93 protein-coding genes, 2 other RNA genes and 4 pseudogenes (1 of these 99 running past the window's edge) are annotated in these 104,637 nt (G+C 63.3%); 66 read left to right on the top strand and 33 right to left on the bottom strand.

What is annotated here, in order from left to right:
- From NKH42_RS19800 to NKH42_RS19785, 4 genes are all read left to right on the top strand, one after another.
- A partial coding sequence (locus NKH42_RS19800; RefSeq protein WP_352974362.1) for a hypothetical protein occupies positions 1 to 239 on the top strand: 239 nt, incomplete at its 5' end.
- The gene (gene tam, locus NKH42_RS19795) at positions 236 to 1,054 is read left to right on the top strand and encodes a trans-aconitate 2-methyltransferase (protein ID WP_352687549.1); all 819 of its coding nucleotides are present in this window, start codon (positions 236 to 238) and stop codon (positions 1,052 to 1,054) included. The genes NKH42_RS19800 and tam, both read left to right, overlap by 4 nt.
- Before the next feature lie 129 nt (positions 1,055 to 1,183).
- Complete coding sequence (locus tag NKH42_RS19790; RefSeq protein ID WP_352644751.1) at positions 1,184 to 2,305, top strand: beta-ketoacyl-ACP synthase III; 1,122 nt, start codon at positions 1,184 to 1,186, stop codon at positions 2,303 to 2,305.
- Between the two features lie 140 nt (positions 2,306 to 2,445).
- Entirely contained in the window at positions 2,446 to 3,063 is a 618-nt protein-coding gene (locus tag NKH42_RS19785) for an MOSC domain-containing protein (RefSeq protein ID WP_352505577.1), read from the top strand.
- A 231-nt stretch (positions 3,064 to 3,294) separates the two neighbouring features.
- On the opposite strand, the gene NKH42_RS19780 is transcribed toward NKH42_RS19785, so the two are convergent.
- On the bottom strand, positions 3,295 to 3,606 hold the full coding sequence (locus NKH42_RS19780; protein ID WP_254819015.1) for a DUF2293 domain-containing protein: 312 nt from the start codon (positions 3,604 to 3,606) through the stop codon (positions 3,295 to 3,297).
- Positions 3,603 to 4,127 carry a tRNA (N6-threonylcarbamoyladenosine(37)-N6)-methyltransferase TrmO gene (gene tsaA, locus NKH42_RS19775; protein WP_352505578.1) on the bottom strand — a complete coding sequence of 175 codons (525 nt, stop codon included), beginning with the start codon at positions 4,125 to 4,127 and terminating at the stop codon, positions 3,603 to 3,605. The genes NKH42_RS19780 and tsaA overlap by 4 nt, the downstream gene beginning before the upstream one ends.
- 139 nt (positions 4,128 to 4,266) lie before the next feature.
- On the opposite strand from tsaA, the gene NKH42_RS19770 reads away from it, so the two are divergent.
- Positions 4,267 to 5,289: an ArsR/SmtB family transcription factor gene (locus tag NKH42_RS19770; RefSeq protein WP_254819013.1), complete on the top strand. Its 1,023-nt coding sequence runs from the start codon at positions 4,267 to 4,269 to the stop codon at positions 5,287 to 5,289.
- Positions 5,289 to 6,206 (top strand): methylenetetrahydrofolate reductase [NAD(P)H], encoded by a 918-nt coding sequence (gene metF / locus NKH42_RS19765; protein WP_254819012.1) that lies wholly within the window; start codon positions 5,289 to 5,291, stop codon positions 6,204 to 6,206. Before NKH42_RS19770 ends, metF begins: the two co-directional genes overlap by 1 nt.
- Before the next feature lie 460 nt (positions 6,207 to 6,666).
- On the opposite strand, the gene NKH42_RS19760 is transcribed toward metF, so the two are convergent.
- Positions 6,667 to 7,584: a DMT family transporter gene (locus NKH42_RS19760; RefSeq protein ID WP_352505579.1), complete on the bottom strand. Its 918-nt coding sequence runs from the start codon at positions 7,582 to 7,584 to the stop codon at positions 6,667 to 6,669.
- A gap of 225 nt (positions 7,585 to 7,809) precedes the next feature.
- Here NKH42_RS19760 and NKH42_RS19755 point away from each other — a divergent pair, with 225 nt between their 5' ends.
- Positions 7,810 to 9,030, top strand: coding sequence for an alanine racemase (locus NKH42_RS19755; protein WP_352505580.1), 1,221 nt, complete (start codon positions 7,810 to 7,812; stop codon positions 9,028 to 9,030).
- 80 nt (positions 9,031 to 9,110) lie between these two features.
- Here NKH42_RS19755 and NKH42_RS19750 read toward each other — a convergent pair whose 3' ends face one another.
- Positions 9,111 to 9,842, bottom strand: coding sequence for an SDR family oxidoreductase (locus NKH42_RS19750; RefSeq protein WP_352505581.1), 732 nt, complete (start codon positions 9,840 to 9,842; stop codon positions 9,111 to 9,113).
- 123 nt (positions 9,843 to 9,965) lie between these two features.
- Between NKH42_RS19750 and NKH42_RS19745 the strand changes: the two genes are divergently transcribed.
- The gene (locus tag NKH42_RS19745) at positions 9,966 to 10,859 is read left to right on the top strand and encodes a LysR family transcriptional regulator (RefSeq protein WP_352505582.1); all 894 of its coding nucleotides are present in this window, start codon (positions 9,966 to 9,968) and stop codon (positions 10,857 to 10,859) included.
- 80 nt (positions 10,860 to 10,939) lie between these two features.
- On the opposite strand, the gene NKH42_RS19740 is transcribed toward NKH42_RS19745, so the two are convergent.
- A complete protein-coding gene (locus tag NKH42_RS19740; protein ID WP_352505584.1) occupies positions 10,940 to 12,112 on the bottom strand; it encodes a lytic murein transglycosylase in 1,173 nt (390 codons plus the stop codon).
- A gap of 80 nt (positions 12,113 to 12,192) precedes the next feature.
- Positions 12,193 to 12,984, bottom strand: a complete 792-nt coding sequence (locus NKH42_RS19735) for a glycoside hydrolase family 25 protein (RefSeq protein ID WP_352505585.1) — start codon at positions 12,982 to 12,984, stop codon at positions 12,193 to 12,195.
- A gap of 406 nt (positions 12,985 to 13,390) precedes the next feature.
- Between NKH42_RS19735 and NKH42_RS19730 the strand changes: the two genes are divergently transcribed.
- A complete protein-coding gene (locus NKH42_RS19730; protein ID WP_352505586.1) occupies positions 13,391 to 14,770 on the top strand; it encodes a serine hydrolase domain-containing protein in 1,380 nt (459 codons plus the stop codon).
- Between the two features lie 208 nt (positions 14,771 to 14,978).
- On the opposite strand, the gene NKH42_RS19725 is transcribed toward NKH42_RS19730, so the two are convergent.
- From NKH42_RS19725 to NKH42_RS19715, 3 genes are all read right to left on the bottom strand, one after another.
- Complete coding sequence (locus NKH42_RS19725) at positions 14,979 to 15,644, bottom strand: class I SAM-dependent methyltransferase (RefSeq protein ID WP_352505587.1); 666 nt, start codon at positions 15,642 to 15,644, stop codon at positions 14,979 to 14,981.
- On the bottom strand, positions 15,641 to 16,888 hold the full coding sequence (locus NKH42_RS19720; protein WP_352505588.1) for a BtaA family protein: 1,248 nt from the start codon (positions 16,886 to 16,888) through the stop codon (positions 15,641 to 15,643). The genes NKH42_RS19725 and NKH42_RS19720 overlap by 4 nt, the downstream gene beginning before the upstream one ends.
- Before the next feature lie 82 nt (positions 16,889 to 16,970).
- Positions 16,971 to 20,846: a hydantoinase B/oxoprolinase family protein gene (locus NKH42_RS19715; RefSeq protein WP_352687654.1), complete on the bottom strand. Its 3,876-nt coding sequence runs from the start codon at positions 20,844 to 20,846 to the stop codon at positions 16,971 to 16,973.
- Positions 20,847 to 21,019: 173 nt separating this feature from the next.
- Here NKH42_RS19715 and NKH42_RS19710 point away from each other — a divergent pair, with 173 nt between their 5' ends.
- The 6 genes and pseudogenes from NKH42_RS19710 to NKH42_RS19685 form a co-directional block, all read left to right on the top strand.
- Positions 21,020 to 21,226, top strand: coding sequence for a hypothetical protein (locus NKH42_RS19710; protein WP_023721215.1), 207 nt, complete (start codon positions 21,020 to 21,022; stop codon positions 21,224 to 21,226).
- Between the two features lie 237 nt (positions 21,227 to 21,463).
- The gene (locus NKH42_RS19705; RefSeq protein WP_352974359.1) at positions 21,464 to 22,183 is read left to right on the top strand and encodes a TerB family tellurite resistance protein; all 720 of its coding nucleotides are present in this window, start codon (positions 21,464 to 21,466) and stop codon (positions 22,181 to 22,183) included.
- Positions 22,180 to 22,947 carry an N-acetylmuramoyl-L-alanine amidase gene (locus NKH42_RS19700; RefSeq protein ID WP_352505590.1) on the top strand — a complete coding sequence of 256 codons (768 nt, stop codon included), beginning with the start codon at positions 22,180 to 22,182 and terminating at the stop codon, positions 22,945 to 22,947. Before NKH42_RS19705 ends, NKH42_RS19700 begins: the two co-directional genes overlap by 4 nt.
- Before the next feature lie 185 nt (positions 22,948 to 23,132).
- Positions 23,133 to 23,876, top strand: coding sequence for a lytic transglycosylase domain-containing protein (locus tag NKH42_RS19695; protein WP_352505591.1), 744 nt, complete (start codon positions 23,133 to 23,135; stop codon positions 23,874 to 23,876).
- A gap of 59 nt (positions 23,877 to 23,935) precedes the next feature.
- Positions 23,936 to 24,334: RNase P RNA component class A (gene rnpB, locus NKH42_RS19690), an RNA gene on the top strand.
- Between the two features lie 44 nt (positions 24,335 to 24,378).
- A pseudogene (locus tag NKH42_RS19685) lies at positions 24,379 to 24,459 on the top strand (type II toxin-antitoxin system RelE/ParE family toxin); the annotation flags it as partial.
- A gap of 109 nt (positions 24,460 to 24,568) precedes the next feature.
- On the opposite strand, the gene NKH42_RS19680 reads toward NKH42_RS19685, so the two are convergent.
- Positions 24,569 to 25,684, bottom strand: a complete 1,116-nt coding sequence (locus tag NKH42_RS19680) for a cystathionine gamma-lyase (RefSeq protein ID WP_352505592.1) — start codon at positions 25,682 to 25,684, stop codon at positions 24,569 to 24,571.
- 406 nt (positions 25,685 to 26,090) lie between these two features.
- Here NKH42_RS19680 and mraZ point away from each other — a divergent pair, with 406 nt between their 5' ends.
- The 21 genes from mraZ (at position 26,091) to NKH42_RS19575 (ending at position 52,138) form a co-directional block, all read left to right on the top strand.
- The gene (gene mraZ / locus NKH42_RS19675; protein ID WP_254818997.1) at positions 26,091 to 26,549 is read left to right on the top strand and encodes a division/cell wall cluster transcriptional repressor MraZ; all 459 of its coding nucleotides are present in this window, start codon (positions 26,091 to 26,093) and stop codon (positions 26,547 to 26,549) included.
- Entirely contained in the window at positions 26,546 to 27,577 is a 1,032-nt protein-coding gene (gene rsmH, locus NKH42_RS19670) for a 16S rRNA (cytosine(1402)-N(4))-methyltransferase RsmH (RefSeq protein ID WP_352505594.1), read from the top strand. Before mraZ ends, rsmH begins: the two co-directional genes overlap by 4 nt.
- A 4-nt stretch (positions 27,578 to 27,581) precedes the next feature.
- Positions 27,582 to 27,959 carry a cell division protein FtsL gene (gene ftsL / locus NKH42_RS19665; RefSeq protein ID WP_254818995.1) on the top strand — a complete coding sequence of 126 codons (378 nt, stop codon included), beginning with the start codon at positions 27,582 to 27,584 and terminating at the stop codon, positions 27,957 to 27,959.
- Entirely contained in the window at positions 27,956 to 29,701 is a 1,746-nt protein-coding gene (locus NKH42_RS19660; RefSeq protein ID WP_352752491.1) for a peptidoglycan D,D-transpeptidase FtsI family protein, read from the top strand. Before ftsL ends, NKH42_RS19660 begins: the two co-directional genes overlap by 4 nt.
- A 54-nt stretch (positions 29,702 to 29,755) precedes the next feature.
- Complete coding sequence (locus tag NKH42_RS19655) at positions 29,756 to 31,210, top strand: UDP-N-acetylmuramoyl-L-alanyl-D-glutamate--2,6-diaminopimelate ligase (RefSeq protein ID WP_352505596.1); 1,455 nt, start codon at positions 29,756 to 29,758, stop codon at positions 31,208 to 31,210.
- On the top strand, positions 31,207 to 32,640 hold the full coding sequence (locus NKH42_RS19650; protein ID WP_352752494.1) for a UDP-N-acetylmuramoylalanyl-D-glutamyl-2,6-diaminopimelate--D-alanyl-D-alanine ligase: 1,434 nt from the start codon (positions 31,207 to 31,209) through the stop codon (positions 32,638 to 32,640). The genes NKH42_RS19655 and NKH42_RS19650 overlap by 4 nt, the downstream gene beginning before the upstream one ends.
- 24 nt (positions 32,641 to 32,664) lie before the next feature.
- A complete protein-coding gene (gene mraY, locus NKH42_RS19645; protein ID WP_254818991.1) occupies positions 32,665 to 33,747 on the top strand; it encodes a phospho-N-acetylmuramoyl-pentapeptide-transferase in 1,083 nt (360 codons plus the stop codon).
- Positions 33,748 to 33,755: 8 nt separating this feature from the next.
- Positions 33,756 to 35,156, top strand: a complete 1,401-nt coding sequence (murD, locus tag NKH42_RS19640) for a UDP-N-acetylmuramoyl-L-alanine--D-glutamate ligase (protein ID WP_352505598.1) — start codon at positions 33,756 to 33,758, stop codon at positions 35,154 to 35,156.
- Positions 35,156 to 36,307, top strand: coding sequence for a putative lipid II flippase FtsW (gene ftsW / locus NKH42_RS19635; RefSeq protein ID WP_023676765.1), 1,152 nt, complete (start codon positions 35,156 to 35,158; stop codon positions 36,305 to 36,307). Before murD ends, ftsW begins: the two co-directional genes overlap by 1 nt.
- A gap of 1 nt (position 36,308) precedes the next feature.
- Complete coding sequence (gene murG, locus NKH42_RS19630; protein ID WP_352505599.1) at positions 36,309 to 37,436, top strand: undecaprenyldiphospho-muramoylpentapeptide beta-N-acetylglucosaminyltransferase; 1,128 nt, start codon at positions 36,309 to 36,311, stop codon at positions 37,434 to 37,436.
- Positions 37,433 to 38,839 (top strand): UDP-N-acetylmuramate--L-alanine ligase, encoded by a 1,407-nt coding sequence (gene murC / locus NKH42_RS19625; RefSeq protein WP_352505600.1) that lies wholly within the window; start codon positions 37,433 to 37,435, stop codon positions 38,837 to 38,839. Before murG ends, murC begins: the two co-directional genes overlap by 4 nt.
- Positions 38,836 to 39,801 carry a UDP-N-acetylmuramate dehydrogenase gene (murB, locus tag NKH42_RS19620; RefSeq protein ID WP_352505601.1) on the top strand — a complete coding sequence of 322 codons (966 nt, stop codon included), beginning with the start codon at positions 38,836 to 38,838 and terminating at the stop codon, positions 39,799 to 39,801. Before murC ends, murB begins: the two co-directional genes overlap by 4 nt.
- Before the next feature lie 312 nt (positions 39,802 to 40,113).
- Entirely contained in the window at positions 40,114 to 41,040 is a 927-nt protein-coding gene (locus NKH42_RS19615; RefSeq protein ID WP_254818986.1) for a D-alanine--D-alanine ligase, read from the top strand.
- Positions 41,028 to 41,969 carry a cell division protein FtsQ/DivIB gene (locus NKH42_RS19610; protein ID WP_352505602.1) on the top strand — a complete coding sequence of 314 codons (942 nt, stop codon included), beginning with the start codon at positions 41,028 to 41,030 and terminating at the stop codon, positions 41,967 to 41,969. The genes NKH42_RS19615 and NKH42_RS19610 overlap by 13 nt, the downstream gene beginning before the upstream one ends.
- A complete protein-coding gene (ftsA, locus tag NKH42_RS19605) occupies positions 41,966 to 43,273 on the top strand; it encodes a cell division protein FtsA (RefSeq protein WP_254818984.1) in 1,308 nt (435 codons plus the stop codon). Before NKH42_RS19610 ends, ftsA begins: the two co-directional genes overlap by 4 nt.
- Before the next feature lie 67 nt (positions 43,274 to 43,340).
- Positions 43,341 to 45,011, top strand: a complete 1,671-nt coding sequence (gene ftsZ / locus NKH42_RS19600) for a cell division protein FtsZ (RefSeq protein ID WP_254818983.1) — start codon at positions 43,341 to 43,343, stop codon at positions 45,009 to 45,011.
- Between the two features lie 279 nt (positions 45,012 to 45,290).
- Positions 45,291 to 46,238, top strand: a complete 948-nt coding sequence (gene lpxC / locus NKH42_RS19595) for a UDP-3-O-acyl-N-acetylglucosamine deacetylase (protein ID WP_352505603.1) — start codon at positions 45,291 to 45,293, stop codon at positions 46,236 to 46,238.
- 204 nt (positions 46,239 to 46,442) lie between these two features.
- The gene (locus tag NKH42_RS19590; RefSeq protein WP_254818981.1) at positions 46,443 to 47,312 is read left to right on the top strand and encodes an outer membrane protein assembly factor BamD; all 870 of its coding nucleotides are present in this window, start codon (positions 46,443 to 46,445) and stop codon (positions 47,310 to 47,312) included.
- A gap of 13 nt (positions 47,313 to 47,325) precedes the next feature.
- The gene (gene recN, locus NKH42_RS19585; RefSeq protein ID WP_352505604.1) at positions 47,326 to 48,999 is read left to right on the top strand and encodes a DNA repair protein RecN; all 1,674 of its coding nucleotides are present in this window, start codon (positions 47,326 to 47,328) and stop codon (positions 48,997 to 48,999) included.
- 239 nt (positions 49,000 to 49,238) lie between these two features.
- On the top strand, positions 49,239 to 51,446 hold the full coding sequence (ligA, locus tag NKH42_RS19580) for an NAD-dependent DNA ligase LigA (protein ID WP_352505605.1): 2,208 nt from the start codon (positions 49,239 to 49,241) through the stop codon (positions 51,444 to 51,446).
- Positions 51,446 to 52,138: a DUF2461 domain-containing protein gene (locus NKH42_RS19575; RefSeq protein ID WP_352505606.1), complete on the top strand. Its 693-nt coding sequence runs from the start codon at positions 51,446 to 51,448 to the stop codon at positions 52,136 to 52,138. The genes ligA and NKH42_RS19575 overlap by 1 nt, the downstream gene beginning before the upstream one ends.
- 16 nt (positions 52,139 to 52,154) lie before the next feature.
- On the opposite strand, the gene NKH42_RS19570 is transcribed toward NKH42_RS19575, so the two are convergent.
- Positions 52,155 to 52,952 carry a class I SAM-dependent methyltransferase gene (locus NKH42_RS19570; RefSeq protein ID WP_352505607.1) on the bottom strand — a complete coding sequence of 266 codons (798 nt, stop codon included), beginning with the start codon at positions 52,950 to 52,952 and terminating at the stop codon, positions 52,155 to 52,157.
- A gap of 233 nt (positions 52,953 to 53,185) precedes the next feature.
- Here NKH42_RS19570 and NKH42_RS19565 point away from each other — a divergent pair, with 233 nt between their 5' ends.
- From NKH42_RS19565 to NKH42_RS19555, 3 genes are all read left to right on the top strand, one after another.
- Positions 53,186 to 53,914 carry an AzlC family ABC transporter permease gene (locus NKH42_RS19565; protein WP_352687587.1) on the top strand — a complete coding sequence of 243 codons (729 nt, stop codon included), beginning with the start codon at positions 53,186 to 53,188 and terminating at the stop codon, positions 53,912 to 53,914.
- Positions 53,911 to 54,207 (top strand): AzlD family protein, encoded by a 297-nt coding sequence (locus NKH42_RS19560; protein ID WP_254818975.1) that lies wholly within the window; start codon positions 53,911 to 53,913, stop codon positions 54,205 to 54,207. The genes NKH42_RS19565 and NKH42_RS19560 overlap by 4 nt, the downstream gene beginning before the upstream one ends.
- Before the next feature lie 322 nt (positions 54,208 to 54,529).
- Complete coding sequence (locus NKH42_RS19555) at positions 54,530 to 55,414, top strand: LysR family transcriptional regulator (RefSeq protein ID WP_352505610.1); 885 nt, start codon at positions 54,530 to 54,532, stop codon at positions 55,412 to 55,414.
- On the opposite strand, the gene NKH42_RS19550 is transcribed toward NKH42_RS19555, so the two are convergent.
- Positions 55,404 to 57,248, bottom strand: coding sequence for an aminopeptidase P family protein (locus NKH42_RS19550; RefSeq protein ID WP_352505611.1), 1,845 nt, complete (start codon positions 57,246 to 57,248; stop codon positions 55,404 to 55,406). The genes NKH42_RS19555 and NKH42_RS19550 overlap by 11 nt on opposite strands.
- A gap of 36 nt (positions 57,249 to 57,284) precedes the next feature.
- Between NKH42_RS19550 and NKH42_RS19545 the strand changes: the two genes are divergently transcribed.
- Positions 57,285 to 57,629: a hypothetical protein gene (locus NKH42_RS19545; RefSeq protein ID WP_254818972.1), complete on the top strand. Its 345-nt coding sequence runs from the start codon at positions 57,285 to 57,287 to the stop codon at positions 57,627 to 57,629.
- Between the two features lie 39 nt (positions 57,630 to 57,668).
- Here NKH42_RS19545 and NKH42_RS19540 read toward each other — a convergent pair whose 3' ends face one another.
- Entirely contained in the window at positions 57,669 to 58,541 is an 873-nt protein-coding gene (locus NKH42_RS19540) for a 50S ribosomal protein L11 methyltransferase (RefSeq protein WP_352687590.1), read from the bottom strand.
- A gap of 11 nt (positions 58,542 to 58,552) precedes the next feature.
- The gene (locus NKH42_RS19535) at positions 58,553 to 59,131 is read right to left on the bottom strand and encodes an SCO family protein (RefSeq protein ID WP_352505613.1); all 579 of its coding nucleotides are present in this window, start codon (positions 59,129 to 59,131) and stop codon (positions 58,553 to 58,555) included.
- Positions 59,132 to 59,336: 205 nt separating this feature from the next.
- Between NKH42_RS19535 and NKH42_RS19530 the strand changes: the two genes are divergently transcribed.
- The 3 genes from NKH42_RS19530 (at position 59,337) to NKH42_RS19520 (ending at position 61,163) form a co-directional block, all read left to right on the top strand.
- Positions 59,337 to 59,825: a CreA family protein gene (locus tag NKH42_RS19530; protein WP_254818969.1), complete on the top strand. Its 489-nt coding sequence runs from the start codon at positions 59,337 to 59,339 to the stop codon at positions 59,823 to 59,825.
- A gap of 96 nt (positions 59,826 to 59,921) precedes the next feature.
- A complete protein-coding gene (locus NKH42_RS19525; protein WP_352505614.1) occupies positions 59,922 to 60,563 on the top strand; it encodes a DapH/DapD/GlmU-related protein in 642 nt (213 codons plus the stop codon).
- Between the two features lie 168 nt (positions 60,564 to 60,731).
- Positions 60,732 to 61,163: a low affinity iron permease family protein gene (locus NKH42_RS19520; protein WP_031211766.1), complete on the top strand. Its 432-nt coding sequence runs from the start codon at positions 60,732 to 60,734 to the stop codon at positions 61,161 to 61,163.
- Between the two features lie 69 nt (positions 61,164 to 61,232).
- Here the strand turns inward: NKH42_RS19520 and NKH42_RS19515 are convergent, their stop codons facing one another.
- The gene (locus NKH42_RS19515) at positions 61,233 to 62,105 is read right to left on the bottom strand and encodes an SDR family NAD(P)-dependent oxidoreductase (RefSeq protein WP_352687592.1); all 873 of its coding nucleotides are present in this window, start codon (positions 62,103 to 62,105) and stop codon (positions 61,233 to 61,235) included.
- A 130-nt stretch (positions 62,106 to 62,235) separates the two neighbouring features.
- Here NKH42_RS19515 and NKH42_RS19510 point away from each other — a divergent pair, with 130 nt between their 5' ends.
- Positions 62,236 to 62,517 carry a hypothetical protein gene (locus NKH42_RS19510; protein WP_029351415.1) on the top strand — a complete coding sequence of 94 codons (282 nt, stop codon included), beginning with the start codon at positions 62,236 to 62,238 and terminating at the stop codon, positions 62,515 to 62,517.
- Positions 62,518 to 62,524: 7 nt separating this feature from the next.
- Here the strand turns inward: NKH42_RS19510 and NKH42_RS19505 are convergent, their stop codons facing one another.
- Positions 62,525 to 63,100 carry a TMEM175 family protein gene (locus tag NKH42_RS19505; protein WP_352505617.1) on the bottom strand — a complete coding sequence of 192 codons (576 nt, stop codon included), beginning with the start codon at positions 63,098 to 63,100 and terminating at the stop codon, positions 62,525 to 62,527.
- 156 nt (positions 63,101 to 63,256) lie between these two features.
- Here NKH42_RS19505 and NKH42_RS19500 point away from each other — a divergent pair, with 156 nt between their 5' ends.
- Positions 63,257 to 64,465, top strand: coding sequence for an MFS transporter (locus NKH42_RS19500; RefSeq protein WP_352687594.1), 1,209 nt, complete (start codon positions 63,257 to 63,259; stop codon positions 64,463 to 64,465).
- A 9-nt stretch (positions 64,466 to 64,474) separates the two neighbouring features.
- On the opposite strand, the gene NKH42_RS19495 is transcribed toward NKH42_RS19500, so the two are convergent.
- Positions 64,475 to 65,947, bottom strand: a complete 1,473-nt coding sequence (locus NKH42_RS19495; RefSeq protein ID WP_352505619.1) for an MATE family efflux transporter — start codon at positions 65,945 to 65,947, stop codon at positions 64,475 to 64,477.
- A 198-nt stretch (positions 65,948 to 66,145) separates the two neighbouring features.
- Here NKH42_RS19495 and NKH42_RS19490 point away from each other — a divergent pair.
- Positions 66,146 to 66,930, top strand: a pseudogene (locus NKH42_RS19490) (L,D-transpeptidase).
- Between the two features lie 147 nt (positions 66,931 to 67,077).
- On the opposite strand, the gene NKH42_RS19485 reads toward NKH42_RS19490, so the two are convergent.
- A complete protein-coding gene (locus NKH42_RS19485) occupies positions 67,078 to 68,556 on the bottom strand; it encodes an esterase-like activity of phytase family protein (protein ID WP_352505620.1) in 1,479 nt (492 codons plus the stop codon).
- Between the two features lie 309 nt (positions 68,557 to 68,865).
- Positions 68,866 to 69,891: a LacI family DNA-binding transcriptional regulator gene (locus NKH42_RS19480; protein WP_352687598.1), complete on the bottom strand. Its 1,026-nt coding sequence runs from the start codon at positions 69,889 to 69,891 to the stop codon at positions 68,866 to 68,868.
- Between the two features lie 196 nt (positions 69,892 to 70,087).
- On the opposite strand from NKH42_RS19480, the gene NKH42_RS19475 reads away from it, so the two are divergent.
- The 5 genes from NKH42_RS19475 to NKH42_RS19455 all read left to right on the top strand — a co-directional run bounded on the left by NKH42_RS19475 (position 70,088) and on the right by NKH42_RS19455 (position 75,136).
- Positions 70,088 to 71,122, top strand: coding sequence for a Gfo/Idh/MocA family protein (locus NKH42_RS19475; RefSeq protein ID WP_352687600.1), 1,035 nt, complete (start codon positions 70,088 to 70,090; stop codon positions 71,120 to 71,122).
- Positions 71,122 to 72,027, top strand: coding sequence for a sugar phosphate isomerase/epimerase family protein (locus NKH42_RS19470; protein WP_502896055.1), 906 nt, complete (start codon positions 71,122 to 71,124; stop codon positions 72,025 to 72,027). Before NKH42_RS19475 ends, NKH42_RS19470 begins: the two co-directional genes overlap by 1 nt.
- A 165-nt stretch (positions 72,028 to 72,192) precedes the next feature.
- Entirely contained in the window at positions 72,193 to 73,206 is a 1,014-nt protein-coding gene (locus NKH42_RS19465; protein WP_352687603.1) for a substrate-binding domain-containing protein, read from the top strand.
- An 86-nt stretch (positions 73,207 to 73,292) separates the two neighbouring features.
- Positions 73,293 to 74,090 (top strand): ATP-binding cassette domain-containing protein, encoded by a 798-nt coding sequence (locus tag NKH42_RS19460; RefSeq protein WP_352687605.1) that lies wholly within the window; start codon positions 73,293 to 73,295, stop codon positions 74,088 to 74,090.
- Positions 74,087 to 75,136 (top strand): ABC transporter permease, encoded by a 1,050-nt coding sequence (locus tag NKH42_RS19455; protein ID WP_352687607.1) that lies wholly within the window; start codon positions 74,087 to 74,089, stop codon positions 75,134 to 75,136. Before NKH42_RS19460 ends, NKH42_RS19455 begins: the two co-directional genes overlap by 4 nt.
- Before the next feature lie 9 nt (positions 75,137 to 75,145).
- Here the strand turns inward: NKH42_RS19455 and NKH42_RS19450 are convergent, their stop codons facing one another.
- Entirely contained in the window at positions 75,146 to 77,869 is a 2,724-nt protein-coding gene (locus NKH42_RS19450; RefSeq protein ID WP_352687609.1) for an ATP-dependent helicase, read from the bottom strand.
- Between the two features lie 254 nt (positions 77,870 to 78,123).
- On the opposite strand from NKH42_RS19450, the gene NKH42_RS19445 reads away from it, so the two are divergent.
- Positions 78,124 to 80,436, top strand: a complete 2,313-nt coding sequence (locus NKH42_RS19445) for a glucose/quinate/shikimate family membrane-bound PQQ-dependent dehydrogenase (RefSeq protein WP_352752499.1) — start codon at positions 78,124 to 78,126, stop codon at positions 80,434 to 80,436.
- 10 nt (positions 80,437 to 80,446) lie between these two features.
- Here the strand turns inward: NKH42_RS19445 and NKH42_RS19440 are convergent, their stop codons facing one another.
- Together NKH42_RS19440 and NKH42_RS19435 are read right to left on the bottom strand one after the other, a co-directional pair.
- Positions 80,447 to 80,878 (bottom strand): hypothetical protein, encoded by a 432-nt coding sequence (locus tag NKH42_RS19440; RefSeq protein ID WP_254818955.1) that lies wholly within the window; start codon positions 80,876 to 80,878, stop codon positions 80,447 to 80,449.
- Between the two features lie 9 nt (positions 80,879 to 80,887).
- Positions 80,888 to 81,037, bottom strand: coding sequence for a hypothetical protein (locus NKH42_RS19435; RefSeq protein ID WP_352687615.1), 150 nt, complete (start codon positions 81,035 to 81,037; stop codon positions 80,888 to 80,890).
- 271 nt (positions 81,038 to 81,308) lie between these two features.
- Between NKH42_RS19435 and NKH42_RS19430 the strand changes: the two genes are divergently transcribed.
- Complete coding sequence (locus NKH42_RS19430; RefSeq protein WP_352752501.1) at positions 81,309 to 82,208, top strand: dienelactone hydrolase family protein; 900 nt, start codon at positions 81,309 to 81,311, stop codon at positions 82,206 to 82,208.
- Here NKH42_RS19430 and NKH42_RS19425 read toward each other — a convergent pair whose 3' ends face one another.
- A complete protein-coding gene (locus tag NKH42_RS19425) occupies positions 82,209 to 83,117 on the bottom strand; it encodes an EamA family transporter (protein ID WP_352752503.1) in 909 nt (302 codons plus the stop codon).
- Between the two features lie 90 nt (positions 83,118 to 83,207).
- Here NKH42_RS19425 and NKH42_RS19420 point away from each other — a divergent pair, with 90 nt between their 5' ends.
- Entirely contained in the window at positions 83,208 to 83,687 is a 480-nt protein-coding gene (locus NKH42_RS19420; protein WP_352752526.1) for an Lrp/AsnC family transcriptional regulator, read from the top strand.
- 260 nt (positions 83,688 to 83,947) lie between these two features.
- On the opposite strand, the gene NKH42_RS19415 is transcribed toward NKH42_RS19420, so the two are convergent.
- Together NKH42_RS19415 and NKH42_RS19410 are read right to left on the bottom strand one after the other, a co-directional pair.
- Positions 83,948 to 84,145 (bottom strand): hypothetical protein, encoded by a 198-nt coding sequence (locus NKH42_RS19415; RefSeq protein WP_352466944.1) that lies wholly within the window; start codon positions 84,143 to 84,145, stop codon positions 83,948 to 83,950.
- 164 nt (positions 84,146 to 84,309) lie between these two features.
- The gene (locus NKH42_RS19410) at positions 84,310 to 84,795 is read right to left on the bottom strand and encodes a thioesterase family protein (RefSeq protein ID WP_352644658.1); all 486 of its coding nucleotides are present in this window, start codon (positions 84,793 to 84,795) and stop codon (positions 84,310 to 84,312) included.
- 119 nt (positions 84,796 to 84,914) lie between these two features.
- On the opposite strand from NKH42_RS19410, the gene NKH42_RS19405 reads away from it, so the two are divergent.
- On the top strand, positions 84,915 to 86,330 hold the full coding sequence (locus NKH42_RS19405; protein WP_352752505.1) for an FAD-binding oxidoreductase: 1,416 nt from the start codon (positions 84,915 to 84,917) through the stop codon (positions 86,328 to 86,330).
- 96 nt (positions 86,331 to 86,426) lie between these two features.
- Positions 86,427 to 90,533 carry an AsmA family protein gene (locus tag NKH42_RS19400; RefSeq protein WP_352974357.1) on the top strand — a complete coding sequence of 1,369 codons (4,107 nt, stop codon included), beginning with the start codon at positions 86,427 to 86,429 and terminating at the stop codon, positions 90,531 to 90,533.
- An 11-nt stretch (positions 90,534 to 90,544) separates the two neighbouring features.
- Here NKH42_RS19400 and NKH42_RS19395 read toward each other — a convergent pair whose 3' ends face one another.
- A complete protein-coding gene (locus tag NKH42_RS19395; RefSeq protein WP_352687624.1) occupies positions 90,545 to 90,982 on the bottom strand; it encodes a MarR family winged helix-turn-helix transcriptional regulator in 438 nt (145 codons plus the stop codon).
- 154 nt (positions 90,983 to 91,136) lie between these two features.
- Between NKH42_RS19395 and NKH42_RS19390 the strand changes: the two genes are divergently transcribed.
- Positions 91,137 to 92,930 (top strand): chloride channel protein, encoded by a 1,794-nt coding sequence (locus NKH42_RS19390; RefSeq protein ID WP_352753563.1) that lies wholly within the window; start codon positions 91,137 to 91,139, stop codon positions 92,928 to 92,930.
- 3 nt (positions 92,931 to 92,933) lie between these two features.
- Here NKH42_RS19390 and NKH42_RS19385 read toward each other — a convergent pair whose 3' ends face one another.
- From NKH42_RS19385 to NKH42_RS19370, 4 genes are all read right to left on the bottom strand, one after another.
- Positions 92,934 to 93,155 (bottom strand): ribbon-helix-helix domain-containing protein, encoded by a 222-nt coding sequence (locus tag NKH42_RS19385; RefSeq protein ID WP_254818946.1) that lies wholly within the window; start codon positions 93,153 to 93,155, stop codon positions 92,934 to 92,936.
- A gap of 19 nt (positions 93,156 to 93,174) precedes the next feature.
- Entirely contained in the window at positions 93,175 to 93,378 is a 204-nt protein-coding gene (locus NKH42_RS19380; RefSeq protein WP_352505635.1) for a DUF4169 family protein, read from the bottom strand.
- A gap of 18 nt (positions 93,379 to 93,396) precedes the next feature.
- Positions 93,397 to 93,933 (bottom strand): SspB family protein, encoded by a 537-nt coding sequence (locus NKH42_RS19375; protein WP_254818944.1) that lies wholly within the window; start codon positions 93,931 to 93,933, stop codon positions 93,397 to 93,399.
- Between the two features lie 134 nt (positions 93,934 to 94,067).
- Positions 94,068 to 94,751, bottom strand: a complete 684-nt coding sequence (locus tag NKH42_RS19370) for a TetR/AcrR family transcriptional regulator (RefSeq protein WP_352752509.1) — start codon at positions 94,749 to 94,751, stop codon at positions 94,068 to 94,070.
- A gap of 167 nt (positions 94,752 to 94,918) precedes the next feature.
- On the opposite strand from NKH42_RS19370, the gene NKH42_RS19365 reads away from it, so the two are divergent.
- Positions 94,919 to 96,124, top strand: a complete 1,206-nt coding sequence (locus NKH42_RS19365; protein ID WP_023676705.1) for a multidrug effflux MFS transporter — start codon at positions 94,919 to 94,921, stop codon at positions 96,122 to 96,124.
- 101 nt (positions 96,125 to 96,225) lie between these two features.
- Positions 96,226 to 97,089: pseudogene (locus NKH42_RS19360) on the top strand (LysR family transcriptional regulator); the annotation flags it as partial.
- A gap of 24 nt (positions 97,090 to 97,113) precedes the next feature.
- On the opposite strand, the pseudogene NKH42_RS19355 reads toward NKH42_RS19360, so the two are convergent.
- Together NKH42_RS19355 and ssrA are read right to left on the bottom strand one after the other, a co-directional pair.
- A pseudogene (locus NKH42_RS19355) lies at positions 97,114 to 97,853 on the bottom strand (SDR family oxidoreductase).
- A 311-nt stretch (positions 97,854 to 98,164) separates the two neighbouring features.
- Positions 98,165 to 98,520, bottom strand: a transfer-messenger RNA (tmRNA) gene (gene ssrA, locus NKH42_RS19350).
- Between the two features lie 160 nt (positions 98,521 to 98,680).
- On the opposite strand from ssrA, the gene NKH42_RS19345 reads away from it, so the two are divergent.
- From NKH42_RS19345 to NKH42_RS19320, 6 genes are all read left to right on the top strand, one after another.
- Positions 98,681 to 98,992, top strand: coding sequence for a DUF2853 family protein (locus NKH42_RS19345; RefSeq protein ID WP_254818940.1), 312 nt, complete (start codon positions 98,681 to 98,683; stop codon positions 98,990 to 98,992).
- Positions 98,993 to 99,105: 113 nt separating this feature from the next.
- Positions 99,106 to 99,900: a thymidylate synthase gene (locus tag NKH42_RS19340; protein ID WP_352505637.1), complete on the top strand. Its 795-nt coding sequence runs from the start codon at positions 99,106 to 99,108 to the stop codon at positions 99,898 to 99,900.
- 281 nt (positions 99,901 to 100,181) lie between these two features.
- Complete coding sequence (gene modA, locus NKH42_RS19335) at positions 100,182 to 100,973, top strand: molybdate ABC transporter substrate-binding protein (protein ID WP_502896044.1); 792 nt, start codon at positions 100,182 to 100,184, stop codon at positions 100,971 to 100,973.
- Between the two features lie 16 nt (positions 100,974 to 100,989).
- The gene (gene modB / locus NKH42_RS19330; RefSeq protein WP_254818937.1) at positions 100,990 to 101,694 is read left to right on the top strand and encodes a molybdate ABC transporter permease subunit; all 705 of its coding nucleotides are present in this window, start codon (positions 100,990 to 100,992) and stop codon (positions 101,692 to 101,694) included.
- Positions 101,691 to 102,803 (top strand): molybdenum ABC transporter ATP-binding protein, encoded by a 1,113-nt coding sequence (gene modC / locus NKH42_RS19325; RefSeq protein WP_352739945.1) that lies wholly within the window; start codon positions 101,691 to 101,693, stop codon positions 102,801 to 102,803. The genes modB and modC overlap by 4 nt, the downstream gene beginning before the upstream one ends.
- An 81-nt stretch (positions 102,804 to 102,884) precedes the next feature.
- The gene (locus NKH42_RS19320) at positions 102,885 to 103,226 is read left to right on the top strand and encodes a winged helix-turn-helix domain-containing protein (protein ID WP_023676697.1); all 342 of its coding nucleotides are present in this window, start codon (positions 102,885 to 102,887) and stop codon (positions 103,224 to 103,226) included.
- A gap of 33 nt (positions 103,227 to 103,259) precedes the next feature.
- On the opposite strand, the gene cobF is transcribed toward NKH42_RS19320, so the two are convergent.
- Entirely contained in the window at positions 103,260 to 104,033 is a 774-nt protein-coding gene (gene cobF / locus NKH42_RS19315; RefSeq protein ID WP_352703559.1) for a precorrin-6A synthase (deacetylating), read from the bottom strand.
- 141 nt (positions 104,034 to 104,174) lie between these two features.
- Between cobF and NKH42_RS19310 the strand changes: the two genes are divergently transcribed.
- Positions 104,175 to 104,637, top strand: the 5' portion of a protein-coding gene (locus NKH42_RS19310) for a DUF4424 domain-containing protein (RefSeq protein WP_352703561.1). Its footprint extends 548 nt past the window's final position; the window shows 463 of its 1,011 coding nt (coding positions 1-463); the start codon lies at positions 104,175 to 104,177; its stop codon lies off the right edge, out of view.

Here is a 104,637-nt window from a genome sequence, read left to right as displayed (position 1 = left end):
GAGAAGCGGCTACGTTTCATGTCCTGGTCCTCTCGATGGGCCAGAACGAACTTCAAACCGGATTAGATCAGAGGGGCAAGGTCACAGCCATTCTGACGCCCACCGCTCCGTCCAGATTCTCGCGCTTTGCGAACCGCTGTCGTATGCTGCTTGAGTCTCTTGGAATCCCATTTTCATGGTCAAAGGGTCTACGCAATATGCGTGAACGTCAATCAACGCATGGCGGCGAGTCGTTATGACGGCACAGAAAGATTCACGGGGCGGAAAGTTAACTTTCAAAACAGGAAAAGACTGGTCCGCCGCCCTCTACCTGAAATTCGAGGATGAGCGCACGCGGCCCGCGCGCGATCTCGTTGTGCAGGTGCCGGTGCCAGAACCGCGCCGGGTGGTCGATATTGGCTGCGGACCGGGCAATTCGACCGAATTGCTGGTCGCGCGCTGGCCGCAGGCGCAAATCAGCGGCTTCGATACCTCGCCCGACATGATCGAGAAGGCCAAAGTGCGTCTGCCCGGCGTCAGCTTTGCGCTGGCGGATGCGGCGGCGTGGCAGCCGACCGAACCCGTCGACGTGATCTTTGCCAATGCGGTGTTTCAATGGCTGCCGGAGCATCCGGCAGTCTTCCAGCGGCTGATGGGATTTTTGGCGCCCGGCGGCGCGCTTGCCGTGCAGATGCCGGACAACATGGCTGAGCCCTCGCACCGGCTGATGCGCGAGACCGCGGCCGAGATGCCGTTCACCGAAAAGCTCGAGCGCGCGGCTCGCGCGCCGCTGCTGCCGGTCTCGTTCTATTACGACCTTCTGTCGCCGTTCTCGGATCGGCTCGATATCTGGCACACGATTTACAACCATCCGCTGGCCGATGCCGAGGCGATCGTCGAATGGGTGAAGTCGACGGGGCTGAAGCCGTTCCTCGATCCGCTCGACGAAGACGAGCGGCAGCTTTTCCTGAAGCGCTACGCGGCCAGGATCAGCGAAGCCTATCCGAAAACGGCAAGCGGCAAGGTGTTGCTGCGCTTTCCCCGTCTCTTCATCGTGGCGCGGCGCGCTGCTTAGGAACTTTTAGACCCTTTCCAGGGACTTGATTTAAGCCGGCATAAACTGGCTAGGTGCAAAAGAGGTTGCGCCGAGCTTTTTGCGGCGCCGACATGAAGCCGCAACGCCTGCGCACGGGACGAACTGAAAATGCATCGCGTCATCATCAGCGGCATCGGCGTTGAAATCCCCGAGGCTTCGATCACCAATGAGGAACTCGTCGCCAGCTTCAACAGCTGGGTGGACATGGAGAACGTCCGCCGCGAGGTGTCCGGCGAGCCGCTGCTGCAGAAATCGGACAGTGCCTTCATCGTCCATGCCTCGGGCGTCCAGACCCGCCATGTCATCGAACGGGAGGGCATCCTCGACCCGACCCGCATGGCGCCGCGCTTCCCGGCGCGGCCCGACGATGCGCTGTCGCTGGAGGCCGAATTCGGCATCGCCTCGGCCAGCAAGGCGCTCGATCATGCCGGGCTGAAGCCAGGGGATATCGACCTGGTGATCTGCTCGGCCTCGCACCATCAGCGGCCCTATCCGGCGATCGCCATCGAGATGCAGCAGGCACTGGGTACGAAAGGCGCCGGTTTCGATATGGGGCTTGGCTGCTCGTCGGCGGCGGCCGCGTTGCACATCGCCGTCAACCTGGTGCGGGCAGGGGCGCACAAACGCGTGCTGGTGTCGACGCCGGAGATCATCACCGGCCATCTCAATTTTCGCGACCGGCAGACGCATTTCATCTTTGGCGACGCTTCCGTGTCGATGGTCGTCGAAGGGCTCGCCCAGGGCGAGAAGCGGCCGGGCCGATTCGAGGTGCTGGATACGCGTACCTGGACGCAGATGTCGAACAGCATCCGCACCAATCTCGGTTATTATACCCGCGCCACCCAGGACGATCCGTACATGATCGATCTGGAAGGCAATCTGATCAAGCAGATCGGCAACAAGGTGTTCAAGGAAGTCACCGTTGCCGGCCACAAATTCATCGTCGAGTTTCTGGCCGAGCACGGGCTGACGCCGCAAGCGATCCGGCGTTTCTGGCTGCATCAGGCCAATGCGCGGATGAACGCCATGATCCTGAAACTATCTTTCGGTCATGAGGTCGACCATGACCGCGCGCCGATGGTGCTGGAGCGCCTCGGCAACACCGCCGCCGCCGGCGCCATCATCGCCCTGTCGGAGAACCATGCCGACATGAAGGCCGGCGACTACGGCCTGCTCTGCGCGTTCGGCGCCGGCTACTCGATCGGCGGCGCGCTGTTGCGCATGCTCTGACTATTTCGGCACGGACGGCACCGGCATCGGAGCGCGCCTGGCAAATCGCATCAGTCCGCTTGATCGGAGCATCAGCGCTTTCGACTGGACCTGATGAGCTGACCGCGGCTAATTGCGCGTATCACGCGAGGCACGAACCCATGCTGGATCTTTTTCCCGAAGCCGAAACTCCGGTCGAGATCGTGGCCGCGCGAAAACTCGCCGCCAGGGTGGCAGCGCTTTACCTCGCACCGTTCGATCATTTCGAGACACGGGCAGTGGACATGTTGCAGCTCGGCTTCGACGGCATCGACGGCGATTTCCACGCCGGCACGACGCGGCGATCCGGCGGGCGGGAACCCTGGTATCCGCGCGGCACCGAGATGCGCAACGAACGGCAATTGTCGATCGTGGCAGCGGACGAACTGGCAATTGTCGCCGAACGGATGGGCATCGCCGAGATCAAGCCGGAATGGATCGGCGCCAATCTCGTGATCGAAGGCCTGCCGCACCTCTCGATGTTGCCATCCGGCACGCTGCTGTTCTTCAAAGGCGGCGCGACCGTCAAGGTCGACGCGCAGAACGGGCCTTGCCGGATCGCGGGAAGGTCGGTCGCCGAGAATGCCGGGATGGCCGACGTCGAGGCCGGCGCGCTGCTGTTCCCGAAAGCGGCGAAGCGGTTGCGCGGGCTCGTCGCCTGGGTCGAGAAACCCGGCACGATCACTGCCGGCGAGGAGATTTCGGTGCGTGTGCCGGAGCAGTGGATTTACCGGGCCTGATTGTTTGCTAGGCAAGCCGGCAAAGCCTCAAAGCCGCGCGCGGCGTATTTTGTTCTTGCTTTGTGCCGGCAGCTATGCTACTAATTTCGGTATGGTGCTAATTGGCTCCAACGATCCGCCCTCCGAGGCGGTTTTTTTGTTTCTGGCTTTGAAAGTTCCGATGTTGCCGGCCTGACGTCGGCAGGACAGAGGGGGGCGCCGTAGAACTCGACGCGTGTGTCTGCCATCGCTCTATTCCTCGTCCTCATCATCGAGCAGACGGGTGGCACGCCAGCGGGTTAGCACGATGTTGGTTTGCTCGATGACGAAGAAGCGCGCGGAATCGCGGTCATATCCTTCGGCCAGCAGCTTTTCGTAGTCGGTATGGGCATGGCGAATATGCGCTATCGTCGCCAGCCACACGGCAATGCTCGGTGGCAAGGTCTTCATGTGCACGGCGCCGGCATCGGCACGGATCTTTTCCATGTCGGCATAGGGCGCCAGCGGCAGGAGCGCTGTCAGTGCCTTGGCGATGGCGCGGCGGCGGCCGGTCGGGGCGCTCACTGCCCGTCCGATCTGGACAACTCGTCCCGCCCGGCCATGGTCGCCGCGGCGAAGGCATCGGTCGAGGCGAAGTAGGGCTTGATGTCGATGACCGGCGTGCCGTCGAGCACGTCGATGGCATCGAGATCGATGCGGCCGGTATCGATATCGACGGCAACCAGCCTGGCGACATGCAGCCCAATTGGGTTCGGCCGGGCAGGGGAGCGCAGCGAAAAGACGCCTTTCGGCTCCATGGCATGGCGGGGTTTCTGGATAATCAGTTGCCGCGGCGCATGGTGCAGCCAGGACAGGACGATCACGTGGCTGGCGCGTTCCAGCCCAAGCAGGCCCTCACGATAAAGCGGGTCGATGACCAAGTGCGCCGGCTGTCCCGTCTCCCGCGCGGCCTTCATGTTTTTGGGGCAAGTCTCCCGCGTGATCCAAGGCGAAGCGATGCGGCCGATGAAGACGACATGGCCATCCGGCGGCATCGTTGCCGGGTCGGTTTCCAGGAGCTTTTCGCCGCTGCGCGTTTCGACCATGGGCCTCGCCTCGATGCATCCGGCTTTGCGCGATCCGCTGCGCATGCGTCATTTTCTTGTCCGGAAGCGACATAGCGCTTGCAAGCCTATCAAAACCGACATAAACATATGTTTATATCTTTTCAAAGAGAATGCTCGCATGCATGTCGCTCTCGACACGATGGTAGATACATTGAAGGCGGCTGCCGAATCCAGCCGGCTGCGTATATTGGCGCTGCTGTCGCGCGGCGATCTGACCGTTTCAGATCTCACCGAAATCCTCGGCCAGTCGCAGCCGCGCGTCTCGCGGCATTTGAAATTGCTGCTGGAGGCAGGGCTGATCGGCCGCTACCAGGAGGGCTCGTGGGCTTTCTTCCGGCTTTCGGATTCCGACACGTCGCGCGATTTTGTGCTCAGGCTGGTCTCCGGCATCCGCGGCGCCGATCCGCAGGTCGAGCGTGATCTCGAACGGCTGGCCGCGGTCAAGCGCAAGCGGCAGGACCGGGCTGCCGAATATTTCTCGGTCAACGCCGCAAGCTGGGACCATATCCGCTCGCTGCATGTGCCGGACCGCGCCGTCGAAGCAGCCCTCATCAAGCTCGTCGGCAAGCGGCCGTTCCAGTCGATGCTCGATCTCGGCACCGGCACCGGACGGCTGCTCGAGATCTTTTCGCCGCTCTATCGGCGCGGTATCGGCATCGACATGTCGCGCGAAATGCTGACGGTGGCGCGCGCCAATCTCGACAAGGCCGGCATTTCGAATGCGCAGGTGCGGCAGGGCGACATTTTCGCGCCGCCGGTCGAACGCGACGCCTTCGATCTCGTTACCATCCATCAGGTGCTGCACTATCTCGACGATCCTGCCCGCGCCATCCGAGAGGCGGCGCGTCTGTTGCGCCCGGCTGGCAGGCTGGTGATCGTCGATTTCGCGCCGCACACGCTGGAGTTCTTGCGCGAGGAGCACGCGCATATGCGCCTCGGCTTTTCCGACCGGCAAATCGCCGACTGGTTTTCCGAGGCCGGCCTCGAGCTCGAGGACAGCCAGGAATTCGAACCGCGCGGTGGCAACGAGGCCAAGCTCACCGTCAAACTCTGGCTCGGCCGCGATCGGCGCATGCTGATTGCCGAGCCTTCCAACGACAGACAACCGGCCAATGCGTATCCGATAGGGGAAACCGCCTGATGAACCAGTTCCGCTTCTCCCGCCGTCCCGACATCGGCGACAAGGTCAGGGTGTCGTTCGAGTTCTTTCCGCCGAAAAACGACGAGATGGAAGCAAGGCTGTGGGACACGGTCACCCGGCTGGAGCCGCTCAAGCCGAAATTCGTCTCGGTCACCTATGGCGCCGGTGGTTCGACCCGCGAGCGCACGGCCCGCACCGTCAAGCGCATCCTCAACGAAACGTCGCTGACGCCGGCGGCGCACATGACCTGCGTCGACGCGGCGCGCCACGAGGTCGATGCGGTGATCCGGGAGTTCGCCGATATGGGCGTCAAGCGTTTCGTCGCCCTGCGCGGCGATCCGGCCGAGGGCGTCGGCGCGGCTTACCGGCCGCATCCGGAAGGCTATGCCAATGGCGCCGAACTGGTCGATGCGCTGAAGGGCGCCGGCGATTTCGACATATCGGTCTCGGCCTATCCGGAAAAACATCCGGAGAGTCCGGATTTCGCCACCGATTTCGACATGCTGAAGCGCAAGGCCGACAATGGGGCGACGCGGGCGATCACCCAGTTCTTCTTCGACAACGATCTCTATGAGCGCTATGTCGAGCGGGCACGGCGGGCCGGCATCTACATACCGATCGTGCCGGGCATATTGCCGGTGCACAATTTCACCCAGGTCGCCAACTTCTCGGCGCGGTGCGGCGCCTTGGTGCCGGCATGGCTGGCCGAGCGTTTCGATGGGCTGCAGAACGATCCGCAAACGCATGCGCTGGTGGCATCTGCCGTGGCCGCCGAGCAGGTGCTGGACCTTGTCGAGCGCGGCGTCGGCGATTTCCACTTCTACACGATGAACCGGGCCGATCTGGTCTTCGCCATCTGCCACATGATCGGCATCAGGTCGCACGAAGTCGAGGCTGCGGGATCCGCCGCGGCGTAAGGCGGCAAGCTCCTTTTTGAAATGTCAAAGATCGGGGGAATGCAAAGGCCGGGCAAAATGCCCGGCCTTTTCAATGGTTTGTAATATTCGGTGCTGGTCTTCCCCCGCTCAGCGGCCTTATGGAAGGACGCCCATAATGAGGGCGCCGATGAATGCAAACGCAGCACAAATCATCAATGCGTTGATCGGCCTCGTCAGTCCCATGTCATAGCCTCCTCTTAAGAGCTATGGCGAGAGTCTAGGGTCATTTGTGCCACAGGCAAGCAGAAACTTTGCTGCAATGCGACGAGATTGTGGAATTTGCGACCTGCCGTTTGCCGTTAGGTATTGAAACTCTTGGTCAAAAGCCGGCGTTGGACCTGTGAATAATTTGTGGCGAAGCCGGGGCAGCAACGAGCATGGCAGCGCTACCGCGGCGGAAATCGGAATCGATTTCGAGCTGAGAGTCGGGGAACATGCTCTAACGCCGCCCGAACAAGCGACCGTCGATGGTGACGAGGCCGAGCGCAATCAGCGCCATGCCCGCCAATTCGAACAGTTCGAGCCGCTCGCCCAGGAACAGCAAGCCGAGCAGGATGGCACTGGCCGGCACGATGAGCGTGACCAGCGAGGCGTTGGTGGCGCCGGCCGAGGCGACGAGGTTGAAATAGAGGATGTAGGCGAAGGCGGTCGACAGCAGCGCCAGCGCCAGCACCGCCGCCCATACCGGCGGCGAGGCCGAAAACAGAGTGGCAGCGTCATAGGTGAACAGAACGACCGGGATCATGATGATGGTCGAGCAGGTCAATTGTCCGGCGGCAATGACCGGTGACGGCACACCCTTGAAGCGGCGGGCGATCATCAGCGCAACCGCATAGGAGACCGAGGCACCGATGAGCGCGAATTTCGCCCAGACCGGCCCGCCGAGCCCGGCGACAAGGCCAGGACCGATCATCACCGCCGTCCCCGCGATACCGAGGGCGATGCCGGCAAGCTTGTTCCACGACAGTTTTTCGTCGCTGGTCAGGGCGTTGGCGAGGATCAGCGTCCAGAACGGCGTGGTCGAATTAAGCACCGAGGCGACACCGGCGCCGAGCTCGGTCTGGCCGGCAAAGATCAGCGAGAAAGGGATGACATTGTTGGCGAGCGCCAGCAGGAAAAACAGTCCGGCATGCGGCAAGGCGAGGCGAAACGACGGACCGCGAACCGCAAGGTAGAGCTGCAACGCGGTCGCCGCGATGGCGACGCGAAACAGCACCAGCACCAGCGGAGGGAGTTCCGACACCGCAATGCGGGCAAAGAAGAACGAACCGCCCCAGATGGCGCCGAGCAGCAGAAGCTGGGCCCAGTCCTTGAGCACCATCGGCCCGCGCATCGTGGTGGTGGCAGCTATCGCCATTGGTCGTCCTCCCAGACGAGATGCCTTGCTCTCTTCAGGCATCTGTTCACGCTCTACCGGTCCGGCGGCAAGGGCCACCCGAAACCTGAGTGATGGCCTAGCTCGCTCATAACCGGCGCACAGAACGGCGTAGCGCCGCGAAGCCAGGGCGGCGAGACATAGAATTGTTTTCATTAGCCGCTAGCTTGGATTAATTGTGCGCAGCCTCAGTCAAGGGATTCGTCCATGCAGCGATTCGAAAATGCCCGCGAGGCAGCGCTGGCGCTTCGCCCGGACGATCCGATCTATTGCTTCCGCCCGCAGGTGCTGAAGGCGGACGCCAAACAGTTCATGGGCATGTTTCCCGGCAAGACCGCCTATGCGGTCAAGACCAATGGCGAGCAGATCGTGCTCAACGCGCTGGTCGAGGCCGGCGTCAGCGCCTTTGATGTGGCCTCGCCCGGCGAATTCGCCGCCGTGCGCGCCGTCTCGCCGGACGCCGAGATGCTCTACATGCACCCGGTGAAGGCGCAGTCGGACATCAGGCTGGCGCTGGAAAAATACGCCATTCGCGTCATTTCGCTCGACCATGAGGACGAGATCACCAAGCTGACCAGGGTGGTGCGGGCTCTCGACATCGATCCGGGCGCCATCACCGTGTTCGTGCGCATCCAGACGAAAGGCTCGGCGGCCTACGAACTGTCGAAGAAGTTCGGCGCCGGACCGGCCAATGCGGTCGAACTGGCCGAACGGCTGAACCGAACCGGCTACAAGGTCGGGCTGTGCTTTCACGTCGGCAGCCAGATCGAGGATCCCGACACCTACGAGCGGGCGCTGGCCTCCGCCGACTGGGTGCGCAACCGCGTCGGCTTCGACATTGCCGGGCTCGATGTCGGCGGCGGCTTTCCCGCCGAATACGGTCATGATCCGAACAGCCGCAAGCCGGAAATGCCGTCGCTCGGCCAGATCATGTCGCGGCTGTCGGGCGACCTCCAGGAGTACCAATTCGACCAGATGCAGCTGGTGGCCGAGCCCGGCCGCGTGATCGTGGCGCGCTGCCTGTCGCTGATCGTGCGCGTGCTGCTGCGCAAGGGCAAAAGGCTCTACATCAATGACGGCATCTGGGCGTCGCTGTCGGATTCATGGACCGGCAAGATCACGCTGCCGGCACGCTTCATCCCCGATCCGGCGATCCGCTCGCGCAATGGCGAGGACAGGACCATCGTGCCGTTCAAGGTCTGTGGCGCGACCTGCGATTCCGTGGATATACTGTCGCGGCCGTTCTGGCTGCCCGAAACCGTCGATACCGGTGACTGGATCGAGATCGGCCATATCGGCGCCTATTCGCTGTCACTCCGGACACGGTTCAACGGCTTCTATCCCGATACTTTCGTCGAGGTGGCGACGCCATTCGACGAAGGCGATGCACCGCAGGGGTTTGCCAGCCTGGAGACGATGGCCGATTAGTTGATGGTGAATGGAAGCAGTTCTTGCGTTCCGTCCGCTTCGGTGAATCGTCACCACCATTCATATTCACCTCCCCGTAGTCAGGCTACTCCGCCGCCGGCCTGGATGTTCTCGCCGGTCAGCCAGCGAGCTTCGTCCGAAGCCAGGAAAACCGCGACATCGGCGACGTCGCGCGGTGCTCCGATCCGGTCGAAGGGCGACATGCCTGCGGCCACGGCCCGGTCCCGCTCCGGAAGCAGGTCGGTGTCGGTGAAGCCTGGCGACAGCGCATTCACGGTAACGGCGCGCGGGCCGAGTTCGCGCGAGAGGACGCGGACGAACTGCTCGACGGCTCCCTTGCTGCCGAGATAGAGCGCCGTCTGCGTGAAAAACATCTTGGTTCCACCGGTGGAGACGGCAATGATGCGGCCACCGTCGCGAACGCGGCGCGCGGCCTCCTGAAGCGTGAAGAAGGTGCCTTTGGCATTGGTGCCGAACACATGGTCGAAGTCTGCTTCGGTAGCCTCGACGAGCGGCTTTATGACGGCGACGCCAACATTGGCGACGACGATGTCAATTGGCCCCATCTGCATTTCGGTTTCGTCGAACAGCCTGCGAATGTCGGGGATGCTGGAGACGTCCGCCTGGATGGCGACGGCTTTTCCGCCATTCCCTTCAATGGCGGCAACGACTTCCCTGGCGGCTTTCTCGTTGCCGACATAGTTGACGACCACGGCAGCACCCTTGGTTGCCAGCCCCTCCGCGATGGCGCGTCCGATGCCGCGCGAACTGCCGGTCACAAGTGCGGTTTTGCCTTCGAGTGGACGATGCATGGCTGTTCCTTCCGTCTGGATACGGCCGCCCCGATCGAGCGGCGTTCCAGCGATAGCTAGGGGCATGCTATTGCTCAGAGAATAGCCTATTATCTAACTGACTTATTAAGCCTGGGGTACATAATGCGCGGAACCGAGTTTTCCGAACTCACGGCATTTGCAACAATCATCGAAGAGGGCAGCTTTGTCCGCGCCGCGGCCAAGCTCAGAATTTCGCCTCCAGCACTCAGCCAGACGATACGCGGGCTGGAAGAGCGTCTCGGTGTCCGCCTGCTCAACCGTACCACGCGCAGCATGTCGCCGACCGCTGAGGGTGAGAAGCTGTTTGCCCGCATCGCGCCGGCGTTGAGCGAACTGGAAGGGGCCGTCGCCGACGCGCATGCATCACGCGGCCGGCCGGCAGGCTCGCTGCGCATCAATGTTCCGCGCATCGCCGCCACGCGTTTCATCGCGCCGATCCTCGGCGACTTCCGCCGCGCCTATCCCGATATCGCCCTCACCATCATCGTTGACGACATGCTCACCGACATCGTCGAAGGTCGCTTCGATGCCGGAATCAGACTGGGTGAGCGGCTGCACAAGGACATGGTGGCGGTGAAGCTCAGCGAGGAACTCGAGATGGCCGCAGTGGCGGCGCCGAGCTATCTGGAGCATCGCCCGATACCCCGCCATCCCGCGGACCTGCATCAGCACCAGTGCATCAATTTCCAGTGGCCGAGCGGCGGCAATCTCTACCGCTGGGAGTTCGCCCGAGGCCAGCGTGCCTTGGAAGTGGCCGTCAGCGGCGGCCTGACGGTAAACGATACGGACCTGATGATGGGGGCGGTTCTGGATGGGGTCGGGGTGGCGTACATGCTGGAATATCAGGTCCGGCCGTGGATCGAAGCGGGAAAGCTCATCCGCTTTCTCGAAGCCTGGTCGCCGAGATTTCCGGGCTTTTATTTATACCACGCGAGTTCCCGGCAGGTTCCCGCGCCGCTGCGAGCCTTCATCGATTTCCTGCTTGCGAGGCGGTGATGTGAATAGTGAATGGTGAATAGTGGTAGCTCTGGTGCTCAATGCGGCTCCGGCGCCATTCTTTTTACCAATCACCATCCTCACAGCCTGGCCAGCAGCTCCGGCGTCGGCCAGCCGTCGACCGGCAAGCCCAGCCGCATCTGCTCCTTGCGGATCGCTTCGCGGGTGTTGGTGCCGAGGATGCCGTCGACGGTGCCGACGTCATAGCCTCTCGCCTCGAGCTTGGTCTGTAGCGCCTTCATCTGGTCGCCGTCGAGGCCCGGGTCGGGGTTGCGCGGATCGAATCGCGGAGCGCCCCCCAGCCGGGCGGCAAGATTTGCCGCTGTCAGGGCATAGGTAAAGGACTGGTTCCACTCGAGATAGACGTCGAAATTGTCGTAGGTCAGGAAGGCTGGCCCCTTGCGACCCATGGGCAGCGCCAGGCCGGCCTTCAGGCCGTTGTCGAGAAGCGGCGTGCCGTCTGGCCTGGTAACGCCCCACTGGCTCCATTGCGTCAACGGCAGCTTGTTGGTGCGTCCCGTCTGCTCCCACGGCAAGTTGTCGGGCACACGGACTTCCTCGATCCAGGGCTGGTCGCGCTTCCAGCCGCGCGACCGGATCTTGCTGGCCGTGCTCATGATCACGTCCGGCGCGCTGCCGCGCAGGTCGACCAGGCCATCCCCGTCGCCGTCGACGCCGTGGCCGAGATAGTCGGAAGGCAACATCTGCGTCTGGCCGATCTCGCCGGCCCAGGCACCGGTCACGTCGGCCGGCACCACACCGCGATCGATCAAGATCAGCAGCGGCACGATCTGCGGCCGGAACAACTGCGGGCGGCGGCAGTCATACGAGAGGCTCACCAGCGCATTCAGTGTGTGAAAAGCGCCTTGCACGGCGCCAAAATCGGTTTCCAGGGCCCAGAAGGCGGCAATGACCGGCGCCTGGACGCCGTATTCGCGATCCGCGCGGGCAAAGACCTCGGCATGTTTTTGCAGATTGGCCGCACCCTGCTTCAGCCGATGCGACGAGATCATGCGGTTCGAGAATTCGATGAAGGTCTGGGTGAAGACGCCCTGGGCGCGGTCGCGTGCCAACGCCTTCTCATCGAGGGTGGCGTTTTCCAGCGCGTCAAGGCCGGCAGCGCCGACGCCGGCTGCCCTGGCCTCCGCCGCCACGCCCTGCTTCCATGCCTCGAAATCGCCGCCGCATTGCTGTGCCGCGGCCGGCACGGCGCTCAGGAGCAGCGCCGCGAGAAGTCCAAAGCGCAATCGCATCGCCATCCTTCCGAAAAGATTACCAGCGGTTGCAGGCATTTGTTATTGGCTGTGTCGAAAAGCAGGCGGCAGGCCCGGTGTCAACGGGTGTTCTGCCGCAACCACTTCTTCCACGCGGCTTCGGAGCCGTTGAAGACGTTGATGTCGGCGTTTCCGGCCATGCCCGGCACGACGCCCGTTCCGGTATACTGCCAGAAGGTGAAGGGATGGCTGCCGTATTTCTGGCGCGGATGCCCGGCGACGGAGCGCAGCCAATAGGGGTAGCCGCGGAAACCCGACAAACCATTATCTTCGAAGAAGTCGACCGACGTGTAGATGATCGGCTTCTTGCCGTAGTGTTTTTCGACGATTTCGAGGAACGTGCTCATCTCGCTGCGTACCGTGGCAGGATCGGGCCGCAGCTTGCAGGTCGGCGATTTCGGGTTCCATTCCATGTCGAGAACTGGCGGCATCGCCGAGCTGTCTTTGGGCACGTTCTGGATAAACCAGCGCGCCTGGGTCGCGGCCGGCGTGCAAAAGTAGAAGAAGTGATAGGCGGAGCGGGGGATGCCCGAGGCCTTGGTGCGGCTCCAATGCTCGTTGAAAGCTTCATCGAACCGGTCTCCGCCCTCGGTTGCCTTGATGAAGGCGAAGGAGATGCCGCCGGCCCTGGCCGCCGGCCAGTCGATCGAGGTCTGGTATTTGGAGACGTCGGTGCCGTGGACGGCATAGCTCCACGGTGCGCCGCTGTCCCATTCATGCGGGTCGGAATCGGCAAAACGCGGCGCGCGTACCGCAACCGTCGGGGCACTGGACGACGATGGCGTCAGATCCTCGACCGTCGAGCAGGCACCAAGCAGCATCAGCGTGATGAGGACCGCGAAACGGCGCATCGCTACTTCCCGAGCCGGTTTCAGCCGGCCGCTGATGGGTCTTTCCGCGGGTGGCCCCTCGACCGGGCGCAGCGTGTCTGAAACCGACTTACGCGACGCGCCTGGATCTTCGTTTCATGCATTTCCCAAACCCTTGCGCAGTTTTGGGACGCATGCATTCAAGCCCCGCCGGACGGTCACCCCACAGGATCGCCCGGTCTGTCCAAGCGCGTCGCTTCGACGCGCTTGGCTCTTTTGTCTGTGCATGTCGTGGTCCCAAAACCGCTGCGCGCTTTTGGGCGACATGCACCTGTGATCGCCGATCATGGTTGATATTCGGTTGACGGCGCTCGACAGGAGCCGCGATTTTGCCGAAACAATGGCGGCAAATCGATGACATAGATCGAGCGCGCCGGGGGAACTCAAAATGCAGATCCTTTTGAAGTTCATCAAATGGCTGCTCGGCCTGGCTATGCTGGCCGCCGCGATACTCGCCGGCTGGCTGTATTTCGCGCCGCCGGAACTGATCCGCGTCGGTTCCGGCTATGCGGCCAAGATCGTCTGCTCGAACGTCTTCATCGCCGGGCGCGACGCCAACGACGTGCTCGCCGTCGATGTGCAGGCGCCGGGTCATCCGCTGCTGAAGCTGATGAGGGTGTCGGTGGACAAGGAGAAGGGAACGGTTTCGGCGGGCCTGTTCGGCGCGCTCGGCAAAAGTGTCGCGGTCGCTCGCGAGGGGCTCGGCTGCGCCTCGGTTCCCGACGGGGATATTGCCGCCGCCAAGGCTATCGCCGGCGCTCCACCGACGCCGGCGCCGCTGCCCGATGCGATGTGGCCGGAAGGCGACGATGTCGGTGCCTCCCAGGATCTCGAGGTCGTGAAGGTCCTCGACGATCCAGCAATGACCGGCGCCGGGATGCGGGCGGTGGTGGTGGTCAAGAGCGGCCGCATCGTCGCTGAGCGCTATGGCGACGGCTTTTCCGAGAAGACGCCACTATTGGGCTGGTCGATGACCAAGACGGTGAATGCGGCGATCGTCGGCACGCTGGTGAAGGGCGGCAAGCTGGCGATGACCAACCAGGGCCTGTTCGGTCCCTGGAAGGGAGATGGCCGCGCCATGATCAGCCTCGCCGACATGATGGCGATGTCGAGCGGGCTGGAATTCAACGAGGATTATGGCGACGTCGCCGATGTGACGCGTATGCTCTATCTCGAACCGGACATGGCGGGCTTTGCCGGATCCAAGCCGCTGACCGGCGAGGTCGGCAGGGTGTTTTCCTATTCGAGCGGCACGGCGGTGATGCTGTCCCGATTGTGGCAGGACGCGATCGGCGACAAGGACAAGGCGCTGGCCTGGCCGAGGGCCGCGCTGTTCGATCCGCTCGGCATGCACAGCGCGGTGCTTGAAGCCGACGAGCACGGCACCTTCGTCGGCTCGTCCTATCTCTATGCCACGGCACGCGATTGGGCGCGCTTCGGCCAGTTCCTGCTGCAGGGCGGCGTCTGGAACGGCAAAGAGATACTGCCCGCCGGCTTCGTCGACTGGATGCGGGAACCGGCAACTGCCTCGAAGGTCTACGGCAAGGGGCAATTATGGATCGAAGGACCGGGCGACGAAGAAAACCCCGGCGCCGGCATTGCCGCCGGCCTGCCCAAGGACACCTATTGGATGGAGGGGCATGACGGGCAAACGGTCGCCATCGTCCCCTCGGAGCAGTTGGTTGTGGTGCGGCTCGGCCTGACGCCGGCCAGGCTCGGCTACCGGCCGCAGGCAATGGTGGCGGCGCTGGTCAAGGCGCTGCATTAGGCTGTATCGATATTCAGGTCAGGCCAAGTCGAAAACGGCGGTTTCCTGCGCTTGCGGCCTTCGCCGGCCAAAGCACTCATGAGCGGTCGTGGCAGTTAAGGCTACGGCCGGCGTAGGCCGGTGCTCACGTACCCAAAAGGACGCTCCGCTCCGGTTCTCGGAACCCCCGTTTTCGACTTGGCCTGACCTGAATCTCAACACATCCTGGCTATCGACCTGGGCCGATCACGGCGAGCCACGCATAGCCGCGACAAAGCGTTTGGAAACGGAAGCTTGCGCCGGTTCTTCCAGATTCCGAATCCAGAACCGCGCGCAACGATTCACGCGGCTCGACGTGGAATTTTTTCAGCCAGCCGCGCAACAGCGTGCGGAACCAGCTGGGCAAGGTTTCCTGCTGGCCAAAATCGACGACGTGCAGCGAGCCACCCGGTGACAGGGCAGCAAGTGCCGCAGACACCGTCTTCTCCCAGCCGGGAATCATCGACAGCGAATACGAGATAAAGACGCGGTCGAAACTTTTGACGCCGAACAGCGCCTTTGCGTCGAAATCAGTGGCGTCGCCGCGCGCCAGGGTGACGCGGCCGGAGAGGCCTTCGCGCGCGAGGGCGGCGGTGGCCGTCTCCAGCATCTCGGCCGAAATATCGAGGCCGAAGAAGCGCGCGCCGGGATAGCGGCGGGCAGCGAGGACAATGTTGCGGCCGGTGCCGCAGCCAAGCTCGAGCACCGTGCTGCCGGCCGGCACATCCAGTCCGGCGATAAGCCGGTCGCGGCCAAGCAGATAATATTTGCGGGTCAGGTCGTAGATATGACGCTGCCAGCGGTAGACACCGTCCATCAGTTCGGCATGGCTGGCCGGCAATTCGGTCGTGCTCATGCGGACCGCTTCACATAGAGATGGAAGCCGCCATAGATGGCCGAGCGATCGCAGGCCGAAAACTCGCGCGAGGCGTCGTTCTCGTAGCGCCACTGGTCGAGCAGCGAATTCGAGACGCGGCCGGGCAGCAGGCTGGGTTCCGCTGCGGTGCGGAAGATGACGCGGGCGCCTGTCGAGGCGGTTCGGGTGATCTCGGCCCACAACCCGTTGAGCTGGCCGTCGGTCATCCAGTCCTGTGCATCGAGCAGCACGAAGCGGTCGACCGAGCCGGCATCCTTGCCGGCAAGGAACTCGATCAGATTGGCGTGGTGGATGGCAACGCGATCGACATTGTTGCGGATCGTCTTGTAGTTGCGCTTTTCGAGGTAGGTGGGCAGGGCGGCTTCGCCCGGATTAGGGTAGCGGCGGGCGAAAGCCTGCCAGGCGAAATAATTGGTCTTCAGCGGAAAATCGCAGGCGAGCTTTTCCAGTCGTGCCTTCAGCACGCTGGCCATGGTGCCGTCACCCGAGGTGATCAGCGAATCGTACTGGGCCGGCGGAATGCCGAGGCCGAACAGCGAGGCTTTTCGCGAGGTCGCCCATTTCAGCAGCGGTTTTTCGAAGACCGGCGCCAGCTCTTCGTCGAAGAAGCGGCGCTGATCGGCGATGCTCTTGGCGTCCATGATGCCGGCCGGGTCGACGCCGAAGAATTTTGCGGTGCGGTGGCCCATGGCGATGAACAGGCCAAGCAGGCCGGTCTGGTAGAAATTGCGGTCGAAGACAGCGATGCGGCGACGACCGCGCCAGTTGCGGCGCTCCCAATAATGGCGGCTGACGGGGTCGAGATGCGGTGCGATGAAGCGATCATAGGCCTGCGAATTGTGCCCGGTCCCAGCCGCACCGAAGAAACGGAACAGGTCGCCCTGCGACGGCAGGTGACGCACCGCTGCGAGCTTCATGCGGTTCAGCGCAATATGCGCGGCGTTGAGGTCGACGGCATCGATCCTTTCTGGCGACCGGGTGAGATAGGAGAGGATGTTACAGCCGCCGGAGGCAATGGTGACGATGCGGTGGCCCTTGCCGAGTTGCATCGCGTCCATGTCGATTTCGGGGTCTTCCCAGATCTGCGGGTAGACAAGGCCGGAGAACAGGAAGGCGAACAAGCGCTCGGAGATGCCAGCTTTCGACAGCGGGCGGTTCTGGTAGACGGCCTTGCCGACCTCCTTGCCGCGGCGAAAAACCAGTTCCCCAGAAATGTCCGTCATGGCAACGCGATTCCCCGTTTGCTTTGCCGCAAGCGGGTAACGCAGGTGGATGACAGGCCGGTGACAACCTGTTGAAGCGAGTTCAGGCCTCGCCAAATCCGCCTGCGGTGGGTGTCGTCACAATGACTGCCTCGCCGGCGTCGAGCACTGTTTGATCGCAGGCTTTCAGCGTCTCGATCGCGCCGGTCTTGCGGCGGACCTTGGTCGAACCGGTCTCGCCATCACCGCCGCCGTCCAGCCCCCGCGGCGGGTGGCTGCGATGCGAGGACAGGATCGCGCATTCCATCTTTTCGAGGAAGCGGATGATGCGCTTGGTGCCGTCGCCGGCATTCCATTTGCCTTTGCCGCCGGAGCCTTCGCGGATATGGAAATCCTCGAGCAATACCGGGAAACGCAGTTCCAGCACTTCCGGATCGGTCAGGCGCGAATTGGTCATATGGGTGTGGACGCCGGAGGTGCCGGCAAAGCCGCGTCCGTCGTTCATCCGGCCGGCCGGCGAGCCCGAGCAGATCGTCTCGTAATACTGGTACTGCTTGTTGCCGAAGGTGAGATTGTTCATCGTGCCTTGCGCATTGGCCATCGCCTTCATGGCGCCGAACAGCGCGTTGGTGACATGTTGCGAGGTCTCGACATTACCGGCCACGACTGCCGCGGGATAGGTGGGCCTAAGCATCGAGCCGTCGGGAATGATGATGTTGATCGGCCGCAGACATCCGGCATTCATCGGGATGTTGTCTTCGACCATGACGCGGAAGGCATAAAGCACCGCGGCTCGGGCGACCGGCTCTGGCGCATTGAAATTGTTCTTCATGACCGGCGACGTGCCGGTGAAGTCGACGGTGGCTTCGCGCTTCCGCCGGTCGATAGTGATCTTCACTGTGATCTTTTGCCCGGTGTCGGTCGGATATTCGTATTCGGAACTGTCGGGCAGCCGCTCCAGCACGCGGCGCACGCTTTCGGCGGCATTGTCCTGAACATGGCCCATGTAGGCTTCGACCACATCGAGGCCGAAATGCGCGACCATCTTGCGCAGCTCGGCGACGCCCTTTTCGTTCGCGGCGATCTGCGCCTTGAGGTCGGCGATGTTCTGGTGCGGATTGCGCGCCGGGTAGGGGTGGTCGGTGAGCAGCGTCTCCAGGTCCTTCTCGCGGAACCGGCCGCGATCGACGATGCGGAAATTGTCAAACAGCACGCCTTCCTCGTCGACGGTGGTGGCAAGCGGCGTCATCGACCCGGGCGCGGTGCCCCCGATGTCGGCGTGGTGGCCACGCGAGGCGACGTAGAAGAGGATGAGGGGTTCCTCCCCCTTTGAGGGGGAGGTGCCGCCGAAGGCGGCGGAGGAGGTCGCCGCGGCAGTGCTCGACACTCTTGTGGTGCCTCCTGAGATGACCCCACCGGGCCGCTCCGCGGCCATCCTCCCCTCAAGCGGGAGGGAAAAAACAGGCGTCACCACGGTGATATCAGGCAGATGCGTGCCGCCATTGTAAGGCGCGTTCAGCGCAAAGACGTCGCCGGGGTGAATGTCGCCGGCATTGAGCCGGATGATGGTCTCCACCGAGCGATCCATGGAACCGAGATGCACCGGCATGTGCGGTGCATTGGCGACCAGCGCGCCGTTCCGGTCGAAGACGGCGCAGGAGAAATCAAGCCGCTCCTTGATGTTGACGGAATAGGCAGTGTTTTGCAGCGTTACGCCCATCTGTTCGGCGATCGACATGAACAGGTTGTTGAAGACCTCCAGCATCACTGGATCGGCTTCGGTGCCGAGTGCGGCGTGCCGGCGCTTCTTCTCGACGCGCCGCATCAATACGTGGTCCTTGGCGGTGATCTCGGCCTGCCAGCCCGGCTCGACGACAATGGTCTGGTTCGGCTCGATGATCAAAGCAGGGCCGGCGATCTTGTTACCAGGCTTCAGCGTTTCGCGAGGGAAGATGCCAGCGTCGCGCCAGACGCCGTCGACAAAGATTTTCCGGTTCCCGGAAGGACTTGCGGCCATATCTGCAACAACTGAATCGCTTTCATCGCGGCCGGTGCCGCCGGTATCGGTACCTTCGACGCCGATCGATTCGACGATCATCGGCTTGTCGTCGTAGACAAAGCCGAACTGCGCCTTGTGCGCCGATTCGAAGTCCGTCTTGGCTTGCGCGATCGAGCCGTGACCAAAGTTCACAGGCAGCGCGGTATCGGTGCCGTCATAGCGGACCTGCAGCACCGGCTTCGAGGCGACCGCGTCTTCGGCGATGCCTTGTGCGGCGAGTTCGTCGATGACGGCTTTGCGCAGCGTTGCGATGAGTTCATCGATCGCCGCCCCGGAGTCCTCCACCAGCGGCTTCAGCAGCGCCTGCTGGCGTGACGCAAATACAGAGGACAGGCCGATGCCGTATGCCGATAGCAGGCCGGAGAACGGATGGATCAGCACCGCCTCCATGCCCAGCGCATCGGCAACCAGGCAAGCGTGCTGGCCGCCGGCGCCGCCGAAACAGTTCAGGAGGTATTCGGTGACGTCGTAGCCGCGCTGCACGGAAATCTTCTTGATGGCGTTGGCCATGTTTTCGACGGCGACGGTGACGAACCCCTCCGCGACGGCTTCCGGCGAGCGGCCGTCGCCGATCTCGGCGGCAAGCGCGGTGAATTTTTCGCGAACCGTCTGCACGTCGAGCGGTTCGTCCTGCCCTGGTCCAAAAATAGCCGGGAAGAACTCGGGCTGCAGCTTGCCCAGCATGACATTGGCGTCAGTGACGGCCAACGGGCCCCCGCGCCTATAGGCGGCCGGGCCGGGGTTGGCGCCGGCCGAATCCGGCCCGGCGCGAAAGCGGCCGGCCTCGTAATGCAGGATCGAGCCGCCGCCGGCGGCGACGGTGTGGATGCGCATCATCGGCGCACGGATGCGCACGCCGGCGACCTCGGTGTCGAAGGCGCGCTCGTAGTCGCCATCATAGTGGGCGACATCGGTGGAGGTGCCGCCCATGTCGAAGCCGATGACCTTGCCGAAACCGGCGAGTTTTGCCGTCTCGACCATGCCGACGACGCCGCCGGCCGGGCCGGATAACAGCGCGTCCTTGCCTTGGAACATGTCGGCGGCGGTGAGGCCGCCCGACGACATCATGAACATGAGGCGAGGGCTTTCCCTCCCCCCCGAGGGGAGGGTGGCGGCGAAGCCGCCGGGTGGGGTCGTTGCGGCAGTGCTCAACGTTCTGGCGGTGCCTTCTGAGATGACCCCCTCTGGCCGCTGCGCGGCCATCTCCCCCTCGAGGGGGGAGAGGACGCCGAGCTCCTTCGCCACCTTCTGCACATATCTTGACAGAATGGGCGACAGGTAGGCGTCGACCACCGTGGTGTCGCCGCGGCCGACCAGCTTGATCAGCGGCGAGACCTCGTGGCTGACCGAGACCTGGGAGAATCCGAGCTTTCGACAGACTTTGGCGACGGCCTTTTCGTGCTCGGGGTGTTTCCAGGCATGCATGAAGACGATCGCGACCGCATCGATGCCGTCCGCCTTGGCTTGCTCAATAGCCGGGCGTACGGAAGCAATGTCGAGCAGGCGCTCGATACTGCCGTCGGCGCGAACCCGTTCGTCGATTTCGACGACACGCTCATAGAGCTGTTCGGGAAGGATGATCTGCTTGGCAAAGATATCGGGCCTGGCCTGATAGGCGATCCTCAGCGCATCGCGGAAGCCTTTGGTGATGAGCAGCAGCACGCGGTCGCCTTTGCGCTCGAGAAGCGCATTGGTGGCGACCGTGGTGCCCATCTTGACATCGCCGATCAGCGCGGAGGGGATCGGGGCGCCGGGCTGGACGCCGAGCAGTTCGCGAATGCCCTGGATGGCTGCATCGGCATAGGCTTCGGGATTTTCCGAAAGGAGTTTCCTTGGATGCAGCCCGCCTTGCGGGTCCCGGCCGATGACGTCGGTGAAGGTACCGCCGCGGTCGATCCAGAAATCCCATTTTGCGGTCATGGCAGCGCCTCCGGGCATTTTCATTTAGGCATCCTGTTAGTGCTCAACGCTTTGTACTGCCAAGCGCTTGATGTTACACGCGGAAACGCAACGTTACGAAACTCATCATGCGCTGATGCATTGTGCCCTCGATCGTCGCCGGCAACGGTGGCGTGATTAGAGGAGAGATAATCATGAAGAAACTCATTCTTGCGTCGGTCTCGGCGCTTGCCTTGCTTGGCGTTGCGGCCTGCAGCGACAGCGGCACCGACAACACCACGACGCAGAGCACCAACCCGCCGGCATCCGACCAGACGATGAAGCCGGCTGCTCCTGACGCCAACAAGCCTGCCGAGCCGGCTCCGGCTCCGGCACCTGCGCCGGCTGCCCCGGCGCAGTAGTCAACGTGACAACCAAGAAAGGCCGGCCTCACACGCCGGCCTTTCTGCTGCTTACGATACCCGCGCATTGTGGCCGAGTGCGACGACGCGGGTTTGCGTGCAGCGGTTTCCGTCTGCCGATTTCCATGGGCAAGCACTAGCGCTAGCCGTCTCAGGCATTCCGCCAAATCGATTGGGCCAGCCCTGCGGCACTGTCTTGGCTTGATAGCGATGGGTGGTTGGTCCTATGAAGCCCCCATGTCGATTTGGGACCGCCTCGGCGACTTCGTCACACGCGTTTCATCTTCAGCGTCGTCAGGCGTCGCCGAAGTGGTCGAAGCCGTGCGTACGATTTTCTCCGGCGATGCCGATTTGCGCCGGCGTGTCGCCTTCTCGGTGGCGATGATCGCGCTTTCGGCCAAGATGGCCAAGGCCGACGGCATCGTCACGCAAGACGAGGTGCGCGCCTTCCAGGAAATATTCGAGGTGCCGAAGGAACAGAGGCGCAATGTGGCGCGGCTCTACGATTTGGCCAAACGCGACATTGCCGGTTTCGAAACCTATGCCGAGCGGATGGCGCAGCTTTGCGGTTCGGGCCATACCAACTGCCTGATGCTGGAGGATATACTCGACGGGCTGTTCCACATCGCCAAGGCCGACGGGCTGGTGCATGAGCGCGAGGGCCAATTCCTGCACCGGATCGCCGAGATCTTCCGCATCGATGAGGCGCATTACCAGAGCATCCTGGCGCGGCATGTCAATCTGGGTGCCGCCGACCCCTATGTCGTGCTCGGCATCGAGCGTGGGAAGCCGTTCGAGGAGGTCCGCAGGCGCTACCGCAAGCTGGTTTCCGACAATCATCCGGACCGGCTGATCGCACGCGGCCTGCCGCAGGAATTCATCAAGATCGCGACGACCAGGCTGGCGGCGATCAACGCGGCCTATGAAATGATCGAGCGAGGCCTGCGGCACGCATGAGCGGCTTTCCGCCCGACGAGCCGAGCGCCGAGGTCAGGGTATCGCCGAATTTCGGACCAAGACGCGGGATGCCCGGACCCGATATGATCGTGCTGCACTACACCGGCATGGCAACCGGGGCCGCTGCCGAGGCATGGCTGTGCGATCCGGCCAGCGAGGTGTCGTCGCACTATCTGGTCCATGAGGACGGCCGCATTGTTCAGATGGTGAGGGAAAGCGACCGCGCCTGGCATGCCGGCAAGAGCTCGTGGTTCGGACAGAGCGACATCAACTCCTGCTCGATCGGCATCGAGATCGTCAATCCGGGGCATACGCTCGGCTATCGCAACTTTCCAAAACCGCAGATCGACGCGGTGATCGGCCTGTGTGCCGGCATCGTCGAGCGCCATTCCATTCCGGCCCAGCGGGTGCTCGCCCATTCCGACGTGGCACCCGGGCGCAAGGTCGATCCGGGCGAGAAATTTCCATGGAAGACCTTGTTTGCCGCCGGCATCGGCCATGTTGTGCCGGCAGCACCGATCCGGCGCGGCGCCGTGCTGAGGCCAGGCGATACCGGCGCCGATATTGAGGCACTGCAGTCGATGCTGGCGCTTTATGGTTATGGCGTCGAGATCACCGGCGCTTTCGACCGGCAGACCGAAATCGTGGTCGAGGCATTTCAACGGCATTTCCGGCAGCGCCTGGTCGACGGCGTGGCTGACGGATCGACGATCCGCACGCTGGAAAGGCTGCTCGCTTCCGTAAGGATAGCCTCTCTCAAATAACCTTTTGCCAGATTAAAAGTTACAATCTGTTACTCAAAGTGACTTGCGTCGCCTTGTTTGGCGCCAATTCCATTGTCAAAGGCGATCCGTACAGATTGTCGGACGTCTATCCCCCCAGATGTTCCGATGTTGATTGAGGGTATCTGCGCGAAGTTCTTTGTGCGGATCAAACAGAACAGGATCACATGCAGAAATTGACCGTTTTAACGGCAGCCATTGCTGCCGGCGTAATGACTTTTGCCTTCAGTGCGGCAAACAGCGCACCGCTGAGCCAGCGGGCCGATCAGGGCTTCAGTGCCGCAGCCGGCAAAACCGCCATGCCGAAGGGTGGTGCAAAAGTAGAGAAGACCGCCACCGCGAAAGTGGAAAAAGCGGCCGCGGTAAGGACGAAAAAGCCAGTCTCCGCGAAAGGGCCAACCGCTGCGAGAAAAACAATCGCCAAACAGCATTTGAAGCGTAACCGCAAACGCATCGACCGCATGGCAACGGCGTCAGTCGCTCCGAAGAGCAGGCCAGCGCCCCAGGCGGCGGTTGTCGACGGCGGCGGACAGTATTCGGCGATCATTGCGCGTTATGCCGCCAGCTATGGCGTGCCGGTGTCGCTCGCCAATGCCGTCATCAAGATCGAAAGCAACTACCAGCCGAACCAGGTCGGCAGCGCCGGCGAGATCGGCCTGATGCAGATCAAGCCGGCGACGGCAAGAATGATGGGCTATAGCGGTCCGGTTCAGGGTCTCTACGATCCCGATACCAACATCAAATACGGCATGAAGTACCTAGCCATGGCGCGGGATCTCGGCGGCGGCACGACCTGCGGCACGATCCTGAAATACAATGCCGGCCACGCCGCCACACGGATGAACCCGGTGTCCGCAGCCTATTGCGGCAAGGTCAAGGTGCAGCTGGCAGCGCTTGGAGCGCCCGCCTGACAAGGGATAACTTGCTTTTTCGTTTGCGTTTTCGGGCCCGAACCCCTTTATACGCCTTGCCAGCTGGCCGGGCGGCCGCACCCGCGAAGCCGAAAGGCTGCGGGTGAGGAAAGTCCGGGCTCCATGGAGACACGGTGCCGGTTAATGGCCGGCGGGGGCGACCCCAGGGAAAGTGCCACAGAAAGCAAACCGCCACGATCCAATCGTGGCAAGGGTGAAAGGGTGGGGTAAGAGCCCACCGCGCGACTGGCAACAGGAGCGGCACGGTAAACCCCACCGGGAGCAAGACCGAATAGGGACGGTGCGAGGGGAAACCCTCGGGGGCTGTTTCCGGCTCACCGTCCGGGTAGGTTGCGTGAGGCGCATGGCAACATGCGCCCAAGATGAATGGCCGCCGCGTTCTCGCACCGCAAGGGGCGAGGGCCATACAGAACCCGGCTTACAGGCCAGCTGGCAGTTTTCTACCCATGTCGCGCAAGACAGCGAGGCTGCGGCCGATCGGTTGCTCGATCAAATCGAAGCCCGCTGGCAGCAAGTGGCCACTTATCCCTTCTCAGGTGAGCCGCGCGAAGACATCGCAACCGGAATCCGTCACCTGATCGTCGGCGAATACCTCACCTTGTATCATGTCCGCGAAGAGGCGATCGAAAATCATTCGCGTGCTGCACGGCCGGCGCAAGATCGACGCCGGCTCAGCCACCGATTGCGTCCAGCGACGCCTCGATCGCCTGCCAAAGCTCTTCCACCGGCTCGCAGCCGACCGACAGGCGAACGAAGCCGGGCGGTACGGCATCTCCCCTTCTTGATCGCCGTTCGGCCGAGGTGTGTACGCCGCCGAACGATGTCGCTGCCTGCATCAACGCGCAGTTGTTGATGAAATCCTCGGCCTTGTCCTCCGAGGCGAGCACGAACGAGATGAGAAAGCCGAAGCGCTCCATCTGCGCGCGGGCAAGATTGTGCGATGGGTCGCTCTCCAGTCCCGGAAAGCGCAAGCCGCTGATCGCGCGATGGGTCTTCAGCCGTCGCGCTATCATTTCGGCGGAAGTGCACATGCGGTCGAAGCGCACGTCCAGCGTTTCGAGACCGCGATGCACCAGCCATGCCTCGAACGGCCCGGGGATGGCGCCCGACGTCTCGCGCCAGTCGGTCACCCTCGAGATAATGTCCGCGTCGCGGCTGGCAACATGGCCGAACAGCACATCGGAATGGCCGTTTGGCGCCTTGGTGTCGGCAGCAATGACGATATCGGCGCCGAGATCGAGCGGGCGCTGGCCGAAAGGTGTCATCGTCGTGTTGTCGACCACAAGCACCGCACCCGCTCTATGCACGGCTTCGGCGACGGCTGCGATGTCACATATTTCCAGTCCTGGGTTGGCGGGTGTTTCGACGAAGGCAAGCCGATAACCGTCGAAGCCGCCGTCGAGGAAGCTCGACGTCGGCCGGACATCGTAGGCAACGCCGAAGGATTTCAGAAAACGGTCTGCCAGCGCTCGCGTCGTATGATAACCGTCGGACGGCAGCAGGATACGGTCGCCGGCTTTGAGCAGGCCGAAAAATATCGCCGAGATGGCAGCCATTCCCGAGGGAAAGGCAACGCATGGGGCGTCTTCCAAATGCGCCAGCATGTGCTCGACCGCATCCCACGTCGGATTGCTGAAGCGGCCATATTGATCGAAGCCGGTGGCGTCGCCGGGCGCATGAAAGATGGCGGCCATGGTCAGGGGCAAGGGGATCGGGTCGCCCTTGGCCAGCCCGCCGCGGCGCAGATGAGGAAGTGCTGCGGCGCGTGACTTGGCTGTTTCGGACATGATTTCAAACCTCGTTACTGACCGGAAAAGGAGATGCCGAGGCTATGCGCGGCAGCGATCCGCAGCAAGTCGGCTCCGGTTGGGCCACACGGCTCTAAACGCTTCGTTAGGCTTAATAGAGGATAAAGACGGGAGTGCCGTCAAAGCTGCTCTCCCCAGTTGTGGCAGGCGCGTTTTGAAGACTGTTCCCGTTGACGCCCATAGCACCCCATGATATCCCATTCCGATACTCAAGCCTTCGTTCCGTGTCAGGGTGAAGCGTACGCCAATCGGGCAGCCGCGGCGGCTGCGCGTTTGCCTGCGTTCGCCCGTCATAACGAAGTGGGTTTTGGACGCCGACCGGGCTGGGGCGGCGCGGACAGGAAGATGCAGAGGGGTGCGGCGGCGCAAGCGGCCGTAACGCGCAATGGACCGGTTTCTGTCGAACGCGGTGAACAGGATCGATGCGAAGGGACGGGTGTCCGTGCCGGCGCATTTCCGTGCCGTTGTGCAGAAACGCGGCTATTCGGAACTTTATGCGCTACGCTGCCTGGATCGCCCGGCGATGGATGTCGGTGGGCTCGACCTGCTCGATCGCTACGAGCAGCGCATCGCCCAGGAAGACCCGTTCCTGCAGACGGCGGACGACATGTCGTTCTTCTGCCACGGCGATGGAACGTTTCTGAAGCTCGACCAGGACGGCCGTATCACGATGAGCGATTTCATTCGCGAGCATACCGGCATTTCAGCGGAAGTGGCCTTCGTTGGCCGCGGCAATTTCTTTCAGATCTGGGAGCCCGGACGGCTCAGCGCCTATGGGACGGAAGCACGCGCCCGGCTTTTGCAGCTTCGGCAGGGGACGAAGCCCGGGGAGCGGCCGGAATGATGGCGGGCGACGGCGATGAAGTTCATGCCGCTGGCGGACCAGCCCGCCACATTCCGGTCCTCCTTGCCGAAGTTCTGGAGGCGCTGGCCCCGACAAAAGGCGAGGTGATCGTCGACGGCACGTTCGGTGCCGGCGGCTACACCAAGGCCATTCTGGCAAGCGGAGCCTCGGTCGTCGCAATCGACCGCGATCCGGATGCGATCGCGGCGGGGCGGGCCCTTGAACAGCAGTCCGGCGGCAAGCTCAGGCTTGTCCAGGCACCGTTCTCGACGCTCGACGAACAGGTTGAAAGTGCCGATGGCGTCGTGCTCGACATCGGCATCTCCTCCATGCAGATCGACCAGCCGGAGCGCGGCTTTTCGTTCCAGGCCGATGGACCGCTCGACATGCGCATGGCGCAGGCGGGCCTGAGCGCCGCCGACGTCGTCAACACCTTCAAGGTGGGCGATCTTGCCCGCATCTTCGGTTTTCTTGGCGAGGAACGCCATGCCGGGCGCATCGCCCGCATGATTGAAAGCCGTCGTGAAAAACGCCCCTTCGAGCGCACGCTCGACCTTGCCGATGCCATCGAGACGCATATCGGTCGCGCGCCAAAAGACAAGATCCATCCGGCCACCCGCGTTTTCCAGGCGCTGCGCATCTTCGTCAATGACGAGCTCGGCGAACTGGCCAAGGCACTGTTTGCCGCCGAGCGCGCGCTGAAACCGGGCGGGCGGCTTGCCGTGGTGACCTTCCATTCCCTGGAGGACCGCATTGTCAAGCGCTTCATCGCCGACAGAGCCGATTCAGCGACCGGATCGCGGCATCTGCCCGAGGCCCAGGCGCGCACCGCCACCTTCAGCAAGAAGGGCGGCGGCGTGACGCCTGGCGATGCCGAGATATCGGCAAATCCGCGGGCGCGTTCGGCAAGGCTGCGCGCTGCGATCCGTACAGAGGCGCCGGCGCGTGCCGGCGATTTTTCGATTTTCGGCCTGCCAAAACTGCCTGGCCCAAAGCTTCCCGGCGCCGATCGACCGGGAGAGAGGTGAGCACGTGTTTCGTACCAGCGACATAGTCCTGATCGCCGTCATGGTTTCGGCGGCTGCCCTGACCTACAAGACCAAGCGCGAGGCCGAGGAGCAACTGGCGGCAGTGCACAAGATCCAGGCGCAGATCCGTTATGAAGAGGACACGATCGACCTGCTCAAGGCGGACTGGAGCCTGCTTACCCAGCCGTCGCGCCTGCAAAAGCTCACCGAAATCTACAAATCGCAACTCGGACTCGAGCCGGTCAATGCGCGGCAGATCGTCGGGCTGGACGATCTGCCGGCGAAACCCGTCAACATCGAGGACCTTTCATCGCAGCGGCTGGGCGGCATGGCCGATGTCGGCGGAAAGGATCCCGTGGTGACCGGAGGCATCATCCAATGATCAGCGGATTTCCAATCGCCGCCAGATTTCCAAAGGTTGGGAAGCTGCTGAAGCGCGGTTCGAAGCCCGGTGGGGGCGGATCGATCGTCGTCGAAGGAGCCCGCAAGGCGACCGGTGGCAAGGGCAGGACCCGCATCGTCATGACGATGGCGGTGTTCTTCGGCATCTATTCGACCATTGCCGGGCGGTTGGTCTATCTGGGTTTCCAGAATCCCGACCTGTCGGGCGGCCCGCAGAGCCGGGTGACGGCATCGCGACCCGACATCGTCGACCGTAACGGCGAAGTGCTGGCGACCGACATCAAGACGGCGTCGCTGTTTGCTGAGCCGCGCCGCATCGTCGATGCCGACGAGGCGATCGAAAAACTGTCGACGGTGCTTCCCGAGATCGACTACGAGCAGACATACAACAAGCTGAAGAGCGGCGCCGGCTTCGTCTGGCTGCAGCGGCAACTGACGCCGAAGCAGCAGGCCGACATCATGCAGCTCGGCATCCCCGGCTTCGGCTTCCGCACCGAAAAGCGCCGGTTCTATCCGGCCGGCGAAACCTCGTCCTACATTGTCGGCCTCACCAACATCGACAATCAGGGCATCTCCGGCATGGAGAAATACATAGACGAACAAGGCTTGAGCGACCTTCAGGCGTCGGGCCTGGCGGTGGCCAAGGATTTGAAACCGGTGCAGCTCTCGATCGACCTGCGCGTCCAGCATATCGTGCGCGACGAGGTCGCCACCGGCATGGAAAAGTACCACGCGATCGCGGCGGGTGCCGTCGTGCTCAACGTCAAGACGGGCGAGGTGCTGGCGATGGCCTCCGTTCCGGATTTCGATCCGAACAACCCCTATAATGCGCAGGACAAGGACCGGCTCAACCGAATGTCCGCAGGCCTCTACGAAATGGGGTCGACCTTCAAGAGCTTCACCACCGCCATGGCGCTCGATTCCGGCAAGATAACGCTGCAAAGCCGCTTCGACGCGTCGCGCCCGATCAGGATCGGCCATCAAACCATCCATGATTTCCATGCCAAGGGCCGGATACTGTCAGTTCCGGAAGTGTTCATCTATTCGTCCAATATCGGTTCTGCCAAGGAAGCCGAAGCGGTTGGCATCGACGGACACCGCGAATTCCTGCATCGCCTGGGAATCCTCGAGAAGATGCAGACCGAACTGCCGGAAGTCGCTCGGCCGACCGAGCCCAAGGTCTGGAAGCAGGTCAATTCGATCACCATCGCCTTCGGCCACGGCGTGTCGACGACTCCGCTACAGACAGCGGTCGGCTGCGCCGCGCTGATGAATGGTGGCTATCTGATGGACCCAACCTTCCTGCCTCGCACGCAGGAGCAGGCGATGGCGGTCGCCAAGAAAGTGGTCAGCGACAAAACGGTCGAGGGTATGCGCTATCTCTATGCACTCAATGCCGAAAAGGGATCCGGTCGCAATGCACGGGTGCCAGGATACCGGGTGGGCGGCAAGACGGGAACGGCGGAGAAGGTCGTCAACGGCCGCTACTCGAAGGAAAAGAATTTCAACGCCTTCGTTGCAGCTTTCCCGATGGACGATCCGCAATACATAGTGCTTACGATCGCCGACGAACCGAAGCCGGAAAAGCCCGGCATGGGTGCTACGGCCGCCTCGAACGCGGGCATCATGGCTGCAAACATCATCCGACGTGCGGCTTCCATGCTTGGCGTGAAGCCAGATTTCAGCCATGAAAATGGTGCAACGCTGGTTTCCTATCAGTGATTCTTCGGGCGCGCCGGCAACTGCGCGTTATTTTGTTGCGATGAACGGGGTTCGATGAAGCTGAAAAATCTAGCCGGTATCCTGCCTGTCGATGGGACAGCTCCCTTCGACATGGAGGTTACAGGGATTTCGTCGGATTCCCGCCAGGTAACAGAGGGCGTCGTCTTTTTCGCGCTCACCGGCTCCAAGGCGGATGGCGCAGCCTATGCAGCCGACGCCGCGAGCCGCGGCGCCGCAGCGATCGTGGTCGGCAAGGGCAGTGCGGTCGCCGGGCTGCCAGTGCCGGTTCTTGTCGTAGACGATCCGCGCCTTGCGCTGGCGCAGAGTGCGGCCCGTTATTTCGGCAAGCAACCACAAACCATGGTCGCGGTGACCGGAACCAGCGGCAAGACCTCGGTCGCCGCATTCACCCGGCAGATATGGGAGCAGGCGGGTTTCGCCGCCGCCTCGATCGGCACGACCGGCGTGGTGGCGCCGGGCCGCAACGAATATGGCTCGCTGACCACGCCGGATCCGGTGGCATTGCACAGGCTGCTCAAGGAGCTGGCGGAGGCCGGCGTCACCCACGCCTCGATGGAAGCGTCCAGCCATGGCCTCGACCAGCGCCGGGTCGACGGCGTCAAGCTTACGGCCGGCGGCTTCACCAATCTCGGCCGCGACCATATGGACTATCATCCGACGGTCGAGGACTATCATCGCGCCAAATTGCGTCTGTTCGACGCGCTGCTGCCGAAGGGCGCGCCGGCCGTTATCTTTGCCGACGACCCGTGGTCGGAGCCGACAATCAAGGCGGCGCATGCAGCGGGACTGAATGTGCTGACGGTCGGACGCCACGGCGATTTCCTGCGGCTGAAGCGGGTCGAGCACGAGCGCCACCGCCAGCGCGCCGAGGTTGAAGCGGACGGCGTTCTCCATGAAGTCGACTTGCCGCTGGCTGGCGACTTCCAGATTGCAAATGCGCTGGTGTCGGCCGGCCTCGCCATTTCGACTGGAACATCTGTTGCCAAAGCGTTGATGGCGCTGGAGAAATTGAAGGGCGCGCCGGGACGGCTCGACCTTGTCGGGACGGCCGCCAACGGGGCGCCCGTCTATGTCGACTACGCTCACAAGCCAGATGCACTGGAAAACGTGCTAGCTTCGGTGCGCCCCTTTACCACTGGCCGCGTCATCGTCGTATTCGGTTGCGGCGGCGACCGCGACCGGGGCAAGCGGCCGATCATGGGCGAGATCGCCACAAGGCTGGCCGATGTCGTCATCGTCACCGACGACAATCCCCGCTCGGAAGTCCCCGAGACGATCCGCGCCGCGATCCTGGCGGCTGCACCGGGGGCGATCGAGATCGGCGACCGGCGCAAGGCCATCCACCAGGCAGTCGGGATGCTTCACGCCGGCGATACGCTGATCGTGGCCGGCAAGGGCCATGAGGAAGGCCAGACCATCGGCGCCGAGACGCTGCATTTTTCCGATCATGAGGAAGTTCGCTCGGCGCTGCGGGAGCAAACGGCGTGAGCCATCTGTGGACCTCCGAGGCGCTGGTTGCCGCCATGGATGGCCGGCCGCTCGGTCCGATGCCGGAAGGCATCGCCGGCATTTCCATCGACAGCCGCAGCCTGCAGCCTGGAGACGCCTTCTTCGCCATCAAGGGCGAGGCCATGGACGGCCATGATTTCGTCACCGCCGCCATCAAGGCGGGCGCCGGCGTGCTGGTCGTCGCAGAGGGCAAGCTGCCGTCGCTGGGGCGGCTGACGGCACCGATGATCGTCGTGGAGGATGTGCTCGTCGCGCTGGAAAAGCTCGGCGTTGCGGCGCGCGCACGCTCAAAGGCGAGGGTGATTGCCGTGACCGGATCGGTGGGCAAGACCACCACCAAGGAAGCACTGCGCCACGCTCTCTCCGCGGTCGGTACCGTGCATGCATCGGTCCAGTCGTTTAACAATCACTGGGGTGTGCCGCTGACGCTGGCGCGCATGCCGCAGGATTGCGATTTTGCCGTCTTCGAGATCGGCATGAACCATCCGGACGAGATCCGGCCTCTGGTCAAGATGGTCCGGCCGCATGTCGCCATCATTACGCTGATCGCGGCCGCTCACCTCGGCTTCTTCCGCAACCTGGATGAGATCGCCAAGGCCAAGGCAGAGATTTTCGAGGGACTGGAACCCGGCGGCGCCGCCCTTCTCAACCGCGACGATGCGCGCTGGAAGCTGCTGGAGAAGATGGCGAAAGAGGCCGGCGTCGAGCATGTTTACGGATTCGGCGAGAATGCCCGGGCGACCTTCAAACTGATCAAATGCGAACTCGATGCCGACCATTCCGTGATAACCGCCAAGATTGGCGGGCACGAGATCGTCGCCAGGATCGGCGCGCCGGGCCGCCATATGGTGCAGAATGTGCTGGCGGTGCTGGGTGCAGCGCATCTGGTCGGAGCCGACGTCACCAGGGTTGCGCAGGCGCTGGCCGATCTGTCGCCCGAACGCGGACGCGGCAAACGCTATATGTTGCGCCACCCCAAGGGGCCGATCACGCTGATCGACGAGAGCTACAACGCCAATCCGGCGTCGATGAGCGCTGCAATGGCGCTGCTCAACACGACGCCGGTGTCGGGCGAGGGCAGGCGCATTGCCGTGCTCGGCGATATGCTCGAGCTCGGCAGCCATTCGGCGAAATTGCATGCCGCCCTTGCCGACCTGATCGTCGGCACCGACACGCGCACGGTTTTTCTCGGCGGCCCGGAAATGTGGGCGCTGGCCGACGTTTTGCCCGGCGAGATCAGGACGGAGTACCGCGCCGGCGCGGAAGATCTGAAACCGGTGCTTCTGTCGGAGTTGAGGCCGGGTGACGTGGTTATGATCAAATCGTCGAAAGGCATAGGCTTTTCAAAGCTGGTCGAGGCATTGCTCGGCAAGTTTCCGGCGGAAGCCACAACCAGTAGACAGACCTAGGATCGGTCCGGGGGACGCAAGCGCATGTTAACACTGCTCGTCGAATTTGCGGACAAGATCTCGGTCTTCAATGTCTTCCGCTACATAACTTTCCGCACCGGCGGGGCGCTGATCACAGCGGCGCTGATCGTGTTCATCTTCGGACCGACCATCATCAATTCGCTGAGGCTGCGGCAAGGCAAGGGACAGCCGATCCGCGCCGATGGGCCGCAGACGCATTTCAAGAAGGCGGGAACGCCGACCATGGGCGGGCTGATGATCCTGTCCGGCATCATCGGTTCGTCACTGCTGTGGGCGAACCTGTCGAGCATCTACGTCTGGGTGGTGATGCTGGTGACGCTGGGGTTCGGCTCAATCGGCTTTTACGACGACTACCTCAAGGTGACGAAGCAATCGCATCTCGGCTTTTCCGGCAAAGCGCGGCTGGGGCTCGAATTTGCCATCGCAGGCATCGCCGCCTGGGTGATCATGCATAACGGCCAGGCGCCGTTCTCGTCATCGTTGACATTCCCTTTCGCCAAGGAGTTTCTCGTCAATCTCGGCTGGTTCTTCATCCCGTTCTCGTGCTTCGTCATCGTCGGCGCCGGCAATGCGGTGAACCTGACCGACGGCCTCGACGGACTGGCGATTGTGCCGATCATGATCGCGGCGGCGTCCTTCGGCGTCATCGCCTATCTCTCCGGCAACGCGGTATTCGCCGAATATCTTCAGATCCATTTCGTGCCCGGTACCGGCGAACTGGCGGTGGTCCTTGGAGCGGTGATCGGCGCCGGGCTCGGCTTCCTGTGGTTCAATGCGCCGCCGGCGGCCATCTTCATGGGCGATACCGGCTCGCTGGCGCTGGGCGGGCTGATCGGCACGGTCGCGGTGGCGACCAAGCACGAGATCGTGCTGGTCATCGTCGGAGGCCTGTTCGTTGTCGAGATATTCTCGGTCATCATCCAGGTCGGCTATTTCAAGATGACCGGCAAGCGCGTCTTCCTGATGGCGCCGATCCACCATCATTTCGAAAAGCTCGGCTGGACCGAAAGCCAGGTGGTGATCCGCTTCTGGATCATCGCCGTCATCCTGGCGCTGGTCGGCCTGTCGACCCTGAAGCTCAGATAGGAGGCCGCTTGATCCCCGCCGCATCCTTTTCAGGCAAGCGCGTTTCGCTCTTCGGGCTCGGCGGCTCGGGGATCGCCACGGCGCGCGCGCTGATCGAAGGCGGCGCAGATGTGCTGGCCTGGGACGACAATCCCGACAGCGTCGCCAAGGCTGGCGCGGTCGGTATTGCAACCGCGGACCTGCGCGGCGCGGACTGGGCGAGGTTTTCCGCCTTCGTGCTGTCGCCCGGCGTGCCGCTGACGCACCCGAAGCCGCACTGGACTGTCGAGCTCGCGCGGGGCTCCGGCGTCGAGATCATAGGCGATATCGAGCTTTTCTGCCGCGAGCGGACGGCGCGGGCGCCGGAAGCACCTTTCATTGCGATCACCGGCACCAACGGCAAGTCGACGACCACGGCATTGACGGCGCACATACTCAAGTCGGCCGGGCGCGACACGCAGATGGGCGGCAATATCGGCCGTGCGGTGATGACGCTCGATCCGCCGCAGCCCGAGCGGCACTATGTGGTTGAGTGCTCTTCCTACCAGATCGACCTTGCCCCCTCGATCAATCCGACGGCCGGCGTCCTGCTCAATCTGACGCCGGACCATCTCGACCGCCATGGCACGATGCAACACTACGCCTCGATCAAGGAGCGGCTGGTGGCCGGCAGCGAGACGGCAATCATCGGCGTCGACGATTCCTGGTGCGCCCAGATCGCCGACCGGCTGGAGCGGGCAGGCCGGCAGGTCATTCGGATTTCCAAGCGCCTGCCCCTGACCGACGGTTATTTCGCCGACGGCACGAATTTAATGGAAGCCGTGCACGGCCGCTACAGCCGGGTCGCCTTCCTCGAAGGCATCGGCTCCTTGCGCGGCCAGCACAATGCGCAGAATGCACTGGCCGCCGCCGCCGCCTGCCTCAAGGTCGGGCTCGAACTCGGCGAGATCCAATCCGGACTGGAGAGTTTCCCCGGGCTGGCGCACCGCATGGAGCAGGTCGGCCGCAAAGGGCATGTGCTGTTCGTCAACGATTCCAAGGCGACCAATGCCGATGCCGCTGCACCGGCGCTGTCGAGCTTTGCGCGTATCCATTGGATTGCCGGCGGCCTGCCGAAGGAGGGCGGCATCGAGCAGTTGCGCGGCTTCTTCCCGCGCATCGCCAAGGCCTATCTGATCGGCGAAGCTGCACCGGCCTTTTCGGCGACGCTGGGCGAGGCGGTGCCTTACGAGATCTCAGGCACGTTGGCCGCGGCAGTCGAACACGCCGCCCGTGATGCGGCCAGGGATAGTAGCGGCGAGGCGGTGGTGCTGCTGTCGCCGGCCTGCGCCAGTTTCGACCAGTTCAAGAATTTCGAAGTACGCGGCGAGGCGTTCAGGCAGGCCGTAACCGCCATTGATGGCGTGATGCCCATCGGAGGGACACGATAATGCAAAGCCGTCTCGACAAAAGCCCGGTTGCGACCTGGTGGTGGACGATCGATCGCTGGTTCCTGGCGGCGTTCCTGTCGCTGATGGGGCTCGGCATCGTTTTGTCCTTCGCCGCAAGCCCGGCGGTGGCCGAGCGCATCGGGCTCGACAGTTTCCACTTCGCGACGCGCCAGATTATCTTCACCATTCCGGCACTTGGGGTGATGCTGGCTGTCTCGTTCCTTGAATCCAGGCAGATCCGGCGCATGGCGCTGGTCATGCTGTGCATCATGCTGTTTCTGATGGTGGCAGTGCTCTACATCGGCGTCGAGGTGAAGGGCGCGCGGCGCTGGGTGTCGCTTGCCGGTCTGTCGATCCAGCCATCCGAGTTCCTGAAACCGGCCTTCGTCATCATCTGCGCCTGGCTGTTCGCCGAGCACAAGCGGCAGCCCGACATTCCCGGCAATCTGTTCGCCATGTTGCTGCTTGCACTGGTTATCTCGCTGCTGGTGGCGCAGCCTGACCTGGGGCAGACCATGCTGGTGCTCGGCACCTGGGGGGTGATGTTCTTCATGGCCGGGTTGCCGTGGCTGTGGATCGTCGCGCTGGGTGCTGCCGGCGTCGGCGGCGTGTTCGCCGCCTATGCGGTGTTCCCGCACGTTGCCGGCCGCATCGACCGCTTCATGACCGGCGAGGGCGACACGTTCCAGGTCGACATGGGCCGCGAGGCGCTGATCAATGGCGGCTGGTTCGGCGTCGGGCCGGGCGAGGGTACCGTCAAGCGGGTCATCCCCGACAGCCACGCCGACTTCGTCTTCTCCGTCGCCGGCGAGGAATTCGGGTTGATCATGTGTTTCTTCATCATGTCCATCTTCGGCTTCATCGTGCTGCGCGGTCTCAACACGGCGCTCAAGGAGCAGGACGATTTCACCCGCTATGCGGTTGGCGGCCTGGTCACGGTCTTCGGCCTGCAGTCGGTCATCAACATGGCCGTCAATCTGCAGCTGATGCCGGCCAAGGGCATGACACTGCCGTTCATCTCCTACGGCGGCTCTTCGCAGATCGCGATCGCCATCTCGATGGGCATGGTGCTGGCGCTGACGCGCAAGCGCCCGGAAAAGCGCAAGCAGCTGGGCTTCATGCCGTCGCCGCGTGCGATGCCGGCGGAGTGAGATGGCGAAGGGGGTCATCCTGCTGGCGGCAGGCGGCACGGGCGGACACCTGTTCCCGGCCGAGGCGTTGGCGCACGAACTGACCAGGCGCGGCTGGACGGTGCATCTGGCGACGGACGAGCGCGCCGAGCGCTTTACCGGACAGTTCCCGGCAGCCGCCATCCATCCGATCCAGTCGGCGACGATGGGGTCGAAAAATCCTTTTGCCGTGCTCGCCGCGTTTTGGAAAATCTGGCGCGGCGTGCGGCAGGCATCGGCCGTCATCGCCAGCATCAAGCCCGCCATCGTGGTCGGCTTCGGCGGTTATCCGACACTGCCGCCGCTTTACGCGGCGACCCGGCGCAAGGTGCCGACGCTGATCCACGAGCAGAATGCGGTGATGGGCCGCGCCAACCGCGCGCTTGCCGGCCGCGTCGACGCCATTGCCGGTGGGTTCCTGCCTGAAGACAGCAGTGCCGCAGGCGCCAAGACGGTGACCACCGGCAATCCGGTCAGACCGCAAGTGCTGGAGGCGGCGAAGACACCTTATGCCGCATCGGCCGGCGAAGAGCCGTTCCGATTGCTGGTGTTTGGCGGCAGCCAAGGCGCGCAGTTCTTTTCCGACGCGGTGCCGGCGGCAATCGCCCGGCTTTCCGACGCACAGCGCAGGCGGCTGGCGATCACACAGCAGGCGCGCGCCGACGATGTGACGCGGGTGAAAGCCGCCTATGCCGCACTTGGCATTGGGGCCGAGGTGTCGCCGTTCTTCACCGACATGGCAAAGCGGCTGGCGGCGGCGCATCTGGTGATGTCGCGCTCCGGCGCATCGACCGTATCGGAAATCGCGGTGATCGGCCGGCCGGCGCTGCTGGTGCCCTATCCGCACGCGCTCGACCACGACCAGGCGGCGAATGCGGCGGCCCTTGCGGCAGCGGGCGGCGCCGAGGTGCATCCGCAATCCACGCTTTCGCCCGAGCACATTGCTGCGTTGATCGGGGCCTTGATGGATGATCCGGGCAGGGCGGCGACAATGGCCGCGGCGGCGAAATCATCCGGAAAACCGGATGCCGCGCGGTTGCTCGCCGATCTGACAGAGGCTATTGCGTCCAGGAAATCCGTTTCGGAATTCAGGAAGGAGACGCACGAATGAAGATGCCACAGACGATCGGCCTCGTGCATTTCATCGGCATTGGCGGCATCGGCATGAGCGGCATCGCCGAGGTGCTGCACAATCTCGGCTACAAGGTGCAAGGGTCCGACCAGGCCGACAGCGCCAATGTGCAGCGGCTGCGCGACAAGGGCATCGAATGCTTCGTCGGCCACCAGGCCGAAAACCTCGGCGAGGCCGAGGTGGTCGTCGTCTCCACCGCAATCAAGAAATCCAATCCGGAACTGAAGGCGGCGAGAGAGAAGTTGCTGCCGATCGTGCGGCGCGCCGAAATGCTAGCCGAGTTGATGCGGTTCCGCCAAGCGGTCGCGATCGGCGGCACGCATGGCAAGACGACGACGACTTCGATGGTGGCGACGCTACTCGAAGCCGGCGGGCTCGACCCGACGGTGATCAATGGCGGCATCATCAATGCCTATGGCACCAATGCCCGCATGGGCGACGGCGAATGGATGGTGGTCGAGGCCGACGAGAGCGACGGCACCTTCCTCAGGCTGCCGGCCGAGATTGCCGTCGTCACCAATATCGACCCCGAGCATCTCGATCATTACGGCTCCTTCGACAAAGTGCGCGAGGCGTTTCGTCAGTTCGTCGAGAATGTGCCGTTCTACGGCTTCGGCGTGATGTGCACCGACCATCCCGAGGTGCAGGCGCTGGTCGCCCGCATCGAGGACCGGCGCGTCATCACCTATGGCGAAAATGCGCAGGCCGACGTGCGCTTCACCAATCACCGCATGGACGGCCCGACCTCGGAATTCGACGTGGTGATCCGCGATCGCAAGACGCACGGCCAGATAACGATATCAGGTCTGCGGCTACCCATGCCCGGACGTCACAATGTCTCCAATGCGACGGCGGCGATTGCCGTCGCGCATGAGCTCGGCCTTCCGGCTGAGGCAATTAAGAAGGGCCTGTCGTCCTTCGCCGGCGTCAAGCGGCGCTTCACCCATACCGGTTCGTGGAACGGTGTCGATGTGTTCGACGATTACGGTCATCATCCGGTCGAGATCACGGCGGTACTGAAGGCTGCGCGCAGCGCCACCAAGGGCCGCATCATCGCCGTTACCCAACCGCACCGCTTCACCCGGCTGCGCGATCTGTTTGACGAGTTTTCCGTCTGCTTCAACGACGCCGATACGGTAATGGTGGCGCCCGTCTATGCGGCCGGCGAGGAACCGATCGACGGCGTTACGTCCGACGCACTGGTGTCGCGCATCCGCTCCGGCGGCCATCGCGACGCACGCTACATCGAAGGTCCGGCGGCGATCGGGCCGATCGTTCGCGAGGTGGCGAAGCCGGGCGATTTCGTCGTTTTCCTCGGCGCCGGCAACATCACTCAATGGGCCTATGCGCTGCCCAAGGAACTCGGCGGGACCATCTCATGATGCGCGGCCAGGCGTTGATCGAGAAGCTTGGCGACCGGCTTGCCGGACTGCGCGGCCGCATCACGCCCAATGCCGAGATGGACAAGATCACCTGGTTTCGAGCCGGCGGGCTCGCGGACGCATTGTTCCAGCCGGCCGACGAGGACGATCTTGCCGCGTTCCTGAAGGCGGTGCCCGAGGAAATACCACTGACCATCGTCGGCGTCGGCTCGAACCTGCTTGTCCGTGACGGCGGCATTGCGGGCTTCGTCATCCGGCTTTCGGCCAAAGGCTTTGGCGAGACCGAAGTAATTGCGCCGACCATGATCAAGGCGGGCGCCGCAACGCCCGACAAGCGTCTTGCGGCCGTTGCCTACGAGGCCGGCATTGGTGGCTTTCACTTCTACCACGGCATTCCCGGCGCCATTGGCGGAGCGCTGAGGATGAACGCCGGCGCCAATGGCGTCGAGACACGCGAGCGTGTGGTCGAGGTGCGGGCACTCGACCGCAAGGGCAATGTTCATACGCTGAGCAATGCCGACATGGGCTATGCCTATCGCCATTCAGCGGCGCCGTCGGGGCTGATCTTCACATCGGCGCTGCTCGAAGGCGTTCCCGAGGACAAGGCGGCGATCAAGGCCGCGATGGATGCTGTCCAGAACCATCGCGAGACCGTGCAGCCGATCCGCGAAAAAACCGGGGGCTCGACCTTCAAGAATCCCGAGGGCACCTCGGCCTGGAAGGAAATCGACAAGGCCGGCTGCCGCGGCCTGATGGTCGGCGGGGCGCAGATGTCGCCGATGCATTGCAACTTCATGATCAACACCGGAACCGCCACCGGCTACGAGCTTGAATATCTCGGTGAGACGGTGCGTGCGCGCGTGCTCGAAAAATCGGGCATCCGGCTGCAGTGGGAGATCAAGCGCATCGGTAATTTTCGGCCGGGCCATGCGGTCCAGGAATTTCTCGGGCAGTTGCTTTAGGCAAGTCGACCGCCGTTGCTTTTCGGACTCATGAATTCACATTTTGCTGCCGTTTTTGCGGAAAGTGAATCCATCGGAATCGTAAGCACTTGCCAGCGAATCAACTCTCTGATTCTCTGCCCTGAAGCGTTTCCTGATTTGAGTCGTTTCGACGCGTTGCTCGCGTTTCCGTCTGGGGGGCAACCTGCCGGGAGACTCGGACTCAATGTTGCGGAAACACGGAGCGAAGTTGCTCGGCGCGTATGAGTGTGCGCGATGCTTTTCGGGTCATGCACGATAGTGCAGGCCTGCTGCGAGAGGAAATGACGGGGAATGACAAGCAAGCACGTGGCCGTCCTTCTGGGAGGATTCTCGTCCGAGCGGCCCGTGTCCCTGTCGTCGGGCAAAGCCTGCGCCGATGCGCTCGAGGGAGAGGGCTACCAGGTCACCCGCGTCGACGTCTCGCGCGACATCGGCTCGGTGCTCAGCGCGCTCAAGCCTGACGTCGTCTTCAACGCACTGCACGGCCCTTTCGGCGAGGACGGCACCATCCAGGGCATCCTCGAGTACCTCGCCATTCCGTACACGCATTCGGGCGTGCTTGCCTCGGCGCTCGCGATGAACAAGGAACAGGCCAAGAAGGTCGCCAAGGCGGCCGGCATTCCGGTGGCGGAATCGAAGGTGGCCAATCGCTTCGCCATCCAGAACAAGCACCCGATGAAGCCGCCCTATGTGGTCAAGCCGGTCAACGAAGGGTCGAGCTTCGGTGTCGTCATCGTGCATGAAGGCCAGTCGCATCCGCCGCAGATCATCGGCTCGTCCGAGTGGAGATACGGCGATACGGTCATGGTCGAGCGTTATGTGCACGGGCGGGAATTGACCTGCGCGGTGATGGGCGATGTGGCGCTCGGTGTCTGCGAGATCATCCCGACCGGCCATTCCTTCTACGACTATGATTCAAAATACGTCGCGGGAGGATCAAAACACGAATGCCCGGCAAAACTTTCACCGAATATTTACCAAAAAATACAGACACTGGCACTCAAGGCTCATCAAGCTATCGGCTGTCGGGGCGTTTCCCGATCGGACTTCCGTTATGACGATCGTCACTCCGAAAACGGCGAAATTGTCTGGCTCGAGGTCAACACCCAGCCGGGCATGACGCCGACGTCTTTGGTGCCGGAAATCGCCGCGCAAGCGGGACACTCGTTCGGCGATTTGTTGAGTTGGATGGTGGAGGACGCTTCGTGTCTGCGTTGAAGTGGGGACAGGGCAGGGGGAAGGGCGCGGCCGGGCCGGCGCTGTTCGGCATGCCGTTGTCGTTCGACCATTTCGTGCTGCCGCGCCTGCTCCGCCGGCCGGTGCGCGTGCTGGCGCGCCTCGGCGAGGGCGACTTCGAAGCGCCGCCCTATTGCGCTGCCATGCTGTCGGCGGCGTTGCTTATTTCGAGCAGTGCCTATGGCGCCTATCTCGGCGGACATGCCGACGCCATCGTCCAGAGTGTCACCGCCCGAACCGGCTTTGCCGTCGATCAGGTCAAGGTCGTCGGCAACCGCGAAACATCCGAGATCGATATTCTCGACAGGCTGGAACTCGACGGCTGGACCTCGCTGATCGGCTTCGACGCCGAAACCGCGCGCGAACGCATCACCACGCTACCCTGGGTCGAAGCCGCGGCAGTGCGCAAGGTCTACCCGCATACGCTGGAAGTGCGCGTCGAGGAGCGCGAGCCGTTCGCGCTGTGGCAGCAAGGCAGCGCGCTTTCGGTCATCGAGAAATCCGGCGCCGTCATTGCGCCGTTCTCCGGCGGCAAGCAGATATTGCTGCCGCTGATCATCGGCACCGGCGCACCGGCCAAAGCGCCGGATTTCCTAGCGAAGATCAAGAATTATCCGGAGCTCGCCGCGCGGATCAAGGGCTATATCCGCATCGGCGAACGGCGCTGGGATCTCAAGCTTGAAAACGGCATCACGATCAAACTTCCCGAAGACGGCGAGGATCAGGCGATTGCCGACCTGGTCAGGATGGACCACGAGAACGGGCTTTTGACGCGCGACATCGCTGCCGTCGACATGCGCCTTTCCGATCGTCTGGTCGTCCAGCTGACGCCGGAGGCGGCGACACAGCGCGAGGCCGCGCTCAACGAAAAGCCCAAGATGCTGAAGCGCAAGCCGGAGACGAAAATATGAGCTGGCTTGGCGGCAATAGCGATGCTTCGGCGCGCCGGTCCGGCATCTTGACGGTGCTGGATGTCGGCTCCAGCAAGGTCTGCTGCGTGGTGGCCAAGCTCAAGCCGCGCGAGGATGGCAAGCTGCTGCGCGGACGCTCGCATCGCGTCCAGGTGATCGGCATCGGCCACCAGAAATCGCAAGGCGTGAAATCGGGCGTCGTCATCGATCTCGACCGCGCCGAGCACGCCATCCGTCTTGCCGTCGACGCCGCCGAACGCATGGCGGGACTGACGGTCGATTCGCTGATCGTCAACATGACTGCCGGCCGGTTGAAGAGCGAGGCTTTTTCGGCCACCATCAATCTCGGCGGCCATGAGGCCGACGAGGCCGACATCAAGCGCGTGCTTGCCGCCGGCGCCAAGCAGGCTCTGCGGGCCGAGCGCGAGGTGATCCATTCGCTTCCCGTAGCCTTTTCTCTGGATGCCGAGCGCGGTGTGCGCGATCCGCGCGGCATGGTTGGCGACCAGCTTGGCGTCGACATGCACGTGCTGACGGGCGACGCGGCGCCTTTGCGCAATCTTGAGCTCTGCATCAACCGCTCGCATCTGTCGGTCGAGCGCATGGTGGCGACGCCTTATGCCAGCGGGCTTGCCGCGCTGGTCGACGACGAGCTCGAAATGGGCGCGGCCTGCATCGACATGGGCGGCGGCACGACGACGATCTCGGTATTTTCGGAAGGCAAGTTCGTCCACGGCGACGCCATCGCGATCGGCGGCAACCACGTCACGCTGGATATGGCCAAGGGCCTGTCGACCTCGCTCGATGCCGCCGAAAGGCTGAAAGTGATGCATGGCTCGGCGCTGCCTGGCAGTGCCGACGACCGCGACCTGGTTTCCATCCATCCGATCGGCGAGGACGGCGAGGTGCCGTTGCAGATCCCGCGCTCGGTGATGACACGCATCATCCGCGCCCGCATCGACGAGACGCTGGAATTGCTGCGCGACCGCCTGAACAAGTCCGGCTACGGCAATGCCGTCGGCAAGCGTGTGGTGCTGACCGGCGGCGCCAGCCAGCTTGCCGGCCTGCCCGAAGCAGCACGCCGCATTCTCGGCCGCAATGTGCGCATCGGACGCCCGCTTGGCGTGGCAGGCCTGCCCGAGGCGGCCAAGGGGCCGGCTTTTTCGACGCCCGTCGGGCTTCTGATCTACCCGCAGATGGCGAGCTTCGAGAGCCGCCCGGCGAAGGGAATTTCCGGTCTTCGGATGACCGGAACAGGCGGAAAACTGCATCGAATGAGTCAGTGGTTGAGAGACAGTTTTTAATTTGACGGGGACAGCCCCATAGGCGGCCGCGGCGGCGAAGCGGCGGGAAAGGCAAAGGACGAAGACAATGACCATCAATCTGCAGAAGCCGGACATCACCGAGCTCAAGCCGCGCATCACCGTGTTCGGTGTCGGCGGCGGCGGCGGCAATGCCGTCAACAACATGATCACCGCCGGCTTGCGCGGCGTCGAATTCGTGGTGGCCAACACCGACGCACAGGCACTGACGATGTCGAAGGCCGAGCGGCTGATCCAGCTCGGCGCGCATGTCACCGAGGGTCTCGGCGCCGGATCGCAGCCTGAAGTCGGGCGCGCGGCGGCGGAAGAGTGCATCGATGAGATCATCGATCATCTCTCCAACACGCATATGTGCTTCGTCACTGCCGGCATGGGCGGCGGCACCGGCACCGGGGCGGCTCCCGTCGTTGCCCGCGCTGCCCGCGAAAAGGGTATCCTTACCGTCGGCGTCGTCACCAAGCCGTTCCACTTCGAAGGCCAGCGCCGCATGAAGACGGCCGACATGGGTATCGAGGAACTACAGAAATGCGTCGACACCCTGATCGTCATTCCCAACCAGAACCTGTTCCGGCTGGCCAATGACAAGACCACCTTCGCCGATGCCTTCGCCATGGCCGACCAGGTGCTCTATTCGGGCGTTGCCTGCATTACCGACCTGATGGTCAAGGAAGGCCTGATCAATCTCGACTTCGCCGACGTCCGCTCGGTCATGCGCGAAATGGGCAAGGCGATGATGGGAACCGGCGAGGCTTCGGGCGAGGGCCGCGCAATGGCCGCGGCTGAAGCCGCCATCGCCAACCCGCTGCTCGACGAGACCTCGATGAAGGGCGCCAAGGGCCTGCTGATCTCGATCACCGGCGGCCGCGACCTGACCCTGTTCGAAGTCGATGAGGCCGCAACCCGCATTCGCGAAGAGGTCGACCAGGACGCCAACATCATTCTGGGTGCCACCTTCGACGAGGAACTCGAAGGCGTTATCCGCGTGTCGGTGGTCGCCACCGGCATCGACAAATCGGCGGCCGAAATCGCTGCCGCGCCGATCGCCATCCGCGCGGCTCCGCCGAAGCCGGTCAGCCGCCCGGCGGCCCAGGTCACGGAAATGCGCCCGGCGCCTGTCCAGCAACCGATCTATGAACCACGTGCTGCCGATCCGGTCGCCGAGGCCATTCAGCTCGCCGAGGCGAATGCGGCAGCGATGGCGCAGGCCCGCCCGGCACCGGTCGCCCATGCGGAAGACTTCCGTCCGCAGAGCAAGATCTTCCAGGCGCCTCCCGCTCAGCCGCAGCCAATGATGCAGCCGGCGGTTCAGCAAGCGATGCAGCCCGCTCCGCATCGTGAAATGCCGCAGCCGGTTGCCGCGGCACCCCAGCGCATGCCGCGGGTCGAGGATTTCCCGCCGCAGGTGAAGGCCGAAGTGGAAGCCAAGGCCCGCCCGGCCGACCACGAGAACAGCGGCCCGATGGGCTTGCTCAAGCGCCTGACCAACGGCTTGACCCGCCGCGAAGAGGAACCTGCAAGACTGCAGCCGGCGCAGCCTCGCGAACCGAAACTGCGCCAGGCGCCGGCGGAAGTGCGCCGCCTAGCCAGCCAGGATCCGCAGCTTTACGCACCGCGTCGCGGCCAGCTGGATGAGCAGGGCCGCCTGACGCCGCAGAGCCGGGCTGTCCAGGAAGACGATCAGTTGGAGATTCCCGCCTTCCTGCGCCGACAGGCCAATTGATCTGTTAACGGTTCGTAACAGTTGTTAACAGGCGAGCAGGAAACTGTTCGCCTGTTAATATTAAAAATACTTTTAAAACAAAGACTTATGCGGCAATCCCGCGCTGGGCCGCGGTTACAACGAGTAAGAAACCGTGATTTGGAGTCTCCCCGCGGGACCATTATCTTCGCCACCGACCAAAGTCGGTTTGCTGGGAGTCTCGGGGAAGTGGCCCTGCCTGCCGATCAATTAAGAGCCGCGCCCTCAGGGCAGATGAAGCGGACCTAGGCAGTACGGGCTATGGGGATTGTTTTGCACGACTATCAGACGACACTTAAATCGCGTGCGACGCTGACCGGCATCGGCGTTCACAGTGGCAATCCGGTCACTGTCCATTTCCTGCCGGCAGACGCCGATACGGGTGTCGTCTTCCAGCTTTCGAATGCAAACGGAAGCCACGAATTTCGCGCGCTCGTTTCCGAGGTCGGTGCCACCGACCTCTGCACCATGCTCGGCGATCCGCAAGGCGAGCACATCGCCACCGTCGAGCACCTGATGGCGACGCTTTTCGGGCTTGGGATCGACAATCTCGTCATCGAAATCGATGGCCATGAGGTGCCTATCCTCGACGGCAGCGCAGTGATGTTCGTCGAGGCCATTGACCAGGCAGGCATCGAAACGCTGCCGGTCAAGCGTCGCTACATCAGGGTGGTCAAGCCGGTTCGTATCGAGAACGGCGCCTGCTGGGCGGAGTTCCGGCCCTATGACGGCACGCGCTTCGAGATCGAGATCGATTTCGAAAGCCCGGCGATCGGGCGCCAGCTTTTTGCATCCGACATGAACGCCGACATTTTCCGGCGTGACGTCGCGCGGGCCCGCACTTTCGGTTTCATGAAGGACGTCGAGCGGCTGTGGGCGGCCGGCTATGCGCTCGGCTCCTCGTTGGAAAACTCCCTGGTGATCGGCGACGACAACCGCGTGATCAACATCGGAGGCCTGCGCTATCCGAACGAGTTCGCGCGCCACAAGACCATGGATGCGATGGGCGATCTGGCGCTCGCCGGCGCCCGGTTCATCGGCTGCTTCCGCTCCTATCGTGGTGGCCACAGGCTGAACGCCGCTGCGCTGCGCCGTCTATTGTCGGACCGTTCGGCTTTCGAGATCGTCGAGACGACGCGCCGCGAGCGCGGGCGTACCGCGGAGATGAGCGCCGTCAACGCACCCCTCTATGCGCCCTGGATGATCTGATTCTTAAGGTCTTACGGCCCACGTTGCGGTCAAGCTGTGTTGCATGGATGCATCACTGGCCGGCCAAATTACACGGCTTTCCAGGTGGCGCCAAACCGCCACAAAAATGTGCGATTGGCCGGGGATAGCGTTGCCGGGCAAGGCAATTATGGTTTATGGCTGCTGCCGTCGACTGAAATGACGCCGAAAGGGCGGAATCCAAACATGTTTTTCAAGCGAGTTGGTCAATCGAAGGCGCTGCGGCGGGCTGTTTTCCTGGCGCTTTCGGTGGTCGTTCCATCGCTGTTTCTGTCGGCCTGCATGTCGTCCGAGAAGGACGTCGACCTGTCGACCTATGTCGATCAGACCGAGCCGGCCGACGTGCTCTACAATCAGGGTCTCGCCAATCTGAATGCCGGGCGACTGCAGGAGGCAAGCCGCAAGTTCGATGCCGTCGACCGCCAGCATCCATATTCCGAATTCGCCCGCAAATCGATGGTGATGGGTGCCTTTGCCGACTACCGTCAGGGCAATTACGATGAGGCGATCGGTTCGGCCAAGCGCTACCTGACCCTCTACCCGTCGACCGACGATGCAGCCTATGCCCAATATATTATCGGGCTGAGCTACTACCGCCAGATCAAGGACGTCACCCAGGACCAGAAGGAAGCGCGTCTTACCGCGCAGACGATGCAGGACCTGGTGACGCGCTGGCCGACTTCCGAATATGTCGATGATGCCAAGGAGAAGATCCGCTTCGCCAACGATCAGCTCGCAGGCAAGGAGATGCAGATCGGCCGCTACTATCTCGAGCGCCGCGAATACATCGCGGCCGTCAAACGGTTCCGCAACGTCGTGGAGAACTATTCCAACACACGCCATGTCGAGGAAGCGCTGGCGCGTCTTACCGAGAGCTACTATGCGATGGGGCTGACGTCGGAAGCACAGACCGCTGCGGCCGTGCTCGGCACCAACTATCCCGACAGCCAGTGGTACAAGGACTCCTACAAGCTCCTGCAGAGTGGTGGGCTCGAGCCGCGCGAGAATGCCGGATCGTGGATCTCCAAGGCCGGGAAGCTGATCACCGGCGCCTGAGCGGCGCGTCACCATGCTCTCCAGACTGTCGATCCGCGATATCGTTCTGATCGAAAAGCTGGACATCGACTTCTCGTCCGGCCTTTCGGTCCTTACCGGCGAAACCGGCGCCGGAAAATCTATCCTGCTCGACGCTTTGTCGCTGGCGCTTGGCGCCCGCGGCGACGCTTCGCTGGTGCGGCATGGCGCGGCACAAGGCCAGATCATCGCCGTGTTCGACGTACCGCGCAACCACGCGGCTCGCATGCTGCTTGCCGAGAATGCCATCGAGGACGACGGCGACATCATCCTGCGCCGCGTCCAGACGGCTGACGGCCGCACGCGCGTGTTCGTCAATGACCAGCCGTCCAGCGTGACGCTGATGCGCGACATCGGCCGTGCGCTGGTCGAGATCCACGGCCAGCATGACGAGCGCGCTTTGGTCGATCCCGGCGCCCATCGCGAGTTGCTCGACAGTTTCGGCGGCCATCTCGGCGCTGCTCGGGCAACCGGCGAGGCGTGGCGGCATTGGCGTACCTGCGAGCAGGAATTTTCACGGCACCGGGCCAAAGTCGAGGCAGCTGCCCGTGAGGCCGATTATCTGCGTGCTGCGGTCGCCGAATTGACCAGGCTCGATCCGCAACCGGGCGAAGAGACCGAACTGGCCGAACTGCGCGCCTCGATGATGCGTGCCGAAAAGATCGCCTCGGAAATCCACGATGCGCAGGATGTGCTCTCGGGCCCGTCCTCGCCCTTGCCGCAACTGGCCAGCCTGCTCAGGCGGCTGCAGCGAAAGGCGACCGAAGCGCCGGGGCTGCTCGAGGACGTCGTCAAATCGCTCGACGAAGCGATGCTGTCGCTCGACGCGGCGCAGTCGGGCGTCGAAGCAGCACTTCGCGCGACCGAATATGATCCGCAGCGGCTGGAGAAGGCTGAGGAGCGGCTGTTTTCGCTGCGTGCCGCCTCGCGCAAGCACAGCGTCGCCGTGGATGACCTGGCGCAATTGCGTGACACCATGGCTGCCGACCTTGCCGATCTCGACGCCGGCGAGGAGCGCCTGCATGCGCTGGAGAAACAGGCTGCAGCGGCGCGCCAGGCCTACGACATTACGGCGGCCCAGCTGTCGTCGTTTCGCCATGCGGCGGCCGTCGGGCTGACCAAGGCGGTAATGGCCGAACTGCCGGCGCTGAAGCTCGAACGGGCCGAGTTCATCGTCGAGATCGCAAGCGATGCCGAGAGCCGCATGGAAGAAGGCATCGACCAGGTCGAGTTCTGGGTGCGCACCAATCCCGGCACCAGGCCCGGCCCAATGATGAAGGTCGCTTCCGGCGGCGAGCTTTCGCGCTTCCTGCTGGCGTTGAAAGTCGCGCTGGCCGATCGCGGGTCGGCGCCGACTTTGGTCTTTGATGAGATTGACACCGGCGTCGGCGGCGCGGTTGCCGACGCCATCGGCCAGCGGCTGGCGCGGCTGGCAAAACGCGTGCAGGTCCTTTCGGTCACGCATGCACCGCAAGTGGCCGCGCGCGCGGCGACGCATTTCCTCATCTCCAAATCAGGCGGTGCCGACCGGGTCTCGACCGGCATCGCCGAGATGGACCGGGCGGCACGGCAGGAAGAGATCGCACGCATGCTCGCCGGCGCCACCATTACAGACGAGGCGCGCGCGGCGGCCGAGCGGCTGCTGCGGGAGAACACCGCGGCAGCCTAGAGCGGTTCATCCTTCCGGAAACGCCGAACCGCTCTACCTCTTTGTTTTGCGCAATTCCGGACGGAAAACCGTTTCACAGTTTTCCTGGAATTGCTCCAGACGAGTTCGTTTCCGGCGCTCGCGACCTGAGTCAGGGTATGGCGCCATCCTGCTGTTCAGGAATGATTTTCGGCGTCTGGTCTCTCCCTGACGAGAGAATCCTGTTCTATTGTGTCGCGCCACCGTGGAGGGAGCAGTGCATGGACGAAAAACCAGTCGGTTCGCTCAGCGAAAGCGAGGCGGCAAGCGAGTTGATGCGGTTGGCGCAGGAGATCGCCGAGCACGACCGGCGCTACCATGGCGAGGACGCGCCGATAATCACGGATGCGGAATATGACGCGCTGACCCGGCGCAATCTCGCCATCGAACAGCGGTTCCCGCATCTTGTGCGCGAGGATTCGCCCTCGCGCAGGGTCGGCGCGCCGCCGGCGGAAGGTTTTGCCAAGGTGCGGCACGCGGTACCGATGCTCAGCCTGGCCAAGGCCTATACCGACCAGGACGTCGCGGACTTCATAGAACGGGGCCGGCGATTCTTTGATCGCGACAAGGATCTGAACATCGCCTTCACGGCAGAGCCGAAGATCGACGGGCTATCGGCTTCCCTGCGGTATGAAGGCGGTGTGTTCGTGCAGGGGGCAACGCGCGGCGACGGCGTCGTCGGCGAGGACATCACCGCCAATCTCAAGACCATCGCCGACATTCCCAAGACCTTGAAGGGATCGGGCTGGCCCGAGGTCATCGAAATACGCGGTGAGGTCTATATGACCTACGCGGAATTCGAGGCGCTGAAGCAACGCTCGGCGGCGATCGGCGGCCAGGATTACGTCAATCCGCGAAATACGGCGGCCGGGTCGCTCCGTCAGAAGGACCCGTCCGTTACCGCCAGCCGCAACCTCAAATTCTTTGCCTACGCCTGGGGCTATACTTCGAAGGATCCAGCTCCGACCCAATACGATTCCGTGCAAAAATTCGCGGAATGGGGGTTCAAGGTCAGTCCACTGATGGTCCGGGCAAAGTCGGTCGACGAACTGATCGCGCATTATCACCTCATCGAGGCCCAGCGCTCCTCGCTTGGCTATGACATCGACGGCGTGGTCTACAAGGTCGATCAATTGGAGCTGCAGCGCAGATGGGGCTTCGTCACCGGCGAACCACGCTGGGCCATCGCTCACAAATTTCCGGCCGAACAGGCGATGACGACCGTGCGCAGGATCGACATTCAGGTCGGCCGTACCGGTACGCTGGCGCCGGTTGCCCGGCTTGCCCCCATCACGGTCGGCGGCGTCGTGGTCGAAAATGTCACGCTTCACAACGAAGACTACATCAAGGGTCTGGACAGCAACGGCCAGCCGATCCGCGACGGCAACGACATACGTATCGGCGACACGGTGGTCATCCAGCGGGCGGGGGACGTCATTCCGCAGATCGTCAGCGTCGTCGTCGACAAGCGTCCGCCAGACGCCGTGCCCTACGAATTCCCGCACAAATGCCCGATCTGCGGCTCGCCGGCAACGCGCGAGATCAACGAGAAGACCGGCAAGGAAGATTCCCGCCGACGTTGCACCGGCGAGCTGATCTGCCCCGCCCAGGCCGTGGAAGGATTGCGTCACTTCGTGTCACGCGGCGCCATGGATATCGAAGGCCTGGGCGCTGAAAACATTGACCTGTTCTTCAATGCCGGGTTGGTCAAGACAGCAGCCGATATCTTCACTCTCCGGGATCGCCGTCCCGCCGTCATCAAGGCATTGGCGGAGCGGCGGGAGGAGCAGGCCAGACAGCGTGAGGCCGCATCGGGCAAAACGCGGAAGAATGTACGCGGTGTCGAAGAACGCAACTATGAAGGTCTCGACAAGCTCTTCGCTGCCATCGACGCTCGCCGCGAACCGGAACTCGATCGCTTCATCTTTGCGCTGGGCATCCGCCATATCGGCGAAACGACGGCCGCTGTGCTCGCCCGAACCTTCTCGACGGTCGAGGAGTTGATCCGCATTGGCAAGGAGACAGCAGCGGCAGCCGATCCACACAGCGTTTTTCCTTCGATCAACGGCATCGGCGATAGCGTGATAGGCGCTCTTCGCGATTTCTTCGGCAATGAACGCAACGACGCCGTGCTTGAAGCGCTGCTCACACAGGTCCACCCGAAGCCGTACATCGTGAACGTCTCAGCCGATAGTGCGGTCGCCGGCAAGACGATCGTGTTTACAGGCACGCTCGAAAAGATGACGCGCCCCGAGGCCAAGGCGATGGCTGAACGTCTCGGCGCGAAGGTCGCCGGCTCGGTTTCCGCGAAGACCGACCTCGTCGTCGCCGGGCCCGGTGCTGGCTCCAAGCTCAAGCTGGCTGCCGAACACGGTATCGAAGTCATCGATGAGGATGCCTGGCTCGAGCGGATCGGCAAGGGCTCGTGATGCCGGCTGAATTCAATGGTTTCGGTGGCAAGGCCATTCCCTTCCTCAAGGCACTGGATTTTCATCAGAGCCGGGAGTGGTTTTTGGAAAACCGCGAGCTCTTCGAGCGGGACCTGCGCAATCCCTTCGGCGATCTGGTCGAGGCGCTCTCCGAGCGCTTCACGGCATTGGGGCTCGGCCTGCGCGGCGACCGCAAGAAGTCGCTGTTCCGGATTAATCGCGACGTGCGTTTCGCCAAGGACAAACGGCCTTACAACCGGCATCTGTCGGCGATCCTTTCGCCCGACGGCACCAAGATGGAACAGGGCGTGTTTTACATCCACATCGGGCTCGAGCGCTGCTTTGCCGCTGTTGCCTGGTGGCAGCCCGGACCGGAGCTATTGCTGGCGCTGCGCAACGCCATCGCAAAGCGGCCCGCTGAGTTCCGCACGCTCGTCGCGGCGCTGAAGAAGAATGATCTCGAGCTCGACCCGGACGGCTGTATGAAGCGCACGCCGCGCGGCTTCGAGCACGTTATCGAGCCCGATCTCGTGGCCGCCATCCGCAACCGGCATTTCGCCGTCCGGCACGCAATCGAGCCGGCGGATATCTACGGAGCTGGATTGGTCGACGAACTCGTCGACTTCGTCATGCGGGCAAAACCGCTGCTCGACTGGGGCAGGGCGATCGAAGGCAAGGCTTCGCAGCGCTAGCGGAAAAGTCAGACGGTCAGCTGCGCCGCGCAGTGTAGAGGCTGGTGGTCATGTTGCGGGTTATGGAGCCTTGGAACTCGTCGCGGACGATGCGACCCAGCTCCGCCAGGATTGCTTCGCGGTCACTGCGGATGTTGATATTGGAAAAAGTGGCATAGAGGGCGACCGTCTGGTCAGGATCGAGGACGAGCGACCAGACACTTGTCCGATGTTCGATGGCATCGAACGCGCCGGTTCGCTCCAGTGCCGCCACGCGGGCCTCGGCATCAAGGGCGAACGGAATACCATTTGAGCCCGCCGACGGGCTCGAAGGCCCGTCAAGCAGCGCCTTGGTCGCATCATGAAAGGGATCGGGGCGACTGTCGTCGCCGAATACATTCCAGACCATTGCCCACCAGCCGCCCGGCCGAAGCAGCTCTGCGACCTTGATCAGCGCCGTGTCCTCATCCAGCCAATGAAAGGCAGTGGCGCTGACACCGAGATCAAAACCGGCCTTCTCAAGGACGGCATCCTCAAACGCAGAGACGCTCACCGAGAGCGCCTTGTCCTGAATAGTCTCGCAAAGGAAAGTCGCGAGGCGGGAATCCGGCTCAATGGCGAGCAACGGGCTCGCGCCCAGTTCGAGTAAGCGGCGCGTTGCAGTTCCTGTACCTGCGCCAATCTCGAACGTCGCCGTGCCATGCGCGAGACGGCACCGCTCACATAGAATTTCGAATACCCAATCAGGATACCCAGGTCGCGTCGCGTGATAGCTGCCGGGATCGGCGCCGAAGGCCAGGCGGCCGAATTTTGGATCGATGAAAAATTCGCTCATTGGAACCACCTGTCCGGCCCAGCAGGTTGGTCTATGGCCGTCGCTTCGGCAAGGACCGATCGTCGCCAACGAATATGCGCTCAGGTACCAAGCCTCTGATTTTGTCCACAAGTCTGGAAGCGAACTTGCCGCGATGCTTCAGCTATCATTTCCGCTGATCGTTTGCCTCAAGCGAATTGGTGTGACAAGCCGGACCGCCCTCTCTACATACGGCCCTTCCCAAGGAGCGGTCGATGTCGGCGGAAGCAATCTCCGAAAACGGTGCGAGAAGCGATTTCTGGGACGGCGTGCGGCTGAGCATGCCCGTCGTGGTGGCGTCGGCACCGTTTGCATTGCTGTTCGGGGCGCTCGCCGTCGACAACGGCTTTTCCGTGATCGAGGCGTTCTTGATGAGCGCGACGGTGTTCGGCGGCGCCAGCCAGATGGTCGGCATCGAGCTGTTCGGGCAGCATGTCGCGCCGTGGCTGATCGTGCTGTCGATCTTCGCCGTGAATTTTCGGCATGTGCTCTATTCGGCCGGTATCGGCCGGCGAATCGCGCATTGGCCGCTGGTGCAGCAGGCGATAGGCTACTTCGTGCTGACCGATCCGCAGTTCGCGGTGGCCGAGCGCAAGGCGGAGGCCGGCGAGACCGTCGGCTTTGCCTGGTATATGGGGCTCGGGCTGCCGGTCTACGTGTTCTGGGTCATCGAAAGCGCGCTCGGGGCGGTGTTCGGCAAACTTATTCCCGACACCCACGCGCTGGGCATCGACTTCCTGCTGCCGATCTATTTTCTCGGCCTGGTCATGAGCTTCCGCAAGCGGCCGCTGTGGCTGCCGGTGGTCGTCGCAAGCGCTGCCGCCTCCATCATTGCCTACAAGACGGTCGGCTCGCCCTGGCATGTCTCCATCGGCGCGCTGGCCGGCGTGCTGCTCGCCGTCATCCTGCCGCCCCGCCACAGCGGCGTGGAGGTACGACCATGAGCACGACGTTGTGGATCATCGTCGCCGCTTCGATCGCGACCTATTTGACACGCATTGGCGGTCATCTGGTGATCTCACGCTTCGACCATATCCATCCGCGTGTTGAGGCCGGGCTGAACGCCGTGCCGGCGGCGGTGCTGACCACGCTTGTGGCGCCGGCAGCGCTGAGCGCCGGACCGGCGGAATGGGGGGCCTTGGTCGTCGCCGGCCTGGTCTCGCTGCGCGGCGGCCTTATGGCGATGTTCCTGGCGGGTGCTGCCGTGCTGATCCTCGCGCGGCAGGTCGTCGGCTGATCGACTTTTGCCTTGGCGGCGAGAGCACACATGCGCTTTACCGCAGCGACTATTGCGGCGCTGACCCGCGACAGGCTCAGCCGGATCGCCTCCGATCTCTTCTGGTGGGCGCGACGGACGGCGTCGCTATAGAGCGCTTCGCGCTGCTTCGGCGTCAATGCGCTTAGATCGGTCGGCTGGATGCCGAAGGGCTCACGCGACATTTCCATCTCGCCAGGTTTGCCGTGTTCATCGGCAGCTACACCGGCGATTTACGGGAAAGGCATAATCAGCTAAAATGAATAATTAAGATCGTTATGTTCTCCAGGAGAGATGTATGGACTTGGCCGATCTGCGCATCTTCCGCACGGTGGTGCGCGAGGGCGGAATCACCAGGGCGGCGGAAAAACTGTTTCGCGTGCAATCGAACGTGACCACACGCATCCGGCAGCTCGAAGAGGATCTCGGCGTGCAGCTGTTTATCCGGGAGGGCAAGCGCCTGCACGTATCGCCCGCCGGTCACAAATTGGTCGGGTATGCGGATCGGTTGCTGGCGCTTGCAGAGGAGGCGCGAACGGCGATGCTTGATCCACGCCCGCGCGGCACGCTTCGCCTAGGTGCCATGGAGAGCACCGCCGCGGCACGGCTTCCAAGTCTGCTCGCCGAATATCACGCACGTCATCCCGACGTGGAAATCCAGTTGCGCACCGGCAATCCGCAGGTTCTCGCGACGGCCATGCTTGCCGGCGACCTCGATGCAGCGTTCGCCGCCGAGCCGATCGCCGACGCTCCGTTCGAAAAGCTGCCCGCATTTCACGAGCAGCTGGTCATTGTCTCGGCGGCATCGCGCGTTTCGATCGACGACCGCCTGGACATGCCCAAAACAATGATAGCCTTCGAGCACGGCTGCCCGCACCGCCGGCGGCTGGAACAATGGTATGCGCGAAGAGGGTTCATGGCCGAGAAAACCATCGAGCTTGGTTCATACCATGCCATCCTTGGTTGCGTGGTGGCTGGCATGGGCATAGCGCTGATGCCGAAAAGTGTGCTTTCGGGTTTCCCAGAGAGCCACTGGCTAAATCTGCACGAACTGCCCGCTGACGAAGACAACGCCGTCACGGTGTTGTTTTGGCGCAAGGGAGCCGATTCTCCCAACGTCACGGCTTTGCAGGGACTGCTTGCGGAGCAAAGTCTGTCACTCGGCGTTGCGGCCGCGGCTATTGCTTGAAGTCGTGCGGCAGAGGGGCGGTTGCTTTTTCCAGCCAGGCCAGCGTTTCGCCGTCGAGCATCGGTCCAATCTCGGCCAGTACGCGCGCATGGTATTCGTCAAGCCAATGCAACTCGTCGCGGGTTAAAAGGTCCGATCGGACCAGCCGCTTGTCGATCGGCGCCAGCGTCAGTGTCTCGAAGCCGTGCATGGCGATGTCGCCGCCCTCGATTGCCTCGGCCGGTGTCACCAGAATCAAGTTCTCGATGCGGATGCCGTAGGAACCTTCCTTGTAATAGCCGGGCTCGTTGGAGAGGATCATGCCGGCTAGCAGCTTTTCGGTGCCGGTCTTGGCGATACGTTGCGGGCCCTCATGCACGGCAAGATAGGACCCGACACCGTGCCCGGTACCATGGGCGAAATCGCAGCCGTGTCTCCATAGCGCCAGGCGCGCCACCGCATCGATTTCGGAGCCGCGCGTGCCCTGGGGAAAGCGCAGCATGGAGATGCCGATCATGCCTTTCAGCACCAGCGTGAAGCGTTCGCGCATCTCTTCGGTCGGCGCGCCGATCGGCACGGTGCGGGTGATGTCGGTGGTGCCGTCCTGGTACTGCCCGCCGGAATCGAGCAGGAACAGCTCGCCATCCCCCAGCTTGCGATTGGTGGCGCGGGAGACGCGGTAGTGCATGATGGCGCCGTTAGGGCCGGCGCCGGAGATGGTGTCGAACGATACGTCGCGCAGCGGCATCTGCGTTTCTTCGCCGGTCTGACGGCGCGTCTCCTCAAGCCTGGTGACAACGGCGATTTCGTCGAGCGTGCCGGGCTTCTGGCGGTCGAGCCAGCACAGCAGCTTGGCGACCGCGGCGCCGTCGCGGCGATGTGCGGCGCGGGCGCCGGCGATCTCAGCTTTGTTCTTTGTTGCGCGTGGAATGCGGGCCGGATCGGCCGTGGCAATGACGGTGCCGCCATTATCCTCGACCAGCATTCTGAGCTTGTCCGCCGCGAGAACCGGGTCCAGCGCGATTTTTGCGCCGCCCTTGGCCCGGGTGACGATTGCCGATCCGAATTCACCTGGTTCGTGCAATTCGGCGAGCTGCGTCAGGTAGGCCGCAACGGTGCGCGAAAACTTGCGCTGGTCCATGAAAAGCAGATGCGAGCCGTCGGCGGCCAGCACGGCAAAGCCGAGCGCCAGCGGTGTGTGCGGTACGTCACCGCCACGGATGTCGAAGGCCCAGGCAATCGAGGAGGGGTCGGTCAGCACGGCATGGGTGGCGCCATCCTTCTCGATGGCCGCTGCCAGCCGCACCAGCTTGTCCTTAGCCAGTTCGCCGGCAAAGCCGATCGGGTGGATCTCGACCGGCGCCAGTGGCGGTCCAGGCTGGTCCTGCCAGATCGCGTCGATCGGATTCTCTTCGAGCGGCACCAGTGTCGCGCCGGATTTCTCGGCCGAGGCTTTCAGCGCCTTGACGTCGCTGATCGTATGCAGCCACGGATCGAAGCCCAATCGCACGCCCTTGCCGAGATTGTCCTTGATCCAGTTGGCCGGCGGGTTGTCGACAAGGCTCTCGATCGAAAAGATGTCGAGATCGACCTCCTGGCGCACCTGCAGCGTGTAGCGCCCGTCGACAAACATGACGGCGCGCTCGCCAAGTACAATGACGACACCGGCCGAGCCGCTGAAGCCGGTCAGCCATTTCAGCCGTGCCGAGCGGTCGGCGACATATTCGCCCTGGTGCTCGTCGGCACGGGGCACGATGAAGCCATCCAGCCCGTTCGACGCCAACCATTGGCGCAGCATTGCCACGCGCGGCTTGCCAACGGCCGGATCGCCGGCGGAATCGAAGGACTGGAACATGTCGGCTCTCCTCGAATGATGGCGCGACCGTAGCGCATGACTTCGAAAATCGGAATCGATTTTCGGAACGATCATCCCTGGTCGCCGCAGTGTCTTTTTGTGCATGGAGGCCATGCAGAATCGGCGATTTCAAAAAGCGTCAGCAGAGCTTACCTTCTTAACGTGGAGGAAAAGTCCTGTTGCCCTGCAAAGGAGACCGTCATGTCCTCGATTTCAGCCAGACGCGGATTTTTCAGAAACGCTGTGAAAGCGCTGATCGAAGCTCGCCAGCGCGAAGCGAGCCGGTATGTGAGCGGCGTTCTGCTTGGCTTTGATGACGAAACGCTGAAAGCTCACGGCTACGATCGCGAACAGCTGAAGAAAGCGGCGAACTCGCGCTAGGTCCGAGCAGGTTCCGGCTTGCGTTGAAAGCGTCGCGCCTCAGCGCTTGAGGTGAATCGTCACCCAGCCCTCGCGGTGCAAGGTGCGGACGTGCCGGAATTTCTGGCGGACATAGGCCGCGATTACCGCATCGCGCTGGCGCTCGAGGATGCCCGACAAAACAATCGAGCCACCGAGCGCGATATGCCCGGCCATTTGCGGCGCCAGACGCATCAGCGGCCGCGCCAATATGTTGGCGACGATCAGGTCGAAGGGCGCACGCGCGGCAAAGATCGGATGATGAAAACCGGGCGCCGCTACCGTTTCAATGAGCCCCTTGACGTGGTTCAGCCGCGCATTGGCAGCGGCCACCTTGACGGCGACCGGGTCGATGTCCGTTGCCAGCACCGGAACATGCGCGAGCTTGGCCACCGCGATGGCGAGCACCGCGCTGCCAGTGCCAAGGTCGAGCGCGTTGCGCGGATGCTCGCGCTGTATGACCTGCTCCAGCATTTCGAGGCAGCCGGCGGTGGTGCCGTGATGGCCGGTGCCGAAGGCAAGGCCGGCCTCGATCTCGATGGCGAGTTCGCCGCTGTGGCGCTTCCTGCGGTCATGCGCGCCGTGGACGAAGAAGCGCCCGGCCCGTACCGGCTTCAATCCCTCCAGCGAGCGCGCCACCCAGTCGATGTCGGGCAGCGCTTCTCGCTCTATCGGTTTCGACAGCGACAGTCCGGCCAGGATGTCCCTAAGCCGTGCCTCGACCGCATCGACGTCGTCGTCGGCATAGAGCGATACTTCGTGGATATCGCGGTCCTCGTCGACCTCGAGCACCGCAACCGGCAGGCCCTCTTCGTCGAACGCCGCACCGAGCGCCGCGAAGATGCGATCAGCCTCGATCTTGCCCGCGGTGAAATACAAACGCGTCTGCGTCATTCCCGGATACGTCAACCTTCCGCCGCCAGCCGCTTGAGCTTGGCGATGGCGGCGTCCGGGCTTTCGCCATAGGCAATGGTGCCGGCGAAATCGCCCTTGCCGTTGAGCAGCAGCACCGAAGCGGTGTGGTCCATCGTGTAGTCGCCGTCGTTCGTGTCGACTTTCTTCCAGTAGATGCCGAAGGACTTGGCCATGGCGTGGACCTTGTCCGGATCGCCTGATATGCCGAGGATGCGATCGGAGAAATTGCTGACATAGGTGTTCATGATTTCGGGCGTATCGCGCTCCGGGTCGACCGTAACGAAATAGGCACGCAGGTTCTTGCCGTCGTCGCCCATCGTCTTCAGCCAGCCGGCCAACTCGAAAAGCGTGGTTGGGCAGACTTCCGGACAGTGCGTGAAGCCGAAGAAGACGACGCTGGGGTGGCCGCGAAACGCGGCTTCGGTGACCGGCGCGCCCTTCTGGTCGACCAGCGTGAACGGTGCTCCGAACGGCTCGCCGCCATAATGTCCGCGGTACCAGTCGAAGGTGAGCCAGCCGATTCCGGCGGCCATCAGGACGAGAATACCGACCAGAATTGAACGCATCATCAGTGAAAGTCCGTCGTTATTCCATCGGGCGCCGGGTTGGCGCCGTGAAGGCCCTGGCTTGGCGAACACTCTTAGCGGTTCGGTCGCGCCGACGCAAAGATGTCGCGTTGCCGCAACCGGCAATCCTGTGGGAGGCGATCTGCTTGCAAAGCGCTGCCGTTCGTCCCACCTGAGGTCGGCAAAATTTGAACCGCAGGAGGCCTCTTTGCGAAAACTGATTGGCGGCGCGTTAGCCGCATGCCTTGTCATTGGCGCCGGCGCGGCCGCCGCCGAGGAAGTCGGCAAGGTCGGCGTCGATTGGCTCGGCAACGATATCATCGTCGAGGCGATCAAGGATCCGAAGGTCGAGGGCGTGACCTGCCACGTCTCCTATTTCGACCGTGGCATGATCGACCGCCTGCAGAAAGGCAACTGGTTCGAGGACCCGTCCGATTCCTCGATCTCCTGCCGCCAGACCGGGCCGATCACCATTGGCGACATCGACATGAGCGAGGCCGGCGAGGAGGTGTTCAAGCAAGGCATCAGCCTGATCTGGAAAAAGCAGGTGGTGAACCGCATCTACGACAAGGCCAACGAGACGCTGATTTACCTGTCGCATTCACGCCAGGTGCAGGATGGCTCGGCAAAAATGTCGGTCACCACCGTGCCGCTCTACGGCCAGAACGTGGTGTGGACCAGCGGCAAGCCGAAATAGAGACTGAAGGTGCTACAGGGTCCTTGGCGCGTCCAAACGGATGCGCGGCGCTGCACTCGGCTTGCGAGACTATGCGCGCGGGCGTAAAGCGCGCGCATGGACCGTCCCGAACACCTTGTCCTGAAAGATCCCGAGCCGCGCATCCATCCGACGGCGGAGCTGAAGGCGTGCAAGCTTGGACGCTACGCGTCGATCGGCGAGCGGGTCATCCTGCGCGAGGTGACGGTCGGCGACTTTTCCTACTTCGAGCGCCACGCCGAGGCGATCTATACGACGATCGGCAAATTCTGCTCGATCGCCGCCAACAGCCGCATCAATGCGCTGGAGCATCCGGTCGAGCGGCTGACGCAGCACAAAATCAGCTATCGGCCCAACGAGTACTTCCGCTGGCTGGGTGTCGATCAGGCATTCCGCGACCGGCGGCGGGCGAGAGCCGTCAGCATCGGCCATGATGTCTGGATCGGCCATAGCGCCGTGATCATGCCTGGCATAGTGATCGGCAACGGCGCGATCGTCGGTGCCAACGCGGTGGTGACGCGAGACCTGCCGGCCTATGCAATCGTCGCCGGCGTTCCGGCCAGGCCATTGCGGCAGCGCTTCAGCGCGGGAACTGCGGCCCGGATCGAACGTCTTGCCTGGTGGGACTGGCCGGTCGAGAAACTGGCCAGGGCAGTCCCCGACATGCAGGCCTTGCCCATCGAGGCTTTCCTCGACCGCTGGGAAAACGACGCCGCCTGAGTTCGGGCTATCTGCAAGCGGTCCGACGGCCTGCGCGATCTGCTCCTCCAACAATGTACCCGCGACCTTCCGCCGCGAGGGAACCAGGAGCGGCTGCCAACTGTTTCTGCAGACACAATGAACTCGGCTTCCGTCCGGGTTCGTCGCCCGGCTGCTGAGGGAGTTTGAATGATTGAGAAGCTTTTCACCAGGATCGCCAACAACGTCGCCCATTTTGCCGGCCTGCCGCCGACGTTTGCCGTCTGTTTCCTGATCATCGTCGTCTGGGCTGCAAGCGGGCCGATGTTCGGCTTTTCGGACACGTGGCAGCTCGTCATCAACACCGGCACGACGGTCGTCACCTTCCTGATGGTGTTTCTCATTCAGAACACCCAGAACCGCGATGGCGCCGCGATCCAGGCGAAGCTCGACGAATTGATCCGGGTCAGCACAGCCCAGAACACCTTCATCGGTATCGAACACCTGACTGAGACCGAAGTCGAAGAGATCCGCAAGAAATGCGAACAGGCAGCGAAGCGGCATGATCAGAAGCTTGCCGAGTTGGCAGCCGAGAAAGCCATGGCGAAGAAGCGGAACACGAAGAAGCATGCGGCGGCGTGATATAAAGGTCCGGCGCATACCTGCGAACATCGGATCCGATTCTTTGCTACGGTGATCTTCGGTTCGGGATCATGCGCTGCGTGTCATGAATGCCGCGAAAGCATCCTTGTAGTCCGGATGCCAGCGCGACAGAGCAGGACGGTTCTCAATGATGTCGCCAATCGCCCAGGCCATGCGCTTTTCGTCCATGGACCGGGTCGCCTCGTTATCGGGACACAGGATGTAGAAATCGCCACGCAACAGCGAGGCCAGCATGAAGTCGATGACCTGCTCGCCGGTCCAGGCTCCGGCCGGCTTTTCGGCGGCGCCTTCGGTCAGGCCGGTAAAAGTGAACCCGGGGATAAGCAGATGCGCCGCGACACTGGCGCCCGGCTCGTTGCGCAGCGCGTGCGCCAGGCCTTCGGTATAGGTCTTCACGCCCGCCTTGGAAACGTTGTAGGCGAGGTTGCCGGGCGGCGTGGTAATGCCTTGCTTGGAGCCGGTGTTGACGATCAGGCCGGGCTTTCCCGCCGCCAGCATGCGCGGCGCGAACGCCTCGACGCCATGGACGACGCCCCAGAAATTGATGTCCAGCAGCCGTTTCCAAGCGTCGCGGCTTTCCCACGGCTTGCCGGGATTGTTGCCGACGCCGGCATTGTTCATCAGCAGCGAGACGTCGCCGAAAGTGCCGGACGTCCTTTCGGCGAGGCGGTCGAGCTCGTCGGCTTTCGAAACGTCGGTGGCAATGGCAATCACGGCGCTGTCGCCGGCGATGGCGGCGACGGCGCGCCGGGCCTCATCGAGGCGTGCGCCGCCGATATCGGCCAGCACGATCTTCATGCCCATCGCCGCCAGCCTTTTGGCGGCGGCAAGGCCGATGCCGCTGGCCGCGCCGGTAACGACGGCGACATTGCCTGAGGCAAGTGCGGGCAGGGCGGTCTGGATCTCGGCGTCGGTGGTCATGATTTTCTCCTGTTCTGGCCGCGGCGAACTTAGCGCGGAACGAGACTCGCGCAAGCCGGTGCCGGCATCTTCGGGTTGACCGCGTCGGCGGGCGCTGCGCATGCTGATATCGAAAAAGGAGACCTGACGATTGACCGACTGGATCGAGATCCTGAAAGAACAGACCGCAACCGGCGACCAGATGAGCCGCGAGGTGCCGCAGATGCTCGCCAATCCCGACATCAGCGAAGCGCAAGTGAAAACGCTGTTTTCGGCGCTCGAAAAACAGGCCGAATTTGTCGAAAAGCTGCGCATGGCGCTGGAAAAATTCGGCCATGATTTTTCAGTGATCAAGGCGGCCGAGCGGCTGGAGGAGCGCTACGCCGACCTTGCCGCTTCGGTAGCGGAAAAGCTGAAAGCAATGCGAGGCTAGAGGGGGCCTATTTCTCGATCAGCCGCTCGAAGCGCCTGTCCGGCACGAACCAGATCATCGCCACCAGGACATAGATCGAGACACCGATCCAGTGATTGACGAAGGTCAGCGCGATGGCGGAAAGATAGAGGACCAGCGAGATCTTTCCCTTGAGGTCATTGCCCAACGCCCTGGCGAAGAGAGTCTCGTTGCCGTGCAGTCGATGCAGGGCCAGGGTGAGGATGTTGAAGCCGATGGCGCAGAGCGCCAGGTCGACGCCATAGACGGCAACCGGCACCGGCGCGAAATGGTTCTCACCCATGAAGGCTGTCGTCGCCGGCATCAGCGATAGCCAGAACAGCAGGTTGAGGTTCGCCCACAGCACGCGGCCGTCGACCCGCTGCACGGTATGGAACATGTTGTGCAAATTATTCCAGTAGATGCCGACATTGATGAAGGACAGCACATAGCTGAGGAATATCGGCCAGACTGGTGCCAGCGCGGAAAAATCCTCGCCATGCGGCACCTTCAATTCCAGCACCATGATGGTGATGATGATGGCGACCACGCCATCGGTGAATGCCTCGACTCGTCCCTTGCCCATGAATCTCCCCTGACAATCCGCTGAAGTTAAAAGAGGATCTCGCTCAGCGCCATCGGCAAAGATGCCAAACTTGTCAGGAGCAAGCCGGGGAGGGGGAACGGCTGACGCGAAAAAGGCGTTAGGATGTCAGATCCCGAACAGCAAAAGGTCGAAAAAATGACAGCTCACGCTCAAGTCATGACGCGCGATCACGAACTCGGCGGCCGCGCTGCAGCGGCCGCCGTGGCCGCCATGATTGCGGCCCTTTTCGCCGGCAGCACGGCGCTGACGCCACTTTACATCATCTACAAGCAGGTCTTCGGCTTCTCGCAGATCACTTTGACGCTGGTCTACGCCGTCTATGTCATCGGCAATCTGGCAGCGCTTCTGATGTTAGGGCGTGTGTCCGATGTCATCGGGCGCCGTCCAATGGCATTGGCCGGGATGGCGGTGGCCGTCGTCAGCGCGGTGGTTTTCCTGTTCGCCGAAAATGTCGCCTGGCTCGACATCGCCCGAATTCTGAGCGGACTGGGAATCGGCGTCGGCGCGGGCACCGGCACCGCCTGGCTCGCCGAATTGCTCCCGACCGACGACAAGTCACAGGCGGCGACGATTGCCACCAGCACCAATTTTCTCGGCCTCGGCCTCGGTGCGCTGGGGGCCGGGTTGCTCGCCGAATACGCGCCCTGGCCGCTCAGGCTGACATTCGTCGTCTACCTGGCGATGCTCGCGACTGTAACCCTGCTGGTCTGGCGCACGCGGGAAACCGTTTCGCGGCCGGGGAAACTGGCTGACGTTTCGATGCGGCCGCGGCTTTCCGTGCCCGATGACATCCGCGCAAGTTTCGTTGCGCCGGCGGTGACCGGCTTTGGCGCAATGGCGCTGGTCGGCTTTTATGCAGCACTCGCACCGAGCATTTTGGCGCAGCAGCTGCAGGTAACCAACCATGCCGAAGCCGGCGCTCTGTTCTTTGAATTGGCAATCGTGACGGCCGCCACCATTGTAGTGACGGCACGTCTTTCGAGCCGAGCCGCGATGTTCGCGGCGCTTGCGCTGATGATCCCAACCGTCGCGCTGATTGTTGCGGCGCAGGTCTTCGCCTCGATGGCCATAATGATTGCCGGGACCGCCTTGTGCGGCGTGGCGGCAGCGCTCGGCTATCGCGGCGGCTTGCAAGTGGTGAACGAGATCGCGCCGGCGGCCCGGCGCGCCGAAGTCGTCTCGGCCTTCTTCATCTGCTGTTTTTGCGGCAACGCGCTGCCGGTCATCGGCATCGGCGTTCTGTCGACGGTGGCAGGTGCGACCGTGGCAAGCCTGGCCTTTGCCGGCATGATTGTCGTCTTTTCCCTGGTCGCTCTCGGGTTTGGCGCGAAATACGCGCGCTGAGCCGACCTTTCAGCCGTTCGGTGTCTCGGGCGAAAGATGCGCGCGCTGGCGCGGTACGCCGAGGCCGGTATCCGGCGGTTCGCCGGCAGCCGGCCGGCTTTCGATCATGTGCAGGCTGCGCCAGCGGCCGAAGCGATAATAGGCCGCGGCCAGCACGAGCGAGGTTATAGAGCCGGCCGGAAAGCTCCACCACAACGCTTCCTCACCGATCGCACTTCGAAAGAAATAGGCGAAGCTGGTGCGCACCAGAAGTACCGAGATCACCAGGATGATCAGCGGCGGCATCACCGCGCCCGTGGCACGCACAGTGGCGAAGAGCACGATGGTGATGCCGAACAGGATGAAGGACCAGGATGCGACCTTGTTGATGTGAGTGGCGATGTCGATCGCTGCACTGTCGCTGCTGAGGAAGAGGCTGAGCACCGCGCGATCGAATACGAACAGCAGCGCGACAAGCACGCCGGTAAGCACAAGGTTGAAGCCGACGCCGGACGCGGCGATGCGGCCGATCCGGTCCCAGCGCCCGGCGCCGACATTTTGCGCCGCCATGGACGAGACCGCGGCGCCGATGGCGAGCGCCGGCATCTGGATATAGGTCCAGAGCTGGGCGGCTATGCCGTAGGCAGCCGCGACCTGCGAGCCGTAGGCATTGACCATGCCCATCACAGTCAGCGCCGCGGACGAGACGACGATCATCTGCAGGCCCATCGGCACGCCCTTGAAGACGACAATGCGCAGCAGCGCCGGGTCCGGCCGCAGCAGAGCAAGATTGACGCCGGCCAGCCGCAGCGGGTGCTTGCGCGCATAAAGCACGATCAGGATGGCAAGCACGCTTACCGTCTGGCCGATCAGCGTCGAGGTGGCCGAGCCGGCGATGCCGAGTTCGGGGAACGGGCCGATGCCGAGAATAAGCAACGGGTTCAAAATGACGTCGAGCACGACGGCCAGCGCCATGAATAGGAAAGGCGTGCGCGAATCGCCGGCGCCGCGCAGCACCATCATGACGAAGGACAGCAGGTTCATCATCGGTACGGCGAGAAAAATGATACGCAGATAGGAACGCGCCAGCGGCAACGCATCGGCCGGCGTGCCGAGCGCATTGAGGATTGTATCGACCCAGATCCAGCCGCAGACCGCGAACACCACCGAGACAAGGAAGAAGAAGGTGGCACTGGTGCCGACGATGCGGCGGGCTTCGGGCAGATCGCGGGCGCCGACCGATTGCGCGACCAGGATGGTCGCCGCCATGCCGATGCCGAAGACGGTGCCGAGGATGAGAAACAGCACGAGGTTGGCATTGGACGTGGCGGTCAGCGCCGCTTCGCCGAGGAAACGACCGACCCAGACGGCATTGATTGAGCCGTTGAGCGACTGCAGAACATTGGAGCCGAGCACCGGCAGGGCGAACAGCAGCAATGTACGCGGGATAGGTCCACTGGTGAGGTCGCTGGTCCGCCGGCGTGCGGGCATCTTGTCGTCCATGGCAGGCAACTCGGCGAAGGCTATCTTGAGTCCGGTCCGCAATGATTGCCGATTTAACGAGACAGGTCGACGCAGCGTTGCGAATTCCGCCTGGCGTGCCTTGATCCAATCATGTTCTCAAAGCTTCCGGAATCGTATATTGATCCTGCACGCGTGGGGCCGCATCTTTCCTAGATCTCATGGGCAAGCCGGGGGTTCATGTCCGATATTCCGCTGTTTTTTGAGCGCCTGAACCGGCGTGCGTTTCTTGGTGCATCCGCTTTGGGCGCGGCCTCCGTGGCTCTTTCGGCGTGCACCACGACGGACGTAGCGGCGCCGCCAGTGACCGCGGCGCCAAGCGATCCGGCTTTCGGCGATGCCGCAAGTATGTATGCGGCGCGCGTCGACGAGGGCTATCAACTGCCGGCAATCCCGGTAGCCAAGGTCGATCCGAAATTCGTGCGCCAAATCGTGTCCGATCCGACCGGAGAAAAACCCGGCACGATCGTCGTCGATACCTCCGAGCACTTCCTCTATCTGGTGCGCGACGGCGGCAAGGCAATTCGCTATGGCGTCAGCCTCGGCAAGGCCGGTTTCGGACCGGCAGCGCCGTGGTTCAGGCGAGGAAGAAGTGGCCGGTCTGGACGCCGCCGCCGGAGATGATCCAGCGCCGGCCGGAACTTGCGAAATACAAGGACGGCATGCCGCCCGGCCCGCACAGCCCGCTGGGCGCACGCGCGCTATATCTCTTCCGCGACGGCAAGGACACGATGTACCGGCTGCACGGCACGCCGGAGTGGGATTCCATCGGGAAGAACGCTTCCTCCGGCTGTGTGCGCTTCATGAATCAGGACATTATCGACCTCTACAGCCGCGTCGACGGCGTCGCGCCGGTCTTCGTGCGCCCGAACCTGTCGGCCGCCGGGAAGATCGCCGCCGTGTCGGACAGGACGGCCGAGCCGATCGATGCGGGCGTGCCAAAGGACGCGGAGATGTTGAGGTAAGTGCCTTCGACGGATCATCAGTCTTAGGTTTTGCAAACCCACTAGAACACAATCCTTGTGCCGGCGAGCCGCAACTGAAGGGCCCGACCGTTCGATCGTGCCAGGCAGGCGGACGCGTTCGGCGCGTCCGCCTGCCTGGGGGTGTCGCTACTTCCCGGCGAGGCCTGGAAGCGTGACCTGATAGACCAGGAACATCGTGTCGACATCGGCGCCATCTTCGGCCTTGTAGGCCGCGCCGACCTGGAAGCCGTCCTGGGTGAGAAAGTCATTGTCGTTGGCGACGAACAGGAAATAGTCGTCGGGCCGTGTTGGATCGAGGACGCTCACCACCGACATCGCCTCCCACTTCTCCGAAAGGTTGTTGCGGTCATTGGGCGCGCCATTGTGCAGCCCGAAGTGGCCGAGCTCGGTCTTGTCGTTGATGTCGATGAACGGCGTCAGCTTGGCCGGCGTCACCGAGGGATCGAGCTCACCTTTGGGCGCAACCGGCTTGTCCTTGTCGAACTCGGTGCCGGCGATGTCGGTTGCCGCCGACACATCGACGACGCTGATCTCGCGATAGAGCGAGGTGTCGCCCTTCACCCCCTGGCCGTTGCCGCTGTCGCGCGCCAGCATCAGGAAGGTCTTGTCCGACAGAGCCACGATTTCGCTCTGCGCGGCAATCTTGGTCTTGCCCTTGGCATCGGTGAACACCGGCAGCGGCACAACATATTCATGCGCAAGCTTGAGTTGGGCCGGATCCGAGGCATCGTAGACCAGCGCGCGCGTGTTCTGGCGCGTCGAAGCGGAATCGCCGCCATCCTGTCTGGGGGCCGATTGCAGCACAGCGATCAGGAACTTCCCGTCCGGCGTCAGTGCCATGCCTTCGAGGCCCTGGTTGTTCTGACGGCCGGTTTCGGGATCCGTCGGATCTGGGTCTGCCGCGCCCGGTCCCGGATTGTTGGACGCGAAGTTCGGCGTTCCATGACGCATCGGGACAAGCGCCGCCGGCGACTGCGTTGCCGACATCAGACGCCCATCGGCGGAGAAGTGGTAGATGTTCGGACCATATTCGTCCGAGATGAACATGGTGCCGTCGGGCAGCCGCACGATCGCCTCGTTATCGAGCGCGAGCTTGCCGTTGGCTTCGGGCAGGATCGGCATGTCGTCGGTCGCGGCGCGCACGCCGTTGAGCGGATCGAGGCCGGTTGCGTCGGCGCCCTTGTCGTCGGTCAAAAGCATGGTGTCGGCAAGGGTTGCCTTGAGGCCCGACTGTTCCTGGCCGGCGGCTGGTGCCGCACCCGGTGCGATCTGGGCGAATTCGATGGCAATCGTGTTGATGCGCGGACGGTAATCGGTGGTGCCGACGACATTGTAGCCACGATCCGGCAGCAGCCACAGCGAGCCCTTATAGCCATCGGCGCCATGCGTCCAGCCGGCAGCGTCGATCGCCATGCCCGAGCCGGAGCCAAACGTCTCGCCGAACTTGTCCCTTTGGCTGGCCGGGATGCGACCGACACCGACCAGGCCCTTGTTGACGAAGCTGACGCCGCCGACGGTCGCTGCGTTTTCAGCCAAGGCCGGAGTCAAGGCGGTGAACATCGCCAGCGCGACCGCGAGGGACGCGTTTCGGTGCAGGTTTTTCATGGAAATCCTCTTTGTGACAAAACAGCCGAAGCGGGCGTCGCATCGACATGCCGCCAGCGCTTTCCGAAAAAGGTCTAGGACGCGAACATGATACTTGCGTGACAGAGGGCGCTTGTTCCTTCGTCCCTTGTGGGAGCAGGTGGATCGGCGCGCAGCGCCGAGACGGAAGAGGGGTGCTGGACGGAGTGCCTCGGTGCCGAGCTGGAGCACCCTCATCCGACCGAGCTGAGCCTGTCCTCTGGCTTGCCGAAGGCAAGACCCGTGGGCTCGGCCACCTTCTCCCCAAGGGGAGAAGGGAAGTGCCGCGATTCAATCGCTGTCGCGCGCGATCAGTTCCAGCGGCCAGACTTCACGGATGATGCGTGCGCCTTCGGCGCCGGCGTAAGCCGGAATCGATGCCAGCAGCATTTCGGCCAACCGCTCGCCCATCGGCTCCAGCGCCGGTCGGAAGCCGGTCAGCGCCGGCGAAAAATAGCGGCAAAGCGGCGTGTCGACGATGACGATCACCGCGACGTCGTGGCCGGGCCTGATGCCCGCCTCGGCCAAAGCCTTGCAGCCGCCAAGCGCCATCGCGTCGTTGTTGAAGATGATGGCCGTCGGCGGGTCCTTGGAGCGCATGACCTTCGGCGTCACGGCGTAGCCGCCGGCCTCGTTGATGAAGCCGTCGGCGATCAGTTCGGGGTCGAACTCGATGCCGTGCCGCCGCAACGCCTTGCGATAGCCGGCGAGGAACAGATAGCCGAAATTGAGGTCGAGCGACGGGCGGATGGCGGCGATGCGGCGGTGACCGCGCGCGACGAGACGATCGACCGCGTCAGCCCCGGCTTTTTCGAAATCGAGGTCGAGCGAGGGATAGGAATCGCCGCCGGTGCGGCTGCGGCCGAGCGTTGCGAACGGGAAACCGGCCTGGGTCAGATAGTCGATGCGCTCGTCCTCGCGCCGCGTCCAGGCCAGCACCACCGCATCGGCCCGCCGCGTCTCGACGACACGGCGCAGGCGCTCCTGCTGATAGTCGCCCGGCGCGCCCATCACTACGATCAGGTCGAGGCCGCTTTCGGCGAGCTTGGCCTGCAACCCGGTCAGGAACGGAATGAAGAACGGCTCGCCATATTCCTGGTCGCCCGGATGCGGCTGCAGCATGAAGGCGATCGAATGGGTAGCGCCGCGCCGCAGGCTGCGGCCGGACTGGTTCGGTGAATAGTTCAGCTTCTTGGCCGCATCGAGCACGCGCTGACGCGTGTCGGCATTGACGTCGGCGCGGCCGTTGAGCGCGCGCGACACCGTGCCGATGGAAATATTCAGGTGACGTGCAAGGTCGTGAATACTGGACGCCAAAGGACAGTTCTCCCCCCTTGCTTGGCTAGCACCGGCCGCTCTTCAGGCCAAGCCGGCATCACGTTTTTCGCTATCGGCCAATTGACATTCTACGCCATCGGGTGTGTTCTCGTAAACGTTTACGGAAGAACGTTTGCGGCCCTGCCGTGAACGCCGTGACGATCGGTCTGGAGGGGCCGAGAGGGAGGAGTGCTGGATGATCAATGTCGTCCTGGTCGGCTGCGGCGCGATGAGCAAAGCCTGGCTCGATGCGGCCAAGCAGATCGACGGGCTCGCCATTGTCGGCCTGGTCGATATCGACGCCGAAAGGGCGCGGGCAAGGGCGCGCGAATACGAGCTTTCCGGCGCCGTCATCGGAACCGAGCTCGACGCCGTGCTCGACCAGACCAGGCCCGACGCGGTATTCGACGTCGTGGTTCCCGCCGCCCGCCGCGAGGTCGCGCTTTCCGCCTTTGCCCACCATTGCCATCTCTTGACCGAAAAGCCGCTGGCCGACAGCCCGGACAATGCGCGTGCCATTGTCGAGGCGGCCCGCAGCGCCGGCCGCATCCATGCCGTCGTGCAGAACCGCCGCTATGTCGCCAATGTCAGGCGCATCCGGCGCTTTCTCGATTCCGGCGCCATTGGTGCGCCAACCAGCATCCACGCCGATTTCTTCGTTGCGCCGCATTTCGGCGGTTTTCGCGAAGAGATGCGCCATGTGCTGCTGCTCGATATGGCGATCCACACATTCGATGCGGCCCGCTACATGGTGGCCGGCGAACCGGCCGGCGTCTATTGCCACGAGTGGGAGCCGGCCAACTCCTGGTATCGGCAAGGGTCGTCGGCAACCGCAAGCTTCGACCTCGGCAGCGGCAAGCTGTTCACCTATGCCGGCAGCTGGTGCGCGGCCGGCTTCCGTACCAGCTGGGACAGCACATGGCGGATCGTCGCCGAGCGCGGCAGCATTGTCTGGGACGGCGCGGACGGACTGAAGGCGGAAGTCGTGCGGCCGGTCCGTGAAGGCCTGTTCGACCGCACCGAACCGATAGCCGTGCCGCCGCTCGACCCGGCAGATCGCGTCGGCGGCCATCTCGGCATCATCCAGGATTTCGTCCGCGCCGTCGAGACCGGCACCGAGCCGGAGACGCGCGGCGCCGACAACATCAAGAGCCTGGCCATGGTTTTCGCTGCGATCGAGAGCGCCGAAACCGGGCGCCGGGTCGCCATCGCTGCACAGGAAGGATCATGATGCCAAACCCGCTGCTCGACATCAGGATCGGCACAATGGTGCGGGCCAATCTGGACGACCTGGCCGCCTATGTCAGGCAGATTCTGCCGCTCGGCTTCGAGAGCATCCAGCCGTTTTTCTGGCAGACGCTGGGCGGCAAGGACATTCCGCGGCTGTCAGGCGAGATCCGCGAGGCGATCGGCGATGCCGATGTCGTCGTCTCGTCGATCGGCGTGTTCGGCAATCCGCTGGAGAGCGGCGAAGTCGATCGCGGCGTCCTCCAGGCCTGGGAAACGATCATCGACAACGCGCATCTGTTCGGCACCAACTTGGTCAGCGGCTTCACCGGCCGCATCCGCGGCAAGCCGCTGCCCGACAGCCTGCCGCGTTTCCGCGAGGTCTGGGGGAAGCTGGCAAAGCGGGCCGCCGACAAGGGCGTGCGCATCGCCTTCGAGAACTGCGCCATGGACGGCAACTGGGCCAGCGGCGACTGGAACATCGCCCACAATCCGGACGCCTGGGAGCTGATGTTCAACGAATTGCCGGACGACAATCTCGGCCTGGAGTGGGAGCCCTGCCACCAACTGGTCTATCTGATCGACCCGATCCCGCAGATCCGCAAATGGGCGCCGCGTATCTTCCACGTCCACGGCAAGGACGCGACGGTGCGCTGGGACGTGATCCGCGAACATGGCGTGTTCGGTCGCCTGCCGTTCGTGCAGATGCGCACCCCTGGCTTCGGCGATAGCGACTGGACGCGGGTGATCAGCGAGCTGCGGCTGGCCGGCTACAAGGGCGCCATCGACATCGAGGGCTGGCACGACCCGGTCTACCGCGGCGATCTCGAGATCACCGGCCAGGCGCAGGCACTGGATTATCTCCAACAATGCCGGGGAGGCGCGAGCTACCTGCCGAACCCGGTGTGAGGCTAATGCATGTCGCGCAAAAGTGCCCAGCGGTTTTGCGATAACGACATGCATAAAAACAGGACAAGCCGGCGGGAGGTGCCGGCCAGCGAAAGATTGCGGCGCAATGCCGAAGCGATCGTCAAAACCCCTCGGCTAGCGAGGGAACAAAGGGAGGATAAGTGCATGAGCATTACGATGAGAAGGACAGTTCTGCGCTCGACCGTCGCGGCGGCCGCGATGGCGCTCGCCGCCGCGCTCTCGACCCTGCCGGCGCAGGCGCTCGATGCCCAGTGGTGTAAGGATGTCCATATCCGTTTCTTCGTCGGCGGCGCCGAGGGCGATGCCTTCGGCACCATCGTCTATAATGGCGCCAAGCAGGCGGCGGCCGATCTCGGGCCGAAGGTCGACTACATCTTTTCCCAGTGGGATGTCGAGAAGATGGTGCAGCAATTGCGCGAGGCTGTCGCGGTCAAGCCCCAAGGCATCGCCATGATGGGCCACCCCGGCGACGCCGCGATCATGCCGCTGGCCGAACAGGCGCACAAGGACGGCATCAAGATGATGTACCAGAACGTGCCGGTGCCGACGGTCACGGCGGCGTTCGGCGGCGGCTATGTCGGTGCCCAGCAGGAGCAGCAGGGCCGCGCGCTTGGCGCCGAGGCGGTCAAGCTGGCCGGGCTCAAGGCCGGCGACAAGGCAATCATGATCGGCCCGTTCGAGAACGAGAGCCGCGGCGCGCGAGAACGCGGCACTGTCGCTGCCCTCAAGGAAGCGGGCGTCGAGGTCATACAGCTCTCCTCGCCACCGAGCGGCGAATGGGCTTCCGACCCAAATCTGGCCCTTCCGGTGATCACCGCGGCACTGCTCAACAATCCCGACGTCAAGGCGGTTGGCTATCCCGGCGGACAGATGCTGGGCAACGTCCCGACTTACATGCAGGCGGCGGGCAGGAAGCCGAGCGATATCTTCAACTTCGGCTTCGACACCAGCCCGCAGATCGTCGAGGGCTTCAAGGGCGGCTGGGTGCAGCTGACGGCCGACCAGCAGCCGTTCCTGCAAGGCTATCTGCCGATCCTCAGCCTCTGCCAGCAGGTTGTGCTGGGTCTCGCACCGATGAATGTCGACACCGGCGCCGGCTTCGTCACGCCGCAGAATTACGAGATCGTCGCCGAGCTCGCCAAGCAGGCGCTGCGCTGACCTCCCAAGCCGCCGGCCGGGATCAAGCCCGGCCGGCGGGACCGCCGGCGAAAAGGCCGGCACGCGACAATCAAGCGAGGATCGCCATGGCCGAACGCATCATCGAACTGCGCGACATCAGCAAGTCCTACGGCCAGGTCTATGCGCTGGGCGGGGTCAATCTCAGCGTCGATCGCGGCGAGGTGGTCGGCCTGATCGGCGACAACGGCGCCGGCAAGTCGACGCTGATCAAGATCCTGTCCGGCGTGGTCAAACCGACCAGCGGCGAGATTCTCGTCCGCGGCAAACCGGTGACCGGATGGAGCCCTGCGCGCTCGCGCGACGCCGGCATCGAGACGGTGTTCCAGGACCGGGCGCTCGCCGTGCAGCAGACAATCGTGCGCAACATCTTCATGGGCCGCGAACTCACCGGCTGGCTTGGCTGGCTGAAGGTCAACAAGGAGATCGCGGAGGCGAGCCGGCTGATGCGCGAGATCGGCTTCACCTCGAAAGTGTTCACGCCACAGTCGATCGTCGGCCAGCTCTCGGGCGGCGAACGCCAGGGCGTGGCGATCGCGCGGGCCATCTATAAGAAGGCGGAGCTGATAGTCCTCGACGAACCGACGACCGCGCTATCGCTGACCGAGACCGCCAAGGTCTTCCACTTCGTGCGCCAGGTGCGGGCGAGCGGGCGCTCGATCCTGTTCATCGGCCACAATATCCACCACGTCTTCGATATCGCCGATCGCTTCGTGGTGCTGGATCGCGGCAAGGTCGCGCTCACCGCCGACCGCAGCGAGGTCAAATCGGCCGACGACCTGATCAATTTCATGGAAGACGTCGCCCACCCCAGCGGATTGCCGGGGTTGCACGACGCGGGCGATGCGGGGAGGGCGGCACGATGAGCAAGACCATGGAACCCGATCTGCAGAGCCCCCTCGGCGGCACGCATGGCGAAACCGCCGGGAAAGAGTGGAGACACCCGTCCGACAACTGGCTGCGCGGGTTCATCCTCGACAACCGCGCCTCGCTCGGCACGCTTGCCGTGTTCATCGTCATGATGGCGGTGTTCATGATCGCCAACCCGATCGTGTTCACCACCTGGTATCTCTACAGTTCCGTGCTGACCACGCTGCCGGTGGCGCTGTTCGTAGTTGTGCCGCTGGTCTTCGTCGTCACCTGTGGTGAGATCGACCTGTCGTTTCCGGCGACAATGGGCTTTGCCTCCTGGGTGTTTGCGCTGGTCGTGCAGGCCGGCTACGACCCGTTCCTCGGCATCGCCGCCGCAATGGTCACCGGCATGCTGCTCGGCTTCCTGGTCGGCTCCCTGGTCGTCTATGGCGGGTTGTCGTCGCTGATCGCCACGCTCGGCATGAATTTCCTGCTGCGCGGCCTGATCCAGATCATCAACGAGGGCAGGTCGACGGCACTGACCGGCCTTGCCGACAGCTGGGCCTACAAGATCTTCTCCAGCCAGCTTTATGGCATTCCGGTGCAGATCTTCTGGGCCGTCGGCTTCGTCGTGCTGTCGGCGCTGCTCTACAACCGCCACCGCTTCGGCGCGCAGGTCAAGGTGGTCGGCGACAATCCAGACAGCGCCCAGCAGATGGGTATCGACGTCAAGCGCGTGCGCGTAAAAGTGTTCGTCTTCGTCGGCATCGGCGCTGCGATCGCCGGCACGTTTTCGGTGATGATCAACTTCACCTGGTGGCCGACGGCGGGGGACGGATACCTGCTGCCGGTGCTGGCATCGGTGTTCGTCGGCGGCACGCCGACCTGGGGTGGCATCGGCACGGTCGTCGGCGGCGCGATCGGCGCGGTCACGGTCTCTTTCATCCAGACCGGCGTCGTCGCGGCTGGACTGAGCGGCTTCTACGTCCAGTTCTTCAACGGGCTGATCATCATCCTGTCGCTGCTCGGCCATAAGTGGAACCAGGCGCGGTATCGGTGACCGGCGGCCTCACACTCCCGTGACAAATCCGTCCAGTACGCGTTTCTGGCCGGCTTTGTCGAAGTCGATGGTCAGCTTGTTGCCTTCGATGGCCGAGATGTTGCCGTTGCCGAATTTCTGGTGGAAGACGCGGTCGCCGACGCTGAAGGGGGACGGCGTGTCGGCGACGGATTTGGCGACCAGCTCGCCGTCGATGGTGCGGCCCTTGACCGAGGTGCGGCCGGCGCCGTAGCCGGAGTCGGTTTCGCCATAGCCGATGCGCTCGACTTGATGGCCGGAGCGCGTGCCCCAATTGCGGTCGGTGGCTTCGGTGCGGTTGGCTTGAGCGCGCTGCCAGCCCGGCGTCGCATAGGTGCTGGAGAAAGCGCCGGATTTTTCGGCGCCGTTATTGCCGCCGATGTTGTCGAAGCGCGATGCCCCATAAGGGTTCTGCCTGCCTGCACCTTGGCCGCCACGACCGGAGGCGAACGAGCCGCCACCATAGGCATTGCCGTAGCCGCCATAGGAGTTGCCGCTCTCGGAAACTTCGACATGGGCTTCCGGCAGCTCGTCAAGGAAGCGCGACGGGATGGTCGATTGCCAGAGGCCGTGGATGCGGCGGTTGGAGACGAACCAGATGTGCAGGTTCTTCTTGGCGCGGGTCAGGCCGACATAGGCGAGGCGGCGTTCCTCCTCCAGCCCTGAGCGGCCGCCCTCGTCGAGGGAACGTTGGTGCGGGAACAGGCCTTCTTCCCAGCCGGGCAGGAAGACGGTTTCGAATTCGAGGCCCTTGGCCGAATGCAGCGTCATGATGTTGACGGCGTCGAGCTCGGCGTTCTGCTCGGCGTCCATCACCAGCGCGACATGTTCGAGGAAAGAGCGCAGCGATTCATACTCCTCCATGGAGCGGATCAGTTCTTTTAAGTTCTCGAGCCGACCGGGCGCTTCAACCGAGCGGTCGTTCTTCCACATGTCGGTGTAGCCGCTCTCCTCCAGTATGGTCTCGGCGAGCTCGGTGTGCGGCGTGGTTTCCAGCGCCTTCTGCCAGCGCTCGAAATTGGCCGACACCTCGCGCAGTGCCGCGCGCGGCTTCGGCTTCAGCTCGTCGCTCTCGGCAAGTTTTGCCGCCGCCTCCAGCATCGGGATGCGCAGCGCGCGTGCGGTATCATGGATCTGGCGGATGGTGGCCTCGCCCAAGCCGCGCTTCGGCACGTTGACGATGCGCTCGAAAGCGAGGTCGTCGGCGCCTTGCGCGACGACCCGGAAGAAGGCCAGCGCATCGCGGATCTCGAGCCGCTCATAAAAGCGCGGGCCGCCGATGACGCGATAGTTGAGGCCGAGCGTGACGAAGCGGTCCTCGAATTCGCGCATCTGGAAGGAGGCGCGGACGAGAATCGCCATATCGTTCAAATTGTGCTTCTGGCGCTGGTAGGCCTCGATCGTCTCGCCGACGGCGCGGGCCTCCTCCTCGGAATCCCACGCGGCGTGGACATGCACCTTCTCGTCGTCCTCGGCGATCTTTTCGGTGAACAGCGTCTTGCCGAAACGGCCCTCATTGTGGGCGATGAGGTGGGAGGCGGTGCCCAGGATGTGCGCGGTCGAGCGGTAGTTGCGCTCCAGCCTGATGATGGTGGCGCCGGGAAAATCCTTGTCGAAGCGCAGGATGTTGTCGACCTCGGCGCCGCGCCAGCCATAGATCGACTGGTCGTCGTCGCCGACGCAGCAGATATTTACGGTGGACAGGCGCGGGCTTCCCTCCCCCTTGAGGGGAGGGTGGCCGGGCGAAGCCCGGTCGGGTGGGGTCCGTGCGGCAGTACTCGACCTACCGGCGGCAGTGCTCGACGCCCTAGCGGTGCCTTCTGCGGCAACCCCCTCCGCCCGCTTCGCGGGCACCTCCCCCTCAAGGGGGGAGGATTGCGGCCGCTGCGCCAGCAGCCGCAGCCACATGTATTGCGCGGTGTTGGTGTCCTGATACTCGTCAACGAGGATGTAGCGGAAGCGCTTGTGGTATTCCTTCAGCACGTCCGGATTGGCGCGGAAGATGCGGATCGGGTGGCACAATAGATCGCCGAAGTCGCAAGCGTTCAGCGTTTGCAGCCGCTCCTGATAGGCTTTGTAGAGCTCGCGGCCCTTGCCGTTGGCGAAGGCACGGGCATCGCCCTCGGGGATGTCGGCGGGACCGAGGCCCTTGTTCTTCCAGCCGTCGATCATCTGAGCGAACTGCTTGGCCGGCCAGCGCTTGTCGTCCAGCCCTTCGGCCTGGATCAGCTGCTTGATCAGGCGCACCACGTCGTCGGTGTCGAGAATGGTGAAGTCGGATTTGAGCCCGGCCAGCTCGGCGTGTCGGCGCAGCAGCTTCACTCCGATCGAGTGGAAAGTGCCGAGCCATGGCATGCCCTCGACATTGCCTTCGCCGATCAACAGGCCGATGCGCTGCTTCATCTCGCGCGCCGCCTTGTTGGTGAAGGTGACGGCGAGGATCTGCGAAGGGAAGGCTTTGCCGGTGGCAAGGATGTGGGCGATGCGGGTGGTGAGCACCCGCGTCTTGCCGGTGCCCGCGCCGGCAAGCACCAGCACCGGGCCTTCGGTGGTTTCCACCGCCAGCCGCTGCTCGGGGTTGAGGCCGTTGAGATAATCGGGCGCGTTGTTCTGGTTGCTGCGGGCAGCCATGGCGCGCGCGGCAATGCCCGACGGGGCCACGGGCCGCGCGTTCGGTTCGTCAAAAAAGGGCATGTCTTCCGAAAAGCCGGACATCTCTCCCCGAATGTAGTGATTCGGCAGCGAAAGGCCAGAAGCGTCTCCGTTTTGTTCTCTGTCCAGTCGGTAGACTCACAAATCTGAATGGGTCTGCTAACCAAAACGCCGGGCATGCGATGGGCCGGCGCCGCAAAACGCCGAGCTTGCTTGACAGGGGAGGCGGGCCGGAGAAAGTTGTGCTCGGGGCAGGAGCGCAATGCCGGGTTGCCCATGGACGCGTCGCGGAGCGCACCAGTCGAAGGAGCACCGTCTTGGCTGTGGTCATCACCTCCCTGATCCTTTTCCTCATCGGCCTGGCGCTTGGCGGCGGCGGTATCTGGCTCGTGACGCTGGGCGGCAGCTGGTATTACGTCATCGCCGGTCTAGCTTTCCTTGTCGCGGCCTGGCTGCTCTACAGGCGCAGATCCACCGCGCTGTGGCTCTACGCGGCGATCGTGCTCGGCACGCTCGCCTGGGCGGTCTGGGAGATCGGCTTCGACTGGTGGGAGCTCGGCCCGCGCGGCGGCATCATCGTGCTTGTCGCGCTATGGCTGTTGACGCCATGGGCGCGGCGCGGGCTTACCGGTCCCGACGGACGCGCGCCGCTTATCCTCGCCGTGCTGGCATCGCTCGGCGTCGCCGGCTATTCGATGACGACCGATCCGAAGGATATTGCCGGCCAACTCAACACCGACAAGGTGACGCCGACGGCCGATCTCGGCGGCAATGTGCCGCCCGGCGAATGGCACTATTACGGCCGTACGCCCTATGGCCAGCGCTATTCGCCGCTCGACCAGATCACCCCGGAAAACGTCGCCAATCTGCAGCCGGCCTGGACCTATCAAACCGGCGACGTGAAAGGGCCCGACGACATCGGCGAGACGACCTATCAGGTGACGCCGCTGAAGATTGCCGACACGCTCTACATCTGCACGCCGCATAATTTCGCCATCGCCATCGATGCCGCAAGCGGCAAGGAGAAATGGCGCTTCGATCCACAGATCAAGCTCAACAAGGACCGCCAGCACCAGACCTGCCGCGGCGTGTCCTATTATGCCGACGCCAAGATCGCCGCCGGCCAGCCCTGCGCCACACGCATCTACCTGCCGACGTCCGACGCTCGGCTGATCGCCCTCGATGCGGCGAATGGCCAGGTCTGCCCCACATTTGCCGAGGGTGGCACGCTGAACCTGCTAGCCAACATGCCATATCCGAAGCCGGGCTATTATTATTCGACCTCGGCGCCGCTGATCGTCGCCAACAAGATCATCGTCGGTGGCGCGGTCAACGACAATTATTCGACGCAGGAGCCGTCCGGTGTCATCCGTGCCTACGATGCCGACACAGGCGCGCTGTTGTGGAACTGGGATTCCGGCAATCCGGACCAGACGACGCCGCTGCCGCCGGGCCAGACCTACACCAACAACTCGCCCAACATGTGGTCGACGGCAAGCGCCGACGAAAAGCTCGGCCTGCTTTATGTGCCGCTCGGCAACAAGACGCCGGACCAGCTCGGCGCCGGGCGCAGCGCCAATGACGAGAAATTCTCCTCGTCGATCACCGCGCTCGATCTCAACAGCGGACAGTTGCGCTGGGTACGGCAGACCGTGCATCACGACCTCTGGGACATGGACGTGCCGGCGCAGCCGACGCTGGTCGATATCACCACGGAAAATGGCGTGGTGCCGGCGCTGGTCGGGCCGACCAAGCAGGGCGACCTCTATGTGCTCGACCGGCGCAGCGGCGAGCCGATCGTTCCGGTCAAGGAAGTGCCAGCACCCGGCGGCGCGATCGAGGGCGACCATACCTCGCCGACGCAGCCGTTCTCGGACCTGAGCTTCAGTCCGAAACCGCTGACCGGCGCCGACATGTGGGGCATTACCATGTTCGACCAGCTGGCCTGCCGGATCGAGCTTCGCAAGTTGCGCTATGAGGGCCGCTATACCCCGCCATCGCTGCAGGGCTCGCTGATCTACCCCGGAAATTTCGGCACCTTCAACTGGGGCGGTGTGGCAGTCGATCCGGTCCGGCAGGTGATGTTCGGCATGCCGACATACCTGGCGTTCATCTCCAAACTGGTGCCGCGCGCCGACGTGCCGCCGCCCGGTGACACCAAGGGCAGCGAACAAGGCCTGAACCGCAATGAGGGTGCGCCTTACGCAGTGATATTGAAGCCGTTCCTGTCGCCGCTCGGCATTCCCTGCCAGGCGCCGCCCTGGGGCTATGTGGCGGGTGCCGACCTTCGGACCGGCAAGATCGTCTACAAGCATCGCAACGGCACCGTCTACGACATGACGCCGCTGCCGCTGCCGTTCAAGGTCGGCGTGCCCGGCATTGGCGGGCCGATGATCACTGCCGGCGGCGTCGCCTTCCTTGGTGCGGCGGTCGACGACTATGTGCGCGCCTATGACCTGACGACCGGCAAACAGCTCTGGCAGGCGCGGCTGCCTGCCGGCGGGCAGTCGACACCCATGACCTACACGGTAGCCGACGGACGCCAGTTCGTCGTCATCGTTGCCGGCGGCCACGGCTCGGTCGGCACCAAGCCGGGCGATTATGTGATGGCCTATACGCTGCCGAAATAGAGAAGTTCCTTCAGAGCCCGAGATGCCCTTTCAGGTCGGGTACCGATGCAAGGACCTCATTGGTCAGCTGCGGGCCGGCTGCTGCCTCGGCCTGCTGGACCAGCATCGTGCCGGCCTGGCTGATCTGTGCGAGCGTAAGGCCTGATGCCTTGAGTATGGCGACGCCGTTGATCAGCGCGCCGGTCTTTTCGCCGAGAGCGCCGCCGAGCGCGCCCTCCAGCGAGGACAGGAGGCCACCACCGGAAGCCGCGCCGGGAGCCATGACATCATATTGCTTGGCCAGGGCGTCGGCTCCCGGGATTTTGGCAAAGAAGCTGGACAGGGTCGTGCCCTCCGCCTCGTGTTCAAGCACCGAGAAAATCGTGCCGGCGATCTTTTCCGTCAAAGCCTGGTTGAGACCGGATTTCTGGGAGACGGTGTTGATGATGTCCTGAACGTCCATGATCTTTCCTCAGGCCTTGGTGTTTGCGGGCGGGTGCCGGTTGACGCGGATCTTGATCAACGATCGTTTGAAGGCGGGGAAGGCAGTGAACCGCAGCGCCAGCAAAGCCATGGCGGCGAGGGCGAACCCACTTGCCAGAAGCGGGGAGAGAAAGGTCATGGGCGTATTCCTTCGTCGTCAATCACGCATTCTTTTCCCGCCAAATGGCCATTCTCGTTCGCCAGATGGCCCGAATGAGGCATAGCCCGGTAACTTCTTTTTACATCGTGGTGCATGCATTTAGCATTGCCACAAAGGACCAAAATTTAACGACAGTGCGGCGCCGGGCATCACGGTCGTCGTGCAGGGCTTTTGGCAGCCTCACTCAGCCGTGACTGGACCAGGCAAGCTTCGGCTCTATGTTGCCGCGGGGGCCCACGAGGAGCGCGCCATGACAACACCTGCCGGACCCACTGCCGCCAAGCCTGTCATTACCCAGGCGATGATCGATGCCTATGACGAATATACGCATCTGACGCTCGACCGGCGGCGCTTCATGGAGCAATTGACCAGGCTTGCCGGATCGGGTGCGGCAGCTGCCGCAATCGCGCCGCTGCTGGCGGCGAACTCGGCCCAGGCGGCAATCGTGGCGGAAGACGATCCGCGTGTGAAAGGCGAGGACATCAGCTATCCCGGCAGCGGCGGCGAGATGAAGGGCTATCTGGTCAGGCCGGCGGACCAGACCGGCAAGCTTGGTACCGTCATCGTCGTGCATGAGAACAGGGGTCTCAACCCGCATATTCGCGACGTGGCGCGGCGCGTTGCGCTAGAAGGGTTCGTGGCGCTTGCGCCGGACTTCATGACACCGCTCGGCGGCACGCCGGACGACGAAAACAGGGCACGTGACCTGTTTTCCCAGCTCGATCCAGCACAGGTCGCCGCCAATGCCGTGGCAACGGTCGCCTACCTCAAAGGCTACAAGGACGGCAACGGCAAGGTCGGCGCCATCGGCTTCTGCTGGGGCGGCGGCACGGTGAACATGCTGGCCGTCAACGCGCCGGACCTCGCCGCCGCCGTCGCCTATTACGGCATGCAGCCAAAGGCCGAGGACGTGCCGAAGATCAAGGCCGCGCTCATGCTGCATTATGCCGGCCTCGACACCCGCACCAATGCCGGCATCGATGCCTTCAAGAAGGCACTCGACGCGGCTCATGTCGAATACTCGGTCTATGTCTATGAAGGCGCCAACCATGCCTTCAACAACGATACGTCGGCGGCCCGCTACGACAAGAAGGCGGCTGACCTCGCCTGGGGCCGGACGATCGCTTTCCTCAAGGAGAAGCTGGCCTGATCAGGTGGGCGCCAGCGCCGGTTTGTGAAGGGCGACGCCGGCCACCACCAGCGCGATGCCGATGCAGTCGGTGAGGCTCGGCACCTGCCGCAGCACAATGACGCCGATCAACGTCGCGGTGACCGGCAGCAAAGACAGCATCAGCGCGAAGCTGGAGCGCGGCAGCCGCGACATGGCAAGCTGGTCGCATATATAGGGGATGACCGACGAGCAGATGCCGACGCCGACCGCCGCAAGCAGCAGCGGCGGCGCCGAGAAAGCCGGCAGAGCATCGGCGAAACCGATCGGCAGAACGACGAGAAGGGCGACCGCCATGGCGGCACCCAGCCCGGCGATGCCATCGCCGGCGCCGCCGCGCGCGACGCGGTGGCCGAGCACGATGTAGCCAACGAACAGCGTGCCGTTGAGGAAGGCCCAGAACAGGCCGACGGGATCGCTCGACCATTTGACGTCTATCAGCAACAGGGTGCCGGCGACAGCGATCGCGAGGGCGGCGAGATTGCGCGGGCTTCTGAGGCCAACAAGCGCAACGCCGATGGTGCCGACGAATTCGATCGCCGCCACCAGCGAGATCGGCAGCCGGTCGAGCGCCAGGTAAAACGAGCAATTCATCACCCCAAGGCAGAGGCCGAAGGCCACAAGCAACAACCGCGTCGAGCGATCGGCGCGGGCGAAGACCGCCCATGGCCGGGTCAACGGGGCAAAGACGAGTGCCGCGGTGGCGATGCGCAGCCAAGCCATGCCGAGCACGCCGACATGCGGGAACAGCAGCACCGCGAAGGCCGGTCCGAGATAGTGGAACACGGCGCTGACGCCGAACCAGAGATGCGGCGGGACCGCATTTGCCAAGGTAAAGGCGAGGCCGGCGAGTGCCGGACTTGCTGCGGGGGCTTGCGTCCGATCTTGCATGGGATCAGTATCGCAGGCGATTTTTGCCATTGATATGGATGATGGCCGATCATTGCGGCTATTTGCTTTCCGAAAGCAAGGAGTTGTCCGCTGAAACGCCTTCGAAATGAAAATACCGATCTGGACCCGGCGGATCTGAAAATCCTGCGCCTGCTGGAAAAGGACGCGCGCACCAGCACCGCCGAACTGGCGCGATCGGTCGGCCTGTCGGCGCCGAGCGTGGCCGAGCGTATCAAGCGGCTGCAGGAAAGCGGTGTGATCGACGCCTACACGGTGCGTATCAATCCGGCCGCGCTCGGCATGAACCTGTCGGCATGGCTGCGCATCAGGCCGGTGCCGGGGCAACTCGCCGTCGTGGCCGAAATCATCCGCGACCTGCCGGAAATCGCCCAATGCGACCGGGTCACCGGTGAGGACTGCTTCATCGCGCTGGCGCATGTCGCCTCGGTGGCCGAGCTCGAGCGAGTGATCGACCGGATCATTCCCCATGCGATGACCAACACGGCGATCATCCAGTCGTCGCCGGTGGTGCCGCGCTCGCCGCTGGGGGCGGTGAAGCGCCAGCCTTGATGCTTGGGGTCGTTCGTCAGCACGTCGTCCGCTTAACTCGAAACGTCGCGCCGCCCCTTCATCGCCCTGCCGGGCACTTCGCGGACGCTGTCATCAATGGTTTCGTCAATTGCCAGCGTTTGCTGAAAGAGCGCCGAGGCTGCGGCCAGCCCCTTCTCCCCGTCACTATACGCGGAGAAGATGGCGGCAGCCGGATAAGGGGCAGCGCAAACGTTCCAGAAATGCAAACCGGACGGCCGGTCTGTTTCTTCCCGCACCGTTCAGGCGTGGCCGCGTTTGATCCGCGCCTGCTTCAGGATGGCGCGCCAGCGGATCATGGCGAAGGGAATCGGCTCGTTGTTGTTGGCGATGTGGAAGATCTCGTTGTTGAGGTTCTTCAGCGAGCGCCAGAAATCATAGTCGGTGATGCGTGGATCAGCCGCCAGCCTGTCCGCCTCGACCTTGATGTCGGTTTTCATGCACGTTCCCCGAACCGCTGCTGCTCCGCCGCCCGTATCGCAATTCGATGCGGATGGTTTTCCAACGCCGCGCTGAGTCGTTCAACGTCTCAATTCGGCTTGTTCACGTTAAAACCTCGGTAAGGTTAACGGCGGTTGGCCCGTGGTTCAAGCGCTCTCTTGGTTCAAGCCGGCTTACGACGAATACCGATCGAGCGGCCGGCGCGCTCCGGCATCGGCAGGGCGGCATGGGCGGCGCGCATCGCTTCCACCCTGGCCAGGACGTCAGCGGGGAAGGGCGCGACCCTCGGGCCAGCCATGTCGACATGCAGCGACAGCGTTTCGGAGGTGGCGGCGAGCCAGCCGTCGAGATGGCGGATTTCCTGGTAGGCCCTCAGCCGCTTCTCGTCATGGTCCAGCAACTGGAACGAGACTGTGACCTTGTGGTCGAGATGCAATTCCTGGACGTAGCAGACATGGACTTCCGCGGTGTAGATGGTCAGCCGCCGTTCCCTTACATAGTCCGGCCCCATCCCCATCATCTCGAAGGCTTCGTCGGAGCACCGGTCGAACAGCACGTTGTAATAGGCCATGTTGAGATGGCCGTTGTAGTCGATCCAAGCCTCCTCGATGTCCATGGCGCGAGAGACGAAAGGGGCGGGGATGGGCATCGGAAACTTCCTTCTCGTCATGCCGGGATGAGCGTGGACTGGACAGAGCGTGGTTGGTGAGACTACGCATCCCTAGATGCAGAACAAGGGTGGACGCTGGTCCATTCGCGGAGGAATCGATGGCTCTAAGCGACCTCAATCCGGTCGAGCGCAACGAAGAAGGCATCGCTGCTGTGCTCGGCATCCTCAAGCAGCGGCTCGGCGAGCGATTCCAGACCGGCCAGGCGATCCGCGCCCAGCACGCGCACACCACGACCTATATTCCGACGCAGGCGCCGGACGGCGTCGCCTTTGCCGAGACCACGCAGGAGGTGCAGGAGATCGTGCGCGCGTGTGCGGCACATCGCGTGCCGGTGATCGCCTTCGGCATCGGCTCTTCGCTGGAAGGCCACACCAACGCGCCGGGCGGCGGCATCTCGCTCGATACGTCACGCATGAGCCGCATCATTGCAGTCAATCCGCAGGACCTCGATTGCACCGTCGAGCCCGGCGTGACGCGCGAGGACCTCAATCGGCATCTGCGCGACACCGGCCTGTTCTTTCCGATCGACCCGGGTGCCAACGCTTCGCTCGGCGGCATGGCGGCGACGCGGGCGTCGGGCACCAACGCCGTGCGCTACGGCACGATGCGCGAAAACGTGCTGTCGCTGACCGCGGTGATGGCCGACGGTGAGGCAGTGACGACCGGCAAGCGCGCCAAGAAAAGCTCGGCCGGCTACGATCTGACACGGCTGCTGATCGGCTCGGAAGGCACGCTCGGCATCATCACCCAGCTGACGTTGAAGCTGCAGGGCATTCCGCAGGCGATTTCGGGCGGCGTCTGCCCGTTCCCCAGTGTCGAGGCGGCGTGCAATGCGGTGATCGCGACCATCCAGATGGGCATTCCGGTGGCGCGCATCGAATTGGTCAACGCGCTGCAGATGCGGGCGATGAAGACCTATTCGAAGCTTGATTATCCCGAGAGCCCGTGCCTGTTCGTCGAGTTCCACGGCAGCGATGCCGGCGTCGCCGAGCAGGCCGAAACCTTCGGCATGATCGCCGAGGAAAATGGCGGCGGTCCGTTCCTATGGACCAGCGTCGCCGAAGAGCGGACGAAATTGTGGAAGGCCAGGCACGATGCCTACTGGTCGTCGCTGACGCTGCGGCCGGGTGCCAAGGGCCTCTCGACCGATGTCTGCGTGCCGATCTCACGCTTTGCCGAATGTGTCACCGAGACCGAGGCGGATATCACCGAGATGGGCCTGATCGCGCCGATCGTCGGCCATGCCGGCGACGGCAATTTCCATGTGCTGGTGCTGATGGACGTGGACGATCCGAAGGAGATCGCGCTGGCGGAAAAATTCGTGGCGCGGCTCAACATGCGCGCCATCGCCATGGACGGCACCTGCACCGGCGAGCATGGCATAGGGCAAGGCAAGATCGGCTTCCTGCGGCACGAGCTCGGCCATGGCGTCGACATCATGCGCACGATCAAGCAGGCGCTCGACCCGCTGAACATCATGAACCCGGGCAAGATATTGCCTGGAAAGGACTGATCCTCAGGCCGCTGCCGTGCCCCCATTTGCCTCTTTATCGACACGCTGATGCGGGTAGAGTGCCACTGACTTTCAACCAAAACTATCCAGGAGCTGATGCTCGCACGCCTGTTCGTGATCTTCGGTGGGCTTCTTGTGCTGGTGCTGTGTGCGGCGCTGGTGGTGCCGTACTTTGTCGACTGGACGGGTTACCGTGTCGATTTCGAGCGCGAGGCGAGTGCCGTCCTCGGCCGCAAGGTGACCGTGCAAGGCGATGCGACGGCAAGGCTGTTGCCGTTTCCCTCGGTGACCTTTTCCAACGTCGCCGTTGCCGGTGGCCCCAACGGCCAGCCGGCGATGACCGTCGAAACCTTTTCGATGGATGCAGAACTCGCGCCATTCCTGCGCGGTGAAGTGCTGATCTTCGACATGCGGCTGGTGCGGCCGAAGGCGACGATCGACATCGCCGCCGACGGCACGGTCGACTGGACTATACGGCCATCCTCGCCTTTCGATCCCGGCCAGATCTCCATCGAGAAGCTGACGGTGACGGAAGGACAGATCGCGCTCAGCCACGCCGCCGGCGGGCGCAGCCATCTTATTTCCGAGATCAACTCAACGATCTCAGCCAAGTCGCTGGCCGGCCCCTGGCGGCTGGACGGCTCACTGTTGCTGGACGGGTTGCGGACCACGATCGCCGCTTCCACCGGCAGGGCCGAACCGGACGGGCAAATGCGGCTCAGGCTCAAGGCCGATGCCTATCCGCTGGTCATCGAGACCGACGGCAATGTGGGCCTCGTCGAGGGGGCCGCCGTCTATTCGGGCCAGTTCAAGATATCGGGTGCAGACCGGACCGCGGCGCGGCCGCGCGGCACCGGCGGCGAGGCGCTGAAGGTCCGCGCCGGCAAACCGGACCCGGGCTTCAGGCTGAACGGCAAGTTTTCGCTCGACCACCAGAAGCTCGGCGTCGACGAATTCCGCTTCGAGACCGGGCCGCTCGACAATCCCTACACCGCCGACGGCAAGGCTGCGGTCGACCTTGGGCTGAAGCCGCATTTCTCTATCGAGGCCAATGGCGCGCAGGTGCAGTTCGACGAGGCCGTCGGGGCGGCGGCCGGGGCCGGATTGACGCTGTCCGAACGGGTGGCGGCGCTCGAGCAGGCGCTGCTCGATCTGCCGAAGCCGACCATACCGGGCACGGTCGAGGTGAAACTGCCGGCGGTGGTCGCAGGCGACACCACGGTTCGCGACGTGCATCTGTCCGCCGAGCCGGCCGAAGGCGGCTGGGCGGTAAAATCGCTGGCCGCCACGCTGCCCGGCCGCGCCAAGCTGGAAGCCAATGGCATGGTCAGCGTCGAGGACCATTTCGGTTTCACCGGATCGCTGCTTCTGGCGGTGGCGCAGCCCTCCGGCTTTGCCGCTTGGCTGTCGAAGGACGTCGACGAGGCGATCCGCCGTTTGCCGGCCGCCGGCTTCAAGGCCAAGGTGGATTTGAGCGAAAAACACCAGGCCTTCAGCGATCTCGAACTCATCCTCGGCAAGGCGAAGTTCTCCGGCCGCATCGATTCCAACCAGCCCGACGAAACCCGTCCATCGGTGCTGATGCAACTCGAAGGTGGCGAACTCGACGTCGATGGGCTCGCTGCCTTCGCCTCGATCTTCGTCAGCGACAAGGGCGCCAACCGCTTTTCCGATCGCGACCTCGATTTCCAGATCAAGGCCGGGCCGGTCAGCGCCGGCGGCTTGACCGCCGATAGCGTCGATACTGCACTTAGATTGCGTGAGGGGCTGCTTGAGATCGACCGCCTGTCGGTCGGCGGACTTGCCGGCGCCTCGATCAGCGCCACCGGCCGGATCAAGGATTTCCCGGCGAGCCCGACCGGCAAGCTCGACGCCTCGGTGGTCGCCGTCGACCTCAAGCCGCTGATCGACGTCGCCGTCCAGCATTATCCAGACAATGCGGTGCTGAAGTGGCTGGCGGAGCGCGCTGCTGCCTATCCCGAACTGTTCCAGGATGCGCGTATCGACGCGGTCACGAGTGCCGCAGACAATGGCGATGGTACGACCGGACTGGCCATGAGCGCACAGGGCAAGGCCGGTGGCTCGGCCTTTTCGGCGTCGTTGTCCGGCAAAGGGGCGCTCGACCGGCCTCTCGAAGCGCCGGTGACGCTGACCTTCAACGCAAGGAACGCCGACGCCACCGCGCTTCTGGCGCTTTACGGTCTGCCGGCACTGCCGCTCGGCATGCTCGGCGAGGCGACCACCGACGTCTCGGCCAAAGGCACGCTTGGCGGCGGCCTGGCGACACGATTCAGCCTGGCCGGCAATGACTTCAAAGCTGGTTTCGACGGGACAATTGCCGACACGCCTCAGGGCGCGGCCGCCAAGGGCAAGGTCAGCCTTGAAACGGCCGACATCTCGCCATGGCTGATGACGACCGGCGTCGGCCTGCCCGGCATGGAGACCGGCATGTCGACGTCGCTTGCTGCCGATGCCGACTACGGCAATGGTCTCCTGGTGCTGAGCGGACTCAGCGGCGCCGTCAACGAAGCGGCGGTTTCCGGTGACGTAAATATCGACATCAAAGAGGGGCTGCCGCATCTTGCCGGCGCGCTGTCGCTGGACGAGCTGGACCTCGATCCGATGGCGGTGATGCTGTTCGGCGACCAGGCTTTCCTTGTCAATGACAGGACCTGGCCGACGGCACCGTTCAGCCAGAAATCCAGTCTGCCATTTACCGTCGATCTCGATCTGACGGCGGCGTCGCTTGCCGCTGGCCCGCTTGCCACCGCCTATGACGCTGCGCTTTCGCTGCAGCTCGACCAGGAGGGCATCCGTGTTTCCGACCTCAAGGCAAAATTCCTCGGGGGCGAGTTGAGTGGCCTGTTCGAGCTCAAGAACAATGACGGCACCGGGCTTTTCTCCGGTCAGATGAAACTCGCCGGCTCCGATTTGACAGCTGTGCTGCCGGAGGCCGGCATCAGCGGAAGCGGCGATTTCTCGACGGCGCTTTCGACCAGCGGCAAATCGGTCGACGCGATGGTCGCGGCGCTGTCCGGTTCCGGCACGGCGACGCTGAAGGGTATGACTATTGCCGGCTTTAATCCCGATGCCTTTGGCGCACTTATTGCCAAGGCCGACCCGATCGGGCGCGATATCGACGCATCGAAGACTGCCGGTTTTGTGCCGCAGATCGCCGCGGCGGGCAGTTTTCCGGCGCAGGACACCGATATTGCCTTCACCATCGCCGGCGGCACGCTGAGAGCACCGCCGGTCAAATTGGAAAGCCCGGGCGCGACGCTGTCCGCCGACATCACCGCCGATCTGAACACCAGCACCGTCGATGCCAAGGGCGAGATCGCCTATCGACCCGGCGATGAGGCGCTGGTCGGCTCCGAACCGATTTTGAATTTCAGCGTCGACGGTCCGTTCGGCGCCACCAAACGGCAGTTCGACAGCGAGCCGCTGGCCCAGTTCCTGACCCAGCGTGCGCTGGAAAAGGAGCAGCAGCGAGTCGAAGCCATGCAAGCCGCACTGCTCGAGAAACAAAGGCTGCGGCGTGAGGTGCGCTACTACGCTGCCTTGCAAACCGAGCGTGAAAGAGCGGCGGCGGAACGGCGCAAGCAGGAGGAGGAAGCGGCGCGGCTGAAGGCTGAGGCCGACGCCAGGGCAAAGGCCGAAGCCGAGGCTCAGGCCCAAGCCGAAGCGGAGGCGAGGGCGCAGGCTGAAGCCAAGGCGAAGGCTGAAGCGGACGCCAGGGCAAAGGCCGAAGCCGAGGCGCAGGCCCAAGCCGAAGCGGAGGCCAGGGCGCAGGCCGAAGCCAAGGCGAAGGCGGATGCAGCAGCGAAGGCCGAAGCCGAGGCGAGGGCGAAAGCCGAGGCGAAGGCGGATGCAGCAGCGAAGGCCGAAGCCGAGGCGAGGGCGAAAGCCGAGGCGGCTGCAAAGGCCAAAGCGGATGCTAAAGCCAAAGCCAAGGCGGCGCAACAGGCTGCCGAGGAAGCCGCGCAGGCCGAAGAACAGCAACGCCAAAGGGCGGAAGAGGCGTTGCGGATCGCCTCGGAAGAGAAGGCAAGGCTCGACGCCGAACGCAAGGCCGCGGCGGAGCGAGCGGAACGGGCGCCACCGGCCACAAATAACGTGCCACCGCCAGTGCAGCCCCCGCCAAAGCTCAAGTTCGATCCCTCGTCGATCGACGATCTGCTAAAATCGCTGAATGGCGGGTGACGGCGTATCCTTTATATATCGGGTCCAGCAAGCAAGCGCTTCAGCATCGGCTCGATCCGCCCGAGTTCGTCGAGATGAGCGGCTGACAGATCGGCGAGACTGTCGTCGGCGCGCTCGGTCAGCCGCAGCAGCACGCGGCGGTGGTCCTCCTCGTCGTGCTCCCTCGCGACGAGCCCGGCTTCGCAAAGACGGTTGACCAATTCCACTGCGCTGTGATGGCGGATGCGCAGGCGCTCCGCGAGGTCGCCAATGGTCACCGGCCCTCCGCCGGGAAACCCTTTGATCGCAAGCAGGGCCTGATGCTGGCGTGGTGTCAGGCCGGCTTCCTGCGCCTGGATTTGGCTGAATTCGAGAAAGCGGCGGATCAGGTAACGAAATTCGGACAGCCTCTGGTAATCGGCCGGCCCGATCGTTGCGCCGCGCTTTTGTGGCTTCGAAGTGTCTGCCATCGAATCCTTTCCGACAAAGCCGCAAACGGGCCTTGAACATTTATATCGTGTTACGATACAGAACGCACCAACATGGCTCGTGCCCGCCATCATCGGTGGCACGGCCGGCGACCCATCCGCAAGTCGGCATGCCGTCAGAAAGCAAGGTTTGCAAATGAAGTCCGATCACGCCAACCCGGGCCATCTGCGGGATTTTACCACCGATGCCCGGGTGCTGCTCATTGCCGGCATAGCGGTGGTGGTGGCGACGGTGGGGCTGTTTGCCGGCATTGCCCTTTTGAAGCTGATCCGGCTTGCCACGAACATCGCCTATTTTGGCCAGTTCACGCTCGCCGACCTGAAACTGCAGGATACGCCGTTTGGCTATGCCTCGGTATTTGTTCCGGTCATCGGGGCATTGATCATCGGTGTGATGGCTCGCTTCGGAAGCGACAAGATTCGCGGCCATGGCATTCCCGAAGCCATCGAGGCGATCCTGCTCGGACGCTCGCGGCTCGACGCCAAGGTGGCAATCCTGAAGCCGTTGTCGTCGGCAGTCTCGATCGGCACCGGTGGGCCATTCGGCGCGGAAGGGCCTATCATCATGACCGGCGGCGCCATCGGCTCGCTGATCGCGCAGATGCTGCCGGTCAGCGACAATGAACGCAAGACGCTGCTGGTGGCGGGTGCGGCGGCCGGCATGACCACCGTGTTCGGAACACCGATCGCTGCCATCATGCTTGCGGTGGAATTGCTGCTCTTCGAATGGACGCCGCGCAGCTTCATTCCCGTAGCGGTCGCCGCGGTTATTGCCGAGGTCGAGCGCACCATGCTGCACCTGCCGGGGCCGATCTTCCCGTTTCAGGGCGGCATGGAGGTTTCATTTCCAGCCCTTGCCGGCTGGGTGCTGGTCGGCATGGCAGCCGGGCTGCTATCGGGGTTGCTGACCCAGATGGTCTATGCCTGCGAGGACGGTTTCCAGAAGCTGCCCATCCACTGGATGTGGTGGCCGATGCTCGGCGGCCTGGTGGTCGGCATTGGCGGGCTGATCGAGCCGCAGGCGCTCGGCGTCGGCTATGACAATATCGCCGACATGCTGGATGGCCGCATCATAGCGACCACTGCGCTCACCCTGCTGGTGGTGAAGGCGATCATCTGGTCGGTCGCACTCGGCTCGGGAACGTCGGGAGGTGTGCTGGCGCCGCTGCTGATCATGGGCGGGGCGATGGGCGCGGTCCTCGCCGGCTTCCTGCCGGCCGCCGATCCGGGCTTCTGGGCGCTGCTGGCGATGGCGGCGACGATGGGCGGCACCATGCGTGCGCCGCTAACCGCCACCTTCTTTGCGGTCGAACTGACCGGCAACACCCATGTCCTGGTGCCGCTGATCGCGGCAACTGCCACTGCGCATGCGGTGACCGTGCTGTTGATGAAGCGTTCGATCCTCACCGAAAAAATCGCACGGCGAGGGCATCACATGATTCGCGAATACCGTGTCGATCCGTTCGCCCTGACCAGGGTGCGCGAGGTGATGACCAGCGAGGTCGAGAGTGTGCCGGCGACAATGACACTGCACGGCGCGGCCGCGTTCCTGACGGCGCCCGAGACACGGCATCCGAGCTTTCCGGTCGTCGATGAACAGGGCCACGTGCTCGGCGTCATCGACCCGCCGGCGATCCTGCGCTGGAGACGCGCCGGCAAGCACCGCACGACGACGCTTGGCGAACTGCTGGCCGGCAGCAAGGTCACGCTGGCCTATCCGGATGAGTATCTCGAGGGCCTCTCCGACAAGCTGCTGATGGCGAACGTGTCCCATTTGCCGGTCGTCACGCGAGAAAATGCCCGGCTTGTGGGCTATGTCGGCTGGAAGGACCTGATGCGCGTCAGATCGAAGAAACAGGCCGAAGAACGCGACCGCTCGGCTTTGCTGGGCTTCCGTATCCGGCGCAGGAAACAGGATAGCGTTGCCTGAAGGCTAAAACTTGCCGCGCTTGGCCCAATCCAGCACATAGAGCCTGAGCGCCGAGGAGAGGTTCGCATCGCGCGGGCGGCTCTCGTCGATTTCGGCGACAAGCGCGGCGAGCGTCAGTTTTCGCACGGCCGCAATAGCGATCAGGTCGTCGTAAAAAGGCTTTTCGAGCGAATAGCTGGTGCGGTGGCCGCGAATCGTGACCGAGCGCTTTTCGACCGGGCTCACGCGACGATCCTATTCACATTCAAGCATCGGATTTGTCCGAATCGCCCGATTTTTCGCGGCGATGGCCGGCGACGAATTTATCGGCCTTGCCGGCGATCAGGCGGTCGCGATCCCGGCTGGTTTTGGAACGGCCATGCAGCGCCCGGTTCTGCTCGGCCAGGCGCTCCTTCTCGGTTCGCGCCTTCTGCTTGCGTGCCTGACGGAGATTGACGATCTCGGCCATGTCACGCCGCCCGTCGGGTCATTTCTTGCGGAAGGCGTCGAGCGACACCACGTCGGCGCCCTTGGCACCGGCGTCGGCCGCGGCAGGCTTCTTTTCCACCTCAGCGTTTTTCTTCTTCGTCTCAGGCTTTTTCTCGGCGACGATGGCCAGCGGCTCGGGAGCAGGCTTGGCCTTTGTCTCCTGTTCCGCCGGGGTATCGGTCTTGACGTCGAATTCGAGCTCGAAGTTGACGGATGGATCGTAAAAGCCGCGCACTGCCGAGAACGGGATTTCGAGTTTCTCCGGCACGTCGGAAAACGACAACCCGACTTCGAAGCCGGTGTCGCTCACCTTCAGGTCCCAATACTGGAACTGGATGACGATGGTCATCTGTTCGGGATAGCGCTCGCGCAGCCGCGACGACACGCGCACGCCCGGCGCGCCGGTGAGAAAGGTGATGAAGAAGTGATGGTTGCCCGGGAGACCGGTGCGCGCGACCTCGGCCAGGACTTTGCGCATGACGCCGCGCAACGCCTCCTGGGCCAGAATGTCGTAGCGGATGTGGTCGTCGGCCATGTGGCTGTCGGGTTCCGTTGAATCGTCCTGATAGCTGTAATCAAGCTTGAGCGCGGCGTAAACCGGATATAGATCGCCTGCGTGCGGAAGCGAAGCCCATTGGCGACGATTTGATCGTCAAACGGCTTTGATCGTCAAGCGCTGGCGAGCGCGCCCTGTTTACGAGCCACAGGCTGCCGCTTGCGGAAGGCGCGCAGGAAGGTGCGCACGCCATTTGTCGCCGACTGCACCACCTCGTCCTCGGTCGGTGTGCCGCCGAGCATGAACGTCGTCTGCAACTCGGCATTGGCAAGCGCCATGAACTGGCGCGCTGCGACATCGGGATCGTCGATATCAAGGAAGCCGGCATGAGCGAGGCGGGCGAAGCGGGCGGCGATCGCCGGCCATGTCCTGCCCGGTCCTTCTTCGCGCCATTCGGCGAACAACTCGGGATAGCGCCCGCCCTCGGTCTGGATCAGCTTGCGCAGGAATTTGCCGTCGCGGTTGCAGATGCAGTTGTGATTCATCCGCACAGCAAAGGCGATGAGGTCGGCCTCGAGATCCTTCGGCTGATCGGGAAAAGTGGAAATCGTGGCAAAGATGCCGGCGTTACAACGTTCGGTGAGGTCGCGGACGATGGCAACGAAGAGTTTTTCCTTGTCGCCGTGATGATTGTAGATGGTCTGGCGGGAGACGCCGGCCTCGGCGGCAATCATGTCGATATTGGCACCGGCGAAGCTTTCGCGGCAGAAGACCGAGGTGGCGGCATCGACAATCGACATCCGCTTGGCCTCATGGCCCCGTGGCGGGAAAATGTCAGGAGAAACGTTGGCCTTCATGCAAAACTATATAGAGGTGGTTGACGAATTAGACAAGCCTGTCTAAATTTGTGGACAGCACGAAGGGAGTTTCGTTCCGCAGAAGAGTCGGAACTCCACGGGATGGAACGTCCTAGGGTTACGCGCCGGTCCTCGGCGGCAACCAGAATTCGAAAGAGCCTGCTATCATGAACGCCAAATTCCTCCGCATTGCGGTCGTGCTCGGCCTATTGTCCGCGATCGGCCCGTTTGCCATCGACATGTATCTTCCGGCCCTGCCGTCAATCGGCGAGGATCTGCATGCCGGCACTGCCGCGGTGCAGATGAGCCTGCTGATCTTCTTTCTTTCCATGGGCTTCGGCCAGATCGTCGTCGGACCGATCTCCGACATGGTCGGCCGCAAGCTGCCGCTCTACGGCGGCCTGGCGCTGTTCATGGTCGGCGGCGTCGGCTCGGCGCTGGCTCCCTCGATCGAATGGCTGATCGCCTTCCGCTTCCTGCAAGGGCTCGGCGCCAGCGCCGGCATGGCCGTGCCGCGCGCGATCGTTCGCGACCTGCATACCGGCACCGAGGCCGCCAAGTTGATGTCGCTGCTGATGCTGGTGTTTTCGGTGTCGCCGATCCTGGCGCCGCTGACCGGTAGCCAGATCATCGAGAACTTCGGCTGGCGCGCCGTGTTCTGGACGGTGACGGGCGCGGCCGTGCTCGCCACCATCCTGCTGGCGACCTCTCTCAAGGAGACGCGGCCGGTCGAAGAGCGCGCCGGTTCGTCCTTTGGGACGGCACTTTCCGGCTACCGCTTCCTGATGGGCGACCGCAACTTCCTTGGCCTGACAGCCATCGCCGGCTTCGGCATTGCGAGCTTCTTCGTCTATCTGTCGAGCTCGTCCTTCATTCTGATCGACCATTATGGCCTGTCGCCTTCGGTTTACAGCGTGTTCTTCTCGATCAATGCGGTTGCCTTCATCGGCATGTCGCAGCTGACCGGGTTGCTATCGGAGCGGTTCGGGCTGCAGCGTGTGGTGCGCGTCGCGGTGACCGGCTATGCGACGACGATGGTGGTGCTGTTCGCGGTGATGGCATCGGGTGTCGACCGGCTCGACGTAATGGCGGCGCTGCTGTTCATCGGCTACGGCTTTCTCGGCCTGGTCATCCCGACAACGTCGGTGCTGGCCATGGAAGAGCATGGCGAGATCGCCGGCACCGCTTCGGCGCTGATGGGCACGCTGCACTTCGCCATCGGCGCGGTCGCCATGGGCGTCGCCGGCGTGTTTTTCGACGGCACGCCGCTGCCGATGGTGGCGGGCATCACGCTGTGCGCGGCGATCTCCTTCACACTGGCCAAGATAACACTCGGCCGCAGCCGGGACGTTGCGGAAGCGCCGGCGGAATAAGCTTCACCTATCGAGGCAAAAAGGCCGGGCCATGTTCCCGGCCTTTTCACGTTTGCGGTCCCGGTTCAAAGCAGCCTATACCTATACGACGGGTTCAAGACATGCAGCTTAGACATCTCAAGACCTTCGTGGCGGTCGCCACCACCTTGAACATCACGCGCGCCTCCGAGCGGGTTCATCTTGCCCAATCGAGCGTGACCGAACAGATCCAGGCGCTGGAAGCCGATCTGGGCACGTCGCTGTTCGACAGGTCACGGCGTGGCTTGAAGCTGACGGCGGCAGGACAGCGCCTGCTGGACTACGCAAACGATCTCCTCGACCTTGCGGACGAAGCCCGTTCCGCTGTCGCCGACGCGAGCGGTACGGTTGCCGGTCGCCTGACGGTCGGTGGCCCGGAGACGCTTTGCTCGACACGCTTGCCGGCTTTGCTGGGGGAATTCCATCGGCGTCATCCCGATGTGGAACTGGACCTCAGGGCGAACGATAGCAGTGGGTTGCGTGCCGGCGTGACAAGCGGGGCGCTGGACGTATCGTTCCATTTCGGAGCCGTCCCGGCGGCGGCGCCGGATCTGCGAAGCGAGCAGATAGCCGAGGAAGAGCTCGTCGTCATAATGCCGGCAAATCACCGGTTGGCCGGATATTCTGCCATAAGGTCCGACGACCTGACTGACGAGGCCTTCCTCGTCACCCAGCCCGGTTGCGTCTATAGGCGGATGTTCGACGAAACCTTTGCCGCAACATTGCCTGACCGTCCAAAACTCGTCGGCGAGTTCGCCAGCATGGGTGCGATACGGGGCCTTGTTGCAGCCGGTCTTGGATGCGCGCTGGTTCCGCGTCTCGTGACTTCCGCGGCCGACGCCGATATCGGTGTGTTGCCTTGGGCCGGAAGCAGCGCGGTGACGCCAGTCACCATGATATGGCGCCACCGGCGCATTCAAGCGCCGGTGCTGCGGCTGTTCCTCGCAATGGTTCGCGAAATTTGGCCATCGCTAGACCAGCCGCTGGCCACCATCGACATGAAGCACCGTTCCGGTGATGAAGCCGTTATGCATCAGGGACGTGATGGCCTGGGCAATGTCGGCTGCCTGCCCGATCCGGCCGACGAGCAGGCGCTTTGCCATGCCGTCCAGCGCAGCCGTCTTTCCGCTGCCGGCGACGGCATCCCAAATCGGCGTGTCGACCCAGCCCGGCGAGACGACGTTGACGCGGATCGGCGCCAGTTCGACGGCAAGCGCGTAGGCGAGTGAGCCAAGGGCCCATTAACGGCTGCCACCACCGAGCCTTTCGCCGCCGGACGATAGGCGGCGATGCCCGAGGTCAGCGTGATCGATCCCCTGGGCGTCAGACGAGGCGCGCCATGTTTGGCAAGAAGAAGCGGTCCGACGACCTTGGAATCCATCACTTCCCGCGCCAAGGAGATGTCCATCTCGGGAAGCAATACATAGACGCCGGTGACGTCGGCGGCGGTCGAGACGATGTGGTCGAGCGTACCGACATCCTGGAACAGGCGTCGGACCTCGTCCTCACTTGTGACGTCGGCTGCGATCGTCCTCAGCCTTTCCGGGTGAGGCAAGCGCTGCCGTGCGGCCGACAACCGGTCCTGGGAGCGGCCGACGATCGTAACCTCAGCGCCGGCGGCAAGCCGCTGTTTGGCCAGCGAAAGCCCCATGCCGGAACTGCCGCCAACGATCAGGATGCGTTCGTGTTTTGGTGTGGTTTCCTGGTTCATCTTGTCTCCATCAGGTAGCTCGCCGGGCATGACCACACGCGGCGAGAAACTGAGGCCTTGTCCCGCAAAGGCATGAGAGAAGGGAAACAGGAAGATACGAATGCTGCCATCGGAGATTCCGATAATGGGAAGCCCTTGGGCTTTCGCCTCAGCCTGAGACGCCTCAGCCTGAGACGTTGATGAAACATTCGCCGGTGCGATCGATGCGGTCAGCCAGGGATTGGTATAAACGCCGCGGCGCCTTGGGTCTGTCAGGGCGCATAAAAAAAGCCGCCGGCCAACCTGCAGCTGCGCCTATCAAAAAAGGGAGAAATGGAGGTTTCTGTTGCCAGGTACCTCCGAACCCCGCCTAGAAGTGCGAACCACTAGGGCTTGAATTGAAGCTATCGCACCGCTTACGCGGCGAGACGTGCTTCCGCATAGTTGTCGTTGGCAACTATAAGTTTAGCCCGATAACGGTGGTACAATGCCGGGCAAAAGTACGATCTTTACACCTTCGTCGATCCTATTTCGCCCCCAGCAAAAGCCGCTCCTGAGCAGCGGTTTTTGGTGGAGGCGCCGGGTACCGCCCCCGGGTCCGAACGGCTTATTTCATCGCCTGTTTATCGCCATAGTCGGTCGAGCCGACGAAGCGAATATAGGGACTGGCGGTGGAAAATGAAAGGCCGGAATGCCACTTTCGTCCGTACCAAAGTGGATCATGAAGGGTTGACTTGCAGCCGGTCTCAACCGAAGCTTTGTGGCGGTGAGGAGACCTAGCGCATACTTGCGGCAGCGCGCCACAATCCTCATCAACCGGATCCCGTGGCGCCGACGAGGGGAAATCGATGGCCGATTATCTTGCAGACGTAAAGAAATATGATGCGGCGGCGGATGCCGACGCGGTCGCCAAGATCGTCAAACATCTGGGCATCGCGCTCAGGAACCGCGATTCCTCGCTGGTGTCCTGCACCGACCCGGAGGAACTGAAGCGCGTCAGGAACAGCTGGGTCGCCGGCAAGCTCGGCGTCACCGACGGCGCCAAGGCAGATGCGGCTATCGAAAAGGCCTGCAAGGCGATGGCGGCCGACAACAGCAAGAGCCGGGTGACGTTCTACTACCTTGTCGCCAGGGATCTGGGCATGCTCGGCTCGCTCTGAGCAACCTCGCCGCTGATGCTGGTGAGCCTTCTGCTGGAATCGTCTCGCTTTGCTGTGTTCGGCCGACGGTCATTCGGCTATGATGGCTGACAACCCGAATCGGACCGGAGCCGATGCGCCAGTATCTCGACCTTCTGAAGCATGTGCTGGAAAACGGCGCTGATCGCGGCGACCGTACCGGCACCGGAACGCGCTCGGTATTCGGCTACCAGATGCGCTTCGACCTGGCCCGCGGCTTTCCGGTCACCACCACCAAGAAGCTGCACCTGAAGTCGATTGTCCACGAGCTTTTGTGGTTCCTGGCCGGCGACACCAACATCAAATATCTCAACGATCACGGCGTCTCGATCTGGGATGAGTGGGCCGACGAGAACGGCGATCTTGGCCCGGTCTATGGCAAACAGTGGCGGTCGTGGCCGGACGACCATGGCGGCGCCATCGACCAGATTGCGAATCTTCTGAAGGAGATACGCAAAAATCCTAATTCGCGGCGGCTAATCGTTTCGGCGTGGAACCCGGCCGAGGTGGAGGCCATGGCGTTGCCGCCCTGCCATTGCCTGTTCCAGTTCTATGTTTCGGAAGGCAAGCTTTCCTGCCAGCTCTATCAGCGTTCGGGCGATATTTTTCTCGGTGTGCCGTTCAACATCGCTTCCTATGCTTTGCTGACGCTGATGGTGGCGCAGGTGACCGGATTGAAACCCGGCGATTTCATCCACACGCTCGGCGATGCGCATCTTTACTCGAACCATTTCGAGCAGGCGCGCGAGCAATTGCGGCGCACGCCCAAGGCGTTGCCGACGCTATGGATAAACCCCGAGGTGAAGGAAATCTTTGCTTTCCGCTTCGAGGATTTCCGGCTCGACAACTATTTCGCCGACGCGACGATCAAGGCACCGATCGCGGTCTAGCACCATAGCTGACCGTCCATATCGAAATTGCCTACTGCGGCTACGCCCTTGGGCGTGTCAGCATTCAACTTGATCGGCCGACGTCGACCTGACGCAATCCCTGGTCGCTGTTTTTATGCAATATTTCCTTCGGCCTCGATACCGCTGTATCCAACGAAGATTATCGCAGGCCAGGAAAACCTCAGCCCAGAAGACCGTGGCCGGTAAAGAACCTTTCCTTGTTATGTTCACATGGATATATCGATAGACGGCTTCGGGCGATCCGGGACGAGGAGAGTTTCATGCTGACGCGCAAGGGTTCGACGACGATTGCCAAAGTCGGTCTCGCCGCCATGCTGATGGTCGTGGTGCCGGCGGCCTATGCCGATGACAAGGTGGTCGTGTTTGCTGCGGCGAGCCTCAAGGAAGGGCTCGACGCCGTCAACAAGGCCTGCGAGGCCGACGTCGGCGAGGTGGCAACCATTTCCTACGCGGCGAGCTCGGCGCTGGCCAGGCAGATCGAAAGCGGCGCGCCGGCAGACGTGTTCATCTCGGCCGATCTCGACTGGATGAAATATCTTTCCGACAGGAAGCTGACCAAGCCCGAAACCGAAGTGAAACTGCTCGGTAACCAGATTGTGCTGGTTGCGCCGCGGGATTCCAAGGTCGAGACCAGGATTGAAAAGGGGTTCGCTCTTGCCGGGCTCGTCGGTGACGGCAAACTTGCCATGGGCGATGTCAAGGCGGTGCCGGCCGGCAAATACGGCAAGGCAGCCCTCGAATCGCTCGGTGTCTGGTCTTCCGTCGAAGGCCAAGTGGCGCAGGCCGAGAATGTGCGCGCCGCTCTAAAACTGGTGTCGACCGGCGAGGCAGCACTCGGCATCGTCTATGCCACGGATGCGCATGCGGAGCCTGGCGTGAAGGTGGTCGGCACTTTCCCCGCGGGTACCCATCCGCCGATCATCTATCCAGTCGCCCAGCTTGCGGATTCGGAGAGTAAGGATACCCCGGCATTCCTAAAATGCCTGCAATCCGCCAAGGCTGGCGAACTCTTCAAGGCGCAAGGTTTTACCGTGCTCGCGCCGAGCAATTAGGGCAACGCGCTGACGCATGAACTGGCTGCTGGATCTTACTCCCGACGAATGGAACGCGGTCCGGCTGTCGATCAAGGTGGCGACCGTGGCGATGATAGCCAGCCTGCCGCCGGGCGTAGCAATCGCCCTTGTGCTTGCCCGCGGCCAGTTCTGGGGCAAGACGCTGCTCAATGGTCTGGTGCATCTGCCGCTGATCCTGCCGCCGGTGGTGACTGGCTATTTGCTGCTTTTGACTTTCGGCAAGCGCGGTCCGGCCGGGGCTTTCCTGGCCGAGCACTTCGGCATCGTTTTTTCCTTTCGATGGACGGGCGCCGCGCTCGCCTGCGGCGTAATGGGTTTTCCGCTGATGGTGCGGGCGATCCGGCTGTCTATCGAGGCCGTCGACCGCAAAATCGAGGCGGCCGCCGGCACGCTCGGCGCCAATCCGCTATGGGTATTCGGCACGATCACCCTGCCGCTTATCCTGCCCGGCCTGATCGCCGGTGCGATCCTCTCCTTCGCCAAGGCGATGGGCGAATTCGGCGCGACGATCACCTTCGTCTCCAACATCCCGAACGAGACGCAGACGCTGCCGTCGGCTATCTACACTTTCACGCAGGTTCCCGGCGGCGACGCCGGAGCGCTCAGGCTGACGCTGATCTCGATCGTCATATCGATGGCGGCACTCGTGGCCTCGGAAGTGCTGGCGCGGCGTGTCGGCCGGCGGATGGACATCGAATGACGGTTCAGGTCGACATCAGCCACCGGCTTGGCGATTTCGCCGTCAATGCCCGCTTCGAGAGCGCCGGGCGGCTGACTGCGCTGTTCGGGCCTTCCGGTTCCGGAAAGACGACGCTCATCAATTTGATTGCCGGGCTGATCCGCCCCGACAAAGGCCGTGTCGCGGCCGAGGGTCGCGTGCTGGTCGATAGCGACGCCGGCGTGTTCGTGCCGAAACACAAACGGCGGATCGGCATGGTGTTCCAGGATGCGCGGCTGTTTCCGCATATGAGCGTGGGGAGCAATCTGCGCTATGGCCGTTGGTTCACGCCGGCTGCCGAGCGCTACGCGGATATCGATGGCGTGGTCGAACTGCTCGGCATCGGTCATCTGCTCGACCGGCGGCCGGCAAAACTCTCCGGTGGCGAGAAGCAGCGCGTGGCAATCGGCCGGGCGCTGCTTGCCAGTCCGAAATTGCTGCTGATGGACGAGCCGCTGGCGTCGCTCGACGAGGCGCGCAAGGCCGAGATCTTGCCTTATATCGAGCGGCTACGCGACGAGACGAAAATTCCGATCGTCTATGTCAGCCACTCGATCGCCGAAGTGGCGCGGTTGGCGAGTGACGTCGTGGTGCTGATGCAAGGCAAGGTCGCTGCTTCCGGTCCGACCGGAGCGATCATGCAGCGTCTGGATCTATTGCCGGCCGAAGAGCGCGGCGAGGGCGGTGCCGTGCTGGATACCGCGGTTCTGCGCCACGACGAAGCCTTTGGCATGACGGTGCTAGGCTCATTGGCGGGCGAGATCCGGGTGCCGCTTCTGGCAACGCCAGTCGGTGCGCCGGTGCGCGTCCGCATCCGAGCCCGCGACGTGATGATCGCCACCGAGCAGCCGGTTGGCCTCAGCGCGCTCAACATACTGCCGGGCACGATCGTGGCGATAGAGCCGGGCGAAGGGCCTACGGTCGAGATTGGCCTCGACTGCAATGGCGCAACTGTGCTTGCCCGCATCACCGAACAGTCGCGGCAGACGCTGGGGCTTCGGCTTGGTCGACAGGTCTTCGCCGTGGTCAAGACGGTGAGCTTCGACCGGGCGAATACCGGCGCCGGCTTGCCGGCCGAGGCGGATGGGTGAACGGCCGATGATTCGCTATATCGTTTGGGAATAGCGGTATCGCCGCAGAACTTGTAGAATAGCGTGACCGCGGAGGAGCAAATGCCGTCGCTGAGTTTGCGGATAAATCTCGATCCGGATGGCCGCATCGGGCCGGGCAAGATCGAGCTTCTGGAACAGATCGCCGCCTTCGGCTCGATTTCCGCCGCGGCGCGCGGCATGGAGATGTCCTACAAGCACGCATGGGATCTGGTCGAAGACATGAACCGGGTGTTCGGTAAGCCGCTGGTTGCGGCACAGACGGGCGGCAAAAAAGGCGGTGGCGCCCAGTTGACGTCGGTCGGGCTTGCTGTGGTCAGCCGCTTCCGCGCCATCGAGCGGGCTGCGTCTTCAGCAGCGGCGGCGCATATGGAGGCGCTGCAGGCCGAGATCGACGCAGCGTGAACTCGGCGGAATTCATGCCGCGCTCGATCCCTGCTACTCCTCCGGCTCGCCCGGCTTGCGCAGCAGATAGGTGTCCATGATCCAGCCTTTTTTCCGGCGGGCCTCCTCACAGGTGCTCACGATCTTGTCGCCGACGTCGCCAATCCGGCCCGAGATGACGATCTCGTCGGGGGTGCCGAGGTAGGCGCCCCAGTGGACGGTGACGTCCTTGTCGTCCAGCGTGTTGAAGGCGCATTTGCCGTCCAGCATGACGATGGTGCTGCCGGCGTTTTCGGGCAGACCTTCCTCGGTGAGCCGGCGGCCGGTGGTGATCAAAATGGCGTCGCCGATTCGGTTCAATGCCATTTTGTGACTGGCGGCGAGTGCCTGGATGGCGGTGATGCCAGGGATGACCTCCAGCTCGAACGCGATATTGCCTCTGAGGCGCACGCGATCCAGGATGCGCAGCGCGCTGTCGTAGAGCGATGGATCGCCCCAGATCAGGAAGGCGCCGCAGCCATCTTCGGGGAGTTCGTCGCGGATCAGGCCTTCGTAGATCACGGCGATCGCTTCGTGCCAGTCGTCGACGGTCGAGCGGTAGGAAGGCGCCGGTTCGGCGCGCACCGGCAACTCGAATTCGACACGGCGGGAGTTCGGATTAGTGACGAAGCGGTCGCAGATCTGGTGGCGCAATTCGGCGAGGTCGCTCTTCTTGGCGCCCTTGTCGGGAATGAACAGCACGTCGGCCCGATTGAGGCCGTTGATGGCCTGGACCGTCATGTGCTCCGGATTGCCGGCGCCGATGCCGATGACGAGAAGCTTGCGCATGGGCGAACTCCTGCCCGATCGGAACCGGCGTGTCTAGACCGACACGACATGCCGGCAGGCGCCGGCGCATTTGCCGAAAGGCTTTGAAACGCCACATTGAACAGCTAGAGTCCTGTTGGCATTCTCGCCGGGGGAGTTTCCATGTTCCGTTACGTCTTGACCGCAGCCTTGGCGCTCTCGGCTACGCCTGCGCTCGCCAATGATTCGGTCGCCGAACTCGGCACTGGTGGGCTGATCCTTTCGCGCAGCGATGCGGTGGCGATGGAAAGCGAGGATCTCTACATCTCGCCGGAAAAGGTGACGGTCGACTACGTCTTCCGCAACAACACCGACAAGGATGTCAATGCGATCGTCGCCTTTCCGATGCCCGACATCGAAGGCGACCCCGAAGAAATACCGGCAATTCCGGAGGCGCAGAGCGACAATTTCCTCGGCTTCGAAGTGACGATCGACGGGGTGCCGGCAAAGCCGCAGCTCGAGCAGAAGGTGTTCGCGCTCGGCATCGACATCGGCGCTGACCTGAAGGCGCAGGGCGTGCCGTTCTATCCGTTCGGCGATGCGGCCAAGGCAGCGCTGGCAAAGCTGCCGCAAGCGGTCACCGACG

Source organism: Mesorhizobium sp. M1142, assembly GCF_040318565.1.
Taxonomy (GTDB): Bacteria; Pseudomonadota; Alphaproteobacteria; order Rhizobiales; family Rhizobiaceae; genus Mesorhizobium.
Note: the sequence above shows the minus strand (reverse complement) of the source record. Positions and strands in the feature narration are given on the sequence as shown.

Coding starts and splice junctions, on each gene's coding strand:
- tam (WP_352687549.1), top strand. CDS start 236: ATGACGGCACAGAAAGATTCACGGGGCGGAAAGTTAACTTTCAAAACA.
- NKH42_RS19790 (WP_352644751.1), top strand. CDS start 1,184: ATGCATCGCGTCATCATCAGCGGCATCGGCGTTGAAATCCCCGAGGCT.
- NKH42_RS19785 (WP_352505577.1), top strand. CDS start 2,446: ATGCTGGATCTTTTTCCCGAAGCCGAAACTCCGGTCGAGATCGTGGCC.
- tsaA (WP_352505578.1), bottom strand. CDS start 4,127: ATGGTCGAAACGCGCAGCGGCGAAAAGCTCCTGGAAACCGACCCGGCA.
- NKH42_RS19770 (WP_254819013.1), top strand. CDS start 4,267: ATGCATGTCGCTCTCGACACGATGGTAGATACATTGAAGGCGGCTGCC.
- metF (WP_254819012.1), top strand. CDS start 5,289: ATGAACCAGTTCCGCTTCTCCCGCCGTCCCGACATCGGCGACAAGGTC.
- NKH42_RS19760 (WP_352505579.1), bottom strand. CDS start 7,584: ATGGCGATAGCTGCCACCACCACGATGCGCGGGCCGATGGTGCTCAAG.
- NKH42_RS19755 (WP_352505580.1), top strand. CDS start 7,810: ATGCAGCGATTCGAAAATGCCCGCGAGGCAGCGCTGGCGCTTCGCCCG.
- NKH42_RS19750 (WP_352505581.1), bottom strand. CDS start 9,842: ATGCATCGTCCACTCGAAGGCAAAACCGCACTTGTGACCGGCAGTTCG.
- NKH42_RS19745 (WP_352505582.1), top strand. CDS start 9,966: ATGCGCGGAACCGAGTTTTCCGAACTCACGGCATTTGCAACAATCATC.
- NKH42_RS19740 (WP_352505584.1), bottom strand. CDS start 12,112: ATGCGATTGCGCTTTGGACTTCTCGCGGCGCTGCTCCTGAGCGCCGTG.
- NKH42_RS19735 (WP_352505585.1), bottom strand. CDS start 12,984: ATGCGCCGTTTCGCGGTCCTCATCACGCTGATGCTGCTTGGTGCCTGC.
- NKH42_RS19730 (WP_352505586.1), top strand. CDS start 13,391: ATGCAGATCCTTTTGAAGTTCATCAAATGGCTGCTCGGCCTGGCTATG.
- NKH42_RS19725 (WP_352505587.1), bottom strand. CDS start 15,644: ATGAGCACGACCGAATTGCCGGCCAGCCATGCCGAACTGATGGACGGT.
- NKH42_RS19720 (WP_352505588.1), bottom strand. CDS start 16,888: ATGACGGACATTTCTGGGGAACTGGTTTTTCGCCGCGGCAAGGAGGTC.
- NKH42_RS19715 (WP_352687654.1), bottom strand. CDS start 20,846: ATGACCGCAAAATGGGATTTCTGGATCGACCGCGGCGGTACCTTCACC.
- NKH42_RS19710 (WP_023721215.1), top strand. CDS start 21,020: ATGAAGAAACTCATTCTTGCGTCGGTCTCGGCGCTTGCCTTGCTTGGC.
- NKH42_RS19705 (WP_352974359.1), top strand. CDS start 21,464: ATGTCGATTTGGGACCGCCTCGGCGACTTCGTCACACGCGTTTCATCT.
- NKH42_RS19700 (WP_352505590.1), top strand. CDS start 22,180: ATGAGCGGCTTTCCGCCCGACGAGCCGAGCGCCGAGGTCAGGGTATCG.
- NKH42_RS19695 (WP_352505591.1), top strand. CDS start 23,133: ATGCAGAAATTGACCGTTTTAACGGCAGCCATTGCTGCCGGCGTAATG.
- NKH42_RS19680 (WP_352505592.1), bottom strand. CDS start 25,684: ATGTCCGAAACAGCCAAGTCACGCGCCGCAGCACTTCCTCATCTGCGC.
- mraZ (WP_254818997.1), top strand. CDS start 26,091: ATGGACCGGTTTCTGTCGAACGCGGTGAACAGGATCGATGCGAAGGGA.
- rsmH (WP_352505594.1), top strand. CDS start 26,546: ATGATGGCGGGCGACGGCGATGAAGTTCATGCCGCTGGCGGACCAGCC.
- NKH42_RS19660 (WP_352752491.1), top strand. CDS start 27,956: ATGATCAGCGGATTTCCAATCGCCGCCAGATTTCCAAAGGTTGGGAAG.
- NKH42_RS19655 (WP_352505596.1), top strand. CDS start 29,756: ATGAAGCTGAAAAATCTAGCCGGTATCCTGCCTGTCGATGGGACAGCT.
- mraY (WP_254818991.1), top strand. CDS start 32,665: ATGTTAACACTGCTCGTCGAATTTGCGGACAAGATCTCGGTCTTCAAT.
- ftsW (WP_023676765.1), top strand. CDS start 35,156: ATGCAAAGCCGTCTCGACAAAAGCCCGGTTGCGACCTGGTGGTGGACG.
- murG (WP_352505599.1), top strand. CDS start 36,309: ATGGCGAAGGGGGTCATCCTGCTGGCGGCAGGCGGCACGGGCGGACAC.
- murC (WP_352505600.1), top strand. CDS start 37,433: ATGAAGATGCCACAGACGATCGGCCTCGTGCATTTCATCGGCATTGGC.
- murB (WP_352505601.1), top strand. CDS start 38,836: ATGATGCGCGGCCAGGCGTTGATCGAGAAGCTTGGCGACCGGCTTGCC.
- NKH42_RS19615 (WP_254818986.1), top strand. CDS start 40,114: ATGACAAGCAAGCACGTGGCCGTCCTTCTGGGAGGATTCTCGTCCGAG.
- ftsA (WP_254818984.1), top strand. CDS start 41,966: ATGAGCTGGCTTGGCGGCAATAGCGATGCTTCGGCGCGCCGGTCCGGC.
- ftsZ (WP_254818983.1), top strand. CDS start 43,341: ATGACCATCAATCTGCAGAAGCCGGACATCACCGAGCTCAAGCCGCGC.
- lpxC (WP_352505603.1), top strand. CDS start 45,291: ATGGGGATTGTTTTGCACGACTATCAGACGACACTTAAATCGCGTGCG.
- NKH42_RS19590 (WP_254818981.1), top strand. CDS start 46,443: ATGTTTTTCAAGCGAGTTGGTCAATCGAAGGCGCTGCGGCGGGCTGTT.
- recN (WP_352505604.1), top strand. CDS start 47,326: ATGCTCTCCAGACTGTCGATCCGCGATATCGTTCTGATCGAAAAGCTG.
- ligA (WP_352505605.1), top strand. CDS start 49,239: ATGGACGAAAAACCAGTCGGTTCGCTCAGCGAAAGCGAGGCGGCAAGC.
- NKH42_RS19575 (WP_352505606.1), top strand. CDS start 51,446: ATGCCGGCTGAATTCAATGGTTTCGGTGGCAAGGCCATTCCCTTCCTC.
- NKH42_RS19570 (WP_352505607.1), bottom strand. CDS start 52,952: ATGAGCGAATTTTTCATCGATCCAAAATTCGGCCGCCTGGCCTTCGGC.
- NKH42_RS19565 (WP_352687587.1), top strand. CDS start 53,186: ATGTCGGCGGAAGCAATCTCCGAAAACGGTGCGAGAAGCGATTTCTGG.
- NKH42_RS19560 (WP_254818975.1), top strand. CDS start 53,911: ATGAGCACGACGTTGTGGATCATCGTCGCCGCTTCGATCGCGACCTAT.
- NKH42_RS19550 (WP_352505611.1), bottom strand. CDS start 57,248: ATGTTCCAGTCCTTCGATTCCGCCGGCGATCCGGCCGTTGGCAAGCCG.
- NKH42_RS19545 (WP_254818972.1), top strand. CDS start 57,285: ATGACTTCGAAAATCGGAATCGATTTTCGGAACGATCATCCCTGGTCG.
- NKH42_RS19540 (WP_352687590.1), bottom strand. CDS start 58,541: ATGACGCAGACGCGTTTGTATTTCACCGCGGGCAAGATCGAGGCTGAT.
- NKH42_RS19535 (WP_352505613.1), bottom strand. CDS start 59,131: ATGATGCGTTCAATTCTGGTCGGTATTCTCGTCCTGATGGCCGCCGGA.
- NKH42_RS19525 (WP_352505614.1), top strand. CDS start 59,922: ATGGACCGTCCCGAACACCTTGTCCTGAAAGATCCCGAGCCGCGCATC.
- NKH42_RS19520 (WP_031211766.1), top strand. CDS start 60,732: ATGATTGAGAAGCTTTTCACCAGGATCGCCAACAACGTCGCCCATTTT.
- NKH42_RS19515 (WP_352687592.1), bottom strand. CDS start 62,105: ATGACCACCGACGCCGAGATCCAGACCGCCCTGCCCGCACTTGCCTCA.
- NKH42_RS19505 (WP_352505617.1), bottom strand. CDS start 63,100: ATGGGCAAGGGACGAGTCGAGGCATTCACCGATGGCGTGGTCGCCATC.
- NKH42_RS19500 (WP_352687594.1), top strand. CDS start 63,257: ATGACAGCTCACGCTCAAGTCATGACGCGCGATCACGAACTCGGCGGC.
- NKH42_RS19495 (WP_352505619.1), bottom strand. CDS start 65,947: ATGGACGACAAGATGCCCGCACGCCGGCGGACCAGCGACCTCACCAGT.
- NKH42_RS19485 (WP_352505620.1), bottom strand. CDS start 68,556: ATGAAAAACCTGCACCGAAACGCGTCCCTCGCGGTCGCGCTGGCGATG.
- NKH42_RS19475 (WP_352687600.1), top strand. CDS start 70,088: ATGATCAATGTCGTCCTGGTCGGCTGCGGCGCGATGAGCAAAGCCTGG.
- NKH42_RS19470 (WP_502896055.1), top strand. CDS start 71,122: ATGCCAAACCCGCTGCTCGACATCAGGATCGGCACAATGGTGCGGGCC.
- NKH42_RS19465 (WP_352687603.1), top strand. CDS start 72,193: ATGAGCATTACGATGAGAAGGACAGTTCTGCGCTCGACCGTCGCGGCG.
- NKH42_RS19460 (WP_352687605.1), top strand. CDS start 73,293: ATGGCCGAACGCATCATCGAACTGCGCGACATCAGCAAGTCCTACGGC.
- NKH42_RS19455 (WP_352687607.1), top strand. CDS start 74,087: ATGAGCAAGACCATGGAACCCGATCTGCAGAGCCCCCTCGGCGGCACG.
- NKH42_RS19450 (WP_352687609.1), bottom strand. CDS start 77,869: ATGTCCGGCTTTTCGGAAGACATGCCCTTTTTTGACGAACCGAACGCG.
- NKH42_RS19440 (WP_254818955.1), bottom strand. CDS start 80,878: ATGGACGTTCAGGACATCATCAACACCGTCTCCCAGAAATCCGGTCTC.
- NKH42_RS19435 (WP_352687615.1), bottom strand. CDS start 81,037: ATGACCTTTCTCTCCCCGCTTCTGGCAAGTGGGTTCGCCCTCGCCGCC.
- NKH42_RS19430 (WP_352752501.1), top strand. CDS start 81,309: ATGACAACACCTGCCGGACCCACTGCCGCCAAGCCTGTCATTACCCAG.
- NKH42_RS19425 (WP_352752503.1), bottom strand. CDS start 83,117: ATGCAAGATCGGACGCAAGCCCCCGCAGCAAGTCCGGCACTCGCCGGC.
- NKH42_RS19415 (WP_352466944.1), bottom strand. CDS start 84,145: ATGAAAACCGACATCAAGGTCGAGGCGGACAGGCTGGCGGCTGATCCA.
- NKH42_RS19410 (WP_352644658.1), bottom strand. CDS start 84,795: ATGCCCATCCCCGCCCCTTTCGTCTCTCGCGCCATGGACATCGAGGAG.
- NKH42_RS19405 (WP_352752505.1), top strand. CDS start 84,915: ATGGCTCTAAGCGACCTCAATCCGGTCGAGCGCAACGAAGAAGGCATC.
- NKH42_RS19400 (WP_352974357.1), top strand. CDS start 86,427: ATGCTCGCACGCCTGTTCGTGATCTTCGGTGGGCTTCTTGTGCTGGTG.
- NKH42_RS19395 (WP_352687624.1), bottom strand. CDS start 90,982: ATGGCAGACACTTCGAAGCCACAAAAGCGCGGCGCAACGATCGGGCCG.
- NKH42_RS19390 (WP_352753563.1), top strand. CDS start 91,137: ATGAAGTCCGATCACGCCAACCCGGGCCATCTGCGGGATTTTACCACC.
- NKH42_RS19380 (WP_352505635.1), bottom strand. CDS start 93,378: ATGGCCGAGATCGTCAATCTCCGTCAGGCACGCAAGCAGAAGGCGCGA.
- NKH42_RS19375 (WP_254818944.1), bottom strand. CDS start 93,933: ATGGCCGACGACCACATCCGCTACGACATTCTGGCCCAGGAGGCGTTG.
- NKH42_RS19370 (WP_352752509.1), bottom strand. CDS start 94,751: ATGAAGGCCAACGTTTCTCCTGACATTTTCCCGCCACGGGGCCATGAG.
- NKH42_RS19365 (WP_023676705.1), top strand. CDS start 94,919: ATGAACGCCAAATTCCTCCGCATTGCGGTCGTGCTCGGCCTATTGTCC.
- NKH42_RS19345 (WP_254818940.1), top strand. CDS start 98,681: ATGGCCGATTATCTTGCAGACGTAAAGAAATATGATGCGGCGGCGGAT.
- NKH42_RS19340 (WP_352505637.1), top strand. CDS start 99,106: ATGCGCCAGTATCTCGACCTTCTGAAGCATGTGCTGGAAAACGGCGCT.
- modA (WP_502896044.1), top strand. CDS start 100,182: ATGCTGACGCGCAAGGGTTCGACGACGATTGCCAAAGTCGGTCTCGCC.
- modB (WP_254818937.1), top strand. CDS start 100,990: ATGAACTGGCTGCTGGATCTTACTCCCGACGAATGGAACGCGGTCCGG.
- modC (WP_352739945.1), top strand. CDS start 101,691: ATGACGGTTCAGGTCGACATCAGCCACCGGCTTGGCGATTTCGCCGTC.
- NKH42_RS19320 (WP_023676697.1), top strand. CDS start 102,885: ATGCCGTCGCTGAGTTTGCGGATAAATCTCGATCCGGATGGCCGCATC.
- cobF (WP_352703559.1), bottom strand. CDS start 104,033: ATGCGCAAGCTTCTCGTCATCGGCATCGGCGCCGGCAATCCGGAGCAC.